A 115,343-nucleotide genomic window follows, 5' to 3' on the forward strand; every position below is an offset into this window, starting at 1 on the left:
ACCACTACGCCCAGTGGGAGCAGCAGGCCGCCGACCTCGTCGCCCAGCACTGGAACAACTGACCAGATCAACTGAACGAACACGCTGGCCGGCACCCCCACACGGGGTGCCGGCCAGCGGCGTCTCCCCGGCTTTCGGCCGGACCGCGGGCCCGCAGCGTCCGGGAGCGCCGGGCGACCAGCGTGGCGGGGGCCGGATGTCAACATGGGTTGACAGGGTCGCGCTGTCAACGTAGGTTGACGTCATGAGTCAGGCAACGGAGCTCGCCGCGGCGGCCGGCAGCACCGACCCACGGGTCGGGCTGCGAGCCGTCCGTGCGCTGCGCCGGCTGCTCGAACGGCTCGAGGTGGTCCAGGTGGACAACGCCCGTCGACAGGGCTGGTCCTGGCAGGAGATCGCCGACGAGCTCGAGGTCAGTCGGCAGGCGGTCCACAAGAAGCACGCCGGGCGTCCGGCGGTCGGATCCTCCTGGGAGGCGTGATGTTCGAACGGTTCACCGACCGGGCCCGCACGGTGGTGCGCGTGGCCCGGGACGAAGCCCGGGCCGAGGGGCAGCGGCCGGTCGGCACCGAGCACCTGCTGCTCGCGCTGCTCGCCGACGGCGACAGCCTGGCCGCCCGGGTGCTCACCGAGGCGGGCGTCCGCGCCGACGACCTGCGGGCCCGCGTCCGGCGGCACACCGCGCGGGGCGGCACCGGCCTCGCCGACGCCGACGCCGCCGCGCTGCGGGAGATCGGCATCGACCTGGCCGCCATCGTGGCGCGGATCGAGGAGTCGTTCGGCCCGGACGCGTTGCGCGAGGCGGCGCCGCCGCCGCGCCGCCGCTGGGGCCTGCGCCGGCACGTGGGCGGCCCCTTCTCCCCGCGTGCCAAGAAGGTGCTGGAGCTGTCGCTGCGGGAGGCGCTGCGGCTGCGCCACCGCCACATCGGCACCGAGCACATCCTGCTCGGCGTGCTCCGCGAGGGGCACGGGCTGGGCGCGCTGGTGCTCACCGAGGCGGGCGCCGACCTGGACGACCTGCGCCAGCGGGTGGAGACCGCCCTGCGGGCGGCGGCCTGACCCCGGTACCGGCCGGGCGTACCCCGGCCCGGGCGGCGGTCCCGGGCCGGGTCCGCCGATCCGGTTGCCCGCGTCGGCAAACCCGTTCCGGCTGCGCCCAACGTCACCGCGCCGCCGGGTCGCTGCCGGGCCGGATCTGCTGCACACTGGCGCCGTGGACCCTCTAGAGGACAAGCGACGCGTGGCGCACGACGGGGACGGCCTGCGCTCCGCCGTCGTGGTCAACCCGACGAAGGTGGCCGACCTCGACGAGCTGCGTCAGACGGTCCAGGACGCCCTCGCCGCCGCCGGCTGGCCCGAGCCGCTGTGGTTCGAGACGACGGTCGAGGACCCGGGCCGCGGTCAGACGGAGAAGGCGATCGAGGCCGGCGTGGAGGTCGTCTTCGCCTGCGGCGGCGACGGCACCGTGATGTCCTGCGTCAGCGCCCTGGTCGGCACCGACGTGGCGCTCGCCGTGCTGCCCCAGGGCACCGGCAACCTGCTCGCGGCGAACCTGGGGCTCTCCGGGGAGCTGGCCGCCGGGCTGGAGATCGCCGTCGAGCGCGGCCGCCGCCTGCTCGACGTCGGCGCGGTCGAGGACCACTACTTCACCGTGATGGCCGGCATGGGCTTCGACGCCCAGATGCTCGCCGACACCTCGGAGACCACCAAGAAGCGGTTCGGCTGGCCGGCGTACGTCGTGGGGGCCGTCCGGCACCTGCGCGACCGGCCGATGAAGGTCTCCATCCGCGTCGACGACCAGCAGCCGATCCGCCGCCGGGCCCGCTCGGTCCTCGTCGCCAACGTCGGTCGCCTCCAGGGCGGGTTGCGTCTGCTCACCGACGCCGAGCCGGACGACGGCTACCTCGACGTCGCGGTGCTCACCCCGCGTACGCTGCGGCACTGGCTCGCGCTCGGCTGGGCGGTCGCGCTCCGGCAGGACCGGGTGCCCCGGATGGAGGTCTTCCGGGCCCGGCGGGTCGAGATCACCAGCAACCGGGTCCAGCCCCGGGAGCTCGACGGCGACCTCATCGAGCCGGGCACGACCCTCCGGGCCGAGATCCGCCGGCGGGCGCTGTGGCTCTGCGTGCCGCAGCCGGAACAGGACCCGGACCTGGCCGAGGACGCCCAGGCGGCGGCCGAGCGTGGTGAGCGGCTGATCGAGGAAGCCCGCCGTGAGTAGCACCCGCATCGTGCCGGAGACCCGGCTCATGTCGGACGAGGAACTCAGCGCGGACGACGCCTGGCACACCCTGCGCCGGCAGGGCGGCTGGCACCTGCTGCGGGACGCGTTCATCCGGTTCCGCTACGGCGACGGGTTCAGCCACTCCCGGGCGTTCGCGCTGCAACTCTGCCTCGCCGTGGTCCCGTTCCTGATAGCGCTGACGGGCCTGATCAGCGAACTCGGCGTGGAGGAGGGCGGTGAGGTCGTCGCCGACACGGTGCTGGCGCTCACCCCCGGGGCGAGTGAGCCGATGGTGGCCGAACTGCTGGGCGAGGGTGAGCGCACCGAGCGCGCCGGGGAGCTGGCGCTCGGTCTGGGCCTGCTCACCGGCCTGGTCGCGTTGACCACCACGATGGCCCAGATCGAGCGCGGCGCGAACCGGATCTACGGCGTCGAGCGGGACCGGCCGGCGCTGTGGAAGTACGTGCGCGCCGCCGTCCTGGCCTTCGTCGCCGGCGTGCCGGCGCTGACCGGGTTCCTGATCCTCGTCGGCGGCGGCCCGATGGGCGACTCCGTGGAGCGGCACTACGCCTGGGGCGAGTTCGCCAACGGCGCCTGGGACGCGGTGCGCTGGCCGCTCAGCCTGGGCCTGACCGTCCTCGCCGTGGCCGTGATCTTCCGGCACGCCCCGCGCCGCAAGCAGCCCGGCCTCTCCTGGCTCTTCATCGGTGCCGGCATCGCCACCGCGCTGTGGTGGCTGGCCAGCCTGCTGCTCGCCGCCTACGTGCGGTTCAGCGACGGGTTCGGGCAGACGTACGGGGCCCTGACCGGGATGATGGCGCTGCTGCTCTGGGCCAACCTGACCGGGATGGCGCTCTTCGGCGGGCTCTCCTTCGCCGCCCAGCTCGAGGCGCTGCGGATCGGGGCGCGGGAACCCGCCCAGCCCGACCTCTGGGAGCCCGAGGCCGAGCGCGAGGAACTCCACGACACCGGCGAGATGACCTCCCTGTAGGTCCGCATCGGACACCCCTCGGTGTACGCGGGGCGCCGATCGGGTATTGCGGCACGCCAGAAGCGAGAGGGAGGCTGCCGTGGGCGCGGTCAAAGAGGCGTTACGACGACCCTTGGGTCACTTCACCGAGCGGACCCTCGCCGGCCTGGCGATCGTTCTCGGCGCCGGGGTCGGCTTCGGGGTGCTCCTCGTCCTGGTCCGGACCCGGTGGTCCCCGCTCTACGACGTCGACCACGGAGTGGCCGCCTGGCTCAACGACCTGATCGCCCCGCACGGGCCGCTGGTGACGGTGCTCAACGCGCTCACCGACCTCGGCGGGCGGGCGGTCATCATCTGGCTGGTGTCGGTCGCCGTGCTCGGGCTGCTGATCCGCAAGCAGGGCCGGCTCGCGGTGTTCCTGATCGTCACCGGCGTCGGCGCGTTGGTGCTCGACCCGGCGCTCAAGACGCTGGTCGACCGGTTGCGCCCCAAGGTGGAGGTGCCCATCGGCACGTACGCCGGGGACAGCTTCCCCAGCGGGCACGCGCTCGGCTCGATGGTCGCGTACGGGGCGCTGCTGCTGGTCTTCCTGCCGGCCATGTCGCGCCGCTGGCGCAAGCCCGCGATCGCCCTGGTCGCCGTCGTCGTGTTCCTCATCGGCCTGACCCGGATCGCGCTGGGCGTGCACTTCCTCTCGGACGTGCTCGGGGCCTGGCTGCTCGGCGCGGCCTGGCTCGGCGTCACCGCGTACGCTTTCCGGCTCTGGCGGTTGGAGCGCGGGCGCCCGGCCCCGGCGCTGACCGACGGCCTGGAGCCGGAGGCCGCGCACGACGTGGCGCCCGCCCCCGACGAGGAGCACCTGCTGCCGCACCCCCGGGCCGCCGCGTTCGAGCTGGTGGTCGGCTGGGTGCTGGTCCTCGGCGCGCTCTACGGCTTCGGCATGTTCGTCAGCTACCACGCCGGCGGGACCTTCTTCGCGACCCTGGACACCGACGTGCCGAGGTGGTTCGCCGAGCACCGCACCTCCGGCCGGGACGACTTCAGCTACTGGTGGAGCAAGGCCGGCGACACCCACGCCATCCTGCTCATCTCGCTGGTCTTCTGCCCGCTCGTGCTCGCCGTGTGGCGGCGCTGGCGGCCGGTGCTGTTCGTGGCGCTGACCATGTTCGGCGAGCTGAGCCTCTTCCTCGCCTCGGCCGCCGCCGTCGACCGGCCGCGACCGCCGGTGGGCAACCTCGACGGGCCGATGCCGACCTCCTCCTTCCCGTCCGGGCACATCGCCGCCACGCTCTGCGTCTGGGTGGCGATCGCGGTCGTGGTCTTCCCGCGTACCGACCGCTGGTGGCGGTGGCTCTTCGTGGCGCTCGCGGTGGTGATGCCGACCGGCGTGGCGATCTCCCGGATGTACCGGGGGATGCACCACCCCACCGACTTCATGGGCGCGATCATCCTCACCGCCCTCTGGGTCGGGCTGCTCTACTGGGTGGTCCGCCCCAACGAGGACGTGCGCGAGGGCAACCGGCCGAGCATCGAGTCCGAGGACGTGCACACCCTCGACGACGAGCTGGCCAAGGCCGGCCGGGCGGACTGACGCGGCCGATGCTGCGGGCGATGACCTGGAACGTGCGGACCGGCGGGCGGGACTCCGGCGGCGCCGACCGCCGGGGCCTGCTGGCCCGGGTCGTCGCCGCCGAGCGACCGGACGTGCTGGCGTTGCAGGAGCTACGGGACTTCGATTCCGGCGACGTGCTCGCCGACTTCGCGGGCCGGGTGGGGATGCGTCCCCACCTGGCCCGGTCCTGTCTCGGGCAGCCGGTGGCGGTGCTGCTCCGACCGCCGCTGCGCGCGCTCGCCGCGACCCGGGTGCGCCGGCCGTTCCACCACGCCGCGCAGCGGGTCACCGTGGCGACCACCGCCGGACCGCTGACGGTGCTGAGCGTCCACCTGGACCCGTACCTGGGGCTGCGGCGGCGCGTCGAGGCGGGCTGGGCCGCCGCGGCGCTGCGCCGCTGCCCGGGGGAGTGGGGGCTGCTGGCCGGCGACCTCAACACCCTCGACCCGATCGCCGAGCACGCCGAGCGCGTCGCCCGGCTGCCGGTTGCGTACCGCCGCCGCCACCTGCGCCGGGACGGACGGACGGTGGAGACGCGGGCGGTGGCCCGGCTGCTCGCCGCCGGTCTGGTCGACCTGTACGCGGCGGCCGGGCCGCCCGACGGCGGGCTGACCGCCCCCACCCGGCACGGCGGGGCGGAGTTTTCCGGGATGCGCCTGGACTACCTGTTCGGCACGCCGGCCCTCGCCGACCGGGTGCGGGACTGCCGGGTGCTGCGGGGCGGCGACGCCGAGTACGCCTCCGACCACTACCCGGTCGTGGCGGATCTGGACCTCGACCCCGCCTGACCGCCTGCCGGCCCGTCGTGGACCCGGTCCGTCAGGGGACCCGCGAGGTGCTGACCGCCCTCGGCCGCGCCCCTGACCGCCCGGTCCTCGGCTCGACCGGCCGCGACGTCCCCGCGCAGCGGCGCCCGGGCGAGACCCTGGAGCGACAGAGCCGGCGGCCCGGGGCTCCCTCGCGCCGGGATCAGCCGGAGCCGCCGGGGGCCCTGGCGGTCTTCACAGGAGCAGGTTGAGCACGACGGTCAGGACGACCGAGGCGACGATCGAGAAGAGGATCATCAGCAGGCAGCCCAGCCCGCCGCCGGCCGGCCGGATCTCCGTGTTACCGATACGCATGTGATCACCTGTTCGTCAGCGACGGGGCGAGGAGGGCGCGGATCGCGTCGGCGACCTGCGCCGGAGCGGTGGTGGCGACGTTGTGCGCCGCACCCGGCACCGCGACCGTGCGGGCGTGCGGCACGAGCTGACCCAGCTGCGAGCGCCAGGACGGCGGCACGACGGGGTCCCGGGAACCGGTGACGACCAGGGTCGGCGCGGCGATGCGGACCAGGTCCGCCTCGATCGCGTTGTGCACCGAGTGGGACAGGGTCGCGTAGACCCGCCAGGGCCGGGCGTCGAAGACGTCGCGGAGCAGGATCGGCGCCTGCAACGGTGCCTCCCGCAGGGTGTCCACCAGCCATCGTCCGAACTGCGCCCGCCGGGAGCGGGCGGCCGGGTCGCTGGTCGGGCCGGCGAGCACCACGGCCCGGACCGCGTCGGGACGCCGGGCGGCCAGCGCCGCGACGACCTCCGCGCCGAACGAGTGGCCGAGCAGGCAGACGGGCGGCATCCGGTACGCGGCGAGCCAGCCGGCCAGGTGGTCGGCGTGCCGGGAGACGTCGTACGCGCGGCCGGGGCGCTCGGTCAGCCCGAAGCCGGGCAGGTCGGGCACGTAGACCGGATGGGTGCCGGCCAGCGCCAGGGCCAGCGGGGTCAGGTAGCGGTGGGACACCGCCAACCCGTGCACCAGCACGACCGGGGTGGCGGCGCCGCCCGGCTCACCCGCCCGGCGGGTGTGCGTCCGCAGGCCGTCGACCAGCCGCCACTCGCTGGTCAGCCCGGCGGCGGGCCTGGGGGCGGCCAGCGCCAGCCGCAGCTCCGCCGGGCCGAACCGGCCCGGCGCGGTCGCCCGGGGCCACCGGGCCGGCGCGACCCTCACAGCTCGCGCAGCCTGGGCAGGAGCTGCTCGCCCGCCCACTCCAGGAACATCGGCTGCGTCTCACCGCCCACCTGCACGATCGCCACGTGGGTGAAGCCGGCGTCGACGAACTTCTTGAACGCCTCGACGTGGCGGTCCACGTCGGGCCCGCAGGAGACCCCCTCGGCCACGTCCTCCTCGCGGACGAACTGGGTGGCGGCGGCGAACGAGTCCGGCCCGGGCAGGTCCGCGTTGACCTTCCAGCCCATCCCGAACCAGCGGAACTGGTCGTGCACGATCTTGCGGCATTCCGCCTCGTCCGGGCCGTAGCAGATCGCCACCTGCCCGTAGCGGGGCTGGCCGGCGCCGCCGAGTTCGTCGTACATGTCGATGATGTGCGGGTCCGGCTCGGTGGCGACGAGGCCGTTGCCGTACTCGGCGGCGAGGGTGACCGACTGCCGGCCGGAGGCGGCGACGGCGATCGGCACCGGCCGGCCCGGCCGGTCCCAGACGTAGGCGTCGGGCACGTCGTAGTGGTTGCCGGAGAAGGTAAGCGTCTCCCCGTTGAGCAGCGGCCGGATGATCTGGAGCGCCTCCTCGAACATCTCGTGCCGCTGCTGCACGTGCGGCCAGCCGCCGACGACGTGCTCGTTGAGGTTCTCGCCCGCACCCAGGCCCAGGGTGAACCGGCCGTCCGAGAGGACCCCGACCGTGCTGGCCTTCTGCGCCACGACCGCCGGGTGGTAGCGCCGGATCGGGCAGGTGACGAAGGACATCAGCTCCGCGCGGGAGGTGGCGTGCGCGACCGCGCCGAGCACCGACCAGGCGTACGGGGAGTGGCCCTGCGAGTCCAGCCACGGGTAGTAGTGGTCGGACATGACCAGCTGGTCGAAGCCGGCCGCCTCCGCCCGCACCGCATGGTCGACCAACTGCTTGGGGCCGGCCTGCTCGCACATCAGGGTGTAACCGACCTTGACCATGGTGTCTCCCTCCGATCCGGGCGGATCCTCCCCGGATACCCCGACCAGGGCGGGTCAACCCTCGCGTCCGGTCTGCCGGGGGTCCGCTCCTTAACCGGTTCATTGCGCGGTCGCACCGACCGGCCTACGCTGATCCCTGCGCCGCCGGGAGCCGGGCGGCGGCTGTCGGGCTGCAGCCGCCATCCCCTGTGACGTCCCACCCCCACCTGGGCAGCGGGGGTCCTCCCCTTGAGGAAGGCCATGAAGAAACGACTCTCCGCCGCCGGAGCGGCCCTGCTCGCGCTGCTGATCGCCGTGTTGGCGTTCGGCCAGCCGGCGCGGGCCGCCACCGGCTTCTCCGTCGCCGACGGCAAGCTCTACGACGCCAACGGCGCTGAGTTCGTGATGCGCGGCGTGAACCACGCGCACACCTGGTACCAGCAGCAGACCAGCTCCTTCGCCAACATCAAGGCGCTCGGGGCGAACACGGTGCGGGTGGTGCTCGCCAGCGGCCAGCGGTGGGCGAAGAACGACACCGCCGACGTCGCCAACGTCATCTCCCTGTGCAAGGCCAACCGGCTGATCTGCGTGCTGGAGGTGCACGACACCACCGGCTACGGCGAGCAGAGCGGCGCGGCCACCCTGAGTCAGGCGGTCGACTACTGGCTCAGCGTCTCCAGCGCCCTCGCCGGCCAGGAGAAGTACGTCATCGTCAACATCGGCAACGAGCCGTACGGCAACCAGGGCTACGGCACCTGGGCGACCGACACGGCCGACGCGATCAAGCGGCTGCGGGCCGCCGGCCTGACCCACACGATCATGGTCGACGCGCCGAACTGGGGCCAGGACTGGTCCTTCACCATGCGCGACAACGCCGCGTCGGTCTTCGCGGCCGACCCGCAGAAGAACACGGTCTTCTCCATCCACATGTACGGCGTCTTCGACACCGCCGCCGAGATCAGCGACTACCTCGGCCGGTTCCGCGCCGCCAAGCTGCCGATCGTGGTCGGCGAGTTCGGCTTCGACCACTCCGACGGCAACCCCGACGAGGACACCATCCTCTCCTACAGCCAGGCCAACGGGATCGGCTACCTGGGCTGGTCGTGGAGCGGCAACGGCGGGGGCGTCGAGTACCTCGACATGGTCACCAACTTCAACCCCGCCGCGCTGACCACCTGGGGCCAGCGCCTCTTCAACGGCGCGAACGGCATCAAGGCGACCGCGAAGGAGGCGACCGTCTTCGGCGGCACCCCGCCGCCCACGACGCCGCCGCCCACGACGCCGCCGCCCACCACGCCCCCGCCCACCACGCCGCCGCCCACCACGCCGCCTCCGCCGACGACCCCGCCGCCGGGCGGCTGCACCGCGACGTACACGGTGGTCAGCCAGTGGCAGGGCGGCTTCCAGGGTGAGGTGAAGGTGACCGCCGGCTCGGCGGCGATCACCGGCTGGACGACGAGGTGGACGTTCGCGGGTGGCCAGAGCGTCAGCCAGTCCTGGAACGCGGCCCTGAGCAGCAGCGGGTCCACCGTCACCGCCCGCAACACCGACTGGAACGGCCGGCTGGGCGCCGGAGCCAGCACCAGCTTCGGCTTCATCGCCAGCTGGAACGGCACCAACACCCCGCCCGCGGTGACCTGCACCGCGAGCTGACATCCCACGCCCCACCGGTGGCCGGGTCCGCACGGGCCCGGCCACCGGTGGGACGCTGCCGAGCCGCAGTCGAGCCGCCCCGTCCGTGGGCCGTCCGCCCGCGGTTGCCAGCCTCGACCTCGACACCGACCGCTGGCACCGGGCTGGTCCAATGGCACCATGCCGACGTTTCGTGGCCGCCTCGCCGCTGACCGTGTCGAACGGGGTTCCGGTCGTGCGCCCGCCAGGGCTGCTGCGGCCGGGCGGCGGCAGCGGTGGGCCGGCGGGGCGGACGGCCGACCCCACCGGCGATCGGCCTCCCGGGCGGGCACCGCGCGGCAGGACGTCCGGACCCAGCTCCGCGAGGGGGTGCACACGCTGTTCCAGGGTCTGACCGCGCTGGCTGCGGTGGGCGCGTTGGTGTTCACCGGGCAGGCGCTCGACCACACGGCAGAGGCGACCGAGGCCGCTCGGCAGCAGGTGCGGCTGGCCGATCGTGGGCAGGTCACCGACCGGTTCAGCCGGGCCATCGACCAACTGGGCCAGACCGGCGACGACAAGCTGTCGATTCGCCTGGGCGGCATCTACGCCCTGGAACGCCTCATGCGCGACTCGCCGGCAGACGAGCCCACGGTGATCGACGTGCTGTGCGCGTTCGTGCGCACCAGCGTTCCCCGGCCTGACCCGATGCCCCCCACCGTCCCCGGGGCGCCGCCGGACGTTCGCGCGGCCGTCACCGTGCTGGCTCGGCGGCCGGCGCCGGACGACGAGAGGAACAGCCGTCTGGAGCTCGACGGTGCGCTGCTGAAACTGAACGAGGGGGTCTTCCTGCCCGACGCGGACCTGAGCGGCACGAACCTCCACCACGCGGGCCTGCGGTCCGCGGATCTGCGCCGCGCGGACCTGGGTGCGGCATTCCTCGCCGGCGCGGACCTGCGCGGCGCGGATCTGCGCGATGCGGATCTGCGGGGCGCGATCCTGTCCGGCGCGACCCTGGTCGAGGTGGACCTGCGCGGCGCGGACCTGCGGGGGGGCGGACCTCGGGGGTGCGATCCTGGGCCGCGCGGACCTGGACGGTGCGGACCTGTCCGAGGCGAGCCTGCGGTCCGCGGATCTGCGCGGCGCGGATCTCAGCGGTGCTCGCTCTCTGACCCGGCACGCACTGTTCGCCGCGAAGATGGACGACACCACTCTTCTGCCATCGAGCGTGACTCGTCACCCGTTCCCCACGCCGACCCGTTGAGTCGGCTCGCCGGCCCGGGACCGGTCGCTCAGGTCGTGGCGGTGACCTCCAGCAGCAGGGTCTGCTCGGGGTGCAGCGCCGGCATCTGGAGCCCGACCGCCGCCAGCACCGCGCCGCCGAGGGTCACCCCGCCGTCGGCCAGCCAGCCCGGGGCGGCCCGCTGGGCGGTCGCGGGCCCCGGCACGCCCGCGACGGGGCGCACCGCGTAACGCCGGCGGGGGGCGAGGCCGGGGAGGCGGACCGGGCCGGGGGTCTGGGTCACCGAGGTGGCCAGCCGTGCCACGGCGTACACCCCGTGGGAAGCGTCGTGGGCGACCACGCCGTGCGCCCAGACGGCCGGGTCGGGGTGGTCGACCCGGACCACCCGGCCGGCGTGCAGCAGCGGGCGGAGCCGCTTGTGCAGCGCGACCCAGCCCGCCAGCTCGCGGCGCTGCGCCGGGTCGAGCGCGCCGATGTCCCACTCGATGCCGTGGTGGCCGAAGAGCGCGGTCGCCGCCCGGAAGCCGAGGTCGTGCACGCGGTGGGTGGTGTGCGAGCGCTCCGGTCCGATGTGGCTGCCGACCAGCTCGGGCGGGAGCAGCAGCCCCGTCCAGCGCTGGATGGCCAGCCGCTCCAGGGCGTCGTTGCAGTCGCTGGCCCAGACCCGGTCGGTACGCCGCAGGATCTCCAGGTCGACCCGGGCGCCGCCGGACGCGCAGCTCTCGATCTCCACGCCCGGGTGGCGGCGGCGCAGCTCGTCGAGGAGCCGGTACACCGCGAGGGTCTGCCCGTGCACCCCCGGGCGGCCGCGGTGGCCGGCCTCGGTCAGGTCCCGGTTGTGGTCCCACTTGAGGTAGTCGATGCCGGGGTACGCGGTGAGCAGGGCGTCCAGCCGCTCCAGCAGGTACGCGTACGCCGGCGGGTGGGCCAGGTCGAGCACCTGCTGGTGCCGCCACCCGGGTGGCAGCCGGCCCGGCGCCGACAGCACCCACCCGGGGTGGGCCCGGAACAGCTCGGAGTCGGGGTTTACCATCTCCGGTTCCACCCAGAGCCCGAACCGCATCCCGCGCCCGCGCACATGGTCGACGAGCGGGTGCAGGCCGTCGGGCCAGACGGCGTCGTCGACGTACCAGTCGCCGAGCCCGGCGCGGTCGTGGCGGCGTCCCCGGAACCATCCGTCGTCGAGCACGAAGCGTTCCACCCCCACCTCGGCGGCGTGGTCGGCCAGCGCGCGGAGCCGCTCCAGGTCGTGGTCGAAGTAGACGGCCTCCCAGACGTTGAGGGTGACCGGGCGGGACGTGGTGGGGTGCTGCGGTCGGGCGCGCAGGTGGGTGTGCAGGGCGTGACTGAGCCCGTCCAGCCCCGCGTCGGAGAAGACGGCGTACAGCAGTGGGGTGGCGTACTCGGCGCCGGGATCGAGCAGCACCTCGCCGGGGGCGAGCAGCTCGCCGCCGCCGAGGACGGACTCGCCCGTCGGCCGCCGCTCGGCGAAGGTCACGTGGTCGCCGCTCCAGGCGGTGTGCACCGCCCACACCTCGCCGTGGCCGAAGCCGAACCCGGCCGTCCCGGCGACCAGCAGCAGGGTCGCGTCGTGCCCGGTGCGGCCGTGCCGGCCCTCGCGTACCCAGGCGCCCATCGGCCAAAGGTGCCGCTGCGGCGAGCGTTCCCGGCACCACCGGCCGGTCAGGTCCAGCAGCTCGGTGGCGACCGGCGGCACGGGCAGCACGGGGGTCAGCTCCCGCAGCTCGTACGCCGTGGCGCCGTCGTTGCGCAGCCGGTGGCGCAGCAGCACCAGCCCGGTCGGGTCGAGCGTGATCTCGACGGTCAACGAGAGGGCCGCCGCGTCGTCGGCCGCCCGGACACCGACCCGGGCGGGCCCGTCGCCGTCGTCGGCGACGTCGAGGCCGGTCAGCCGGAAGTCGGTGGACCAGGCGGCGCGGTCGCGGTGCCCGGCCAGCGCCGGCCGGCCGCCCCAGCCGGCGCCCGCCTCGGGCAGCAGGGACAGCACCGTCGGCGCGTCGAAGCCGCTGTGCGCGACCGGCGCGACGGTGGCCCGGACCAGGGCGGGCAGCTCCCCGGCCGGCACCGGGCCGAGGTCGGCGCCCCAGTGCGCGACCCGGGGCAGCCCGGGGCCGCGCGCGTCGAGCACCAGGCTGGTACGGGCGCGGCGCAGGTGCAGGACGGTCATCCCTTCGAGGCCCCCAGCGTCAGACCCCGGACGAACTGCCTCTGCAACAGGAAGAAGACCACCAGGGTGGGGATGGCGACCAGCACCGAGCCGGCCGAGACGAGGTTGTTGTCGGTGAAGAACTCGCCGCGCAGGTTGTTCAGGGAGCTGGTGACCGGGAACTTGTCCCCGGTGCGCATGAGCACGGTGGCCCAGAAGAACTCGTTGTAGATCCAGGTCACCTCCAGGGTCGCCAGCGCGGCGAGGGCCGGCCGGCACAGCGGCATGGTGACCTGCCAGTACTGCCGCCAGACGCTCGCCCCGTCGACCATGGCCGCCTCGTAGAGGTCGCGCGGCAGCGCCTTCATGTAGTTGCTGAGCACGAAGACGCAGAAGCCGCACTGGAAGGCGACGTTGACCAGGATCAGCCCCCAGTAGCTGTCGTAGAGCACCTCCGAGTCGCTCATGAACGCCGGCAGCGGCACCTGGGTGAAGAGCCGGAACAGCGGGATGAGCAGGGCCTGCTGGGGCAGCAGGTTCGCCGCGGTGAACAGGCCGAGCAGGACGACGTTGGTCTTCCAGCTGAACCGGGCGATGACGAACGCCACGCACGAGGCGAGGAAGAGCGTCAGCAGCACCGCCGGCACGGTGATGTAGACGGAGTTCAGGAAGTGCTTGCCGAACTCGGCGCTGCGCCAGGCGGTGACGTAGTTGTCCAGCGTCCAGCCGCCCAGCGAGACGTAGCCGTTGGCGGCGGTGTACTCGTAGGAGCGCAGCGAGGTCAGCACGGCCCAGAGGATCGGGAAGAGCCAGCCGATCGCCACCGCCGCGAGGAACGCGTGCAGCACCACCCGGGCCGGGCGCGGCGGCGGGCGGCGGGCGCGGGTGGGGGCGGTCCCCGGTTGCCGGGTCACGGTCGCGGTGCTCATCGGCGTTCCTCCCGCAGCACGGTCGCCAGGTAGACGGCGATGAAGACCAGCGAGACGACCAGCATGAGGGTGGCCAGCGCCGAGCCGAAGCCGATCCGGCTCGCCTCGCCCACCACGTTCTGGGTGACCAGCGCCGAGATCAGCTCCAGGCCGTTGCGGCCCTTGTTGACGACCCAGACCAGGTCGAACGCGCGCAGCGACTCGATCACCGTCACCACCAGCACGATGACGTTGATGGGCCGCAGCACCGGGAAGATCACCTTGAGGAAAGTCCGGCCCTCCGACGCGCCGTCCACGGCGGCGGCCTCCCGCAACGACGGGTCGACGCCCTTGAGCCCGGCCAGGTAGAGCAGCATGATGTAGCCGACGTGCCGCCAGCCGGCGGCCACGAGCACGGCCCAGATGTTGACGTCCGGGTCGCCGTACCAGTCGACGTCGGTGCCGAGGACGGCGTTGACCAGGCCCTGGTCGCGCGAGTAGAGCAGCTGCCAGACGAAGCCGATAAGCGCCAGGGAGAGCACCACCGGCAGGTAGAGCGCGGTCTGGTAGAACCGGCTGCCGCGCAGCTCCTTGTCCAGCAGGACCGCCAGGAACATGCCGAACGGGGTGGCCACCACGAAGAGCGCCGCCAGCCAGAGCAGGTTGTTCTGCACGGCCGGCACGAACGGCGGGTAGTTCCCGACCACGTCGGTGTAGTTGCGGCCGCCGACCCACTCGATGTCGCCGAGCGGGCCGATGCCGTCCCAGTCGGTGCCGGAGAGCAGCACGGTGGCCCCCGCCGGTAGCCAGACGAGGCCGACGACGAGCAGCAGCGGTACGAGCACCATGAGCGCGATGACCACGCGGTCGGTGCGGGACAGCAGCCGTACCCGCCGGCCGCGACCACCCGTGGCGACGGTGGTCGGGGCGGCCGGCGGCGCGGCGCGATCCGCTCGGATCAGGGGCAGGTCGGACACGGTGCCCTCACCTCTCGCCGTCAGTCGGTGAAGATCGACTTTTTCTGGTTCTCGATGCTGGAGGTCAGCCCGCCGATGTCCTTCGGGTCCTTGATGAACTGCTGGAGCGCCGGGATGATCACGGTCGAGGCGAAGTCCGGGCGGGTGTCGCGGTCCAGGAACTGGGCGATCTCGGTGGCCGAGCCGACCAGCTCGGCGGCCTTCCTCTGCAACGCGTTGTAGCCGCTGGTGTCGGCCTCGCCGTTGGCGACCAGGGTGCTCGGGTCGCTCTTGACGGTGATGTCCGCCGCCGCCTTCGAGCCGACGTACTCCAGCAGCTTGCGCGCGTTGGCCTCCTGCTTCGGCTTGCGGGCCATCATGTAGCCGTCGATGGGCGCGTCCAGGGCCTTCGCCCCGATCGCCGGGTCGATCTCGGGGAAGGTGAAGAAGTCGAGGTCGTCCAGCTCGTCGTTGCCGAACTGCTGGCCGAGGAAGAGGCCGAGCAGATACATGCCGCTCTTCTTCTGCTGCAACGACTGGGCGGCCTCCTGCCAGGTCCGCCCGAGGCTGTCCGGCTGGTGCAGGGGCAGCAGCCCGCGCCAGGTGTCGAAGACCTTCCGCACCTTCTCGGAGGTCCAGGACTCCTTGCCGGCCATCAGGTCGATGTGGAACTGGTAGCCGTTGATCCGCAGGTTCAGGATGTCGAAGGTGCCCATCGCCGGCCAGCCGTCCTTGTCGGCGAAGGCGATCGGGGTCAGGCCGTCCTTCTTCATCTCCCCGGCGAGCGCGGTCAGGTCGTCGAGGGTCTTCGGCACCTGGTAGCCGTTCTGCCGCCAGACCGACTTGCGGTAGAAGACGGCCCACGGGTAGTACGACGACGGCACGAAGTACTGCTTGCCGTCGTCGCCGGTCGACGCCTTGCGGAACGCGTCGGACATCCCGGAGAGCTGGCCCCAGACGTCGCTGAGGTCGCTGGCGAGGCCCCGGGCGGCGAAGAACCGCATCCGGTAGCCGGCGAACCACATGAACACGTCGTCCGGCTTGCCCTGGAGATAGTTGTTGATGTTCTCCTGGAAGGTGTTGTGGTCGACCGTGTTGATGGCGACCTGGAGGCCGGACGAGGTCTGGAACCCGTCCATCACCTTCGCGGTCACCTCCTTGGGCTTCGGGTCGGACTGGTTCGAACCCAGCGAGACCGTCTTGGCGTCGGATCCGCCGGAGTCGGCGCCGCAGCCGGTGAGCAGGCCCGTGCCGAGCAGCGCGCCGGTGCCGGCGGCGCCGGCCAGCACCGAGCGGCGCCTCAGCCCGGCGACGGAGGGGGGTACGAGCCGGGCGAGGTATTCGGCTCGGGTGCGGGGACGGGACATGGTGCCTCCTGCGGATGAAGAGGTGCCCGAGGGTCGGCGGTGGCGGTGTCCCGGCAACCGTGAACACACATTCGGATCCATCGCGAATCCACATTGGCGAACACGAATTGCCAGTGGCGCCTCAAGCTACTCGTCCTCCGGGTGGTGTCAAGGGGGTGGCAGATTCCCGGCAACCCGGTCGCGACAAGGCCGTCGATGGGTAAACGTTGTAAAGGTTATCGATGTTGGAAAGTGTTGACTTGGCGGCCTCGGCCGGGCACGCTCTGCACCCATGCGGCAATGGCAGGGCGACGACATCTGGTTCGGTGCCGACTACAACCCCGAGCAGTGGCCCGAGTCCACCTGGGCCGAGGACGTCGAGCTGATGCGCCGGGCCGGGGTCAACCTGGTGTCGGTGGGGATCTTCTCCTGGGCCCTGCTGGAGCCCGCCCCCGGCCGGTTCGAGTTCGGTTGGCTGGACCGGGCGATCGACGTGCTGCACGCCGGCGGGATCTCGGTCGACCTGGCCACCGCCACCGCCAGCCCGCCGCCGTGGCTGGCCCACCGGCACCCGGACACGCTGCCCCGGCGCGCCGACGGGGCGATCCTCTGGCCGGGCGGCCGGCAGGCGTACTGCCCCAGTTCGCCGGTGTTCCGCGAGCGGTCGCTGGCTCTGGTCGAGGCCGTCGCCACCCGGTACGCCGCCCACCCCGCGGTGGTCATGTGGCACGTCTCCAACGAGCTGGGCTGCCACAACGTGCACTGCTACTGCGACGTCAGCGCCGAGGCGTTCCGCCGCTGGCTGCGCGAGCGCTACGGCGACCTGGACGGGCTCAACGACGCCTGGGGCACCGCCTTCTGGAGCCAGCGGTACGGCGACTGGGCCGAGATCAACCCGCCGCGCACCGCGCCGACCTTCGCCAACCCCACCCAGCAGCTGGACTTCCTGCGCTTCTCCTCCGACGAGCAACGCGCCCAGCTGCGCGCCGAGCGCGAGGTGCTCACCCGCCTGGTCCGCCAGCCGGTCACCACGAACTTCATGATCGGCACCGGGATCAAGTACCTCGACTACCACTCCTGGGCGTCCGATGTGGACCTGGTCGCCAACGACCACTACCTCACCGCCGCCGACCCGCGCGCCCACGTCGGCCTCGCCCTCGCCGCCGACCACACCCGGGGCGTCGCCGGCGGCGCGCCGTGGCTGCTGATGGAGCACTCCACCAGCGCCGTGAACTGGCAGCCGCGCAACGTCGCCAAGACCCCCGGGCAGCTGCGCCGCAACAGCCTGGCGCACGTGGCCCGGGGCGCGGACGGGGTGCTCTTCTTCCAGTGGCGGGCCTCCCGCGCCGGGGCGGAGAAGTTCCACTCCGCGCTCCTCCCGCACGCCGGCCCGGAGACGAAGGTGTTCCGCGAGGTGTGCCGGCTCGGCGCCGACCTGCGGGCCCTCGCCGAGGTGCGCGGCAGCCGGGTCGAGGCGGAGGTGGCGATCCTCTTCGACTACGAGGCGTGGTGGGGCGCCGAGCTGGACTCGCACCCCAGCGTCGACGTCACGTACGCCGACCGGCTCGGGGCGCTGCACGACGCGCTGTGGCGGGCCGGCATCACCGCCGACGTCGTACACCCGGGCACCGACCTCGCCCGCTACCGGCTGGTGCTGGTGCCCACCCTCTACCTGGTGCGCGACGCGCACGCCGCCGCGCTGGGCCGCTTCGTCGAGGCGGGCGGCACGGCCCTGGTCACGTACTTCAGCGGCATCGTCGACGAGCACGACCACGTCCGCCTCGGCGGCTACCCGGGGGCGTTCCGCGAGCTGCTGGGCGTACGCGTCGAGGAGTTCTTCCCGCTGCGGGCGGGGGAGCGGGTGAGCCTGGACGACGGCTCGGTCGCCGACGTGTGGACGGAGTGGCTGCATCCGGAGGGCGCGCAGGTGCTCGCCGCGTACGCCGACGGGCCCCTGCCCGGGGTGCCGGCGCTGACCCGGCACCGGACCGGCGCGGGTGCGGCCTGGTACGTCGGCACGCGGCTGGACCCGGCGGCGACCGACCGGCTGGTGGCCCGGCTGGTGGCCGAGTCGGGGGTGCGCCCGCCGGCGGGCGCACCCGCCGGGGTGGAGGCGGTCCGGCGGCGCGACGGCGACCGCAGCTGGCTCTTCATCATCAACCACACCGACGCCGACGCCCGGCTCGACGTCACCGGCGTGGAGCTGCTGACCGGCACGGCGTGCGCCGGTGACCTGGTCGTGCCGGCCGGCGAGGTGGCGGTGGTCCGCGAGGGCCCGGGCGCCGACGCGGCCCGTTGACGGCCCGAAGGAGGTCATCCGGGTGCTGGCCCGACAGCGGCAGGCCGCGATCCTCGGCCTGATCCGGCAGCACGGCGGCGTGCGGGTCAGTTACCTGGTGAGCCGGTTCGGCGTCTCCGACATGACGATCCGGCGCGACCTGGAGGCGCTGGCCGAGCGGGGGCTGATCGACAGGGTCCACGGTGGCGCGACGCTGGCCGGCCTCGACTCCGCCGAGGAACCCGGTTTCGTCGCCAAGTCCGCCCGGCAACAGGCCGAGAAACGGGCCATCGCCGCGCGGGCCGCCGGGCTGGTCGAGCCCGGCACGGCCGTCGCGCTCTCCGCCGGCACCACCACCGCCGCGCTGGCCACCCTCCTCGTCGACGTACGCGGCCTGACGGTGGTGACCAACTCGATCCCCGTCGCCGACGCCCTGCACCAGAGCCCGCGCGCAGACCGGACGGTCGTGCTGACCGGCGGCATCCGTACCCCGTCGGACGCCCTGACCGGGCCGGTGGCCGAGGCGGCGATCGGCTCCCTCAACGTCGACGTGCTCTTCCTCGGTGTGCACGGGATGAGCCCGCGCACCGGGTTCACGACGCCGAACCTGCTGGAGGCGGGGACGGACCGGTGCCTGATCGACGCGTCCCGGCGGCTGGTGGTGCTGGCCGACCACACCAAGTGGGAGACGGTCGGGATGGCCACCATCGCCCCGCTCTCCGCCGCCGACGTGCTGGTCACCGACGCGGGACTTGCCGCCCAGGCGCGCGGCCAGCTCGCCGAGCAGGTGGGCGAGCTGGTCGTCGTCGAGGCCGGCTGACGGACACGCCGACGGCATCCGGTGCCGACGCAGGGCAGCGCCGCGGCAGGACGGGAGCCGCGCGCTCCCGCCCCGACGGGCCCTCACAGGCACTTCACAGCGCTCGTGGATAGGGTCCGGGGAAGTCAGCGGCCGGCTCCGGGTGGAGCGCGGCGTCATCGTACGGGAGTTCCGATGGTCTTCAAGAAGATGTTGAGCGCGTTCGGCGTGGGCGGGCCGAGCGTCGACACCGTCCTGACCAACCCGAACACCCGACCCGGTCTGACCCTCGAGGGCCGGGTGAACCTGCTCGGCGGCGACGCGCCCGCCAACATCGAGCAGGTCGTCGTCGGCCTCGTCACCCGGGTCGAGATCGAGGGCCACGACACGGAGTACGCCGGCGTCATGGAGTTCCACCGGCTGCCCGTCAGCGGCCCGCTCCAGCTCGCCGCGAAGCAGCAGCTCTCCCTGCCGTTCCAGCTGCCGATGCCGTGGGAGACCCCGATCACCGACGTCTACGGCCAGCGCCTGCGCGGCATGACGATGGGGCTGCGCACCGAGCTGGCCATCGCCCGGGCGGTGGACAAGGGCGACCTCGACCAGGTCAACGTGCACCCGCTGCCGGTGCACGAGCGGATTCTGGAGGCTTTCCAGCGGCTCGGTTTCCGGTTCAAGCACGCCGACCTGGAGCGCGGCCGCATCCGCGGCACGCAGCAGACGCTGCCGTTCTACCAGGAGATCGAGTTCTTCGCCTCGCCCCAGTACGCGGGCACCATCAACGAGGTCGAGCTGACCTTCGTCACCAGCCCGCACGGCGTCGAGGTCATCCTGGAGTGCGACAAGCGTGGCGGGTTCCTCAGCGCCGGGCACGACGCCTTCGGCCACTACCGGGTCGGGCACCCCGACGCCGACCGGACGGACTGGGTCCAGGTCGTCGACGGCTGGCTGCGGGAGACCACCTCCCGCTACGGCAGCCTGCGCGCGCAGGGCTTCGGCGGCCACGGCCACGGCCGGGGGCACGGGGGCCGGGGCGTCGGCATGGGCGGCGTCGTCGCGGGGGCCGCCCTGGGCGTCGCCGGCGGCATGGTCGCCGGCGAGATGATCGAGGACGCGTTCGAGGGCGACTTCGGCGAGGACTTCGGCGGCTTCGAGGAGTAGGACCACGCACGACGGTGGCCTCCGGGACGTCTCGTCCCGGAGGCCACCGTCGCTGTGGCGGGCGGTGCCCGGTCAGTGCCGGGCCTTGCGCTCCTCGCCGCTGCGCCAGTTGCTGCCGGCCTTGGCCAGACCACGGCTACCCAGGTAACCGAGGGTCAGCAGCGTGATCATGAACCAGGCGTTGTCGGCCCGGAAGATGTCCACTCCGGTCGTGTTCCGCCCCACCAGCTGCGAGGCGGCCAGCACGCCGATCACGGCCGCGATGTAGACCCAGAACTCGGTCGTCCGCAGCGCCGGCTTGGTCTCCGTGCCGGGTGCCTGCACGGCCTCCCGGTGCCCGTCCTGCATCATCGGCATCGGGCGGGTGGGCGTCTCCTGGATGGCCCGGTCCTGCATCGCGCGGTTGGGCGCGTCGTTCGTCGGCCGGTTCATCGGCCTGGTGGAAGCAGCCTGCGTGCTCATCTTGTCCTCCTCAGGATGCGATGAGGCGTACCTGCGTTCCCTCGCCCCGCTACCGCGTTTCGGCCACGGCACGGTTCGCCTTCATGGCGGGGGCACCCCACGTCTACCCGAGCCGGTGGGGGCAGTAACGCCCGCCGCCGGCGGAAAAACCCGCAGCCGGCGGCGCCGGGGCGCGGCCGTGCCCCGGGCGTGGTGCGCCCGGGCGCCGGTACGACCCCCGACCGACCCCCTGGGCGGGTTTGTCGGCCCGGCCGCCGGGCACGCAACCGCACCGACACTTCTGCGAGGTGATGGACGTGCGCGAGGACGACATGCGACAGGACGCCGCCCGGCGGGCCGAGGACCGGATCGCCGGCGGCGTGTACGGCGAGGGCGCCCTGGACGAGGTGACCGTGCCCGCCACCGATGTGCAGCGGGTCATCCAGGACGAGGACCCGGACGACCCGGCCCACGCGCCGGTCGACCCGGCCGTGCTGCGTGACGGGGGCCCCACCCGTGGGCAGGGCGCGGTCACCACGACCGGCGGCACCGCCGGCCCGGCCAGCGTGCGCCGGCTCGCCCGGCAGCCCGAGCGCCACCGCGGCAAGGTCGCCCCGACCACCACGGGCGACGCCACCACCGGCGGCCTTAGCACTCCCGCCGCCGGCTCCACCAGCGACCAGTCCGGCCCGGCCAGCCAGGTGGGCGACTTCACCGACGAATGACCCGCCGGGCGGGACGGGGTCGGATGGCCCCGTCCCGCCCGGAGTCCCGATCCGGCGGGACCGGTGGGCGGGGCGAGGAGCCGCTCAGGCGGGGCGCAGGACGCCGAGGCGCTGGGTGGCGCGGGTCAGGGCGACGTAGAGGTCGCTGCGCCCCCGCGGCGACTCGGCCACGATGCGGTCGGGGTCGACCAGGAGGACGGAGTCGAACTCGAGCCCCTTGGCCTGGCCGACGGTGAGCACCACCACCCGGCTCTCCAGCTCGGGATCCTCGCCGACGGCCGCCTCGGGCAGCGCGGCGGTGAGCGCGGCACCCAGCTCGTCGACGAGGCCGCCCGGCACGATCACCCCGAGCCGGCCGTCGGCCAGATCGGCCGCCTCCCGGGTCGCGGCGGCCACCAGCTCCACCGCCAGCCGCTCCGGCGCCACCGCACGGTCCCACGGCGGCACCCCGCTGTCGCGTACGGAGCGAGGCGGGCGCAACGCCGGGTCGATCTCGGCGAGCACCTCGGCGGCGACGGCCATGATCTCGGCGGGGGTGCGGTAGCTGACGGTCAGCTCCTCCAACCGCCACCGCTGCGCCACGTACGGCTCCAGCGCCTCGGCCCAGGACGGGGTGCCGGTCAGCGCCCCGGTCTGCGCCACGTCGCCGACGATCGTCATCGAGCGGCTCGGGCAGCGGCGCATCAGCAGCCGCCAGGCCATCGGCGACAGCTCCTGCGCCTCGTCGACGATGACGTGGCCGAACGCCCAGCTCCGGTCGGCCGCGGCCCGCTGGGCGGTGGTCAGCCGGTCCGCCTCCTCCTGCCGCTCCAGCAGCCGGTCGGCGTCGATCAGATCGGTGACGCCCAGGATCTCGCCGCCGTCGGCCTCGTCCTCCACGTCGATCGAGCGGGAGCCGCGGGCGATCTCCAGCACGCCCTCGGCGTACTCCCGTTGCAGGGCCCGGATCCGCTCCCGGCGGGCGGCGGCGGCCCGCTCGTCCTCGCCGAGCAGTTCGGCCGCCTCGTCCAGCAGCGGCACGTCGGCCGGCGTCCAGCCGCCGGGGTCGCGGCGCAGCAGGGCCCGCTCGGCGTCGGCGAGCATCGGCGCGGCGGCGGCGATCCGGTCGGCGCAGGCGTACAGGTCGGCGAGCAGGCGCTGCGGGGTGAGCACCGGCCAGAGCCGGTCCAGCACGGCCCGCACCTCGGGCTCGTCGCGCAGCTCGCGGCGGATCTCCGCCACGTCGGCCTCGTCGAGCAGGTTCTCCCCGCCCAGCGGGTCGGCGCCGATCCGCTCGGCGACCTGGGCCGCGAGGGCGTGCACGATCTCGATGTCGAAGAGCGCCCGGGCCAGGTTGTGCGGCCGCTCGGAGCGGCGGGCCCGGTCCCGGGCGACGCGCACGGTCTCCGGGTCGAGTCGCAGCACCTCCTGCTGCGGCAGCTCGATCTCCAGCGGCTCGTCGGGCACCCACTGCCGGTCCCGCACCGCGCCGGCCAGCACCTCGGCCATCACCGCACGCCCCTTCAGCGCGGCGGTCCCGGCGGGCTCGGCCCGGCGCGCGCCGACCCCGGGGAAGAGGTCGGCCTGCGTACGCAGCAGCACGCCCGTCTCGGCCAGCGCCGGGAGCACCTGCGAGATGTAGCGCAGGAAGGTGGCGTTCGGGCCGACCATGAGCACGCCCCGGGTGGAGAGCTGCTCGCGGTGGGTGTAGAGCAGGTACGCCGCGCGGTGCAGCGCGACGGCGGTCTTGCCGGTGCCCGGGCCGCCCTGCACCACCAGCACGCCGGGCAGGTCGGCGCGGATGATGCGGTCCTGCTCGGCCTGGATCGTCTCCACGATGTCGCGCATCCGGCCGGTGCGGCCGGCGTTGAGCGCGGCGAGCAGCGACGCCTCGCCGGTCAGCTCCTCGTGGGCGGTGGGGGAGGCGGTGGCCAGGTCCAGCACCTCGTCGTTGAGTGCGGTCACCTTGCGTTCGCGGGTGCGCAGGTGCCGGCGGCGGCGCACCCCCTGCGGGTTCGCCGCGGTGGCGAGGTAGAAGGCGCGGGCCGCCGGGGCGCGCCAGTCCATCAGCAGCGGGTCGTAGTCGCCGCGGGTGTCGAAGATGCCGATCCGGCCGATGTAGTGGGGGCCGCCCTCTTCGGTGTCGAGCCGGCCGAAGCAGAGGCCGTTCTCCACGGCGGAGAACTGCTCGACCTGGTCGGCGTACATCCGCACCGAACTGTCACGCTGGGAGCGGGCCTGGAGGGTGCCACCGGTCGCCCGCAACTCCTCGGCCAACCGGCGGGACGCCTGCTCACGCAGCTCGTCCAACCGCCGGTAGAGCATCGAGACGTATTCCTGTTCGCGGCCGATCTCGTCATCGGGCCGCAATTCCCCGGAATCGGCGGAGTGCCTTGACAAGCCGTCTCCCAATCGGTTAGTATCCCTCTCAAGAACGGCCTTTGGGAGCCGTTCTTTTTTGTTGCCTGAACTGAGAAAGATACCGCGCCGCGGCCCTCCCGACCAAGCGCGCCGGGCCGCGCCCGGGCGCCCCCGGACAGACCGCGGGGGCCCGCCGCGCGGCGGGCCCCCGGGCTGTCGGGCGTCAGCCCCTGGCCACCTCGTAGAGCCGCTCCGGGGTCACCGCGCCGGCGATCAGCCGGCCGTCGTCGGTGAGCAGCGCGCTGAACAGCTTCCCGGTCAGCAGTCGGCCGCTGCCCCAGTCGCCGCTGACCGCCGGCAGCGCGCCGAGCAGCGCCGCCGGGCCGTCCGTCGACCCGCCCGGGGCCGCCTTGGCCCGGTCGGCGGGCGCACCGGCGCCGTCGAGCCGCGCGACCACCACGGTGCCCCAGCCCTCGCCGACGGTACGCACGTCCGGTCGCTCGCCCGCGGGGCGCTTGTCGGGCGCGTGGGCGGGTCGCTTCCCGGCCGCCTCCTCGGTCACCTTCACCCCGGGCGGCGGGTTGAAGGCGAACTGGTCGGCGTCCGGCCGGGCGTACGACACCTGGGTGAAGGCCATCTCGAACGCCGGCTGGTCGCTGCCGTCGGCGAAGACCTCGAAGCGCAGCGGCACGTGCTCGCGCGAGTCGATGGCGATGCGCACCTGGTGCACCAGCGAGGCGGCGTCGCGCGGCGTGAGCACCAGCTCGTACGCCGAACGGCCGGCGACCGTGGCGGAGCGGCCGACGCTCACCTCGGTGCTCGGGTCGATCGCCGCCAGGGCCCGGTCGGCCGCGTCCCCGGGGGTGGCCGGCAGCTCGGGGGCCCTGGCCGACCCCGTGGCCTCGGGCAGCGTGCGGTGGGTCGCGGTGTTGGACCGGCTGTTCCAGGTCCACACGTCGCGGCCGTTGCGGATCACGTCGTGCTGGCCGAGCGTGTCCTGCAACGCGATGCGCTGCCGGTCCGGCCCGGAGTGCCAGACCCGCAGCGTGTGCGTGCCGGTGAGCAGGCCGGCCAGGCCGTCGCCGCCGACCAGGTTGGCCAGCGGTGGCAGGCCCAGGTCGGCACGCTGCACGACCGTGCCGGAGAGCCCCTCCAACCGGGACGTCTGCAGGTCGACGAGGAGCTGGGCGGCGGTACGCGGCGGCAGGCTCGGCTCGGCCTGGGCGGCGAACGTGCCGAGCGCGGCGCCCCCGCCGATGACGGTCACGACGGCGGTCACCGGGACCAGCCAGCGCAGGACGGGACGACTCTTCAGGACGGACATGTGACACCTCCTGCCGGTCATCATGCCCGCCCGACGCTGTGAGGGCGCTGAGGAAGGCGGTACGACCCCGGGCACGCGGGTGGCACCCTTGAGCCGTGCGGTTGCTGGTGGTGGAGGACGAGTCGCGGCTGGCGTCGGCCCTGCAACGGGGCCTGCAGGCCGAGGGGTTCGCGGTGGACGTGGCGGCGACCGGCCCGGCGGGGCTCGACGCGGCCCGGCACGGCGGGTACGACGCGATGGTCCTCGACGTGATGCTGCCGGGCCTCTCCGGCTACGAGGTGGTCCGCCGGCTGCGCGCCGAGGAGCACTGGCTCCCGGTGCTCATGCTCTCGGCCAAGGACGGCGAGTACGACCAGGCCGACGGGCTGGACTGCGGGGCCGACGACTACCTGACCAAGCCCTTCTCGTACGTCGTGCTGCTGGCCCGGCTGCGGGCCCTGCTGCGCCGCGGCGCCCCGGAACGCCCGACGGTGCTCGCGGTCGGCGACCTGCGGCTGGACCCGGCCCGGCGCCGGGTGACCCGGGCCGACGCCGAGATCGCGCTGACCAGCCGGGAGTTCGCGCTGCTGGACTACCTGATGCGGCGCCCCGGCGAGGTGGTCTCCAAGACCGAGCTGCTGGACCACGTCTGGGACGCCAGCGTCGAGACGGCGCCCAACGCGGTCGAGGTCTACGTCGGATACCTGCGGCGCAAGATCGGCAGGGAGCGCCTGGAGACGATCCGGGGCGCCGGCTACCGGCTCGCCCGGTGACGGCGGAGAGAGGGCGGGGGCTGCGGGGCCGGTGGCGCCTCGCGCTCGGGCTGCGCGGGCGGCTGATGGCCGTCGGGGTGCTCGGCGTCTCGGGAGGGCTGGCCGTCGGCGTCGCTGTCCTGCTCGGTGTGCTCGGCTGGGCCCTGCAACGCGCCGTGGACACCGAGGCGTTCCGGACCGCCGACGCGGTCGCGCTGCTCGCCGCCGAGGAGGTGCTGCCCGACCCGCTGCCGGTGGCCGGGGGGCAGGTCCGGGTGCAGGTCGTCGACGCCGAGGGGCGGGTGCGGGCCGCCTCGATCGACGCCGACCGGCTCGTGCCGATGGTGGCGCCGGACCGGATCGAGGTCGGCGCCCGGCAGCGGCTGACCGTGCCGGGCGACCGGGCCGGCTTCGCCGGGCCGGTCCGGGTGGTGGCCGTGCCGGCGGGCGACGCCGCCGACCCCCGCACCGTCCTGGTGGCCCGGTCGCTGGCGGACGCGCGGCACAGCGCGCACGTCGTGCGGACCATCCTGCTGGTGAGCCTCCCGCTGCTGGTGGTGGTGCTCGCCGGGGTCGCCTGGCGGGTGGTCGGTGCCACGCTGCGCCCGGTGGAGGCGCTGCGCCGGGGGGCCGAGGAGATCACCGGACGCGACGGGGCCGGGCGGCTGCCCGTACCGGCGTCCCAGGACGAGATCCACTCGCTGGCGGTGACCCTCAACGGGATGCTGGGCCGGCTGGAGTCCGCCCGGCACCGACAACGGGCGTTCGTCGCCGACGCCGCGCACGAGCTGCGCAGTCCGCTGGCGAACATCCGTACCGAGCTGGAGGTGGCCCGGCGGCTCGGCGGGCGTACGGACTGGACCGCCGTGTCGGCGAACCTGCTGGCCGACACCGAGCGGCTCGGCCGGCTCGTCGACGACCTGCTGCTGCTGGCCCGGCTCGACGAGGGCCCGCCGGCCCGGACCACCGGGCCGGTCGAGCTGGGGGCGCTGCTGGCGGCGGTGGCCGCCCGGTACCCGTCGCCCCCGGTCCGGCTCGACGCGCCGGGCCGGCCGCTGTGGACCGAGGGCGATCCCGACGAGCTGCGCCGGATCCTGGCCAACCTCGTCGACAACGCCGTCCGGCACGCCGACCGCGAGGTGGTGCTGGCCGCCCGGCCCCGCGCCGGCCGCCGGGACGGCAACGACGGCGACGCCCGCGGTGCGGCCGACGCTGACGCCGACATGGCCGCCGTCGACGGTGCCGGCGCGGCGGCGTACCACCTGGTGACGGTGACCGACGACGGGCCCGGGGTGCCGGCCGCGGACCGGGAGCGGGTCTTCGGCCGGTTCACCCGGCTCGACGACGCACGGGCCCGGGACGACGGCGGCGCCGGCCTCGGCCTGGCCATCGTGCGCGAGCTGGTGCGCCGGGCCGGTGGCCGGGTCGACCTGACCGACGCCGATCCCGGCCGGCCCGACCGCCCGGGGCTGCGGGTGCGCCTGCGGCTGCCGGCCCTGCCGGACCCGGAGCGCCCCTGACGGGTCGGCGCGGCCCCGCGCCACCCGAGGCCCCGCCCGCCGGCCGCCGCGATCCCGGACCACGCCGCGCGTCGGCGGTCAGCGGCGGCGGGTGCAGACCTCCTTCGCCCGGGCGATCGTGTCGGTCGACCAGGCCACGGCGACCGTGAAGCAGTAGTCGGTGGCGCGGTTCAGGCCGTAGACGACGAAGTCCGTGGTGCCGGCGGGCAGATTGGCGAAGGCGGTCTGCGCCTGACCCGCCCGCCCGCCGGAGATGATCACCGGGCCCTCGCCGCCGGCGGGGTAGCTCCAGCGCAGCGCCACGTTGTCACGGTTGTCCCGCAGGGTCACCGAGCCCGGCGGGGCGCCGGGGGAGGCCGCGGTCGTCGGGTCCGCAGCGGGCGGGGCGACCGTGCCGGCCGGGGAGCCGGCGCCGGCCGGCGCGGAGGCCGGCGCGCCCGAGGGCGCCGGGTCGGGGTCGCCGTCCACGCCCGCCACTCCGGCGATCACCGCCGCCGTGCCGAGCAGCACCACCACGATGCCGCCCACGACGAGGGGCAGCAGGCGGTTGTCGCGCCCGGCGGGTGCGCGGTGTACCGGCACCGGCAGCAGCCGCGAGGGCTCGTAGGGCTCGTCGGCCCCGCCGTGCTGGCGTACCCGGTGCACGCCGTCGGTCTCCCCGCCGCCGCCGGCCAGGGGCACCACCGCCGGCGGCACGGCGCTCTCCACCGGCCCGTCCCCGCTGTCGGCGTCCGGGGGCCACCAGCCGGGCGGCGGGTCCTCCGTCGGCTGCCGGGGCGTCGGCACCGGGTGCGGCGGCCCGGCGTACGGGTCCGGCTCCGCCGGGCGGTAGCCCGGCTGCGAGGGGTGGTACGCCGCCGTCTGCCCGTCGCCCGGGGGAGGGGTGCGCGCGGACGGCACGACTGGGCCGTCGACGGCGACGGGGGAGTTGTCGGCGCAGACGTGGTCGGGGTTGGCCGCCGCCCGGGCCAGCGCCGCGACCTGCGCCGCGAGCGGGTCGCCCGCCGGCAGGTGCTGCCGGCAGAGCTCCCTGGCCAGCGCCAGGTTGTCGTGCGCCTCGGCGAACTGCCCGCAGTCGCGCTGCATCGCCCCGAGCCGGGCCAGCATCTTGATGCCGCTGGGGTGCCCGTCGCCGTAGACCTCGCGGTGCAGCTCCCAGGCGTCCTGCAACCGGTCGCGGGCCACCTGGCACTGGCCGCGCGCGTACTCCACGGTGGCCAGGTCGGCGTGGGCGGCGAGCACCCGCAGCGACTCCGGACCGTCCAGCGCGGTCAGCTCGATGATCACTTCCTGGTAGAGCCGGGCCGCGCGCGACCAGCTCCCGACCCGGTGCAGCACGGCCGCGAGGGTGGCCGCGGCGGCCACCGTACGCTGGTCGGACCGGCCGTGCAGCCGGCTCGTCGCCGCGTACGCGAAGGCGGCCCAGCCCCGGGCGGAGTGTGGCTCGCCGAGGGCGACCAGCACGCGGGCCTGGAGGCTGGCGGCCTCGGCCAGCTCGGGTGTGGCGTTGACCGGGCGCGGGTCGGCGTCGGTCAGCGCGTCGGCGAGCAGCCGTTGGGCGCCGACGAGGTCGCCGGCGGACACCAGGTGGTGCGCCTGGTCAGTCAGATCACCGAAGCCGGAAGGCACGCCCCATCGTGCTCATCCGACGACGTTAAGTACAAGACCCGAACCGGGGTGGATTGGTCAAGAACCGGTCAGGTGTGCGGCGAGCGTCTCGCTGATCCGGCGCAACTGGTCGACCTGGGCCGGGCTCAACGCGTCGAACAGGTGCCGGCGTACCCCCGCCACGTGGCCGTGCGCGGCGGCGGCGAGGGTGGCGAATCCCTCGTCGGTGAGGGCCGCGATCTGCCCGCGCCGATCGGTCGGGCACTCCTCGCGGCGCACCCAGCCGGCCGCTTCAAGCCGGGCCACCGCGTGCGAGAGCCGGCTGCGTGAGGAGCCGCTCGCCTCCGCGAGGTCGCTCATGCGCAGCCGCCGGCGCGGGGCCTCGGAGAGCCGGACCAGGATCTCGTAGTAGGCGTGCGGCATCCCCGCGTCGCGTTGCAGCTCCCGGTCGAGCGTCTCCATCAGCGCCCGGGAGGCGGTCAGGTAGGCGCGCCAGGTGCGCTGCTCGTCGGGCTCCAGCCAGCGGGTCATGTGCCCAGCATACGTCAACTAGTTGAAGGTTCAACGAAACCGCGTTAGCGTGGACGGCATGGGAATCCACCGCCTGAACCACGCCGTGCTCTACGTCGGTGACCTCGCCCGCAGCACCGCCTTCTACCGCGACGTGCTGGGCTTCCGGCCGATCCCGATGACCCCGGAGGGCTTCCGGGGTGCCGCCTTCCTCCAGGCGCCCGGCTCCACCAACGACCACGACCTCGGCCTGTTCGAGGTCGGCGCGGGCGCCGGCCGCTCCACCGCCGGCCGCGGCAGCGTCGGGCTCTACCACCTGGCCTGGGAGGTCGACACGCTCGACGAGCTGGAGGCCACCGCGCAGCGGCTCGACGCCGTCGGCGCCCTGGTCGGCGCCTCCGATCACGGCACCACCAAGAGCCTCTACGGGCAGGACCCGGACGGGCTGGAGTTCGAGGTCGTCTGGCTGGTGCCCGCCGACCGCCTCGACGACGCGGCCCTGGCCGCGCGCAAGCGGATCGGCCCGCTCGACCTGGCCGCCGAGCGGCGGCGCTACGGCGGCCAGACCCGTGGTGGGGTGGGCATCTCCGTCCCGGCGTGACCCGGGCCGCGGTGCGCACCGTGGCCCCGGACCGACCCGGCGCCCGGTCGGACCCCTGGCGGGCGGTTCCGCGGGCCGGGGGAGCCGTGCCCGCTCCGGTGCGGGAGTGCGGTAGAACGACAGCATGCCGACCGACACCGTTCTGCGCGAGCTGCTCGTCCGTCACCTGGGGACCTGGCTGCCGGGGGCCCTGGGCCGCGCCCGCCGGGCCACCCTCGCCCTGGCGTACGCGCACGGCGACGACGGCTGCGCCGAGGCCGCGCTGGGGGTGGCCGCCGGGCACGCCGACCGGCTGCGCGGCCGGCAACTGACCGTGCTGGTGCTCGCCGACGGTGGCGGGGAACTGTCGGCCCGGCTCGCCGCCGCGCAGGCGTGGCTGCCGGCGGAGGTGACCGTGCACCTGATGCCCGGCGGGGCGGACCGGCTGCCGGTGGCGGTGAAGGCGGCCGGCGCGGCGGGCGCGCCCCTGCTCTCCGTCGTGGACGACCCCGCCGCCGGCGCGGCGGTGCTTGCCGCCGCGGCGGCGGGCAGGCCGGCGGACGTGCTGCTCGCCACCGCCGCCGGCACCGCCGCCCGCGCCGCCCTGGCCGACGCCGGCTTCCCGCTCACCACCGAGGCGGAGCTGGTGCCCGCCGGCGGTGCGCCCGCGCGGCTGCTCGCGTACGCGACCGGATCCGACAAGAGCCTGGAGTCGTTCAAGGAGTCGCTCTGGGCCGCCGCCGGGGCGGCCGGCGTCCGCTACCGTGACCCCGTCGGGGGGCTGCTCGACGCCGCTCCCGCCCCCGAGGCCGGCCCGCTGGGCCGCGAGCTGCTGGCCGAGCTGACGCGCTCCGGCCCGCGTACGGTCACCGAGCTGCGCCGGCACGCCCTCACCGAGACCGTCTACCGGTCCGCCGACGCCGTACGGGCGCTGACCGGGCTGCTCGACGCGGGGGAGGTGGCCCGCCACCCGCAGGACGGCCGGCTCGGCGGCGACGTGCTCATCTCCGCCCGGGACGCCCCCGCGTAGCGCCCCCGGCCCGAGGGCGCGCCCCGCAGACGCCGAGCGGGGTGCCGGTGGATCACCGGCACCCCGCTCGACCTCGGGACGTCACGCCCGGGACTTGTCCTGCTTCCAGGACAGCGGACCCGGCAGGTCGACCCGGTGCGCCTTGGCCTTCGAGTTCCAGGACCAGCGACCGATCTTGATGCTCCAGGACGAAAAGCCGTTCTCGGTGAAGTTCAGGATGATCGGACCGTACTTCTTGCGCTTGCGGAACATCAGACCCATCGCGAAGCTCCCCTCGATTCGTTCCCTGCCCTGTCTGGACCCGAACATGCCCGCAACGACGAATCGTGAAACCCGCGCCGCTCCCGAGTGGAGCGTGCCGCGGCCGGGCGACTCCCGCCGCACAGGTAGATGATGCGCGTGGGCCGCGCGCCGGCCCGGGCGCGTGCCGGGTCAGGCGGGGGCGCGGTCGACGCGGAGCACGCGGCTGACGGTGCCGTCGTCCTCGGCGATGTCGCGCTCGTGGACGAAACCGAGCTTGCCCAGCAGCGCCAGCGAGGCGTGGTTGGCGTCGGCGACCGTCGCGTAGACCCGGGGCAGGTCCAGGGTGTCGAAGCCGTAGCGCACCAGGGCCCGGGCCAGCTCGGTGCCGAGGCCGACGCCCCAGGCCCGCTCCACCAGCGCGTAGATGATTTCGTGGCCGTCGACCTGGTCCGTCCGCTTGATCTCGGCGTGCCCGACGTAGCGGCCGTCCCGGCGCACCGCCCAGACGTCGAAGAGGTCGTCCGCGTACACCTTCGTGAAGATCCGCCCGAAGAGGGCGCCGGCCTCCTCGGCGGTCAGCGGGCCGTCGCCCATGAACCGCCCCACCTCCGGGTCGGTGAGCAGAGCCAGCGAGTCCTCGGCGTCGCCCGGCCGGTAGGGCTCAAGCAGCAGGCGGTCGGTGCGCAGGGTGGGGGTGGGCATCAGCGCGGCTCCCAGGCGTCGGGTAGAGCCGTCAACCTACGGACATGGGCGGGCAGCCGGCCACTGACTATCTCCGCGAGGCTCACCTCGTCGACCACCCGCCGCACGGCGGCCCGCACCGCGACCCAGAGCCCCGGCAGGTTCTCGGCCGCGCCGTCGTACCGGGTCTCCTCCGGACGCAGCCCGCGAACGCCGGCCAGCGGACCCTCCACCGCGCGCAGCACCGCGCCGACGGTCACCTCGCGCGGCGGCCGGGCCAGCGTGTAGCCGCCCTCCGCGCCGCGCTGCGCCCGCACGATGCCGGCGCGCCGCAGGTCCGCCAGGACGGCCTCCAGGAACTTGCGCGGCATGTCCTGCTCCGTGGCGATGGCCTGGGTGGAGAGCAACCGTGGGTACGCGGTGGCGAGGCTGAGGGCCGCCCGTACCGCGTAGTCGCCGCGCGCGGAGATCTGCACCCCGCCATCATGCCCCGCGTCGGCCGCCACCGGCGTCGGCGGGCGGTCGGGGCCGCACGAGCGCCCCCGGCACCGGCTGCTCCCGGGCCGCCCGGAACGCGCCCGGGCTCACCCCGACCTCGCGGGTGAAGAACCGGCCGAAGTTCGTCGGCTCCGAGAAGCCGAGGCGCCGGCCGATCCGGGCGATCGGCTCGTCGGTGGCGGCCAGCAGCCGGCTCGCCTGGAGGGCCACCCGGTCGTCGACCACCTGCTTGGCGCTTCGCCCGGTGACCGAGAGGCAGGCCCGGGTGAGCGTCCGCACCGAGCAGCCGAGCCGGGTGGCGTAGTCCTCGACCCGGCGGGTGTGCTGGTAGCCGCGTTCGACCTCCCGGCAGAGCCGGTGGAAGGTGGCGGCCTCCGCCGGCGTCGCCGTGTCGGGCCGACCCGGCAGCAGCGACAGCCGCAGCAGCAGCACGGCGAGCTGGTGGCGGAGCAGGCCCCGGGCGGCGGCCACCCCGTGGTGCCGCTGGCAGTCCACCGCCAGCTGGCTGACCTCGTTGATCACCGCGTCCTCGTCCTCGCCCGCGAGCTGGAACCGGGCGGGCACGGCGTCCGGATCGACGTCGAGCCCGGCCAACGCCGCGGCGTCCCAGCGCACCACCGTCGCGTCGAGCTGCGGACCCGAGCAGCGCAGCACCTGGCCGGCGCGTACCCGCAGCAGCGTGCCCGGCCGGGCCGGCAGGGCGCGGAAATCCAGTTCGGCCGTGCCGTGACCGCCCGTAATCAGCACGAGCAGGTCCCGCTCCAGCAGCACCGGACGCCGCCAGCCCGGGTCGGACGCGAGGTCACCGAGGCAGACGGTGTCGATCTCGGCGGGGGCGGCCGGCGGGTTGCCGGGCGGAGCGGGGGAGAGCTGACCGGAAGGGACCATCGCCTGCGACGGTAGCCCGGGGCGGCGGCCGACGCATCCCGGAGACGGCGTCCGCCGCCGTGCCCGCGCGGCGCCGGATTCCCGACCCCGCCGCGCGGCCCCCCGCCCGGCGGGCCGCGCGGGGGTTGTCGAGGTCGTCGGGGGCCGGCTACGTTACCGAGCGGTAGCGCCGTCGGGTCCGGTACGGCCGGAGCCGGCCCGCGCCGGCCGGTCGCCCGCCCCGGCGGCCCCCGCCGACTCGCGATGGGATGGGCATGACGGATCTGTTCTCGGTCGAAGGCAAGAGGGTCCTGGTCACCGGCGGCTCGCGGGGGATCGGCCTGATGATCGCCCAGGGCTTCGTCCGGGCCGGCGCGCACGTGGTCATCTCGTCCCGCAAGGCGGACGTCTGCGAGGCCGTGGCCAAGGAACTCTCCGCCGAGGGGCGCTGCGAGGCCATCCCCGCCGACCTCGGCGACGACGCCGGCGCCGAAGGGCTGGCCGCCGCGATCCGGGAGCGGTTCGACCGGCTCGACGTGCTCGTCAACAACGCGGGCGCGACCTGGGGCGCGCCGCTCGAGGCGTACCCGGAGAGCGCGTTCGACAAGCTCTGGGCGGTGAACGTCAAGGCCGTCTTCCGGCTCACCACCGCGCTGCTGCCCGCGCTGCGCGCGTCGGCCAGCGCAGACGACCCGGCCCGTGTGATCAACATCGGCTCCATCGACGGCATCAGGGTGCCGATGATGGAGGTGTACGCGTACTCGGCCACCAAAGCCGCCGTGCACATGCTGACCCGAGGCCTGGCCCACCAGCTCGCCGGCGAGCAGATCACGGTCAACGCGATCGCGCCGGGGCCGTTCGAGAGCAAGATGATGGCGTTCGCGCTGGACGACCCCGGGTCCCGGGCCGCCATCGAGGGGCAGGTTCCGCTCGGGCGGATCGGCCGGCCGGAGGACATGGCCGGCACCGCGATCTACCTGTCGTCGCGCGCCGGGGCGTACCTCACCGGTGCGGTGATCCCCGTCGACGGCGGCATCACCACCCATGGCTGAGCCCGGCGCGGGACGGGAGGCGGTGCGCGTACCCCCTGGTGAGCCGGGGCCGCGCGGACTCGGCAGATCCGCGCGGCCCCGGGCGGCCGGTGTGGCCGGTGGTTCAGCGGCCGGCGAGCAGCCGGGTCACCGCGGTGTCGACGTCCAGGTGCTCGGCCTCGCGGCCGCGCGGAACGACGACGTAGGTCCGCCGCAGGAAGCGCACCAGGACGCTGCGCGGCACCTCGAACAGGGCGTTGCCGTCGGGCGACGACAGCGCGAGCGCGACGAAGTCCCCGCGCGGCGTGGCCCACGGCCAGACCCGCACGTCACCGATGCCGGCCGGCTCGTCGAGGCCGGTGACCAGCAGTTCCCGGGCGAACGACCAGCTCACCGCCTCGCCGCCGGCGGATTCGGCATGGAACAGGACATGGACCGCATACGGATCAGCAGGGTCGTAACGCAGACTGGCACGCACCGGCAAGGCCGTGGCGTCAGGTGCGACGAGCCTTAGCGACGTCTCGACCTCTACGGTCGTCGGTCGGATGACACTCATGGACGATCTCCCCCCGGCACCGCTGCGGAACGCGCCGTCCCGCTTTTCCCATACTCAGGTGCTACTCCTGGCTACGCTCCGCCATACGCTGACTTCACCCAGTGGTGGGAAGGGGGTCGGAAAGGCCGCGTGAATGTGAGGATTCATGTAGGATTTCCGGTTCTGCCCAGTGCGTGATCCCGCCCGGCATCGGGTGGTTCAGTCGTCGACTTACTCCGGTAACGTCCAGTCGTCCGTTCCAGTGACGGGCGCGAGCCACACTGGGGGAGGAAATGGTCACGAAACGATCCTCAGTGGATCCGATTGCAGTGTCGGGCTCGCCGGAAGTCCCGGCCGGACCGGTCGAAAAGCGGGGGTACGCGGTGCCGATGGAGCAGCACGACCGGCCCGGCCGGCGGGCGACCGGACGGGGCGGCGACGGCGGCGCGGCGCTGGCCGAGCGGCGACGGCCGGCGCGCTGGCGGCAGCGGCTCGGCACCACCCTCGACCTGATCCGGGCCAACCCCACCGGCCGGGTCACCCTGAAGATCTTCATCGCCATCGCCGGCGCCCTCGTCGTCACCGTCGGCATCGCCCTCATCCCCCTGCCCGGGCCGGGCTGGCTGCTGGTGATCGCGGGCCTCGGCGTCTGGGCCGTCGAGTTCCACTGGGCCCGCCGGCTGCTCGGCTTCACCCGCCGACACGTGCAGAACTGGACGCAGTGGGTGAAGGACCGGTCGCTGGCCGTACGCTTCCTGCTCGGCTCCGTCGGCCTGGTCTTCGTCGGCACGGTGGTCTGGCTGTCGCTGAAGTACAGCTTCGGCATCGACGTGGTCGCCGAGGCGCTGCACTACCTGGCGACGCACTGACCCCGGCGGCTGACCGCCCCGGCGGCGCGCGGACCCCGGATTTCCGGTCCGGTCCCTCGATCGGGTAGAGTCATCGGCGCTGAGGGCGATTAGCTCAGCGGGAGAGCGCTTCGTTCACACCGAAGAGGTCACTGGTTCGATCCCAGTATCGCCCACCATGGATATGGCAAGCTCAAGGCCCCTCAATTGAGGGGCCTTGACTCGTATTTGAGGGTCGGTCGTTGCCGGAGGCAGCAAAGGATTTCAGCACCCGGCCGTCGCGCTCGGTCGTCGGGTGCGTGTAGCAGTTCAACGTCGTCGGCGTCTGCTCGTGGCTGGACGATTTTTGCCGAGGCGGGAGCGACGGCAGCTCACTAGTAGGCGTCCGGGTCTGGTCGCGCGCGTCGCCAGGCGTCTTCGAATGCCTCCGGGCTGACCTCCATCGGGGCGTACTGCGGATCGCGCAGGTCGATGGCTGGGTTGAAAGGCCAGTCCTCGGTTCGGAGGGCGTCACCGTCGGGGCGCTGTTCGACCTGGCGGAGGCGGCGGCCGTCTGGTCCCAACTCGGCGAGGTAAGCCGTGCCGTCGTACTCAGCGGAGGCGTCACGGAGGTACACCAGTCCGCGGTTGGCCAGTAGGCCGTAGCCAGGGAGGTCACGATGGGCCGACCGTTGGTCACGAAGGCTGGCCAGTGGACCGTCGGGCAGTGCATCGAGGTGGACCTCGTCAAGATTCCACGAGGTCACCCGCTGCACGGTGGAGTCATCGGTGACGATCTCCACCTCGGCGACGGCGTCGAGGACCTCCTCTGGCGACCGTGCCCACACCCACCACCACAAGCCGCCCATGCCGTAGTCGTGGCAAACCAGGTACCGGTTCTTCGCGTTGCCGCCCTGCTGAAGCACGGCGACAGTATGTCCAGCCCTCCGACGGGGATGGAACGTACGTCCTGATGTAACCGATCAAGCGAAGCCAAGGTGTGACCGTCATCCGGAGGGCGACAGCCTGGCTGCCGGCAAGGTGGTTCAGCAGTACAGCAGCGGCGTCAGCGGCCGCTGACACTCGCAGAAGCTGGACGGGACAGAGACGGCATCACTTACGAGTCTTGCTGGCTGACGGACGCCGCAGGAAACACCCTGGCTGTCGACAGCACCAGGGATGGTGACCCCGCCGGTACGAGGACGGCTGGCGGCAGCGGAGCGCGGGCGGTGACCAGGGTTGACGGACGTGGGGGGACGCAGCCGCGCGAGACACGCAGTGCACACAGACGAGAGGTCGCAAGGCGGCGATGCCACGTCCGGACCTGGCGGCTGGTGAGTGCCAGATCCATGGGACGATCGTGACGTGACCGTCGTGCGGCTGCCCCAGGGTTCATGGTGGGACTGGGAGGTGCTCGGGTGGAACGGTTCGGAACTGCGATTCGCCGCCGGGTACGACCTGACGTACCACCACGGCTTGGAGTTGGTCTTCACCGACGTCCACTACCTCGCCTGTCCGACCCGGTTCTCTGATCCGAAGTTCCGGGAGCCGACCTTCGACGAGTACGAGACCGTGCGTGCGATCGTCGGGGAGATGCCGCCCGTGGTCGTGGCTTTCGACGTCGAAGCCGTGGTGGGTTGGAAGGTCCTCCCCTGTGTCGTCGCGGCAGCCTCCGTCGAGATCGTGCCGGGGATCGTCTACCGCTACTGGCGAAAGGACCTCAAGGAGGGGGAACGGTTGGCCTCCTTCGTGCGGCGGCCCGACGAAGGTCAGTGACCAAGCAGCGCTTGGCGCCGCATGTCGGTCAGGGCATGGACCCGAGCGACCCCGGTCACCGCACGGTGCGGTAGCAGACAGCGATGTCTTCTGGGGGGAGATGCCGGAGCGCCGGGAGGAAGTTGGATCATCCGGGGCAGCGCCGACAACCGACCGGATGCCATAGTGCCGCCATGAAGGCAGACCTGCACAGCTACCTGAAGGCGGCCGTGACGCGCTGCTGTGGAAGCTCGACGGGCTCAGCGAATACGACATTCGGCGTCCGTTGACCCGGACCGGCACCAACCTGCTCGGGCTGGTGAAGCACTCGGCGGCCATGGAGACCCTCTACTTCGGCGTCGTGTTCGGCCGGCCGTTCGAGCAGGAGCTGCCGTACGTCGGCGACGGAGCGGAGACCAACGCCGACATGTGGGCGACCGCGGACGAGACCCGCGAGGAGATCGTCGGACTGTACCGTCGCGCGATCGCCCACGCCGACATGACGATTGAAGCCCTTGCGCTTGATGAGGTCGGCCGCGTGGCGTGGTGGGGCGATGCAGCGGTCACGTTGCACCGCGTCCTGGTCCACGTCATCGCGGAAACACAACGGCACGCCGGCCACGCTGACATCGTGCGCGAACTCATCGACGGCGCGGCCGGGCTGCTGCCCAGGAACGACAACCTGCCGCCCGCCGACGAGTCATGGTGGCTCGACTACCGCCGGCGGGTGGAGCAGGCCGCCCTCGACGCCAGCAGACGCGACAACTAGGCCTGGCCGATCAGGAGAGCCGGATGACGGCGCGATGAGGAGCAGGGAGCGGGGGTGAGCCAGGCGAGGGTTGACCGGCGGGTGCGGCGTCGGCGACGCGGTGCGCGGAGGCCGTGGTGAGCGCGGCCCGGGAGCTGTCGTTCCAGCGTGGGACGTTGTCGATGCCCTGGTGGCGGTACCCGACGGCTTGGACGATGCAGTCAGGTGTGCCGGCGTCATGGCGAGGATGGTTTCGAGGGTTTCGCCGGCCTTATCGACGGCGGCGGACGTCGAGGTCGTCGTGCAGGTGCGCCTCAGCGTCGTGGACGGTGACCAGCCTCGCACCGTGTCCAGCTCCGGGAGAGAGAACGTCAGGACATCCCACGACTCTCGGGATGATCGGTGGTTACCTCCGCCAGACGAAGCCGGCAAGATCAGCCGTCAGACCCGGGCATCGAGACGCGGAGGAATCTCCATGGACCCAGACGACGCTGAGCAGCAGGCAAGGATCAGGTTCCTCCTCGCCGGAACGGGATTCTTCCGCGCCGGGCAGGTGGCCGCGTGGGTGGTGGTGGTCTACGCCCTCGTGGCGGTGCTTCAGCGAGTCAGCGGGTGACGCTCCGGCACCCCGACCAGTCGGGGTGCCGGGAAGGCGGGGCTCGGGGGCCTTGCTCGCCCGGGCGCGCAGCTGAGTGGCGATCGTGCGGACGCTGAAGAGCCGCGGCGCGCCCGGTTGATGATGGCCAATCGCCGTTCACCGGCCCGCACGGTTCTGGGCTCGGCGCCCGACGCCGGGCTAGGCTCTCCCATTGCGATGTGTCAATCTGTACGCCGTCGGGGAGGCCCTGGGCGGAACGGCGCCGGCCACGACAGGCCCGATCCGTCGTTCGAGGCCGCGCCCGAACGAGCGCTGCCGCTCGACCGGTTCCGGTTCGCGTACCGGACGTCGCGCTTCCGGTGCCCCGTGGCGGCGGCGCGGGACGCCGAGCAGGTCGGCGTCCCTTCCGGCTTGAAGGAGCGGGTCGAATGAGTCTTCCGACGTGCCTGGTCGTCTACGACAGGGGATCGGCCAGTGCGGTGGCCGTCCTGTCGGCCGCGCGCGGGGTCTGTGAGGTCGTGTTCCTGCGGCTGAGGCGGGAGGACGCGGCGGCCTCGGAGCTGTGGGGGATCCCGGAGGACGCCCGCGTCGTCGACGCCGTCGGGCTCTCCGAGGACGATGTCTGCGAGCTCGCCGCGACGCTGCGTCCGGACGGGGTTGCGGCGTTCAACGACTACCGGCTGCACCTGGCTGCCCGCATCGCGGAGCGCTGCGGGCTGCCGTTCCACAGCCCGAAGACGGTGCCCGCCCTGACCGACAAGTACCTGCAGCGCACCCTGCTGAACGCGGCGGGGGTGCCGTCGCCTCGGGCGCGGCTGGTGCGCGGCGTCGACGACGCGGTCGCCGCCGTCGCCGACGTCGGACTGCCGGCGGTGCTGAAGCCCCGCAACGGTGCCGGCAGCGTGGACACCGCCCGCGTCGATTCGCTCGGGCAGTGCCGAACCCACATCGCCGAGTTCCGGGCACGTGGCAGCGGCGACCTCGTCCTGGAAGAGCTGTTGACCGGAGATCCGTCGGTGGCCGGAGAGCACTGGGGGGACTTCGTCTCGGTCGAGTCCGTGGTGCGGGGCGAGGACGTCCAGACCGTCTGCGTGACCTCCAAGCTGCCGCTCGCGCCGCCGTTCCGCGAGACAGGGCACGTGCTGCCCTGCACCCTGTCGGAACGCGACCAGGCCGCCGCGGCGGCGGTCGCCGTCGCCGCGCTGCGGGCGCTGGGCGTCCGGCACGGCGTGACGCACACCGAGATCAAGTTGACCCCGACCGGCCCTCGCGTCATCGAGGTGAACGGCCGGCTGGGCGGCTACGTCCCGGTGCTGCTGCGCCGCGCGGCGGGCTTCGACCTCGTACGGACCGTGCTGCGGCTGGCGGTGGACGAACCGGTGACGGTGCCGGCACTGGTGTGGAAGCGGATGGAGTTCGCCTATCTGCCCGCGCCCCCGGTGGCGGCGAGGACCCTGGTGTCCTGGAACGACGTGCGCCCCCGCGACCTCCCCGGCATCCGCAGCATCGAGTTGCGCTCCAGGCCGGGCCGGACGCTGGACTGGCGCGACGGCACCGCCAGCAGCATCGCTCTGGTGCACGGCACGGCGACGACGCACGACGAGATCCTGGCATCCCTGGCCGAGCTGAACGCGCGGTGGAACGTCGTCTACGGCTGAACCTCCGGCGGCTCACCGGCCCCGGTGCGCGCCTGCCGCTTGCGGCGTACCTGCTGCTGCCGCCGCAGGCGGGCGCGCTGCGCCTCGCCGTCCTCCGCGGCCGTGTCGGGCTCGTCGGCGACCGCGCCGGCCAGGTGGGCCGCGAACGTACGTACCGTCGAATAGCGGAACAGGTCGGCGATGCGCGCCCGGGGGGCGGCGTGGGCGCGCACCTCGCTGAGCAGGCGGACCACCAACAGGGAGTTGCCGCCGGAGCGGAAGAAGTCGTCGGTCACCCCGATGCGGTCGTTGCCGAGCACCCGCCGCCAGGCTGCCAGCAGCGCCTCCTCGACGTCGCCCTCCGCCGTGGTCGCCTCGGACGCGGCGGGGCGCGCCTCGATCCTGGGCAGCGCCTTGCGGTCGAGCTTTCCGTTGGGGGAGACCGGCAGCGCGGGCACGGTGGCGACCAGGGCGGGGATCATCTGACGCGGTAGCGTGCGCGCCAACTCGATCCGCAGCCACTCCGCGTCGACCGCCGATCCGTCGACGGTGACGCAGTGGGCGGCGAGGGCGGCCTGTTCGCCGTCGGTCTGCACGACCACGGCACAGTCCCGCAGGCCGGGCAGAGCGGTCACGGCCCGTTCGATCTCCTCCAGCTCGATCCGGTAGCCGTTGAGCTTGACCTGGTTGTCGAGGCGCCCGACGAGCTCGATGGTGCCCTCGGGCGTCATCCGGGCGAGGTCGCCGGTGCGGTAGACCGTGGCCCCGTCGTCGAGGTGCGGCGAGGAGACGAAACGCCGCGCGGTCAGCTCCGGGTCCCCGACATAGCCCTGGCTCACGCCCGCGCCGCCGATGACGAGTTCACCGAACATGCCGACGGGCACCGGGCGCAGGAAGGCGTCGACGACGTGCACGGTGGTGTTGGCGAGCGGCGTGCCGACCAGCGGCCGTGACCCGGAGTCGAGCTGCCAGGCGGTGGACCACACCGTCGTCTCGGTCGGACCGTACATGTTCAGCACCCTGGGTATCCCGAGTTCGCGCAGCGTGGTGGCGAGGGCCGGGTCGAGCGGCTCGCCGCCGACGAGCAGGGTGTGCAGCCGGGCGAGGGCCCGGGGTCCGCCGGGCATCCGCAGCACCGTCCGGACGAACGTCGGTGTCGCCTGAAGCGCGGTGACTCCGGCGGTCTCGATCAGGTCGGGGACCTTGACCGGTTCGGTGTCGGTCTCCGTCAGCTGGTTCAGCGTCTCCATGCTCTCGCCGACGATGACGTGGACCCCGCGGCTGAGCGTCCACAGCAGTTCGAGTACCGCGATGTCGAAGGTGACGTTGGTGACGGCGAGCCACACCGGCCGCGGTGGCAGCGGGACGGTCTCGTCCATCGCCGTGAAGAAGTTGGCCAGGTTGCGGTGCGTGACCTGGACACCCTTCGGCACGCCGGTCGAGCCCGAGGTGAAGATGACGTACGCGGTGTCGGGCGCCGCGACCTCGGGAGGGGCGGTCGACGGCGGGTGGTCGGTGAACTCGGTCAGCGGCAGGATCCGCCCGCCGAACGGTGGCAGCGGCACGGCGGGATGTTCGACGACGAGCGCGGCGCATCCGGCGCCGGCCAGGCTGGCCGCCGACCGCCGCGGCGGTGCGGCGCCGTCGAGGGGGACGTACGCCAGGCCGGCGCTGAGCACGCCGAGCAGGGTCGCGACGAGGTCGGTGGAGCGGGGCAGCAGCACGCCGACGCGGTCGCCGGGGCGTAGCCCCGCCGCGATCAGGCCGGCCGCCACGGCCTCGGCCCGCTCGGCCAGCGCGGCATTGGTCAGGGTCCGGCCCCGGAAGGTCGCCGCGGCGGCGGTCGGGTGGGCGCGCAGCCGGGCCAGGATCCGCGTGTGCACCGCTTCGGCGGGCAGTTCCCGGGCGGTGGCGGCGTTCCACCGGGCCACGTGGGCGAGGTCCTCGGCCCCGGCCAGCGACAGGTCGCCGAGACGGGCGTCCGGGTCGGCCGCCATCAGCCGGACCACGTGGGCGAACCAGTCCACCAGGCGGGACATGTCGGACTCGGTGAACATCTCGCTGTTGTAGACGAGGAAGCCCCTGCCCAGATCGCCCTCCTCGCGCAGCTTGAACATGAGGTCGTACTGCGTCGCGTAGACCGGCGCGACGGCCAGCCCGGTCTCCAGCCCGGTCAGCGAGAGCCCGGTCTCGGGGTAGCTCTGCAGGATGAAGATGGCCTGGAACAGCGGCGAGTGCGAGACGCTGCGGTCCGGTGCGACCGCCTGCACCACCTGGTCGAACGGGAGGTCCTGGTGGGCGAAGGCGTCGAAGACGCTGCGTCGGACGGTGGCGAGGAACTCGCGGACCGTCTGCTCCGGACGGGGGCGCATCCGCACCGTTATCGAGTTGAAGAACAGCCCGAGCGTGTTCTCCAGCACCGGGTAGGGCCGACTGGCCAGCGGGCTCCCGACCGCGAGGTCGTCGACGCGGGCCATCCGTGACAACAACAGGCCGTACGCCGCGACCAGGGCGCCGTAGAGGGTGGTGCCACACTCGGCGCACAGTTCCCGCAGCCGCTTCATCAGGTCGGCGTCGTAGGTGAACACCAGCGCGTCGCCGCGGTAGCTCTGCACGGCGGCGCGCGGCCGGTCGGGCACCAGTTCGAGCACCGGCGGCAGCTGCGCCAGTTCGCCGCGCCAGAACTCGCGCTGCTTCTCGGCCACCTCACCGGTGATCCACTGTCGTTCCCACGCGGCAAAGTCCGCATACTGCACCGGCAGGTCGGGCAGGTCCGGCTCGCGCCCCTCGACGGCGGCGGAGTACAGCTCCGAGATCTCCTTGCGGATCAGGCCCGCCGACCAGCCGTCGGAGATGACGTGGTGCTGGGTGACGACGAAGATCCAGTCCGATGTCCCGGTGCGGATGAGGTCGAAGCGGACGAGCGGCGCACGCGACAGGTCGAAGCGGGTCGCGACGATCTCGTAGAGCAGCCGCCGGACCACCTCGTCGGCCTCTCCCCGCAGGTCGTGCTCGCGGTACGCCGGCCGTCCCCGCGGGTCCGCCACCTGGAGCAGGTCGTCGCCCTCCTCCACGAGCCCGGACCGCAGGATCTCGTGGCGGGTGGTGACGGCCTCGACGGCGGAGCGCAGCGCACCGGTGTCCAGCGGGCCGGTGATCGTGCGCGCCATGTACATGTTGTAGATCGGTACGTCGGTCGCGAGCTGCTCGATCAGCCAGAGGCGCCGCTGCGCGTACGAGGCCGGCAGCGGCCCCGTGCGGTCGACCGGGACGATGCGTACGGCGCGGCGCCGCTCTTCGTGCTCCTGCTCGCGCACGAACTGAAGCACCTCGTCGCGGTGCGCGGCGAGGCGGGCCCGCAGCGACTCGGTGAGTCGCTCGCGCGGGCCGGTGATCCGCAGCTTGTCGCCGTGGGCGGAAAGGCTCATGCCCAGTTCCGCCAGTTCGGCCAAGAGGTCGATCAGTGCCATCGGTCTCGGTCTCCTTCGCCTGTCTCGCGCGCAACAGGAGCGGCCGTGGCAGCGCAGCCGACATCGGTAATGCGCAGCTATTCAATTGGCGCCCAAAAATGCGAAACGGCGACCGTCCGAGGCGGGGCCGCCGCGACATGATGGCACGTGAGCGGCCCGGATTTTCCCGTACCTCGTCATGTTGCTCTGCTGTGGACCGCTTCCGGTCAAGCTATCGCCGGGACCACATGCCGGCAACCCCTGTGAAACAGATCACAGAATATTGAGCGATGCCCTTCAATTGCTAAATAATGCTCGCGGTCGCCGTTCGGCGGGCCACTCACTCCGGTATGGAGGGGCGGTAGGGCCGCACGGTCGGTGACGAGGGGCGCACCCGAGCCCCTCGGACGGGGGGAGCACGTGAAGCCAACGCGGCCGGAACACGACCGCGCGCCGCTCAGCGTCCAACAGCACGCCGTGCATGTCGCACAGCAGTTCGCGGCGGACGGCGGCGCGGGCTACAACGTGGCAGCGGCGTACCGGCTGACGGGGGCCCTGGACGAGGGGCGCCTGGACCGGGCCCTGACGGAGGTGGTCCGACGGCAGCCGCAGCTGCGCGTCCGACTTCAGGACGAGGGTTCCGGCACGTACCAGGTGCTCCAGCCCGCACCCACCGCGCTGCTGCGGACGGCGGACGTGGCCGCGGAGGAGCTCGACGCGCACCTGGCGGCGCTGTGCGAGGTGCCGTTCGCGGCCGAGGACCGGGTGCGGCTGCGGGCCCACCTGCTGCGCCAGGGCGACGGGGTGGCAGTGCTGCTGATCGTCTTCGACCACCTCGCGGTCGACGCGCCGTCGCTGCCGGTGTTCCTGGGTCAGCTGTCGCGTGCGTACGCGGGCGTCGCCGAACCGGAGCCCGACGGCGCGGACTACTTCGCCTACGTGCGCTGGCAGCAGGAGTTCGCCGCCTCCCCGGCCGGCCACGCCGCGCGGCGGTTCTGGCAGGAGACGCTGGACGGGGTGGACCCGGCCCGCGGCATCGCGCCGGGCACCGTCGCGACGACCGCCCCGGCCCGCGTCGCGTCGGTCCCGGTGCGGCTGCCCGTCGACCTGACCGCCCGGGCCGCCCGGCTCGGGGTGACGCCGTTCTCGGCCTGCCTGGCCGCGTACGCGTTGGTGCTGCAACACCTCACCCGCAACGACGACGTGGTGGTGGCCTTTCCCGGCGTCGACTGGCGGCGCTCGCGGTACCCGCAGGTCGTCGGCCTCTTCTCCGACATGCTCAGGCTTCGCGCGCCCGCCCTGGCCACCCCGACGCTCGGTGACTACGCGCACCTGGTGCAGGAGCACGTCATGGACGCCGTACGGCACCAGGGTGTCGCCCCGCACGCGGCGCGGGCGGGCGGACACCTGATCCGGCCGGGTCGTCCCCCGCTGCCGGCGGTGCTCTCCTTCAACGAGGCGTCCTTCCCCCTCCTCACGCTGCCCGGCGTCGACTGCGAGCGGGTCGAGTTCGCCACCCGGGGCGGCAAGGCCGAGCTCTTGCTCTCCGTCAACACGCACGAGGGCGCGCACACCGGGCGGCTCGACCACCGCACCGACCTGTTCCACGCCGCCGAGGCCGACGCGATCGCCCGAGGGTTCGAGACGGTGCTCGCCGAGCTGCTCACCGGCGCCGGCTCCCCGCTCACGGTGGCCCTGGCCGACCCCGGGACCCGGGAACGGATCCGCACCGACTGGGCCGTCGGCCCGCCGGCCCACCGGGGGCCCGGCGTGGTCGAGGCGTTCCGTGCCCACGCCGACGACCGACCCGACGCACTCGCGCTCGTCGCCGACGGCCGCACCGTGAGCTACACCGAGCTGGACCGCTGGTCCGCTCACCTGGCCGCGCAGCTCGGCGCCCTGTCCCTGCCGCCCGGTTCGGTGGTCGCACTGTGCGTTCCGCGCTCGGCCGCGTTCGTCGCGGCCGTGCTGGCGATCCTGCGGTGCGGCCACGCGTTCCTGCCGGTGGACATGGAACAACCGGCCGGCCGGCGGTCCTTCGTGCTGACCGACGCCGGGGCCGCCGCCGCGGTCGTCACGGCGACCGCCGACGCCCCGGCCGGGCTGCCGGTGGTCGTCGCCGGGCGGGTACCGCCACCGGCCGGCCCGGAGGGGCCCGCCCCGAACGTCGCCGTCGATCCCGACGCGCCGGCCTACCTGATCACCACCTCGGGCACCACGGGCCTGCCGAAGACGGCGGTCGTCCCGCACCGCGCCATCCTCAACAACCTGCGGTTCAAGCAGCACGAGTTCGGCCTGGCGCACACCGACCGGTTCTACTTCAAGACCCCGCCGGTCTTCGACGCCTCCATCTGGGAGTACCTGACGCCGCTGGTCGTCGGCGCCGCCGTCGTCGTCGCTCCGCCACCCGCCCACCGTGACCCGGCCCTGATGCACACCGAGCTGCGTACCCACGACGTGAGCGTGGTGCAGTTCGTGCCGACCCTGCTCGGCGCGATGCTCGCCGAACGGGCCGACTGGGACTGTCCGCGCCTGCGCTGGATCTTCTGCGGCGGGGAGCGGCTGACCCATGAGACAGCCGCCGCGGCGGCCGCCGCCACCGGCGCGCGGGTCGTGAACCTCTACGGCCCGAGCGAGACCGCCATCGACGCGACCTTCCACATCCGCGACGACGGGCCGCCGGAGCCCGGCGCCGAGCTGCCCATCGGCCGGCCCCTGGCCGGGGTGCGGACCTACGTTCTCGGGCGGGGAGGACAGCTGCTGCCGCCCGGGTTCCCCGGCGAACTGCACGTCGGGGGCGTCGGGCTGGCGCTGGGCTACGTCAACCGCGACCAGCTGACCGCGAAGGCGTTCGTCCCCGACACCGTCACCGGCCAGGGCGGCGGCCGGCTCTACCGCACCGGCGACCTCGCCCGGTGGCGCGGCGACGGCACCATCGTCTACCTGGGCCGGGAGGACGACCAGGTCAAGCTCCGCGGACTGCGCGTCGAGCTGGAGGGCGTCCGGCGGATCCTGCTGCGGTTCCCCGGTGTCGTCGACGCCCTCGTCACGGTCCACCCCCGACGGCCCGACGCGCTCGTCGCGTACGTGGTCGGCCCCGACGGCCTCGACGCGGCGCGGCTGCGCGAGCACCTGGCCGACGAGTTGCCCGCCGAACTGGTGCCCGGCCACCTGGTGGCGATCGACCGGATCCCGACCGGGGCCACCGGCAAGGCGGACCCCCGTCGCCTGCCGGTGCCGGAGACCGGGCTCGCGGTCGCCGCCGACGCGCGGCCGCGCGGCACGGTGGAGCAGCTGCTCACCGGGCTCTGGGCGCGGGCGCTCGGTGCCGCCCCGGAGCGCCTCCCGCGCGACGTGCCCCTGTTCGCGCTGGGCGCCAGCTCGGTGACGCTCATCCAGGTGCACCGCGAGATCCGGCGGGAGCTCCGGGTCGAGATGCCGGTCACCGACCTGTTCAAGTTCCCGACCATCGCCGCGCTCGCCGCCGCGCTGACGCCGCGCCTCGACGGCGCCCGCCGCGACCGGCCACCAGGATGCGCAGAAACGGAGTGACGATGTCCGATGCCACCCACACTCCGCCGCAGCACCTCGTCGACGAGGTGCGTGCGGTGTGGGAGAAGGTGCTGGGCCACCCCGACTTCGGCGACCAGGACCCCTTCTTCGAGGTCACCGGGGGCAACTCGCTGACCGCCGTGCAGGTGATGGTGGAACTCACCGACCGCGTCGGCAGCCGGCTGCCGATGCGGCTGATCCTGCGCAACCGTACGGTCGTGGCGCTCGCCGCGGCGATCGACGCGGAGGTCGCCCGGTGACGCGCTCCACCGCGGAGGTCGTCGCGGACATCGTCGCCGACGTCCTCGGCATCGAGGAGATCGACCCCGCGGACAGCTTCTACGACCACGACGGCACGTCGTTGCAGGCGCTGCGGATCTGCGCCCGGATCGAGCGCGCGACCGGCGTCGCGCTGACCCCGGTCGACCTGCTGGACAACGACGTGCTGGGCGACTTCGTCGCCCTCGTGTCGGCGAGGTCTGCCGGTGACGGCGGCTGACGGTGCGGGGCCGAGCCTGGTCCACCAGGCGGTCGCCCGGACGGCCGAGCGGTTCCCGCGTGCCACCGCCCTCGTGCACCGTGGGTCGCGGGTCGAGTACGCCGACCTGCACCGGCGCGCGCTCGCCGTGGCCGCGCGCCTCGCCGGGCAGGGGATCGGTGCGGGTGCGGTCGTGCCGCTCTGCGCACCCCGCTGCCCGGAGCTGGTCGTCGCCCAGCTCGGCGTGCTGTGGTGCGGCGCGGCGTACACGATCGTCGACCCACGGTGGCCGGCGGAGCGCCGGCTCGCCATCGGCGACCTCGTCGCGGCGCCCCTGGTGCTCGCCGCGGATCCGGGCCAGGACTGGGGCGGTCGCCCGACGCTGCCACTGACGGCGGCCCGTCCGCCCCGCGCCGGTGCGGCCGGTGCGGCACACCCGTCCGCCGCCGCGCCCGCGACGGAGGTCGACGCCGGGGCGGCGGCGACGGTCGTCTTCACCTCCGGTACCACCGGCCGCCCCAAGGGGGTGGTGCTGCCACACCGCGCGGTGACGCGGATGTTCCGAGGCGCCCCGCCGCCGGGTTTCGGCCCCGGGCACGCGATGCCCCAGGGGGCGCCGCCGTGGTGGGACATGTACAGCTACGAGCTGCTCGGCCAGCTGATGACCGGCGGTACGTCGCTGCTCGTCGACGGCGACTACCTCACCCCCGGCACACTGCGCCGGATGGTCCGCCAGGACGGCGCGACCACGCTGCGTCTGACCACCTCGCTCTTCACGCTCTTCGTCGACGAGGACCTGGAGAGCTTCGCCGGGCTGGGGACGGTGCTGGTGGGCGGGGAACGCCTGCCCGCCCCGCACGCGGCCCGGTTCCTGCGCCGCTACCCGCGGACCGCGCTGCTCAACGCGTACGGCCCGACCGAGAGCTGCATGCACACCACCACCCACCGGGTCCGACCCGAGGACTGCGCCGACGGCGCGGACATCCCCATCGGCTCTCCCGTCCCGGCGACGACCGTACTGGTGCTCGACGGGCAGGGCCGGCTCTGCCCGCCGGGGCAGACCGGCGAGATCTGCGTCGCCGGCGACGGCCTGGCCACCTGCTACCTGGGCGAGCCGGAGCTGACCGCCCGCGCCTTCGCGCCGGTCGAGGTCGGCGGCGCGTCGGTGCGGGCGTACCGCACCGGCGACTACGGCCTCGTCGACCCGGACGGCCTGCTGCGCTTCCGGGGCCGGCGCGACCGGCAGACCAAGATCGCCGGTCATCGGGTCGAACCCGCCGAGGTCGAGGCGGCGGCACGACGCTCGCCCGGCGTGCGCGACTGCGCGGTGACCGTGGTCGACCAGGCCCTGGCGTTGTTCTACGTGCCCGGTGACGGTCCGGGCGGCCCCGCGGCGGTGCGCCACGACCTGCTGAGCCGGCTGCCCCGGCCGCTCGTGCCGACGATCGTGCGGGCGCTGGACCGGCTGCCGCTGACCCCCAACGGCAAGCTCGACCACGACGCGCTGGCGACCGCCGCCCGTACCCCGACGACCCGAACCCGGAGCACGCGTTGACCGCCTACCCCATGACCCACGAGCAGGAGGCGATCTGGCTCAACGACGCCTTCGCGGAGGGCAGGTCCCGCTACACGGTGCTCTGGACGCACCGCATCGACGGCCGGCTCGACCGCGGCGCGCTCGCGCTGGCGATCGACCGCCTGAGCGCCGCGCACCCGGGTCTGCGCACCCGCTTCGGGCTCGAGAAGGGGCAGCCGGCCCAGGTCGTCCGGGAGACGACGGTGGCGCTGGAGAGCGAGGACTGCCCGCCGGAGGGGATCGACGGGCGGCTGCGTGAGCTGGCCGAACTCGAACTGGACCTGGACGAGGGCCCGATGCGCGCCTTCCTGCTCCGGCTCGGGCCCGAGGAACACGTGCTCGCCATCCTCCTGCACCACATCGTCATGGACGGGTGGTCGATGCAGGTCATGGCCGACGACATCGCCCGCTGGTACGCCGACCCGACGGTTCCGGCCGAGCCCGCGCTGACCATGGGTGAGTACGCGCGGCGCCAGCGGGCCCGCGAGGTCGACGCCGCGGCCGTGGCGTACTGGCGTGAGCGGCTGAAGTCGCCGCCACAGTTCACCACCGTCCCGGTGGACCGGCGGCGCCCGGCGGAACTCGGACCGGCCGGTGGCCGCGTCGAGTTCACCCTCGACGCGGGCACCGCGCAGGCCGTACGGGCCGCCGCGCGCGCCGGGCGCACGACCGTGTTCACCGTGCTGACGGCCGCGTACGCCGCTCTGCTGCACCGCCACGGCGGGCAGCAGGACCTCATCGTCGGCACGCCGGTGGCCCGCCGCGGCGCGGCCGAACTGGACCGGGTCGTGGGCTGCCTGGCAGACCTGCTGCCGCTGCGGCTCACGGTGCGGCCGGAGATGTCGTTCGCCGAGTTGGTGGCGGCGGTGAAGCAGGAGAGCCTGGCGGCGCAGCGGCACCGCGACGTGCCGTTCGCGACGATCGTCCGGCAGACCGTCACCGCCGCCGAGCTGGATCGCTTCCCCCTGTTCCAGACCGTCATCGGCATCGACGACGGCGAGTCCACCCGGCTGCGGCTGCCGGGCCTGCGGGTCGAGCCGCTGGAGGTGCACACCGGCACGAGCAAGTTCGACCTGCTGCTGCGGCTGAGCGGATCCGACGGCCCGATCCTGGGCCTGCTCGACTACTCCACCGAGCTCTACCGGCCGGCTACGGCGCGGCGGCTGGTCGAGCGGTTCCGGACGCTGCTGGCGGACGCCCTCGCCCGGCCGAACCGCTCCGTCGGCGACCTCGACCTGCTTGCCCCGGACGAGTTCGACCTCGTCACGCGGGTGTTCGCACAGGCCCCGGCGCCGGCCACGCGGCCCGCGCTGGCGCACGAGGCGTTCGAGGCGCAGCGGCGACGCACCCCCGACGCGATCGCCGCCGTCTGGCGGGACCGGCAGGTCACCTACGCCGAGCTGGGGGAGGCCGCCGACCGGCTGGCCCGGGTGTTGCACCGGCAGCGTGACGGCGGCCCGGTGCGGCCGATCGGCATCCTCCTGGAGCGGTCGATCGACATGGTCGTCGCGGTGCTGGCGGTGCTCAGGTCGGGCGCCGGCTACGTGCCCCTGGACCCGACCTACCCGGGCGAGCGCCTGGCGTACATGCTGGGCGACAGCGACGTGGCGTGCCTGCTCGCCCAGCCGGGGCTGGCCGCCGCGGTGCCGATACCCGACGGCGTCACCGTCCTCGGACCGGACCGGTGGTACGAGCTGCCGGACGCGGCCGGAACCGGGCTGCCCGTGGCGACCGAGGCCGACCTCGCCTACCTGATCTACACCTCCGGCTCCACCGGCCTGCCCAAGGGCGTCGCGATGCCGCACGGCCCACTGGCCGGGCTGGTCGGCTGGCAGTGCGCCGACTCGGCCTGCGGACCGGGCGACCGGACCCTGCAGTACTCGGCGCTCAGCTTCGACGCGTCGTTCCTGGAGATCTTCAGCACCTGGGCGAGCGGTGGCACGCTGGTGCTCGTGGACGCCGAGGTGCGCGCCGACTACGACCTGCTGCTGGCCGAGATCAGGCGGCACACCGTGCGGCGGATGTTCCTGCCCTTCGCGGCGTTGCAGAGCATCGCCCAGTACGTGACCGCACTCGGGCTGGAGCCGCCGCCACTGCGGGAGTTCGTCTGCGCCGGCGAGCAGCTCCACATCACGCCGGCGATCCGGCGTTTCTTCGCCGGGCTCGACGACGCGACGCTGTTCAACCAGTACGGCCCGAGCGAGACCCACAGCGTGACCTCGCTGCGGATCGACGGCGATCCCGCCACCTGGCCGCCGCTGCCGGCGATCGGCCACCCGATCAACAGCGCCCGCGTCACCATCCTCGACGACCGGCTGCGGCCCCAGCCGATCGGTGTCGCCGGCGAGCTGTGCGTCTCCGGGCTGCCGCTGGCCGACGGCTACTGGCGCAAGCCCGAGCTGACCGGGGAGCGCTTCGTCGACAGCCCGCTGCCCGGCTTCGGGCGGCTCTACCGGACCGGCGACCTCGCCCGGTTCCGCCACGACGGGCGGATCGAGTTCCTGGGCCGGCGCGACGGCATGGTGAAGATCCGCGGCTACCGCGTCGAGCTGGGCGAGGTCGAGGCCGCGCTACGCCACGCGCCCGGCATCGTCGCGGCGGCCGTGGTCGCGGAGACCCTCGGGGTCGGCGACACCCGCCTCACCGCCTTCTACCGCACCGCCTCGGGCGAGCAGGTCCACGCCGACACGCTGCGCGGGGCGATCGCGCCCCGGGTGCCCGACTACATGCAGCCGTCGCGCTTCGTCCACCTCGCCGCGGAGTTCCCCCGTACGCCGAGCGGGAAGGTCGACCGGCTGGCGCTCGTGCGTGAACACGGCGCGCGACCGGCCTCCCCACCCCGCCGCTGAGCGTCCCCGGGCCCGTCGCGTCGTTCGCGCGCCCGGTGCGGGGGCGACGCGACGGGCGCGGTCACCGGACCGTCGCCGGCTTCCGCAGGCCGCCGCTGACACGCAGGAACGCGGTGCCCTGGCCGATCCCGACCAGCACGTTGATCACCACGAGCGTGGTCCAGAGCCCGATGATGCCCGTCGCGGAGGCGACCGGCAGGGCGATCGCGGCGAGCACGCCGTAGAGCACGGAGAAGACGACGAAGCTCGGCACGGTGCGCTTGAGGCCGGTGAGGCCGAAGCCGAGGACGGCCTGCAGGCCGTCGCCGAGGATGGCCAGGGCCACGACCGGCATCAGGCCGATCATCACCTCGCGCACGTCGGGGTCCACGGTGAACAGCGGGAGGATGGCGGGGCGCAGGACCACCAGCAGCAAGCAGAGCGTCCCGACCACGGTGGTGGTGACCAGCAGCCCGGCCCGTACGCCGCGGCGCACGCCCGGGATGTCGGCGGTCGCCGCCCGGCTGCTGACGAGCGGGATGCCCGCCTGGCCCACCGCGACGGCGGCGGTGAAGGTCAGGCCGACCAGCGCCGTGGCGATGCTGTGCGCGGCGGCGGCGGTCGTGCTGATCCGGGCGGCGGCGAACGCGAGCACGCCGAGGACGCCGAACTTGACCAGCACGGTGCCGGCCATGGGGATGCCGACCTTCGCCAACTCCAGCACCCGGCCGGGGTGCGGCCTGGACACCGCGAGCCCGGCCAGCGAGGTGCCCAGCTTGGACCGCAGGCCGAGCATGGTCAGCACGCAGGTGGCCAGGCTCGCGACCAGCATGGCCAGGCCCGAGCCCGGCAGCCCGAGCGCCGGCAGCGGCCCGGCCCCGTTGACCAGCAGCAGCGACAGGACGGCGGTGCAGGTGGCCCCGACCAGGCCGGCCCGCATCACGACCTTGCTGTGCCCCAGGCCGACGAGGCTCGAGGAGGCCATCGCGGCGATGGAGCCCAGCAGCACGGCCCCGGCCATCAGCAGCGGGAAGTAGCCCAACTCGGCGATCGTCTCGGCCGGCACGCCGCTGGACCTGGCCAGCAGGCCCGTCCCGGCCACGGCGGCCGCGCCGAGCACGCCGATCGTCAGGGCGAGCCAGGTGCCGTCCCGGACGACCCTGATCACGCCGGCGCGGTCGTCGCCCGCCGCCGACACGAACGGCATGACGCCGCGCACCGCCCCGGTGACGGCGGCGGTCGCCGGGAAGTAGACGGCGCCGGTCAACGCGAACGCCGCGAGGGCGGCCGTGCCGAACCGGCCCAGCGCGGCCGTGTTCACCAGGGCGCTGACCGACGCCGCGATCATCGAGAGATACAGCGGTGCGGCCACCGCGACGATCCTCCTCGCGTCGCCGCGCTGGTCTGCCGATTGCTGCTCGGTCACGAAGCCCTCCGAATTCCGCCCATTGTCGCTGCTCAATTGACTACGTCCGGCCGGCGAACCAAGCTGGAAATATGCTCGCACACCGTTTCGCCGCGCTCTTTCCAGGCCAGGGCTCGCAGATTCCCGCGATGGCCGCCCGGCTCGCCACGGCCGACGCCCGGTTGCCCACGCCGTACCTTGACACGGCCGACGAACTGCTGGGAATGCCACTGAGCCGACTTTGTCTGCGGGGTTCGGCCGAAGAGTTGCGCGACACGGCGGTGGCACAGCCGGCCATCCTGCTGACCAGCCTGATCGCGCTCGAACTGCTGCGCGAGCGCGGCCTGGAACCCGCCGTCGCGGTCGGGCACAGCCTCGGCGAGTTCGCCGCGCTGGTCGCCGCCGGGGTGCTGGAGTGGACCGACGCACTGCGGTTGGTGCACCGCCGCGGGCAGCTGATGGCCGAGGTGGGCCGGGCGGCGCCCGGCGGTATGGCCGCGGTGCTCGGCATCGAGGCCGCCCGCGTCGAGGAGATCTGCGCGCGGGTGGGACGCGACGGCGGTGGCACCGTCGAGGTGGCCAACTACAACGCCGAGCGCCAGACGGTCGTCTCCGGCACCGCGGCCGGGATCGCGGCGGCGAGCGCGGCCGCGCGGGAACTCGGCGCCGACGTCGTCGCGCTCAAGGTCTCGGCGCCGTTCCACTCCAGCCTCATGCGGGACGTCGAGCAGGAGTTCACCTCGGCCCTGGACGAGGTCGCGTTCGGCACCCCACGGATCCCCGTCGTCTCCACGGTCACCGCACGGCCACTGCTGGACGGGCCGGCCGCCGCCGTGGCGCTGCGGCGCCAGCTCTGCGCGCCCGTGCGCTGGCACGAGGTCGTACGCGCGCTGGCCGAGCAGGAGATCGCCGCGTTCGTCGAGGTCGGACCCGGCCGGGTGCTGGCCAACCTCGGCGGCGCGATCGCGCCCGGCGTCCCCGCCCTGCCGGCGGGCACCACCGAGCAGCTCGACGCGGCGGCGGCCCGCCTGCGCGCCCGGCAGTAGCCGACCGGTCACAAGCCGGCGCAGCGGGCCTTGAGCGCGGCCAGCCCGTGCAGGCCGCGCAGCACGTCGTCCGTGCCGACCCCGAAGTCGACCAGGCAGGCGAGCTCGTCCACACCCAGGTCGGCGGCTCGCTCGACCAGCGGCACGCAGCTGTCGACCGAGCCGATCAGGCAGCGCTCGCCGACGAACTGCTGGAAGGAGTGCTCCAGCAGCTCGTCGAGTTCGGCCGGGGACAGCTCGTCGACAGCGGGCGAACCCGGCCGGTTGACCGCGAACAGATCCATCGAGGTACGCATGTACGCCGTCATGGGCGCGCGGGACACGGCGACCGCCTCCTCCACCGACGGCGCCACGAAGGTGTGCACCATGAGCGCCACCCGCTCAGCGCCGGCGTCGTGGCCGTGCCGCTCCATGGCGTCGCCGTACTCGGCGAGGTTGGCCTCCAGCCGGTCGAACGACTGGCCCAGCAGGTGGGTCAGCACGCCGACGCCCAACTCGCCGGCGAGCGAGAAGGTCGACGGCGATCCCGCGGCGGTCATCCACAACGGCGGTGCCGGCTGCACCGGCCTCGGGTAGCTGCGGACCTCGACGACCTGCCCGGCCGGGTCCGTACGCGGGACCGACCCGCCCGCCCATAACCGGGTGAACTCGGCGATCGCGGCGCGCATGTTGCTCCGGCGGTCGGCGAAGCGCTGCGGCGCGAGCACGAAGTCGCGCGGGTTCCAGCCGGACGCGAAGGCGAGCCCGGCCCGGCCCCCCGAGAGCTGGTCCACCATCGACCACTCCTCGGCCACCCGCAGGGGATCGTGCAGCGGCAGGACCACGCTGCCCGCGCGGACCCGCACGGACCGGGTGGCGGCGGCGACCGCGGCGGCCGTGACCGCCGGGTTGGCGAACGGCGCGCCGAACTCGTGGAAGTGCCGCTCCGGCGTCCAGACCGCCTCGAATCCGTGGGCGTCGGCGAAGCGGGCCGCCTCGATCAGCAGACGGTACTGTTCGGCGGCGTCGTCGCCGCTGGCGAAGAAGAAGACGCTGAACTTCATGCGGGGCTCCCTTGCGGCAGGGGGGCGTCGGGGTCGAACACGATCGCGTAGAGCGCCTCGCGGTAGGCGTCGAGCACCGCGGGCCCGCCGGTCCGCCGGGCGACGACCTGGAACGACTCGGTCGAGTCGTACACCGCGAAGTGCAGGCGCAGCTCGGGGTCGAGCGGGTCGGGACCGACCGGAACCAGGGTCGCCGTGCCGAGTCGGGCAGGGCCGCGCCCGGCGCGGGCGTAGTTGAACACCACCGGCGGCCCGAGGTGGCCGCCGGGCGCCGTGGCGCGGGCCGCGTCCGCCAACGGCAGCGTCCGCAGCTCGAACAGCTCGTCGACGAGGATGCGGACGTCGGCCAGCAGCTCGCCCGCGGAGAGCCGCGGCCGCACCGCGATCCGCAACGGGACGACGGTGGCGAAGCCGCCGACGGTGGCGTCGAGTTCGGGCCCGGTCCGGCCGTCCATGGGTACGGCGAGCACGGCCTCCCCGCCACCGCCCAGGCGGGCCTGCGCGGCGGCGAACGCGGCCAGGTGGACGGTGAACGGCGTGACCCGCAGCTCGCCACAGACCCGGCGGATCGCCGACTGGAGCGCCGCGCGGGGCGCCCAGACGCAGCGCGCGACCGGCACCGCCGCGGCTGCCGCTGCCGAGGGAACGTCGTTCGGCGGCGCGTCCCAGCCGCCCCGGGCCAGCACCTCGCGAGCCCGCGCGACCGGCGCGTGCGGCCCGACGCGCCAGCTCAGGTGACGCAGGAAACCGTCGTCCTCGCCGCCGAGCGCCGCCGGGGCGTCGTACGCCGTGACCAGCTCGTCCAGGAGGACGGCCAGACCGCGCCCGTCCAGCACGGCCTTGTGCAGGGTGAGCCCGAGCAGGCTGCGCCCCCGGCCGGCCCGCACCAGCACCAGTCGGACCGGGGGACTGGTGCTCAGGTCCAGCGGCTCGGCCTGGAGCAGGTCGTGGAGTGCGTCGGGGTCGTCGGGGCCGTCCATCCGGCGCAGTTCGGCCGCCTCGGTGGCGAGCACGAGCCGCCGGTCCACCCAGCGCAGCCGCAGCGCCGCCTGCCGCCGCAGCACGGCGTCCAGGGCCCGCCGCAGGCGTACCGGGTCCACCGGGCCGTCGGCCTGGTAGACGAAGGTCTTCTGGTGCGCCGGGTGCGGCGTCGATCCCAGCCACGCCAGCGCGGGCGGGGGCGCCTGCGGCAGCACGGCGGCGGGCAGTTCGACGCCGGTCGACGGGGTCCGCTCGCCACCGCCGCGGGCCTCCACCAGCTCCGCGACGGCGGCAGGGGTGCTGGCGCGGAGGAACTCCGGCACGCTCAGGGCGATGCCGAACTCCGTACGCAGCCGGTGGATCAGCGTGGTCGCCAGCAGGGAATGGCCGCCGGCCTCGAAGAAGTCGTCGTCCCCGCCGAGCCCCGGCCGATCCAGGATCTCCCGGAACAGCGCGAGGACGCGCTGCGGGAAGCCGCTGTCGGCGGGGCTGGTGGGCAGGCCGGCCCGTGCCACCGGTGGGGGCAGCCGGGCGGTGTCGACCTTGCCGTTGGCGTTGACCGGGAGCGCGGGCAGGGGCGTGAACGACGCCGGGACCATGTACGACGGCAGGTCCTCGCGCAGCCGCTCGCGCAGCCGGGCGACGGTCGGCTCGGGCGGCCCGTCGAGGACCAGGTACGCGTGCAGCGTACGGTCGCCCTCGTCGCCGCGCACGACGACCGCGACGTCCGTCACCTCCGGTGAGCGCCGCAGCGCGGTCTCCACCTCGTCCAGCTCCACCCGGAAGCCGCGGATCTTGACCTGCTGGTCGGCCCGGCCCAGGAACAGCAGCTCTCCCGAGGGGAGCAGCCGGGCCCGGTCGCCGCTGCGGTAGCTGCGCGCCCCGCCCGGCCCCTCGCCCCCGAAGCGGCCCGCGGCCGGGCCGGCGTCGCCCAGGTAGCCGGTGGCCACGCACGCGCCGGCGATGACCAGCTCGCCGACGCTGCCGCGGGGCACGTCCACTCCGTCCTCGTCGACGATGCGCAGCGCGACGTTGTCGATCGGGCGGCCGATCGGCGCGTACCGGGGCCAGTCCGCCGGCGCCCCGCCGAACCGGTAGGACGTGACCACGTGGGTCTCGGCCGGACCGTAGTTGTTGATCAACGCGCAGCCGGGCAGCCCCGTGAAGAACGCGACCAGGGACTCGCCGACACGCAACTGCTCACCGGTCGAGGCGATCTCGCCCAGCGATGCCAGCATGGCGCGGTCGGCCGCGGGACGGGCCGCCAGCGCGTGCAGCAGCGACACCGGCAGGATCGCCTTGCCCACCTGGTGTTCGGCGATGAAGCGCAGCAGCAGGTCGTGGTCGTGCTTGACCTCGTCGGTCGCGATGTGCAGGGAGCCCCCGGCGCAGAGGGCGGCGAAGGTCTCGTGGAAGGCCGCGTCGAAACCGAAGGAGGCCAGTTGCAGGAACCGCACGGGTCGGGTCAGGCCCCCGGTCTCCCAGTGGATCAGGTTGGCCAGCGCCGCGTGCGGGAAGCGGATCCCCTTCGGCCGTCCGGTGGTGCCGCTGGTGTAGGTCAGATAGGCCCCGGCGTCGCCGGGGGCGTCGTCCCCGGGCAGGCGTCCGGGCCGGCGCCCGGCCACCGCCGGCTCCGACAGGTCGTACCGGTCCAGGCCCGCGGTGACGTCGAGGGTCTCCGCGGAGTCGACGCACACGACACGCGCCCCGCAGTCCGCCAGAATCGCCGCGGTCCGCCGGGGCGGGTGGTTAAGGTCGACCGGCGCCGGGGTCGCGCCCGCGCGCAGCACGCCGAGCAGGGCGCAGACCGCCGGCAGCTCGCGGCGCATCGCGATCGCGACCACGTCGCCCCGGACGACCCCGCGCCGGTGCAGCTCCTGCGCGATGCCGCCGGAGACCTCGGCCAGGTCGCGATACGTCGACGACCTCACCCCGTCGGTCACCGCCAGCTTGTCGGGGTGTCGCGCCGCGGCGTCGAGGAACCACGCGTGGACGGGCCCCGCCGGCACCGTGGCGCGCGGCCCGGTGAGGGCCGCGGCCGAGCGGGCACGCGCCGACGGCGGCTCGACCGGCAGGTCGCGCAACCGGGCGTCGGGCCTGGCCAGCGCCTCGCGGATGACGGTGCGCAGCATCTGCACCCAGCCGGCGACGGTCTGCTCCGCGAAGACGTCGGCGTGCAGCAGCCGGGCGCCGACGCCGCCGTCGGTCAGCCACCAGTCCAGCTGGAGGTCCATCGGGCTGCCGCCGGTGTCGAACGGCACCGCCTCCACGGTGAGCCCGGCCGGACCGTCGGGCCGCGACGACGCGGTGTCGAGCATGTTGAACAGCACCTGGCACAACGGGGTCTCGGACGTCTGCCGGGCACCCCGCATCGACCTGACCAGCACCTCGAACGGGATGTCCTGGTTGTCCAGACCGTCGCGCTGGGCGCGGGCCGTGCGGCGGACCAACGAGCGGAAGTCGTCGTCCGGCCGCACCCGCAGCCGCAGCGGCAGGGTGTTGACGAAGTTGCCGATGAGGTGCTCGGTCTCCGGTCGGTGCCGGCCGGAGACGGGCACCCCCACCACGACCTCGCGCGCCCCGGCCACCCGGCTGAGGAACAGCCCGAACGCCGCCAGCATGACCGCGAACGGGGTGGCACCCTCCTGCCCGGCGAGGCGGCGCAGTCCGTCGTCGACGCCGGCGAGCCTGAACCCGCGCCGGCCGCCCCGGAACGACGGCGTCGCGCCGCGCGGGCGGTCGGCGGGCAGCTCCAGCGCCTCGGGCGCGCCGCGCAGCTCCCCGGTCCAGTAGGCGAGCTGGCGCGCCGCCTCGGCGGAGTCGAGCCAGCGGTTCTCGGCGCGTACGTGGGCGAGGAACACCCCGTCGATCGGCACCAGGTCGGCCGGCGCGCCACCGGTGCGCTGCTCGTAGTACGCGTACAGGTCGCGCAGGAAGATGCCGGTGGAGCGGGCGTCGGCGAACATGTGGTGCACCGCCACGGCCAGTACGTGCCGCCGGCTGTCCGTGCGCAGGAGCCGGGCGGTCATGGGCGGCCCGTCCAGGGCGATGGGCGCGTCGAGCAGCGCCGTGATCGCGTCCTGCAGTTCCTGCTCGCTGCCGCAGTCGACCACCGGCATCGGCACCGGACCGGCGGGCACCACCTGCTGCACGGGTCCGTCCGAGGTCTCCGTGACGGCCAGGCGCAGGCTCTCGTGTCGGCGGACCACGTCGCCGACGGCGGCACGCAGCGCCTCGACGTCGAGCGGACCGCGCAGGTCGGCCAGGATCGGCACGTGGTAGGCCTCGGCGGCACCGGGCAGCTGGGACAGGAAGTGGAACCGCCGCTGCAACGCGGTCAGCGGCACCGGTCCCCGCACCGGGCCGGTACCAACGTCCGCCTCCGCCGCGACAGGCACGGAGGCGGCGGTCCGGATGAGCGCCGCCAGGGTACGGGGGGTGGGGGCGGCCATGAACGAGCCGAGGCGGACGTCCACGCCCGCGAGCGATCGGGCGCGCGCGACCACCCGCAGCGCGGCCAGCGAGTCACCGCCGACGGCGAACAGGGAATCGTCGGCACTGGTGGCCGCCCGGCCGAGCACGTCCGCGAAGACCGCCAGGGCGGTGTCGAGCGGGTCCGCGGCCACGGTCGCGGGGGCCGTGTCGCCGGCTACGGGCGTCGTTGGCGCGGTCGCCGGTGCGGGGGTCACCTCGTCGCCGCCGGGCGCGGAGAGCCAGTGCCGCTCGCGGCGGAACGGATGTCCGGGCACGGTGACGACCGCGCCGGGCTCGGCCGGTCCCGGTTCGTCGAGGACGCCGGTCACCCAGGCGAGGGCCATGGCGGCCCGCAGGGAGTCGAGGTCCGGCTCGGCCGCGCCCACGGAGACCGCGTACGGGAAGAGCGCCTCCGGCAGCGGGCCGGCGCCGGGGCCGGGCACGAGGTCGACCACCGCGTCCACCCGTGGTGGAAGGGTGCGACGCCCCGGCGCGGGCGGGGCACCGGCCAGCAGGGCGACGAGGTCCGGGGTCTGCCCCGCGGCGTGGAACTGGTTGCCGTCGGCGTCGTAGCAGGCGACGGCGGCGGGACGGACGGTCAGACCCGTCGCGGCGGCGGCGGGGGTGGCCCCACGGGCCAGCCGGCTGACGGCCTCGACGCCGTCCGGGTACGTCAGGACTCCGGCCAGCACCGCCGCGACCGCCGCGGTGTCCCTGTCGGAGACGACGGCGCTGACCGCGAGGTGGTGACGCTGCCAGACGTGTACGAACGCCAACGCGACCGCGGCGGGCGTGCCGAGCGCCACCAGGTCGCGTACCGGTCCCGCCACGGAGAGCCGCTCGATCAGCGCGGCCGAGGTCGTTCCGTCGGTGCGGGCGGAGCGCACCCGCACGGCCGCTCCGCGTCCGTCCGTCGCCGCGCGCAGGGACTCCAGCTCGCCCCCCGGGTGCCGGACGAGCACGCGGCGCAGGCGGTGCCGCAGGTGACCGCGGCGCAGGGTGTGCGCGGTGTCGCGAGCTGCCTCGGCGTCGGCCCCGGCGAGCACGGCCCGCAGCCGCGCCTCGACCGCGTCCAGATCCTCGACCCGGCGCGCGGTGAAGGGGACCACGATCGGCGCGGCGGTGGCCGGCGGCGCCGGGGCCGGGGCCGGGGCCGGTGGTGACTCCACCAGCAGGTGGACGTTGGTGCCACCGACCCCGAACGAGCTCACCGCCGCGATGCGGCGCGCGGCGGGCCACGGGGTGCCGACCGCGCAGACACGGAACGGGCTGCCGGCGAAGTCGATGTGCGGGTTGGTCCGCTCGGCGTACAGCGAGGCCGGGATGAAGCCGTGCCGGACGGCCAGGACCGCCTTCGCCAGACCGGCCGGGCCCGACGCGGAGTCGAGGTGGCCGATGTTCGACTTCACCGAGCCGACCAGGCAGGTTCCGGTGCTGGCGGTGCTGCCCCGGAACGCCTCCGTCAGGCCGGCGATCTCGATCGGGTCACCCAGGGCCGTGCCGGTGCCGTGCGCCTCGACGTAACCGATCTCGCCCGCGTCGATGCCGGCGAGCCGGTGCACCCGGCGGATCAGGGCCGCCTGTCCGGCGGCGCTGGGCGCGGTGTAACCGGTCTTGGCGCCCCCGTCGTTGTTGATCCCACTGCCGCGGATGACGGCCAGCACCCGGTCGCCCTCCGTCAGGGCGTCCTCCAGCCGCCGGAGCACGAACAGCACGACGCCGCTGGCGAAGACGGTCCCGTTCGCGTCGGCCGAGAACGGCCGACACAGCCCGTCGGGCGAGGCGATGCCCCCCTCGACGTACGAGTAGCCGGAATCGGTCGGCTTGATGCTCACCCCGCCCGCTATCGCGGCGTCGGCCTCGTAGTCGACCAGTGCCCGGCACGCCTGGTGGATCGCGGCCAGGCCCGACGAGCAGGCGCAGTCGACCGCGACACTCGGCCCGGTCAGGCCCAGCCGGTAGGACACCTGGGTCGCGGCGAATCCCCGGTCGTTGCCCATCAGAACGCGGTGCCACCCGAGGCGCCGCACGGACGACCCCTCCGGCAGCACGTGGTGCAGCAGGTAGTCGGAGTGGTTCATGCCGACGAAGACGCCGATGTCGCCCCGGACGCGAGCCGGGTCGATCGCGGCGTCCTCGAGGGCGCGTACCGACGTCTCCAGCAGGAGACGCTGCTGCGGGTCGGTGGCCGCGCACTCGGCCGGTGTCAGCCCGAAGTACTCGCCGTCGAACAGCGCCGGGTCGGCGAACCGCTTGCGACGCGCCACGTGGTCGGGACCGGCGCCCGCGGCCTGGTCGGCGGGGACCTCCTCGACCGGGTCGACACCGTCGCACAGCAGGCGCCAGAACTCCTCGACCGAGTCGGCGCCGGGCACCCGACAGGCCATCCCGACCACGGCGACCGCCGACAGGTCCTCGTCGTCGGCGCCGGGGTCAGCCTGGTCGGCGGTCACAGTTCGACCGTCTCGGCGTCGTCCTGCGCGCGGTCGGAGCGCATCCGGCTGTAAAGCGCCGACAGCCGCACCTGGGCGGCGACCCGTTCGGTCATCTCGGCCAGGGTCTCGGACTCCAGCAGGTCGGTGAGGGTGCACCGGACACGGAGCCGGTCCAGGATCCGGGCGAGCATGCGGGCGGCGAGGATCGAGTGGCCGCCGAGATCGAAGAACCGGTCGTCGGGGGAGACCTCGTCGACGCCGAGCAGCTCACACCAGATCTCCGCCATCTCGGCGGCGACGTCCACGTCGGCCGGTTCCGCCCGCGCCGCGTCGATCCTCGCGGCCGTCGGCTCCGCCGCGGGGGCGCCCGCGTCGAGGAGCCAGTGCCGGTGCGGCTCGAACGCGATCGGAAGGCGGGCCCGCGGCCCGTCGGGCAGCGGGCGCAGCGCGGCCCAGTCGACGTCGGCGCCGGCCTCCCAGCAGGAGGCGAGCAGCCGCAGCAGGGACCCCCAGTCGGCGAGCGCGTCGGCCAGCGGCAGCGCGGCCGGATCGTCGGGGCGTTCGAGCAGCCCCATGAAGCCGCAGCGGGACTCCTCGGCCAGGTCGTCGGGCGACGGCGGGGCCCCCGCCATGAGCACGATCCCGCTGTGGCGCAGCACGACGTCACAGCTCAGCGGCGCCGGGTCGGCCACGGTGAGAGCCGCCGCGACGGACTCGGCGATGTCGTCGCAGCGGGTGAGGTCGCCGCCGTCGGCGACCAGGCGCATGCCCTCGACGTGCAGGCGGGCGCACTCCGCCGCCACCGACGGCGACACCGAGCCGGCCGCGGCGAGGGCGAGGAAGGCTCCGACCCCGGCCCCGGTCAGGCTGTCCGCCCGCACGCCGAGGCGGGCCAGCGTCTCGATCAACCGCAGCGGGGCGGGTGCGGCCGACGGGGCGGCCCCGAGGCGACCCAGCACCGCGTCGGCCGGATCGAGCGTGTCGGGCAGGGCGAGCACGATGCTCTTGGGCGGCGTCGGGACGGGCCGGGCCGGGCCGAAGGCGGCCGCGACCTCACCGTTGGTGGCCACCACGGCGGCCTGCCGGAACTGCCGGAACGCCTTGCGGCGGGCGAGGGTGGCCGCCAGCGCGGCAGGGGCCGAGTCGGAGGCGGCGACGGCTGTGCGGAGGGCGGTGAAGGCGGCCTGGGTGTGCGCCGAGACCGGCAGCACCCAGGCGGCGTCCTCGTCGACGGGAGCCCGGTCGCCGGCCTCGGGCGCCTGCTCGATGACGACATGGGCGTTGGTGCCACCGACGCCGAGCGAGGTGACCGCCGCCCGGCGCGGGCCGGGCACCGCGGGCCACGGACGGGCGGAGTCACTGACGTACAGCCCGGTGTCGTCGAGCCGGATGGCGGGGTTGAGGGTGCGGTGGCCGGGAGTCGGCGGGATGACCCCGTCCCGCACCGCGAGGACGGCCCGGATGAGCCCGGCGGCGCCGGCCGCCTCGTCGAGGTGCCCGATGGCCGACTTCACGCCAGCGACGGCGCAGGGACCCGTCGCGCCGAGGCGGGCCCTTGCCTCGACCAGCGCGGCCATCTCGACCGGGTCGCCCAGCGGGGTGCCGGTGCCGTGGGCCTCCACGTAGGAGATCGACCCGGCGTCGACCGCCGCCTCGGCCAGCGCGGCGACGATGACCTCGCGCTGCCCCCGCACGCTGGGCGCGGCGAAGCTGAGCCGGTCGGCGCCGTCGTTGTTGAGCGCCGAGCCCCGGATCACGGCGTGGACCCTGTCGCCGTCGCGTCGGGCGTCGGCGAGGCGTTTGAGCACCACCACGCCGGCCCCGCTGCCGGGCACCGTGCCGTCCGCGGCGGCGTCGAAGGGGCGGCACCGGCCGGAGGAGGACATGACGCCCCCGTCGCGGCGGAGGTAGCCGTGGCTGTCCGGCAAGGCGATGGAGACGGCGCCGGCGAGGGCCAGTTCGCAGTCGCCGGCCGCAAGGGCGCGCCGGGCCACGTGCACCGCGGCCAGCGAGGTCGAGCACATGGAACTGACGTAGACGCTGGGGCCGTGCAGGTCGAGGTGGTAGGAGACGAGCAGGGGCAGCGCGGCGGGCACGTCCCAGGGCAGCCGGGGCTCGCCGGCGTCGGCGGGGCGACGCGCGGCGTAGCGGTTCTCGCCGGCCCCGGCGAAGACACCGACGGACCGCGTGACGGCGCCGCACCAGCCGGCGTCGTCCAGTGCGCGTACCGCCTCCTGGAGGAACACCCGGTGCTGCGGGTCCATCGACGCCGCGTCGGCGGGGGCGATGCCGAAGTACGCGGCGTCGAACCGATCGATCCCGTCCAGCAGGCCCGCCGTCGGCACGTACTCGGGTTGGCTGCGCAGCGAGTCGGCGACGCCGCGCTCGGCCTGGCCCGCGGCGTCGAGGGTGCTGGTCGCGATCTCGTCGGCGAAGGCGATCCGGGCGAACCCCTCGACGTCGTCGGCGGCGGGGAACCGGCAGGCCATGCCGATGATCGCCACGTCGGTTCGGTGCGGGCTCCCGGTTCCAGCCATGTCGGTCGGTACCTCTCCAGGTGGTTCCGCATCGTCCGGCTCAGCCGCCGTCCGCGGATGGGTGGACAGGGTCGGAGGTCGAGTCACTTCGGCGGGCCGGGCGGCAGCCCGCGGTCGCCGGCGCGACGCGGGCGGCCACGGCGCGGGTGCGGGGGTGGGCGCGCCGACGGACCTCCCGCCGGTCGGTCGGCGCCGTCACCGCGCGTTCGCGGCCGCGTGCACCTGATCGATCCCGGCTCCGGACACGGCGCACCCGGCGACACCTCCCCGTGGCGCGTCGACCAGTTCTCACAACGCCGGGCTGCGAATTCCCGGGGGAATCTAGCCGACGAATGTCGGGACGCGGAACGCCATGTGATATTTGACACAGCATATGTGTCAATGTGTATCCGTTTCCCCGACTGTCGGGTGACACCGATTTGCGTCGACGCCGGTCAAAGTAATGTCCTTCATTGCCGGACTGGCCGGCGCGAATTCGAATCCGGGCGGCCGGCCTGCGGCCCGCGGCCCGACGAGGAATCGAACCGGACCGCGATTGGCACCCAGGCGCGCCCGGCAGCCGGCGCGGAGCCGGCCTCGGCGGCGGCGGGTCGGCGCGCCGCGCCCACCGACCCGGCCGGTGCGCCGGCCGACCGGATGGCCGTCATCGATAGGATTCCCCACGGTGCCGTCCATCGGGGGTGAGCATGAGTGACCGGGCCGTCGGCGGCTTCCAGCCCGTGACGCCTCCCGCCGGCCCCGGTCGGCCCGGGCCGACCGCCGCGGGCGGCGTCGACGCCCTCTGGGTCGGCGGGCTCGTGCTGGCGGCCGTGGGTGGTGCGCTCGCGCTGGCCGGTCTCACGCTGCCGTGGGCAGCCGTCACGCCGGCCTCGCGGGGCGGCTCGGGATACGTCACCCAGCTCTCCGACCTCCATCCCTTCGCGGCGCCGATGGCGGCTCTCGTGCTGATCGTCGTCGGAGTCGGCGTCGCGCTCAGTTTCGCGTCGGTCGGCCGGCTGTCGTCGTACCTCTGGTTTCCCTACTCGCTGGTCGCGGCCACCGGGGCGGTGGCCGCTCTCTTCCTGACCGTCCACCTCGTCAAGGGAGCGACCCTGCTGGTGCGGGAGCCGGTCACCCACCTGCCGGAGCGGGTGACCGTGGGCGACGTGCTCCCGTCGACGGGCTGCCTGCTCTACGCCGTGGGCCTGAGCCTGGTGGCGTGCGGGCTGGGCGGTTCCAGCCGGTCGCGGCGGGAACTCGAACTTCTCGACGTCCCGGCCGGCGTCGGCACGCTGCTGCGGAGGGCGCGAGGAATCGCCTTCCCGGCCAGCGTCGTGCTCGCGGTCGTCGGGGCGGTCACCTCCGCGGTGTCGCCCTGGTACCGGTCCGTGCCGGGGCTCGACGGCTCGACCGAGCTCGACCCGCTCGGGCCCGACCGCGGCGACGTCCAGTTGTGGATCACCGCCTACCGCGCCGGCCTGGTCGCCTGCCTGGTGCTCACCGTGCTCGCACTGCTCGCGCCCGGCGCGGCACGATGGCTGCGGCGTACGGGGCAGACCGTGGCGGCCGCCGTCACCGTGGGCCTGATGTTGGGATACCTGCTTCTGTGGCGGCCGCTGCACCTGACGGCCCAGGCCGGGCACGAGTACGGCGTCCTGGCGCCGGGTGTCGGCCACGGGCTCGGCATCCTGACGATGGTCGCCGTGGCGCTCAGCCTCGCCCTGATGCCCACCCACCCGTTCCGGGCCGAGCGGCCGGTCGCGGCTGGTCCGGCGCCCGCCGCGAGCGCGGTGCCCGGAGCCGGCATGCCGAACGACGCCCTCGTGGCCGCCCTGCTGGCGGCGGCCGCGGCCCTCAGCGCCACCGCGGACCCGCCGACGGTGGCCGCGGAGCAGCCCGCCGAACCGGACCTGCCGGCGGCGGAGCCGCCCACCCTCGAACGGGGGCCGCGATGACCAGAACGCGATCCGGTGGCCGTCGCAACCGGCGCCCCGGCCGGCCGGCCCCGCAACCGGCGACGCAGCCGAGCGGCGAGGAGGAGAAGGCGACGGGCTGGGCGCAGCTGTCCCGGGGCACCAAGGCCCTGGCCGCGCTGGTGGCCACGACCGCCATCGCCACCGTCGTCCCCGGTGTGATCCCGTACGTCTCCGATCGCGCGCTGGACGTGTTCGGCGCGCCACTGGTGCACGTCGACACGGAGTTCGGGCCCCCGGAAGGCGCTGTCTACCTGGCTGCGGCCGAGGCGGTCGCCGCGGAGCCCACGGAGCCGCTGCGGGACTCCCGGTTCGTGCCGGCCGGTCACTCCCGGACGAAACTCACCCTGGAGGGCCGGCGCAGCGCCGGCATCGCGCTGCTCGACATGACGGTGGAGGTCGTGGCGCGCGATCCCGTGCGGGCCGGCACCCTGTACGCCATACCTCCACAGGGGGACGCGGAGAACGGCGCGATGGAGCTGAACCTCGACGCGGCGATCCCGGTGACGACCACGGTCGGGAGCGGCACGCCGTACTTCGCGGCCAAGCGCGTCACGCTGGCCCGGGGCGAGGTCTGGGCGGGCACCGTGCTGTCGCGCACCACCCGCTGCGAGTGCGCCTGGCGCCTGCGCCTGAAGCTGCGGTACCGGGGGAACCAGCACGAGATGGTCGTCCCGCCGGTCGACCGCGCGCCGTTCCGGATGACCGGGTTCGCCGGCGAGCTCGGCGACTACGCGGTGCAGTACGTCTGGAACCCTGACGGCATCGCCCGCCTCGACTGTGCCCGCGACCGGAAGGCGTGTGCCGCCACGGACCTTCCCCCCGTCGGGCGGCGGTAGGGCCCTCGGCAGTAACAATCATCGATATTGACGGTCGACGGCGGGCGGGGACAGAATCACGGCACCCACCATGATCCCGCTGGGAGATGCCATGACCCGTCCCCGCCTGCCGTTGCTCCGGGCAGCCAGCCGGCTGGCCGCGTTCGCCGCAGCCACCGCCGGTGTGCTGTTCGCCTTCGCCGTACCGGCCAACGCCGCCGTCCCCACCGGCCGCTACGTGGCGCTGGGCGACTCGTACACCTCCGGCCCGCTGATCCCCACCCAGGTCGACCTGAACTGCCTGCGGTCCAACCGCAACTACCCGTCGCTGATCGCCGCCTCCGTAGGCTCGTCGTCGTTCGCCGACGTGAGCTGCTCCGGCGCCACCACCGACGACATCCTCAACGGCGGCAGCGGCCAGCTGGGCATCTCGCTGCCGCCGCAGCTCAGCGCGGTCAACGCCGGCACCAGCCTGGTCACCGTGCAGATCGGCGGCAACGACATCGGCTTCTCCGGCATCATCACCGACTGCGCGCAGGCGAGCCTGAGCAGTCCGCTCGGCTCGCCCTGCAAGAACCGGTACACCGCCGGAGGCGTCGACCAGCTGCGGGCCAGGATCGCCGCCACCGTACCGAAGGTGACCGCCGTGTTGCAGGCGGTCCGTCGGGCCGCCCCCGACGCCCGGGTCGTGGTGCTCGGCTACCCGGCGATCCTGCCGGACAGCGGTTACGGCTGCTGGCCGGTGGTCCCGATCGCCTACCAGGACGTGCCGTACCTGCGCGGCGTCCAGAAGGCCCTGAACACCATGCTCGCCAACGCCGCGGCCGCGAACAACGCCAGCTACGCCGACGTCTACACCCCGTCGGTCGGCCGCGACACCTGCAAGAGCAGCGGCACCCGGTGGGTCGAAGGGCTGATCCCGCAGAATGCCGCCGCTCCGTTCCACCCCAACGCCAGGGGTGAGCAGGGCATGGCCGACGCGCTGCTGGCCGCGCTGAACAACTGACGGCGGCCCCCGCCGGCGCGGGTCCGGGCGGCACCCCTCGTGGGCCGCCACCCGGGTCCCGCGCCGGATGAGCCCGACGACGAGGAGCGCGGCGGCCGACCGACGTGCGGCCGGGTCGGCCTGAGACAACGGGGTTCGTAGCCGCGTTCTCCGGCTCACCACGCCCGTCCGCCACGGCCATCGCGGCGACCGCGCCCGGGCCCTGCCCGCCCGGACCCGACAGCGGCCGGTCCGGCACCCGTGCGGAGCCCGGCACGCTGCGGCCGGTCGTCGAAGGATCGCCACCCGCGACGGACGACACAAGAAAAGGCAAGGAGATGCACTCCCTGCCACCTCTAACGTATAGCGCACCGGGGGGCTTGCGGCAAGACCCCGTTCCTGCCGCAGAATCGGCGGCCGGACACGGCACCGACGAGGAACGGGGGCCACGACGTGGGTGTGTCGTCGATGCACGGAGGACGCGGAGGCCTGCGACCGCTGACGGGGGCGTGCCCCGCGAGAGGTTCGGCGCCGCTCGCCGCGCCGGTGATCCGATCGGCCGGTGCGGTGCGGGGGAGCACGGCCGCCGCGGAGGTTTCGCGGTGACCGAGCCGTACGTGTTGGATCTTCGAGAGGTCGACGAGACGCAGGTCGCGGTCGTCGGCGGCAAGGCCGCGCACCTGGGCGGGCTGTCGCGGATCGAGGGCATCCGGGTGCCGGCCGGGTTCTGCGTGACGACTGCCGCCTTCCGGCGCGTCATGGCGCAGGCGCCGTCGATCGACGAGCGCCTCGGAGAGCTGTCGCGCCTGAGCCTGGACGACCGGGAGGCGATCCGTACGCTCAGCGCGGAGATCCGCCGGACCGTCGAAGGGATCGCCGTGCCGGGCGACGTGGCGGCGGCGATCACCGGCGCGCTAGCCCGGTTCGGTGAGGGGGGCGCCTACGCCGTGCGCTCCAGCGCGACGGCGGAGGACCTGCCGACGGCCTCCTTCGCGGGCCAGCAGGACACGTACCTGAACGTCGTGGGGCCGGCGGCGATCCTCCGGAACGTCAGCCGGTGCTGGGCGTCGCTCTTCACCGAGCGGGCCGTGACCTACCGCCTGCGCAACGGCATCGGCCACCGTGGGGTCGAGCTGGCCGTGGTCGTGCAGCAGATGGTCCTCCCGGACGCGGCCGGCGTCCTGTTCACCGCCGACCCCGTCACGGGCAACCGGAGGGTCGCCACCGTGGACGCCAGCTTCGGCCTCGGCGAGGCCCTGGTTTCCGGCCTGGTGAACCCGGACGTGTTCAGGGTGCGCGACGGCGAGGTCGTCGCCGAAACGGTCGCCGTCAAGCGGCGTGCCGTTCACGCCCTGCCGACCGGCGGGACGCGGGAGGTGGCGGTCGACCCGCAGCGGCAGGAGCAGCCGGCGCTCACGGCGGCGCAGGCCGTACGGCTGGTGCGGCTCGGCCGGCGGATCGAAGCGCGCTTCGGCCGTCCGCAGGACATCGAATGGTGCCTGGTCGACGACGACTTCCAGATCGTGCAGAGCCGGCCGATCACCACGCTCTTCCCCGTTCCCGCGGCCCCGGACCGGGAGAACCGCGTCTACGTCTCCGTCGGTCACCAGCAGATGATGACCGACGCCATGAAGCCCCTGGGCGTCTCGATGTGGCGGCTGACGGCCATGGTGCCGATGCACGAGGCCGGTGGGAGGCTGTTCGTCGACGTCACCCAGCGCCTGGCCTCGCCCGCGAGCCGCGCCGGCCTCCTGGACGCCATGGGCAGGGGCGATCCGCTGATCAGGGACGCGCTGGAAACGGTCCTCGACCGCGGCGACCTCGTCCCGACGCTCCCGGAGGCCGGCCCCGGCGGGCCGCCGGCCGTCGGCGGATCCGCCCTGATCGAGGCCGATCCGGCCATCGTCACCGAGCTGATCGAGCGCAGCCAGGCGTCCGTCGCCGCCCTGCGGCGCGACATCCGGACGAAGACCGGACCGGCGCTGTTCGACTTCCTGCTGGAGGCCTTCCAGGAGCAGAAGCGGGCCGTCGGTGATCCGGCGAGCATGCAGGTGATCATGGCGGGGATGGAGGCCACCTGGTGGCTCAACGACCAGCTGCGAAAATGGCTGGGCGAGAAGAACGCGGCCGACACGCTCACGCTCTCCGCCCCCGGCAACGTGACGTCGGAGATGGGACTGGCGCTGCTCGACGTCGCGGACGTGATCCGTCCGCACCCGGAGGTGGTGGCGTTCCTGCGGGGCGTCGAGGACGACGGCTTCCTGGCCGAGCTGCCGAAGCTTCCGGGCGGGACCGAGGCGCGCGACGCCATCGAGGCATACCTCGACCGGTACGGCATGCGCTGCGCCGGCGAGATCGACATCACGAGGCCGCGCTGGAGAGAACGTCCCTCCATGCTCGTGCCCCTGATCCTCGACAACGTCAGGCACTTCGCGCCGGGCGCCGCCCGCCGGCGCTTCGAACAGGGGCGACAGCAGGCGCGCAAGAAGAAGGAGGACCTGCTGGAACGCCTGCGGGCCCTGCCGGACGGGGCGCGCAAGGCCGACGAGGCCGAGCGGATGATCGACCGCGTCCGGACCTTCATCGGCTACCGGGAGTACCCGAAGTACGACATCGTCAGCCGCTACCTCGTCTACAAGCAGGCCCTGCTGGAGGAGGCCGAGCGCCTCGTGCGGGCCGGCGTGCTCGCGGAGCGGGAGGACGCCTTCTACCTCACGTTCCAGGAGCTCCACGACGTCGCGCGCGGCAGCCGGTTGGACGACCAGCTCGTCCGGCGGCGCAAGGACGCGTTCCGGTCGTACCGTGCGCTCACGCCGCCCCGGGTGCTGACGTCGGAGGGCGAGGCGATCGCCGGGGCGTACCGACGCGACGACGTGCCGACCGGCGCCCTGATCGGCCTGCCCGTCTCCGCCGGGACCGTCGAGGGGCGCGCCCGCGTCGTCCCGGACATGGCCCAGGCTCGTCTCGAACCGGGTGACATCCTCGTCACGGCCCACACGGACCCGAGCTGGACGCCCCTCTTCGTCGCCGTCACCGGCCTGGTGACGGAGGTCGGAGGGCTGATGACACACGGCGCGGTCATCGCGCGGGAGTACGGCCTGCCGGCCGTCGTCGGCGTGGCGGATGCCACCCGGCTGATTCCCGACGGGCGGCGGATCCGCGTGCACGGTAGCGACGGGTACGTCGAGATCCTGCCCTGACCACCACCCACGTCGGCACCTGGAACCGCCCGCGCGGTGGCGGACGCCGACCCCGCGGACGCCGACCCGACGGGACGGACCCGCCTGGCGCGAAGCGGCTTCAGCCGTCGCGGCCGGCACCTCGACCGGGTGCGCTCATGTCCCCCGTCCCGGGCGTGCCGTCGGCGAGCCCGTAGCGCAGGTACACCGTGCCACGCGGGCTGGCCACCGGCGGTTCGAGGAGCCTGACGTTCATGGGCACCGCGCCGCCCTCGAACACCTTCTTCCCTACGCCGAGCACGATCGGGTACACCCAGAGGTCGAGACGGTCGAAGAGCTTCTCGCGCAGGAGGGTCTGCACCAGGTGCAGGCTCCCGACGACCTTCACGTGCTCGTGCCGGTCACGGATCTCGCGCACCGCGCCGGCCAGGTCCGGGCCGAGCTGCGTGGACCCGGCCCACGAGAGGTCGGGCCGGCCGCGGGAGGCCACGTACTTCGGGACGCTGTTGAAGAGCGCGGCGATCTCCCTGTCCTCGCCGTCCTCCTGGTGCGGCCAGTGGGCGGCGAAGATCTCGTACGTCCGCCGGCCGAGCAGGAGGGCGTCCGTGCCCTCGTACGCGGCACCGACCTGCGCCCCGGTCACCTCGTCCAGCATGGGTGCCTGCCAGCCGCCGAACGGGAACCCGACCGGGTCCTCATCGGGGCCGCCGGGCGCCTGCCCGACGAGGTCGAGGGTGGTGAACAGCTCGATGTGGATGAGGCCCATGCCCTGCTCCCGATGAGTTGGTTTGTCCCGGCCCGGGCGGACCGGTGGACCCACCGCCGCGACGGCGCCGGGCTTGGTGCCTGTCCCACAACCGTGCCGATCACTCGACCGGCACGTGGCGACCGGTCCCGCGGCGCGCGGCCTGGCGCACCGCTCACGCCACCGGGCCGGGGCGGCACACCACCACCCACCATAGATCACGGATCCGTCCAAAGTGGGTAGCTGCGCCGCGTCCGGAGGCACCGGCGTGAGCCACGGCTGTGGTCGTCCGACACCGGTGTCCACGACGGGGGGGGACGGCCAGGGCGGGGCGGGCCCGTGCGGGAGCGGTAGCTCCCCTATGGTGGACCGATGGCGTCGGTCAAGCAGGTTCAGATCACCTTCGACTGCGAGGAACCCGAGCGCGTCGCTCGCTTCTGGTGCGAGGTGCTGGGGTACGTCGTACCGCCGCCACCGCCGGGGTTCGCCAGCTGGGGCGACTTCGATCGCGCCCTGCCGCTCGAGCGGCAGGGGTCGGCGTTCGCATGCGTCGACCCCTCGGGTGCGGGCCCGCGACTGTTCTTCCAGCGGGTTCCCGAAGGCAAGGTGGTCAAGAACCGGCTGCACCTCGACGTGCGGGTCGGCACCGGCCTCGTGGGTGCGGAGCGCCTGGCCGCACTCGAGGCCGAGTGCGCCCGACTGGTCGCGCTCGGCGCGGTACGCGTGCGGCTGCTCGCCGCCGACGGCGTGAACGAGTCGTGCCTCGTGATGCAGGACGTCGAGGGCAACGAGTTCTGTCTCGACTGAGTAACCGCGAACCACCTCGGCCGGGCCCGACCGGGACCCGGTGCGGGCTGCCGGGGCGGCGACTGTCCAGAGCACGCGGCGTGCCGCCCCGGTACCCGTTGTGCTGCCCGCTCCGGGGGCCGTCAGTGGCGTCGACGCTCCGCCGGGCCGCCGGGAACTCGGCAGGGAGCGCACATCATCGCGCCGGGACGTCCCTGACGAACACGATCCCGTCGCAGCTGGCCAGGTGGGCCGGGTCCAACGGGGCGTAGCCGAACCAGGGCGACACCCGGCGCGCGGGCGGCGCGTCGCCGAGGACGGCGGCCAGCCGGCGGGCGTCGACGACGTAGCGCTCCTCCGGCAGCGCATACAGCAGCCCCTCGACGGTGTCCGGAGGCGGGGCGCCCACCCCCTGGTGGCGGATCGTGCCGAGGGCGGTGGCCAGGAAGGCGTACCCGTCGCCCAGGTGGGCGCCGACGATCGCGCCGGCGCTCCACCACTCCAGCGGCAGGTCGCCCATCCGCATCCCGCTCTTGTCCCGCTGGAGGTGGCCGTTGTGGGCGTGCACCAGTGCCGGGCCCCGCTCGGCGAGGGCGAGCAGGTTGGCGGCCATCATCGAGTCCCGCACGGCGAGCAGGCGCGCCAGGCGGCTCGGTGACGTGTCGGCCATCCAGAAGTGATAGCGCAGGAGGCCGGTGGCGGTGCGCCCGTACAGGCGTGCCCGGTGCCAGTCCTCCCGGGAGGACGCCGCGACCAGCTGGGGTGTCTGCGCGTCGAGCAGCGCCACCAGGTCGTCGGCGAGCAGCCGCAGCTGCCTGGCCCCGGGGGTCTGCCCCACGGACCGGGACGGGTCCGTCATCGCGGCGGGGTTCGTCCAGCGCTCGTCGGCGCCGAGCAGCCGGTCGAGCGTGTCGGCGGCACAGGGGAGCAGGTCGGCGTCGGCCCAGGCGGTGAGGTAGGCGTGCAGGGCGGTGAGGGCCCGCCGAGGGCTCGCGGCGTGGGTGATCTCCAGCGGGCCGTCGAAACCGGCGAACCGCAGCCGCTCCGACGACGGCCGGCCGTCGTTGTACGCGCGCATCCAGCGCACCAGCTCGCGGTTTCCGGGCAGGGCGCCCCACCCGTGGCTGAAGCCGCGTTCCATGACCTCGTCGAGGGAGCCCGCGCCGGACGTGACGTGGTCGTCCACGGCCAGGCCGGCCAGGCAGTCGCTCTCGATGGCGATCGTCCGGTAGCCCTCCTGGTCGACGAGCTGCCGGAAGAGTTCGTTGCGCACGTCGAGCAGCGGGTCCTCGCCGTGGGTGGGCTCGCCCAGGGCGAGCAGCCGCGGTCGGGTCGGGAGCAGCCGCATGACGGTCGCGGCCTCGACGGGGTGGGCGGTGTCCTTGGTACCAGCAGTCATTCCCTCAACGGTATCGTTGAACTCTCGGTTGAGACTTTCCGCGCGACGGTGGCAGGGCAGTGGGGCGAAACCTTCAAGACGGTGGGCGGCTCAGGCCGGTCGACCTGGCGCGCGGGCACGGCCTGTCCACCCAGGCGGTCAGGAACTACGAGGCGGCCGGCATCCTGCCGGTCGCCGAACGCACCCGGCACGGATATCGCACCTACACGCCGCTGCACGCGCTGGCCCTGCGCGCGTTTCTCGCGCTCGTGCCAGGACACGGCCACGCAACGGCCACCTCGATCATGCAGGCCGTCAATCGGGGCACGCCGGAGGACGCGCTCCGGCTCGTCGACGAGAGTCACGCCCGACTGCTCGACGACCGCCGTACCCTCCAGGCCGTCGAAGCCGCGCTTCGCGACCTCGATCCGGTACGGCGGCAGCGCGGCGACACGTTCGTCGGCCCGCTGTCGCGGCGGCTCGGCATCCGCCCGGCGACGCTACGCAAATGGGAACGCGCCAGCCTGGTCCAGCCGCGCCGCGACCCGCGGACGGGCTACCGGCTCTACAGCGAGGCGGACGTCCGCGACGCCCTGCTGGCCCACCAGCTCAGGCGGGGTGGCTACCTGCTGGAGCAGATCGCCCCGCTGATCGCCCAGGTCCGCGCCGCCGGCGGCGTCGCACCGCTGGAGTCGATGCTGCGCGACTGGCGCGCCCGCCTCTCGGCCAGGGGCCGCGCCATGCTGGCCGGCGCCGCCGCGTTGGACGCCTACCTCGACCGCCGCCCTGATCCGTCCGGATGACGAACGGGCCCGCTGGCCGCGACGATCCCGGGGTGCCGTCAGGCGGGTGGCGGAGCGACCAGACTCTTTGCCATGACGTGCTCCCGCCGTACGCCGTCGGGCATGAGGTCACCGCGCTCGCCCGTGTCGTGGAAGCCGTGGCGCCGGTAGAGCGCCCAGGCGTTCTCGTTGCCCTCCGCCACGGCCAACCGCAGCGTCTGCGAGCCCGACTGTCGAGCCCACTGCTCGATCGCCCGTACGAGGTGGTCGCCCACGCCCCGGCCGCGTCCCACCGGCGCCACGTACATCGAGATCAGCTCGACGACGCCGTCCTGTGCGGTCGGCACCCCGCTGGCCATCCCGACCGGCTGCCCGTCGAGCACGGCCAGGACGTTGTAGGAGCCGGGAAGGGCCAGTCGGCCGCGCCAGCGTTCCTCGCGGTCGCCGTCGCCCTGCCAGTCCGCCAGTCGGGAACCGAACGCGTACGCCGACTCCGTCAGTGCGGCGAGCCGCAGCTCTCGCCACGTCCGCCAGTCGTCCCCGCTGAGCACCCGCGTCTCGATCATGCGATGAAGGCTGCCGCAGGCCAAGGGGAGCAGGCAACCCGGTATCCGGTGCGCCGCGACGCAGGCACGCACGACCCGCCGCGTGGCCCGACCCTCGCCCGGCGGGTCAGCCGAACCGTCACGGCCGTCGCGGGCCGGCCCGCTCGCTGACGGACCGGTCGGTCACCCACCAAGGCCCTCAGCGGTTGCGGGCGCGCTCTTCGGCCAGCTGGTGCGGCACCCGGGCCAGGCGGAGGAAGGCGACCAGGCCGACCCCGCCGACGACGTTGCCCAGCACCGACCAGCCGAGGGCGCCGAGCCAGTCCAGGTAGCCGAACGGGGCCCGGCCGGCGGTGAGCGCGGCGAACATCAGGATCGAGTCGAGCACGCTGTGGAAGAGTTCCCCGCCGGCGAGCAGCGCGCCGAAGAGCAGCGCCGGCACCAGCCGTACGCCGAGGCTCTCGGTGGAGTGCTGCATCCGGGTCATCAGGGTGATCACCATGCCGGCGAGCACGGCCAGGGTGAACGAGCGCAGGTTCACGCCCAGGGTGGCGAAGTGGGTGCCGGAGGAGGTGGCGACCTCCCGCAGCTGGGGCAGCGCGCGGGTGATCAGCCAGGCCACGAGCCACCCGCCCAGCAGGTTGCCGGCCAGCGTGACGGTCCAGAGCCGACCCAGGGCGGAGAGCGAGTTCCGGCGGGCGGCGACCGCGGTCACCGGCACCAGGAAGTTCTCGGTGAACAGCTCGCTGCGGGCCAGCAGCAGGGCCACGAACCCGATGCCGAAGGCGAGCCCGGCGAGCAGCTTCTGCCCGGTGGCCGCCAGGACCAGCAGGTAGGCCAGGACCCCGGTGCCCACGTCGATCCCGCCGAGCAGGCCGGTGACGATCAGCGCCGGCCAGGGTCGGGCGAGTCGGACGTCGCCCTCCTCGACCAGCCGGTCGAACGCCTGCGCCACCTCCGGTTCCGCGGTACGCGGCGGGCCGGCCCGGTGGCCGGGGGCGTCGCGGTGCTGGCTCATCCTGCCTTCTGCCCGCTCAGGCGGCGGGTACTCCTGCCTCCGGTCGGCGGCTGCGGCCCACCGTGCCGGGACGCGACCGCCCGCCGGGAAGGCGCGGGTCGACCGGCTCGGTGACCTCGGTCCGGTGGGTCACGACGGCGGGGGTGTCGAGCCGCGGGCCGCTCGGTGCGGGGCGGTCTTCCAGTAGCCGCCGAAGTAGACGCGCTCCTTGGCGACGCCGCGTTCGACGCAGAGGTGGCGGCGCACGGTCGTGACCATGGCGGACTCGCCGATGACGAAGGCGTACGGCGTGCCGGCCGGAAACGCCAGCTCGCGCAGCGCCCGGATCACCACGTCGCCGCGGCCCGCCGGGGTGCCGCCCCGGTGCAGCCAGGTCAGCGTGACACCGGCCGGGGCGCGTACGTCGATCTCGTGCTCCGCGGAGTCCACCTCGATCAGCGCGATCGCCCGCGCGTCCGGCGCCATGGCCTCGACGGCCGCGGTGATCGCCGGGATGGCGGTCTCGTCGCCGACCAGCAACTGCCACTCGGTGTCGGCGGGCGGGGCGTACCAGGCGCGGTCGCTGAACACGCCGATCCGGTCGCCGGGCGCGGCCCGCAGCGCCCAGGCGGAGGCCGGCCCGCAGTCGCCGTGGAGCACGAAGTCGATGTCCAGCTCACGCCGCTCGACGTCCAGGCGCCGGACGGTGTAGTTGCGGACCACCGGCCGCTTCTCCGCCGGCATGGCCTGCACGGCGGGCCACCACTGCGCCGAGTCCGGCAGGTGCAGCTCGGCGTCCGGTGCCGGGGCGAGGAAGATCCGCACCAGGTGGTCCGGCCCGTCGTAGCCGAAGTGGTCGATCTCCGCCGCGGTGAGGGTGATCCGCCGCAGGTGCGGCGAGAGGTGGCGGGTGGCGACGACCTCGGCGAGCATCGGGCGTCGGATGGCCGGGGCCTCGACGAGAGTGGTGCCGATGGTCATGGCGTCGCTCCTTACGGCTCGGTGAGCCAACCTCCGGCTCCGACTTAGGGTAGCCAAACCTGAGTCGTTTCGAGGACGCGCCCCACGGGATCGAAGGCTGGTGATGCCGCAGGTGGCGGGCCCGTCGAGCGTCCGGCGGGCCGCCGGTGATCTTTCCTTCTCGGCGAGGGGTGGGGCGGGGCGACCCGGCCGGGCGGCGGCGATCATGGTCGACTTATGGTGTGTTAGCTTAGCCTCCCCTTACTAGGCAACGGAGTTCAGTTCCATGCGCTCAAACCGCTTTCTGACCGGTGTCGTCGCCGTGGCCGCGACGTTGGCGCTCGCCGCCTGCGGTGGCTCGACCGAGGCCGAGACCGAGGACGCCGCCGGCGGCGGCTCGGCGGCGTTCCCGGTCACGATCACGCACGCGCTCGGTACGACGACGATCAAGGAGAAGCCGAAGCGGGTCGCGACCGTGGCCTGGGCGAACCACGAGGTTCCGCTGGCCCTCGGGGTCGTGCCCGTGGGTATGGCGAAGGCCAACTTCGGCGACGACGACAACGACGGCGTCCTGCCGTGGGTCGCCGAGAAGCTCAGGTCGCTCGGCGGGACGACACCCGTGCTGTTCGACGAGAACGACGGCATCAACTTCGAGGCGGTCGCGGACACCAAGCCCGACGTCATCCTCGCCGCGTACTCGGGCCTGACCCAGCAGGACTACGACACCCTCAGCAAGATCGCCCCGGTCGTCGCCTATCCGAAGGCGCCCTGGGCGACGGCGTGGCGCGAGACCATCAAGCTGGAGAGCCAGGCCCTCGGCCTGGCCAAGGAGGGCGACGCGCTGGTCGCCGACATCGAGAAGCGGATGACCGCCGCCGCCGCCAAGCACCCGCAGCTGGCGGGCAAGTCGGCGATGTTCATGACGCACGTCGACCCGACCGACCTCAGCAAGATCGGCTTCTACACCACGCACGACACCCGGGCCCAGTTCTTCGAGGACCTCGGGATGAAGGCGCCGGGCAGCATCGCCAAGCTCTCCGCCGGCACGGACAAGTTCACGCTGAACCAGAGCGCCGAGCAGATCCAGGTCTTCGACGACGTCGACGTCATCGTCGCGTACGGCGACGAGAAGCTGCTCGCCGCCGCGCAGGCCGACCCGCTGCTGTCCAAGATCCCTGCGATCAAGCGCGGGTCGGTGGTCATGCTCTCCGGCGCCACGCCGCTGGGCACCGCGGCCAACCCGACGCCGCTGGCCATCTCGTTCGTGCTGGACGACTACGCCGCGATGCTCGCCAAGGCCGCCGACAAGGCGTCATGACCCAGCTCGCCCCGCGTACCGTGCCGGACGTCGCCGTGGTGCGGCGTCCGGCACGCGTACGCCTGCTGTGGTTCCTCGTCGCGGCCGTGGTGCTGCTGGCGCTGACGGTGGCGTCGGTCGCGCTGGGCTCCCGCGACGTCGGCTGGTCGGACGTCGTCGCCGCGTTCCGGGGCGCGGACGCGACCATGGAACAGGCCGCCGTCACCAAGCGGATCCCGCGCACCCTGCTCGCCGTGATCGTCGGCGCGGCGCTCGCCCTGGCCGGGGCGGTCATGCAGGGCGTGACCCGCAACCCGCTCGGCGACCCCGGCATCCTCGGCGTGAACATGGGCGCGTCGCTCGCCGTGGTCGTCGGAATGGTCGCCTTCGGCCTCTCCTCGCCGACCAGCTACCTCTCATCGGCGATCCTCGGCGCCGCCCTCGCGGCCGTCTTCGTGTACGCCGTCGGCTCCCTCGGCCGCGGCGGCCCGACGCCCCTGAAGCTCGCGCTGGCCGGCGCCGCCACGTCCGCCGCGCTCGCGTCGCTGGTCCGGGCCTTCGTGCTGCCGCGCAACGACGTGGCCAGCGGCTTCCAGTCGTGGCAGATCGGCGGGGTCGGCGGCGCGACCTACGACAGCACGCGCCAGGCGCTGCCCTTCCTCGTCGTGGGCTTCCTGATCTGCCTCCTGTCGGCGCGGGCCCTGAACTCGCTGGCGCTCGGCGACGAACTCGCGGCGGGGCTCGGCGAGCGGGTCGCGCTGGTGCGCGGCGTCGCGGCGTTCGGCGCGGTGCTGCTCTGCGGCGCCTCGACGGCGGTCGCCGGGCCGATCATGTTCGTGGGCCTGGTCGTCCCGCACGCGTGCCGCCTGCTGGTCGGGCCCGACCACCGGTGGCTGCTGCCGTTCTCCGCGCTCCTCGGCGCGTCGTTGCTGACCGCCGCGGACATCGTCGGCCGGGTGGTGGCCCGCCCGACGGAGATCGACGTGGGCATCGTGACGGCGCTGATCGGCGCCCCGTTCTTCATCTACATCGTCCGCCGGCAGAAGGTACGCGAGCTGTGAGCACCACGACTCTCGAGGCCGTCACCCGCGGCCGGGTCCGTCGCGCGCTCCGGCGCCGCGCCGTGTTGACCCTGCTCGGCGTGCTCGTCGTCGCCGGGTTCGCCGTCTCGTTGATGGTGGGGCGCACCTTCCACCCGCCGGCGGACGTCCTGGCGGTGATCGCCGGCGAGGACGTCCCCGGGGCGTCCTTCACGGTGGGCACGCTCCGCCTGCCCCGGGCGGTGCTCGCGGTCCTGGCCGGGGCCTGCTTCGGGCTCGGCGGCGTCACCTTCCAGACGATGCTGCGCAACCCGCTCGCCAGCCCCGATATCATCGGCATCAGCTCCGGCGCGGGCGCCGCGGCCGCCTTCGCGATCGTGGCGCTGCACCTCGGCGAGGCGGGGGTGTCGGCCTTCGCGATCGTCGTCGGGCTCGCCGTGGCCATGATCGTGTACACGCTGTCGTTCAAGGACGGTGTCGTCGGAACCCGGCTCGTCCTGATCGGCATCGGCACCGCCGCGATGCTCGACAGCATCACCGCGTACGTCCTCACCCAGGCCGCCGAGTGGGACCTCCAGCTGGCGTTGCGCTGGCTGACCGGCAGCCTCAACGGCGCCACCTGGGCCGAGACCGTCCCGGTGGCCCTCGCCGTGGCCGTCCTGGCCCCGGCGCTGCTGAGCCAGTCCCGCAACCTCGCCATGATGCAGCTCGGCGACGACACGGCGGCGGCACTCGGGGTCCGCATCGAGCGCACCCGGATCCTGGTGATCATCGCGGCCGTCGGCCTCATCGCCTTCGCCACCGCGGCGACCGGGCCGATCGCCTTCGTCGCGTTCCTCTCCGGGCCGATCGCCGCCCGGCTCATCGGCCCGGCCGGCTCGCTGCTGCTGCCCTCCGCCCTGGTCGGCGCCCTCCTGGTGCTCGTCGCGGACTTCGTCGGCCAGTTCGCCTTCGACACGCGCTACCCCGTGGGCGTGGTCACCGGCGTGCTCGGCGCCCCGTACCTCATCTACCTGCTCATCCGTACGAACCGCGCGGGAGGCTCGTTGTGACCACCACCCACTCGCTCGCGGTCGAGAGCCTCAGGCTCGGCTACCGCGACCGCGTCGTCATCGAGTCGCTCGACCTCGTCGTGCCGCCCGGGAGGATCACGGCGATCGTCGGCGCCAACGCCTGCGGCAAGTCGACCCTGCTGCGTTCGATGTCGCGCCTGCTCCCGCCCCGCGCCGGCCACGTCCTGCTCGACGGCAAGCAGGTGCACCGGCTGCCGGCCAAGCAGCTGGCCCGCACCCTCGGCCTGCTGCCGCAGTCGCCCACGGCGCCGGAGGGGATCACCGTGGCCGACCTCGTCGGCCGGGGCCGCAACCCGCACCAGCGGATGCTCTCCCGGTGGAGCCGGGAGGACGACGCCGCCGTGGCGGCGGCCCTGGACGCCACGCAGACGGCGGACCTCGCCGACCGCGCGGTCGACGAGCTCTCCGGCGGCCAGCGGCAACGGGTCTGGATCGCGATGGCCCTGGCCCAGCAGACGGACCTGCTGCTGCTCGACGAACCGACGACGTTCCTCGACGTCAGCCACCAGGTCGAGGTCCTGGACCTGCTCACCGACCTCAACCTGCGACGCGGCACGACGATCGTCATGGTGCTGCACGACCTCAACCTCGCCGCCCGGTACGCGGACCATCTCATCGCGCTGGCGGCCGGGCGGCTGCACGCCGCGGGCGAGCCGGCGCGGGTCCTGACGCGGGAGTGCGTACGCGCTGTGTTCGGCCTCGACAGCCAGGTCATCGTGGACCCGACCTCGGGAAAGCCGCTGATGCTGCCGATCGGCCGCCACCACGTCACGGCCCAGCGGACCCCCGGTCCCGGCGACTGACTCGTCGCCGGGCCGGTCGGGGCGGCGGTCCCCGGCCCAGGTAGAGCCCCCGACGCCGCCGGTATTAGGTCGGGCTAACCTGGCCCCTTGATCGCTGGGAGGACGCATCTCATGCACACGTCTTCGTTCGTACGGCTCGACGGTCCGCGACCCGCCGGCGTCGTGCCCGCCCGGTCCGGCGCCCCCGCGGGCTCCTGACGCTCATGGCAGGCGACGACATCGACGGTGGGGGAGTGCTGCGGCGCGCCCTGCGCCGGCAGCGCGCCCGCGTGGCGGCGGGCATCGTGCTGCTCTGCACCCACCAGGCCGCCGAGGCCCTCGTGCCGGTCGCGATCGGTCTGATCATCGATCGCGCCGTCGCCACCGGGGACGTGGGGGCGCTGCTGCTCTCCCTCGTCGGTCTCGCCGCCCTCTTCACGGTCCTCGCCTTCGCCTACCGCTCCGGTGCCCGGCTGACGTACGCCGCGGTGGAACAGGAGGCGCACGACCTGCGCGTCGAGATCGCCGGCAGCGCCCTCGACCCCCGCGGACGCCGCTCCGGCATGCGCGACGGCGAGCTGCTGGCCGTCACCGCCTCCGACGCCGAGCTGTCCGCGCTGGTCGTGCGGGTCGCCGGGCTCTCCGCCGCCGCGCTCACCGCCCTCGTGGTCGCGGCCGTCGCGCTGCTGGTCGTCGACGTTCCGCTCGGGGTCGGGGTGCTCGTCGGCGTGCCCCTGCTGGTCCTCGCCCTGCAACGGATGGCTCCACTGCTCACCCGGCGCAGCGCGTCCCAGCAGGAGGCGCTCGCCGCCACGACCGCGCTCGCCGTGGACCTCGTCACGGGCCTGCGCGTGCTGCGCGGCATCGGCGCGCAGGACCACGCCGCGCGCCGGTACGCCGACGCCAGCCGCCACGCCCTCGACGTCACCCTGCGCGCCGCGAACACCAAGGGCCTGCACCTCGGGCTCACCACCGCCGCGAACGGCCTCTTCCTCGCGGCGGTCGCCGGCGTCGCCGGCTGGCTCGCGCTGCGGGGCCGGCTCACGATCGGCGAACTCGTCGCCGTCGTGGGGCTGGCCCAGTTCATCGCCGAGCCGGTGCAGACGCTCGGGTACGCCGTGCAGCTCCTCGCCACGGCCCGCGCCTCGGCGGGGCGGGTGGCCCGGGTGCTCGGCGCCGCGCCGCTCGTCCGGCCGGGTGCCGCCGGGCCGCCCGCCCCGGCCCCGACCAGGCTCACCCTCGACGAGGTCGGGTACGCCGCACTCGACGCGGTGTGCCTGCGGGTCGACGCCGGCGAGGTCCTGGGCGTGCTCGCCTACGACCCGAGCGAGGCCGAGGCGCTGGTCGCGCTGCTCTCCGGCCGGGTCCCCCGAGAGGAGTACCGGGGCACGCTGTACGTCGACGGCGTGCCCGCCGAGGAACTGCACATCGACGCCGTGCGCGGCACCGTCCTGGTCGAGCAGCACGACGTGGCGCTGTTCGAGGGGACGCTGCGCGCCAACCTCGCCGCCGGCGCCGGTGCCGACGAGCCGGCCCTGCGCGCCGCGGTACGGGCCGCGGCGGCCGAGGACGTGCTCGCCGCGCACCCGGACGGGCTCGACCGCGTGCTCACCGAGCGGGGGGCGAACCTCTCCGGCGGGCAGCGCCAGCGCATCGGACTGGCCCGGGCGCTCGTCGCCGACCCGCCGGTGCTGGTGCTGCACAACCCGACCACGGCGGTCGACGCGGTGACCGAGGCGCAACTCGCCGAGGGGCTGGCCTCGGCCCGCGCGGCGGCGGCCCGCGGCACGGTGCTGATCACCAACAGCCCGGCCCTGCTGCGCGTCACGCACCGGGTGGCCGTGCTCGACCGGGGGCGGGTCGTCGCCGAGGGCCCCCACGAGCAGCTGCTCGCCAGCGACGCCCGCTACCGGGAGGAGGTCCTGCGATGACCGAGGAGTCGACCACGGCCGGCGCGGGGTCCAGGCGGTTGCTGCCCACGGCCACCGCCCGGCAGACCTGGGCCGCCCTCGGGGCCGAGTTCGCCCGGCTGCCCCGGCTCAGTGCGGCCGCCGGCACGCTGCTGGTCGCCGCCGCCGCGACCGGGCTCGTCGCCCCGTGGGTGCTGGGTCGCCTCGTCGACGACGTCATCGCCGGTGCCGACACCCCTCGGGTCGTGGCCTGGGCGGGCGCGATCGCGGGCGCCGCGGTGCTCGCCGGCCTCCTCACCGCGGTCGGTGCCGCCGTCGCCGCGCGACTCGGCGAGACCGTGCTGGCGCGGCTGCGCGAGCGGGTCCTCGACCGCGCCCTGCACCTCCCGTCGGCCACGCTGGAACGGGCCGGAACCGGGGACCTGGTGGCCCGCGCCGGCGACGACGTGGCCGTGGTGACGAACGTGATCACCAGCAGCGGTCCCGCGTTCCTCGGCGCGCTGCTCTCCATCGTGCTGACCGCCGCGGGGCTCTTCGCCCTGGACTGGCGGCTCGGCCTCGCCGGGCTCGCCGCGGCCCCCGCGTACGGGTGGGCGCTGTACTGGTACCTGAAGCGGTCGGTGCCGTACTACGCGCGCGAGCGGGTGGCGACCGGCGAGCGGGCGCAGGCCATGGCCGGGGCGCTCCGCGGCTCCGCGACCGTGCGCGCCTACCGGCTGGAGGACGCCCACGTCGCCCGGATCGCCGACCGCTCCGCCGCGGTCCGCGACCTGTCGTTGGAGATCTTCGCCCTGCACACGCGGTTCGGGCTGCGGATCAACCGCTCGGAGTTCGTGGGGCTGGCCGCCGTGCTGCTCGCCGGTTTCCTGCTGGTGCGCGACGGCCTGTCGACGGTGGGGGCGGCGACCACCGCCGCGCTCTACTTCCACCGGCTCTTCAACCCGATCGGCCTGCTGCTGCTCCAGTCGGACTCCGTGCTGCAGGCCGGGGCGAGCCTCGCCCGGCTCGTCGGCGTCGCCGCGCTGCCCGGCGCCGTCATGCCCGGCGGCTCCGCGACCGCTCCCGCGCCACGCTCCGGGCCGGGCGGGACCGGGCCGGGGCCCGCTCCCGCGGCAGGCTCCGAGGTGCCGGCGGAAGGTCGCGGGCCCGCGACGCTGGAGGTGGCGATCGACCGGCACCGCTACGACGACGGGCCCGTCGTGCTGCGGGACGTCGCCCTCCGGCTCGCGCCGGGGGAACGCGTCGCGCTCGTCGGCGCCAGCGGGGCGGGCAAGAGCACGCTCGCCGGCATCGCCGCCGGGATCATCGCGCCCACCAGCGGCTCCGTGCGCCTGCGCGGCGTGCCGCTGGCGCAACTCGGCGAGCACCGCCTGCGCCGCGAGATCGCCCTGATCAGCCAGGAGGTGCACGTCTTCGCCGGGACGCTCGGCGACGACCTGCGCCTCGCCGCCCCGGACGCCACCGACGCCCGGATCGCCGCCGCCCTCGACCTCGTCGGCGTCACCGACTGGCTGCGTACCCTGCCCGACGGCCTCGCCACCCGCGTCGGGGAGGGCGGGCGGCACCTCACCGCCGCCCAGGCCCAGCAGCTCGCCCTGGCCCGCCTCGTGCTCGCCGATCCCGCCGTCGCGGTCCTCGACGAGGCCACCGCGGAGGCCGGCAGCGCGGGCGCGCGCGACCTCGACCGCGCCGCCGTGGCGGCCACCGAGGGCCGTACCACGCTGATCGTCGCCCACCGCCTCAGCCAGGCGGCCACCGCGGACCGCGTCGTGCTGCTGGAGCACGGGCGCGTCGTCGAGCACGGCACGCACGAGCAGTTGCTGGCGGCCGGGGGCGGGTACAGCCGGCTCTGGCGCTCCTGGAGCACGCCCGACCCCGGGCTCCCGAGGCGACGCGGCAGCGAGGAGTTCGTCTCCTGAAGGCCGGACCCGGCACCCGCCGGGCGGGCCGTTCGACACCCGGTATCCCGAACGAGGAGTGGTTCGTGCGCAAGCTCGTGTACTACGTCGCCGTCACGCTGGACGGCTTCATAGCCGGTCCCGACGGCGCGGATCCCAGCGGCCCGAACGGGTTCTGGCCGATCCCGGACGACTACCTGCGCCACCTGGTCGCCGAGTATCCCGAGACGCTGCCCGGCCCGGCGCGGCAGGCGTTCGGCATCACCGGCGAGGGCAGCCGGTTCGACACCGTCCTGGAGGGGCGCCACTCCTACGAGATCGGCCTGGCGGCCGGCGTCACGGACGCCTATCCCCACCTGCGTCACCTGGTCTTCTCGCGCACGCTGGCCGAGAGCCCGGACCCGGCCGTCGAGGTCGTCTCCGACGACCCGGTCGCCACGGTGCGCGAGCTCAAGCGGCACGACGGCAGGGACATCTGGGTGGTCGGCGGCGGCGCCCTCGCCGGCGCCCTCTACCCGGAGATCGACCAGCTGATCGTCAAGCTCGCGCCGACGACCATCGGCGCCGGTATCCCGCTCTTCGGCCGGGGCGCCGCCTTCGAGCCGCGGGTCTGGCGCCTGACCGGGCACACCGTCCTGGGCAGCGGCGCGATCTTCCTCACCTACGACCGCGCGCCGGCGGAGGCGGGGCCGGCGTAACGCGCGCAGGAGCGGTCGCGGCGGGCGCGGAGCCGCCGGTCGGGCCGCGTGCTCCGCCGCCGGGACCGGCGGCGGGGCATCCGGTCGCCGCCCCCGTCAGGACCACGGCACCTGCGGGGACGGTGGAAGTCGACGCCCCGCGGGCGCCAGCGCGGGGCCTGCTTCCCCAGCCGGTTGCGGAACGACTCCCAGTCGTGGCTGGCCGCCGCCGACCAGCCGAGCTCGGCGATCGCGCAGGCGCGGGAAGGCAATCCAGCCGTACGCGTCGCTCACCTCGATGTGGCCGGCGCAGCTCAGGCCCAGCCGGGTGTTCACGTCGTACCTCATGTCCAGGCAGGACCTGTTGGCCGGTGACATGCTCACCTTGTTGCCGCGCGCGACGGCCTCGGCCAGGTCGGTGTCGGTCGTGCCCGTGCCCCAGAAAGGGCCACCACGTCGGCCGGCGGATCGACCTCGGTGATCTCGTTCCAGCCGGAGACGCGTTTTCCGTACCTGCCGACGAGCGTGAGCACCCGCCGCATGAAGGTCCGGTAGTCCTCGTCGGAGGTGGCGTGCGCCTCGTCGCCGCCGATGTGCAGGAACGGTCCGGGTGTGATCTCGGCGATCTCGCGGATGACGTCCTCGACGAAGCAATCCCTCCTTGTCGTTCCGCCTCGGGGCTCGCGCGCCAGGCCGGCGGCTGCGGTCCCGCGCCTTGCCGTTACGGAGTCGTTACCTTCAGCAGCGACCCGAGCGAATATGTTCTCTCCAACAACAATCGAAGGCGGGCGATGACCCGCGCCGCGTGTCGAGGCGCCGTCGCCGCCGCCGCGACGGCGGGCGACCGGACGTCCGCGCGGCACCGCGCGCCGCGGGCGGGTCGTACCCGCCCGTGGCCCCGTCACCCCCAGCACAGGAGGCACCCGTGCTCTTCCCATCCCACCGCCGCGGGCCGGCCGGCCCGCGGCGGGGCGGCGGCCGCACCCGCTGGGCCGCCCTCCTCGCGGTGGCCCTGCCCGCGTCGCTGCTCGTCACCGCCGGCGGCGCGCGGGCCGGGTCGGACGCCGCGGCGCCCGGCGCCGAACCGCCGCTCAGCGGCGCCCGCACGACCGTCGAGGACTACCAGGACGGGGTGCCGCCCGAGGTGGCGCTCTTCGCCTCCAGCGAGGAGGAGAAGCCCCGGGTGGCGACCGTGCCGGCCGGCGACCGGCCGGGCGCGGCCGCCGGCGAGCAGGCGTTCCAGGTCCGCTACGACTTCGACGGGTACGGCGGGTTCACGCACAACTTCGCCGCCCCGGACGGCCACCAGGACTGGCGCGGCCACGACGGCTTCTCCTTCTGGGTCAAGGGCAGCGGCAGCGGCGACCGGGTCCAGTTCGAGATCAAGGACGGCGGCGCGCACGGCGAGGCCTCCGAACTCTGGGAATCCTTCTTCGTGGACGACTCCGCGGGCTGGAAGCAGGTCCGTACGACGTTTCCCGAGTTCGTCTGGCGCACCGGCTGGCAGCCGGCCGACGGCCCGAAGGACAAGGTGCTCCAGCGCGAGCGGATGTGGGGCTTCGCGGTCAACCTGCCGCAGGGCACCGGCGAGTTCCGCTTCGATCAGGTGGAACTCTTCACCCAGGTGGCCACCGTCGCCGACTTCGAGGCGCCCCGCCCGCCGCTGAATCCGCCCGCCGGTCAGCCGGGCATCTCCACCTTCGCCGGTGACTCCTCCCGCACCCCGGAGCTGAGCTACGTCGCGGCGCCCCGGGAGGGGGCGCCCGAGGGAAACCAGGCGCTCGCCGCGCGGGTGGACACCACCACGAGCTGGGCCGGCTTCTCCCACCACCTCAGCCACGACAGCGAGCCGCAGGACTGGAGCTCCTTCGGCGGCTTCCGGTTCTGGTACTTCAGCCCGCTGACCGTCCCTCCGGCCGCGCCGGGGGCCGGCCGCCGGATCGACCTGGAGATCAAGGACGGCGGGGCCGACGCCGACCACAGCGAGCTCTGGACCACCAGCTTCACCGAGGACTGGGTCGGCTGGCGGCAGGTGGAGATCCCCTTCTCGCGGTTCGCCTACCGCACCGACCACCAGCCGGTCGGCGGCATCAACCGGGAGCTCGACCTGGACCGGATGTGGGGCTACGCCATGCAGCCCCGCTCCGGCTACGCCGACACCTTCCGCATCGACGACGTCCAGGTGTACGGGCTGCCCGAGGTCGAGCCCTCGGTGAAGGTGGACGCCACCCCGGCGGTCAGCCTGCTCGACGAGGGGGAGTCGGCCACGGTCACCGTCCGGCTCACCACCACCGACGGCGCCCCGCTCGACAGGGACGTCACCCTGCGGTACGCCGCCGGCGGCGGCTCGGCCACCGCCGGCGCCGACTTCCCACCCGTCGAGGGGGAGTGGAGCCTCCCCGCCGGCACCCCGTCCGGGACCACCCGGCAGGTCACCGTGCGCACGCTCGCCGACGACGCGGCGGAGACCGCGGAGAACATCCCGCTGAGCGTCTCGGGCGACGGGCTCGCGGTCACCGCCGACCTGCCGGAGATCGTGCTCAACGCGCACGGCCTGCCCTACCTCGACCCCGCCCGGCCGGTCCGTGAGCGCGTCGCCGACCTGCTCGGCCGGATGAGCGTCGAGGAGAAGGTCGGGCAGATGACCCAGGCCGAACGCAACGCCCTGGACGCCCCGGACGACCCGGCCACCTGGCGGCTCGGCTCGCTGCTCTCCGGCGGCGGTTCGGTGCCCGAGCCGAACACGCCGGCCGCCTGGGCGGACATGGTCGACGGCTACCAGACCCGCGCCCTGCAGACCCGGTTGCAGATCCCGCTGCTGTACGGCGTCGACTCCGTGCACGGCCACGGCAACCTCCGGGGCGCCACGATCTTCCCGCACAACATCGGCCTGGGCGCGGCGCGCGACCCGGTCCTGGTCGAGCGGGCCGGCCATCTCACCGCCAAGGAGACCCGGGCGACGGGCCCGCAGTGGGCCTTCGCGCCCTGCGTCTGCGTCGCCCGCGACGACCGCTGGGGCCGCACCTACGAGGCGTACGGTGAGGATCCCGCGCTGGTCGAGGCGAACGAGACCGTGATCGACGGCCTCCAGGGGCGCCGGCTCACGGACCGCGCCAGGGCCGACCGGGTGCTCGCCTCCACCAAGCACTTCGCCGGCGACGGGGGCACCAGCTACCAGCCGGGCACCGGCGGGTACCGGATCGACCAGGGCGTGACCCGGATGACCCGGGCCGAATTCGACCGGATCCACCTGGCCCCGTACGTCCCGGCGGTACGCCGGCACCACACCGGCACGATCATGCCGTCCTACTCCAGCGTCGACTTCACCGACGACGCGGTGACCGAGCCGGTGAAGATGCACGCCCACAAGGAGCTGCTCACCGACGTACTCAAGGGGGAACTGGGCTTCGACGGCTTCCTGATCAGTGACTACGCGGCGATCGACCAGATCCCCGGCGACTACGCCAGCGACGTGCGCACGTCGGTCAACGCCGGCCTGGACATGATCATGGTGCCGAACGAGTACCAGCTCTTCGTGCGCACCCTGCTCGCCGAGATCGAGGCCGGGCGGGTGCCGATGTCCCGGGTGGACGACGCCGTCGCCCGCATCCTCACCCAGAAGTTGCACGTCGGGGTCTTCGAGCGGCCGTTCACCGACCGCACCCACCTGGCCGAGGTCGGCTCGCCGGCGCACCGGGCGGTGGCCCGCGAGGCCGCGGCCAAGTCGCAGGTGCTGCTCCGCAACACCGGCAGGGTGCTCCCGCTGCCCCGCACGGGCCGGGTGTACGTGGCCGGCGGCAACGCCGACGACGTCGGCGCGCAGGCCGGCGGCTGGACCATCACCTGGCAGGGCGGCACCGGGGACACCACCCCGGGGACCAGCATCCTCGACGGCATCCGGCAGGTCGCCCCGGACGTCGACGTGACGTACAGCGCCGACGCGTCCGCGCCGCTGACCGGTTACGACCGGGCGGTCGTGGTGGTCGGCGAGCGGCCGTACGCCGAGGGCCAGGGCGACGTCGGCAACAACGGCTTCACCATGACCCTCGACGCGGCCGACCGCGACGCCGTGCGGCGGGTCTGCGCGGCCGTGGCCGACTGCGTGATGTTGGTCGTCTCCGGGCGCCCGCTGATCCTCGACGACGCGGTCGCCGGTGCGGACGCGGTGGTCGCGTCCTGGCTGCCCGGCACCGAGGGCGCCGGCGTGGCGGACGTGCTCTTCGGGGCGCGCCCGTTCACCGGTCGGCTGCCGGTCTCCTGGCCGCGCACCCTGGCCCAGGAGCCGATCAACGTCGGCGACGCCGGCTACGACCCCCTGTACGCGTACGGCTGGGGGTTGCGTACCGACTCCAGCCGCGAGCGGCTGCGGACCCTGCGCGACGGGCTGGCCCAGATCCGGGGCGACGTCGCGGCCCGGGTCGCGGTGGCCCACCTGGACCGTTCGCTGCGGCACGACCCGTGGTGGCGGGCCGACGGGTCCGTCGCCGACGAGCGGCAGGTGGTGACGGACCTGGCGGCGGTCGCCGCGGCGCTGGCCCTCACCGGCCGGGACACCGCCGCGCAGGGCGACCTGCTGGCGTCGGTGACCCGGGACGTCGCGCAGGCGGCGGTCGTCCGGGCGGGCCCGGCGGCGGCCTCGGCCGGGCGCACCTCCACGCTCACCGCCGACGCCGAGCACGCGCTGCTCACCGGGCGACCGACCACGGCGGTGCTGAAGCTCGCGGCTGCCTGGCGGATCGCGGCGGGCTGACCCCCGACGGCGGCGCCCCGCTCCGTGTGAGCGGGACGCCGCCGCCGGGCCGTCGGAGCGCGACCGGCCCGTCGGACGGCGCGGAGGGGCCGACCCCACCGGCGGCGGTTCAGCCGGCGGGACGCTCCGGCGTCGTGGCGCGGGCGGGGTCGCTGAAGGTGCCGACGCCGGGTACCAGCAGGGTGAGGGCGCTGGCCGCGGCGGTCAGCGCGGCCGCCGCGAGCAGGGTGGGCCGAACCCCGAACGCCGCGACGGCGGGCCCGGTCAGGGCGTAGCCGACCGGCAGCAGGGCGAAGGCGCTGAGCTGGTCCAGGGCGAGGGTCTTGCCGAGCATCTCGGCGGGGATCTCGCGTTGCAGGGCGGAGAGCCAGTAGATGAAGTAGATCTCCACGACGAACCCGCCGACGGCGAAGCAGAGCGCCGTGACGGGCAACGGCAGGGCGAAGGCGAGGCTGGCGGGCAGGGCGGCGTAGCTGGTCAGGGCGAGCATGCTGACCGTGCCGGGGCGTCGGGGCCGCCACCGGCCCGCCAGGGCGATGGCCGGCAGGGCTCCGGCCGCCGCGGCGGCGAGGACGAGCCCGTACGCGAGTTCGCCGCCGAGTCGTTCCGCGGCGACCAGCGGCAGCAGCGTCAGGCTCGGGGCGGTGCCGGCGAAGAGTTGGACCGCCACGGCGGCCATCACGGCGACGACCCACGGGCGGTGCCGGACGGTGGCGATGCCGGCCGCGGCGTCGGCCAGGACGCTGCTCCGGGCCCGGGTGCCGGCGGCGACGTCGCGCACGCCCAGCACCGCGAGGGCGCCGGTGGCGAAGAGCAGGGCGGCCAGGCCCAGCGCGGCGTGGATACCGATGGCCGTGACGATCGCGGCGCCGGCGAGCGCCCCGAGCAGGGTCGCGGAGCGCTGCACCGCGGCCACCAGGGCGTTGCCGCGTTCGAGCAGGGCGACCGGGAGCAGCGCCGGGATCAGGGACCGCATGGCCGGCCGGGACAGGGCCTCGGCCACGCCGGAGAGCGCGGTGACGACGCCGAGCGCGACCAGGGGCAGGTTGTCGAGGGCGAGCAGCGTGCCGAGGACGACGGCGGTGCGCATCAGGTCGGCGGTGAACAGGATCCGGGGCCGCGAGACCCGGTCGGCGAGGATGCCGCCGGCGAGCAGGCAGACCACCAGGGCGATCGCCCGGCCGGCGAGGATGACGGCGATGGTGCCGGCGCCGGCGCCGCGTTGCACGGCGTAGAGGGCGAACGCGACCGGCAGGACCTGGTCGGCGACCGCACCGGCGGACTGGCTCGCCCACACCCGCAGGAACCGTGGATGCCCGCTCAGCTTCTCCACGGTCCTGGTGGCGGGGGTGGTGGGCGCGCTCATCGCGCGGCGCCCGCCCGGTGCCGGCCGGCCGGGCTCATCCGACCCCCTCCGGGCCGGCCGGCAGGTCGGCGGGGGAACGGTGCGCGCTGACGGGGAGCCGGGCCGGCGGCGGATGCCGCAGCCCGCCGGGGAAGGCGTCGTCGGCGGGAGCGGGGTTGCCGGCGGCGAGCAGGTACGTGGCGAACTCGTGGTCGGCGTCCACGCCGAGCAGCGCCTCCACGCCGCTGTCGTGGAACGCCACGGTCTGGAACGGCGCCAGGCCGAGCGCGGTGCAGGTCAGCGCAAAGGTCTGCCCGTAGTGGCCGGCGTCGTACATCCACAGCCGGTAGGCCCGCGGATGCCGGTACTTCCAGGACAGCCGGGCGGCGACGGTGGTGGTGAGGCAGGTGAAGGCCCCCTCGTAGGAGGGCGCCTGCTCGTAGGCCAGGGCGGCGACGCGCTGCCGGTCCACGCCGGCGTCGAGCAGTTCGAGGCGGTGCACCTCGGGAGCGTAGTGGTAGAGGCCGGGCGGCACGCCGGTGACGTCGAAGACGGCGACGTAGCACTCGACCTCGTGCCGGCCGCCGGCGGAGGCGCTGATCCGGCCCTGCTGCGGGCCGAACACGCCGCCGTCGAGGAATCGCTGCGGCGCGAACGTGCAGGCCAGAACGGTGGCGAGGGCGTCGACGCCGACCGGGGTGCCGGCGAACTCCCGGTGGGTACGGCGGGCGGCGAACACGTCCTCGACGGGCGTACGCAGCGGCAGGGTGCGCCGGGGAAGGTGAACGGCCGGCGCGTCCGGGTAGCGCTTGAACGGTGCCGGGGGTTCGCCGTCGGAGGCGATCCGCGTGGCGGTGGCGTCGCGTCGCGGCGAGTCCACGAGGTAGTTGGCGTCGCGGGCCTCGGTGTGCATGCGCGACGCGATGGGTCCCCAGTGCCGCCAGACGGGGGGAGGGTCGGCGTCGTCGGTCTCGGCGACGAGGATGCCGGCGTCGCGCAGCGCGTGGACCGCCTTGGTGGCAGCCGCGGCGGCGTCGCCGCCGAACTGGGCGGCGAGCTCGTCGACGTGGGTGAAGTCGTCGAGGCGCTGCAGGAGGTTCATCAGGTCGGGGGTGACGCGCAGCCATCGGCGTTGACCGGGCAGGGCGATCATCAGTCCGCCGCTGTCCCAGCGGCAGACGAGCTGGTCGCGGCGGCGTACCCGCATTTCGATGTGCCTTTCGACGGTAGTCGTAAATGAACGGGATGGTGCCGGACCCGCGTACGGGTCCGGCACCGGGCACGTCAGACGGCCCCGTGGTTCAGCACTTCCTCGTTCGTCTCGACGATCACGATGTCAAACGCCATGGCGCTTACCTCCTCTCCGAAACGGCGGGCTCGGTGCCTCCCGGGACGCGACCGGATCTGTGCAGACCGGAGCGGGTGTCCAGGGGGACAGTGGGGGCCGCGGAGCAGGGACGCGTAATGCGGTCGGCCGACCGGTCCGCGAAGTGGGAAAGCCGCTTCCGGCGCGCTTCCGGAGCCTCCACGGAAATGGTGGAGAAGCGTCCGAGAAATCGTGCCGTCACAACCGCTCCCGTCGTCCGCGCTCACGTGGCGTACAGAGAAGTTAACGAATGCGTGAACCGCTGCCAAGGGGCGGCGGGAAGCCGTCCGTCGGCCGAGAGTGAGATTCGAGCGGGATGCGAGGCGGCCGCGAGGGCGGCGGCCGGGGCGTGCCGTCGAGGCGTCGGCCGTCGCCGCCCCGGTCCGCCGACGCGAGGGAGAAAACCTTCAGTAGCTGGGTCATCCGGCGTAGGCATCTTTCAGATCGCATCGAAGGTCCGCTATATTGCGGGCGTTGTCGATCTCTCCGGCTCTGGATGGCGAGGTACTCATGCGCGATCACCCGACGCTTCGGCGGCGCACCCTGTTGGCGGCCCTCGCCGGGGCCGCGGCCGTGCCCGTCGTCGCCGGCCCCGCCCGGGCCGCGTTGCCCAAGGTCTACCTCGACCCGGGACACGGCGGCACCGACCCCGGGGCGGTCGGCAACGGGCTGCAGGAGAAGGCCCTGACACTGGACATCGCCCTGCAACTGCGCAGCATCCTGCTGGCCAGCTGGAACGTCGACATCCGGATGTCGCGTACGACCGACATCACCCGCAGCCTCGCCTACCGCACCGACGACGCCAACGCGTGGGGCGCCGACGTCTTCGTCAGCGTGCACATCAACTCCGGCGGCGGCACCGGCTTCGAGAGCTACCGGTACCCGACGGCCGACGCCGCCACCGTCAACCTGCACAACGCGGTGCACCCGCGGGTGGTCGCCGGCATGCGATCGGTCGGCTCGATCACCGACCGGGGCCTGAAGACGGCGAACTTCCACGTGCTGCGCGAGACGAACATGCCCGCGATCCTCACCGAGAACCTCTTCATCGACACCCTCGCCGACGCGAACCTGCTCAAGCGGGCCGACCTCATCACCGCCACCGCCCGGGGCCACGCCCAGGGCATCGCCGCCTATCTCGGTCTGGGCGGCACCAATCCGCCCGCCTTCAGCACCACCGTGGACAACGCCACCGCCGGCCGCTTCACGGCGAGCACCAACTGGGGCACCTCCACGTACTCGGCCCAGCGCTACGGGGCCGACTACCGGTTCGCCAACCCGACGCCCGTCAGCGACGCCGCCTGGTTCAAGGTCGACATCCCGGCCGCCGGCAACTACCAGATCGAGGTACGGCATCCGGCCGACCCCGGTTACAGCAGCTCCGCCCCGCACGTCGTCGTCACCGCCTCGGGCAACCAGACGGTCAACGTGGACCAGCGCTCCGGCGGCGGCGTCTGGCGCTCACTCGGCACCTTCCCCCTGGCCGCGGGCGACCGCAACCTGGTGGCGGTGAGCCGGTGGACCAACGCCACGGGCTACGTCGTGGCCGACGCCGTCCGGGTCACCCGGAGGTAGCGGTCGGTCGGCGCCCGGACGTGGGAGAGGGCCGCGATGCCGGCTCGCGGACCGGCTACTGCGTGCACGTCGGCCGGTCCCGCAGCGCGGCCCTCGGAAGGAGGCCGTGCCGGCGGGCCTATCCGCCGATCGGTGGCTGACCTGGCCACCCGGACGTCCGCGCCGACCGCGTCAGCGCGGGGGAGCCCCCGACCGGCGGTGGCCGGGGGCCTCGGCGGCGGTCAGCGCGGCTTCTCGGCGAGGTTCCGGATGCCGTGCAACGTGGCGGTCATGCCCTCGCGCAGGGCCGCCGTCCGGCGTTCGATGATCTCCTCCTCCTGCTCGGGGGCCTGGTCGATGATCAGGCTGAGCCCGGTGCGGCCGGGACCGATCCGCACGGAGTGGGACAGCCGGCAGCCGCCGTCCTCGGCAGTGAGCCGGAACTGCCAGGAGGCGCCCGGGTGCTCCGGGTCGGCGGTGCCGCCGCCGAACCGGTTGTCGGGGTCGAGCACCACCCAACCGATGAGGCGCGGTTCGTCCAACTGCACGATGTGCGAGATGGTGCGCCACTCGCCCAGCGCGGGGTGGTGGTTGTAACCCTCGAACCGGGCGCCGAGCGTCGGCCCCTGCCTGTCGTCCAGCCACCGCACCCGTTGCAGTTCCGGGCTGAACCGTGCGGGTAGCTCGATGTCCGTGACCAGCTCCCACACCGTGGCGGGGTCGGCCGCCAGGTGGAGTTCACACTCGACCGTCGGGCCGTCGACGTAGCGCACGGCACCCTCCTTCGCGTCCTCGGGCCTCAGATCCTCCCACTGAACCCGCCGCCGTAGGGGGCGGCGAGGCTCGCCGATGGCGCCCGCGGCGGCCCGGGCCGGGGCGGGTCCACACCCGCCCGTCGCCGGGTGGCGCCCGGCGGGGTCGACTGTGGACGCCAAGCCGCCGCACGGTGCGTGGGACGGTCGACCGGGGCGGGCGCGTCGGGCCGCCGGGCATCGCGTCGAGGATCGCCAGCCGGGTGCCGTGCGGCGGGGCCCGGCCGGTCACGCGTCCCGGGCGCCGGGTGCCGGCACGCCGCCGCGGTGGCGCTGGGTCAGCACGACGCAGGCGAGCACCAGCAGCGCCGCGCCGACCGGGGCCCCGCCGACGGCCTCGCCGACCAGCAGCGCCGACCAGGCCAGGGTGAGGACGGGCTGGGTGAGCTGCACCTGCCCGATCCGGGCGACGCCCCCGCGAGCGAGGCCCGCGTACCAGGCGAAGAAGCCCAGGAGCATGGAGACGGCGGTGAGGTAGCCGAAGGCCGTCCAGGCGCCCGCGCCGGCGTGCGGCGGGCGGAGCGTGGCGGCCACGACGGTGACGGGCAAGGTGACGGGCAGCGAGAGCAGCAGCGCCCAGCAGATCGTCCTGGCGCCGCCCAGCTCGCGGGCGAGCGCGCCGCCCTCGGCGTATCCCAGGCCGCAGAGCGCGACCGCCGCCAGCAGGTAGAGGTCGGAGTGGGACAGGGCGCCGCCCACCGTGCCGCTGACCACCAGGAAGGCGAGCACCGCCAGCAGCCCGCCGGCGCTGGCGATCCAGAACGGCGGCGGCGGGCGCTCGCCGGCGCGCAGCACCGCGAACACCGCGGTCATCGCGGGCAGCACGGCGATGACGACCGCGCCGTGCGCGGAGGTCTGCGTCGTCAGCGCCAGCGAGGTGAAGAGGGGGAAACCGACGACGACGCCGAGCGCGACCACCGACAGGCGACGCCACTGCGCGGGGCTCGGCCGGGGCGCGCCGGTGCGGCCCAGGTACCCCCATGCCAGCAGCGCCGCGCCGACGGCACGGCCGAAGGCCACGAACCAGGGGTCGAGTTCCTGCACGGCGACGCGGGTCATGGGCAGCGACATGCTGAAGGCCAGTACGCCCACCGCGCCCAGCGCGAGCCCGACGCCGTGGTCCGCTGTTACCGGCCTCCGGGCCGTAACGCTACTCTGGTCTCTCATGGAGAACGGTAACGCGGCCGAGCGCGTCATTCAAGATCTGCGCGGCCTCGTGGCCGGCGCGGCACCGGGGGAGCGGCTGCCCTCCGTGCGGGAGTTGACCGCGAGGCACCGCGCCTCCCCGGTGACCGTCACCGACGCGATCCGCCGACTGGCGGCGGAGGGACTGATCGAGGCGCGGGCCGGCCGGGGCACGTTCGTGGCCGCCGCGCCCGGCCCGCGGCGGACGCCGGACCTGTCCTGGCAGACCGTGGCGCTCGGCCCTCGACCGCCCGGCGAGGAGGACATGCAGGCGTTACTGGCGTTACCGCCCACGGGCGCGATCCCGCTCTCCGGCGGCTACCTCGACCCGGACCTGCAACCGGCCGCCGCGCTGGGCGCCGCGCTCGCCCGCGCCGCCCGGCAGCCCGCGTCGTGGCAACGCGGCCCGACGGAGGGACGCGAGGACCTGCGGGCCTGGTTCGCCCGCGAGTCCGGCGGCGGGCTGAACGCCGGCGACATGGTGATCTGCCCGGGCGGGCAGGCCGCGCTCTCCTCCGCGCTGCGCGCCCTCGCCGTCGCCGGTGACACCCTGCTCGTCGAGTCGCCGACCTATCTCGGCGCGCTGGCCGCGGCCCGCGCGGCGGGGCTGCGGGTCGTCCCCGTCCCCGCCGACGCCGACGGGGTGCGACCCGACCAGCTGGCCGCCGCGTTCGCCCGTACCGGCGCCCGGTTGTTCTACTGCCAGCCGCTGTACGCCAACCCCAGCGGCGCCACCCTGTCGCCGGACCGCCGGGCCGAGGTCCGCGCCGCCGTGCGCGCCGCCGGGGCGTTCCTGATCGAGGACGACTACGCCCGGGACCTCGCGCTCGACGGCGAGGCCCCGCCCCCGCTGGCCGCCGACGACCCGGACGGACACGTCGTCCACCTGCGCTCCCTGACCAAGTCGGCCGCGCCGGGGCTCCGCGTAGCCGCGATCGGCGCCCGCGGCCCGGCCGGCGCCCGGCTGCGGGCGGCCCGCCTGCTCGACGACTTCTTCGTGGCCGGCCCCCTCCAGCAGGCCACGCTGGAGTTCGTCACCTCGCCGGCCTGGGCGCGTCACCGCCGCGCCGTGCGTACGGCGCTGCGGGCACGGCGCGCGGCGCTGCTGGCCGCCCTGCGGCGGCACCTGCCCCCGCTCGTCCCGCAGGCGGTGCCGCGTGGCGGCCTGCACCTGTGGGCCCGCCTGCCGGACGGCACCGACGAGGTGGCGCTGGCCGCCGCCGCGGCCAACGAGGGCGTCGTGGTCTTTCCCGGGCGGCCGTGGTATCCCGCCGAACCCCCGGCGGCGCACCTGCGCCTCACCTACGCGGCCGCGCCGCCGGAGCTCATGGACGAGGCGGTGCGCAGGCTGGCCCGGGCCCTGGGCGGCCGAACGGCGTCCTCCTGACCGGTCAGACGTCGTCCACGCCCACCGTCACGCGGTGGGCGCTGGACCTCCAGTTGGGCAGGGTGAGCACGTCGTACCCGCCGCCGCGCTGGCGCACCACGACGGACACGACGCCGGGGCGTGCCGGCGCGGCCGGGATGAAGACGTCCATGCCCGTCATGAAGGTCTGGCCGAAGAACTCCGGCAGCGGGGCGGTCAGGTCGGTGACGCCGTCACTGCCGTCGTCGAAGGCGAAGATGGCGATCACCCTCTTCGCGCGGGGCGTGTTCGCCGCGTTCAGGACGTCCCGCCCGTTGATCCACAGGTGGTCGCCGGCGTGGCCCTGGTCGCCCCACCACTCCTTCTGGCGCTGGATCGTCAGCGCCGTGTGCCGGTCGCTGGTGTCGACCAGCTCGCCGAGGCCCTCACCCGGCCGGCTGGTCAGCAGGCGCACGAACGCGTCGGACCGCACGAACGGCTGGAAGTAGAAGTGGTGCGTCGCGGCGCCGGCCCGGACGACCGCGAACTCGTAGCGGGCCGAGGCGAGCACCGGCAACGGCCCGAACGAGCCGTCGCCACCCAGCGACACCCGGTACGCGGGCCGGTCCGAGAGCCGGGCGCCGGTCAGGGTGCCGACCGGGTAGACCTCGAGCGTCGCGCCGGTGACGCCGACGTTGCTCGGGAAGAAGACCGCGCGCCCGGAGACCCGGGCGGTTCCGAGGGGCTGCGGCACGATCCGCGTCGTACGCGGCGCGTGGCCCCGGAGGAACCGGAAGATCTCGCCGAACGACTCCCGCGACGAGACCGTCTGGGTGTGGGACTGCTCCGGCAGGTGGACGTTGGTCGCGCCCACGATTGCCCGCGCCGGGTCGCCCTCGCCCCAGATGGCGAGCGTGGGCACGCCCCCCGGCGGTGCCGCGGCGGGTCGCCCGTCGAGGTTGACGTAGTGCGCGACGCGGGCGGCCCGCGCCGGGGAACTGGCGAGGTAGCCCTGCGTGACGAAGGTGCCGAGCGAGTGTGCCAGCAGGTCCACCCGGTCCGCGCCGGTCGCCGCCAGCAGCCGGGAGATCCGCGCGTCCAGCCCCGCGTGGATCTGGGGCAGGGTCGAGGCGACGTTGGGCGAGTCGTACTCGTGCGCCTCGATGGCCTCGATCGGATAGCCGTTGCTGGCCAGGCGCTTGGCCTGGGTCTGGAACTGCGCCGCCGAGCCGGCGCTGCCGTGTATGAAGATCACCGGGCGGTGGCCGGGCGCGGGGGTGGCGGCCCGGGCGGAAGACGGATCGGCGGCGGCGACGGGCCCGGCGACGACGGAGCCGGCGGCGAGCGCGGCCAGGGCCAGCAGGGCGAGCAGTCTCCGGCGAGGAGTGGGCATCGATCCTCCAGGGGCGGTGGGCGGAGTTTTTGCACTCCCGACGCAAATATCCTCCCAGGGTCCCCGGCCGGCGGTCCACACCCCGCCGCGACGGTCGGGCGGGGCCACCCCGAAGCCCTTCCCTACGGGGTTTCGACAGTTGTGCGAAGATTGTCGAGTGTCGTGCCGTGCGGCCCGATCACCGGCTCGCGGCGGGCGGGCGCCACCTCGTACCCCTTGGAGAAACACGATGTCCTTCTCCCCGGCCCGGGTCTTCGCGGCGCTGAACGCGGTACGGCCCCCGGGCGAGGCGTCCCCGATCATGGCCCGTGCCGTCGTGCTCGGCGGCAGCGTCGCCGGGATGCTGGCCGCCCGGGTGCTCTCCGAACACGCGGAGAGCGTCCTCGTCGTCGACCGGGACGACCTGCAGGCGCCCGGCGGGCGGCCGGGCGTGCCACAGGGGACGCAGCTGCACGCGCTGCTGCCCGGCGGCCTCCGCCAGCTCGAGCACCTGTTCCCCGGCTTCCGCGCGGAGGCGTTGGCGCACGGGGCGGTCGAGGCTCCGCCCGCGGCCCGGCGCAGCTACCTGGACCGCCGGCTGAAGGTCGTCGTACCCGACGAGGCCGACAGCCTGGCGGGCAGCCGGCCCCTGCTGGAGGGGCTGATCCGCCGGCAGGTGCTGCGCCTGCCCAACGTCAAGACGCTCACCGCCCGGGCCACGGGTCTCGTGTTCGACGGTGCCGTGACCGTCGGGGTGCGCTGCGACGTCGGCGGCGCCTCCGGCGTCGAGCCCGCTGATCTGGTGGTGGACGCCATGGGGCGTTCGAGCAGGTTGTCCGACTGGTTGGCGCAGGCCGGCTGGGACCGGCCGGTCACCCGCCGGATGACCGTCGACCTCAACTACGCCACGGCCCTGTTCCGGCGCGACGAGGCTCGCCCGGATCCCGCGGTCGTGATGGCCCTGCACAGTCCCGGGACCTCGTCGGACGTGGCCGGGGCCGCGTTCTTCGCCGTCGAGGACGGCCGCTGGATGGCCATGATGGCCGGCTACGGGGAGAGCCGTCCGGGGCGCACCGCGGCGGACTTCGTACGCCGGCTGCGCGAGGACTTCCCGCCGGAGTTCGCCGAGGTCGCCGGGAAGGAGCTGCTCGGCGACGTCCGGACCTACCGGCACGCCGACAGCCGACGCCGGGACTTCCACGGGCTGCGGCGGTTTCCGGCGGGGCTCGTCGGCGTCGGCGACGCGGTCGCCTCGTTCAATCCCGTGTACGGGCAGGGGATGACGGCGGCGGCCCTGCACGCGGCCTGCCTGTCGACGTACCTGCGCTCCGAGCCGGATCTCGGCAGGCCCGCGCGTCGGTTCTTCGCCGCGCAGAAGGTCGTGGTCGACGCCGCCTGGTCGACGTCGACCTCCGCCGACCTGGCGCTGCCCCACGTCACCGGGCCCTACCCGCGCGGCTACCGGCTCTCCAGCTGGCTCGGCCGGCAGATCCTCACGGCGACGGTCACGGACGTGCCGACCGCACGCCGGTTCAACGACGTCGTCTCCATGCGCGAACACCCGAGTTCGCTGGCCAGGCCCGGCGTGATCCTGGGCGCCCTGCGCGCCAACCGCCGGGCCCGCTGAGAGGCGGCCGGCGGATCGGTCCGAGAGCGGCCGGCCGCCGACGCGGCCGCGCTCGTCGGCGGCCCGCCCCGGGCGGCGTGGTCCGGCGCTCGGAGGCGGCCCGCGCCGCCCCGGCGGACCGCCCCTTCGCCTCGTAGCGCCGGCCCTTGGCCTCCCCTCGACCGTTCGCACAGCCTTCCCGGCCGTTCGCCCCGCCCCGTCGACCGTCCGTCTCGTCGGCCCGCCGTTCGCCTCGCTCCGCCGGCCCGTTCGCCTCGCTCCGCCGGCCGATGGTCGGCGTCCGCCGGGCTGGTCCGGTGGCCGGAGCCGGCCCGGCCCGGGGCCGTGGCGGGCGCCACATCCGGCCGGTCGGAAACGGTACGCCGATCGTCGGTGCCGGTCGTTAGTCTGCCTGCGGACTGCTCGTACGTGACAGCTCACAGACGACCGGTCGACGCAGGGCCACCGGCCGGCGCCAACGGTCTACGGCCACCGGTCACCGGCAGCGCCACCGTCACCGGTGCGCGCCGCCGCCCGTCCACGGCCACAACGGGGATTCAGGAGACTTCGTGACACAGCAATCCATCGCGACCTCGGACAAGCTCGACGCCTCGGTGCTCAAGGTGGCGGGAGTCGTCGTCCTGGGCGCGATCATGTCGATCCTCGACGTGACGGTCGTCAGCGTCGCGCTGCCGACCTTCCAGCGCGAGTTCGACGCGACCTACGCCGAGGTCGCCTGGACGATGACCGCCTACACGCTGGCGTTGGCCACGGTCATCCCGCTCAGCGGCTGGGCCGCCGACCGGTTCGGCACCAAGCGGCTCTACATGATCGCGCTGGCCCTGTTCACGATCGGGTCCGGGCTGTGCGCCAACGCGGACACGATCGGGCAGCTGATCGGCTACCGCGTGCTCCAGGGCCTCGGCGGCGGCATGCTCATGCCGCTGGGCATGACGATCATGACCCGGGCGGCCGGGCCGCACCGGATCGGCCGGTTGATGGCCGTCCTCGGCATCCCGATGCTGCTCGGGCCCATCGGGGGCCCGATCCTCGGCGGCTGGTTGATCGACACGGCGAGCTGGCACTGGATCTTCCTGATCAACCTGCCGATCGGCGCGGCGGGTCTCGTCTACGCCGCGCTGGCGCTGCCGAAGGACGCCCCGGAGCCGTCCGAGTCGTTCGACTTCCTCGGCATGCTGATGCTCTCGCCGGGCCTCGCCCTCTTCCTCTACGGCGTCTCCACGCTGCCCGAGACGGGCACCTTCGCCGACACCGAGGTGTGGGCGCCGATGCTGGTCGGCGGGCTGCTCGTCGTCGCCTTCGTCGTCTACTCCTTCCGGCCCCGGCACCCGCTGCTGGACCTGCGGCTCTTCACCAACCGCAACCTCACCCTCGCGTCCCTGACCCTGTTCGTGTTCGTCATCGCGTTCATGGGCGCGGGCCTGCTCTTCCCGAGCTACTTCCTGCAGGTGCGCGGGGAGACGACGCTGACCGCCGGCCTGCTGATGGCCCCCCAGGGCCTCGGCGCGATGGTGACCATGCCGGTGGCCGGGATGCTGGCCGACCGGATGCCCGTCGGGCGTACCGTGCCCTTCGCGCTGGGCCTCATCGCCCTCGGGTTCTTCGCCTTCACCCAGGTCGACACGGAGACGTCGTACGTGCTGCTCTGCGGGTCGCTCTTCGTGATGGGCCTGGGCATGGGCGGCACCATGATGCCGATCATGACCTCCGCGCTGAAGACCCTCAGCGCCCACGAGGTGGCCCGCGGCTCCACCCTGGTCAACATCCTCCAGCAGATCGCGGGCTCCGTCGGCGCCGCGACGATGTCGGTGATCCTCACCAACGAGCTGAACGGCTCCCGGCCGCTGCCCGGGGTGACCGACCCGAACGGCGAGCCGGTGACCGAGGCCGGCCTCGCCACCACCCTCCAGATGCAGCCGGAACTGGCGCAGCAGTTCCCGGTCGAACCGTCGATCCTCGAACGCGGCCTCGACTTCGCCGCCAACTCGTTCGCCAACACGTTCTGGGTCGCGTTCGCGCTGGTGCTGCTCACGTTCGTCCCGGTGGCGTTCCTGCCCCGCCGGCGCGAGCCGTCGCACCTGCTCGACGACGGGCAGGGCGGCCCGGCGAGGACCCCCGTCGCCATCCACTGACACACCGGCCGGGGCACCTCCGGCGGCGCACGCGAGCGGCGGGGCAGCGCCCCGCCGCTCGCGCGTACCCGTCCGGGGCGGCTACGCCGCCGGGGTCGGCTCCGGCGTGCGGTCGGCCGTGGTCCTGTCGCGGCGGGCCGCGACGAGGCCGAAGAGCGCGGCGGTGAAGAACATCAGGGTGCCGTAGATGGCCGACGGCATCGCGATGTCACTGTTGTTCAGCAGGGCCGGGCTGAGCCCGATCGTGATGGCCAGCGTGGCGTTGTGCAGACCGATCTCGAACGACGACGCGACGGACTCCCGGTGCCCGACGCGCAACAGGCGCGGCGCCGCGTACCCGATGGCCAGGCTGATCAGGTTGAACAGCAGGGCGATGAGGCCGACGGCGCCGAGGGTCTCGGCGAACTCCTCCCTGACGCCGAGCACCGCGCCGACGATCACCACGGCCAGGACCACGACGGAGAGGATGCGCACCGGTCGCTGCATGCGCGCGGCGAACGCCGGACGGCGCCGACGGACGATCATCCCGATGGCGATCGGGATGAGCACCAGCGCGAACACCTGGAGCACCTTGCCGAACTGGAGGCCGATCGAGCCGTCCGAGCCCATGAACTCCGCGAGGGAGAGGTTGACGATCAGGGGCAGGGTGAACAGGGCGAGCACCGAGTTGATGGCGGTCAGGGTGACGTTGAGCGCGACGTTTCCCTTGAACAGGTGGCTGTAGAGGCTCGCGGTGCTACCGCCGGGGGAGGCGGCGAGCAACATCATCCCCACGGCCAGTTCCGGGCGCAGGTCGGCGGCGAGCACCAGGCCCAGGCAGATGGCCGGCAGGATGAGCATCTGGCAGACCAGGGAGACGAACACGGCCCGGGGGTAGGCGACGACCCGGCGGAAGTCGTCCACGGTCAGGGTGAGCCCGAGCCCGAGCATGACGATGCCCAGCGCGACGGGGAAGAGCACGATCGACAAACCGGAACTCACGGCGGTGGGCCTCCTGATCGTGGTGCCAAAATTTCACCGGATCCTGACACCACGACCGGGTCCCCGGCATCTCGTCACGTGCGCAATTCCCATGTCAGTCTGGGGTTGACCGGCCGAGGGTCAGGGCCTGTCGCCTCGGTCAGACACATCGAGCCGCGTGCCGGTCGCTGGTAGGGTGCCGCTACGTCGATCCGCAGCCCCGCCCGCGTCGTACGGCCCGATCGGGCCGTGTCGTCGCCCCGGGCCGGGTGCAAGATCTCCACCGAGTCGCCGGAGGGTCTTGCCATGCGTGGATCACCACGGGCCGAGAGGACGACGCCGGGGCGGGGCGGGTGCCTGCTGACCGTCGTCGAGCCCAGCAAGCGGGAAGGCGGCAGCCCGACCGGGGTCGTCGGGCGGTGCCTGGCCCGGCAGCTGCTCGCCGCGGGCCGGCCCGTACGCGTGCTCGCCGAGCCGGGCCAGCGCGGCGGCTGGCCGGACGGGACCGCGCTGGTCGAGGGCTCCATCACCCGGCCCGGGGAGTGCGCCGACGCGTTCGTCGGGGTCGACGCGGTCTTCCTCGCCGGCGCGCACCCGTCGACCGCCGCGCAGGCGTTGTCGCTGATGCGGGACGCCGGCGTCCGCAAGGTCGTCCTGCTCTCCTCGCACGGACCGGAGTACGAGCAGGCCAATCCGCCGGAGACCTGGTTCTGGCTGGCGGTGGAGAAGGCGGTCGAGGGCTCCGGCCTGGCCTGGACCCACGTCCGGCCGTCGGCGGTGATGGGCGCCGTCGTCGAGGGGACCTACCCGGCGACCGGGTCGGACTGGCCGGAGACCGTCCGGGCCGAGGGCGTGGTCCGCGAGGCGTTCCTGCGCGAGGGGCACTACCCGTTCATCCACGAGGAGGACCTGGCCGCCGTCGCGGCCGCCGCCCTGGTCGGCGACGCCTACACCGGCACGGTCCTGGAGGCCGTGGGGTTGCCGTTGAGCACCCGGTCGCGGGTGCGGAGCATCGCCGCCGCCACCGGTCGCGACGTGCGGACGGTCGAGCTGACGCCCGCCGAGAGCGCGGCGGTCTGGCGCGGTCGCGGCTGGCCGGACGGCGCCATCGAGGTGACGCTCTACGCCCTGGCCGAGTACGGCAGGCGGCACGCCGAACTCGTGCGGTGGACGCTGGACCAGCGGCTGTCGGTACGCGACATCATCGGCCGCCCGTTACGCGGCTTCGACGAGTGGGCGGCCCGGCACGTCGCCCTCTTCGCCGACCCGGATCCACCTCGCTGAGCCGGGCGCGCGGCTGCGGCTCTTCGCCGGCGGCCGCCCCGAGCAGCTCACGGGTGTGCCGCCGGCACCGCCCGCGGCACGGTGGCGCGGGTGGCCGGGCCGCCGACGGTCAGGCCCAGCCACGCGGCGAGGTCCCGGAGTTCGTCGCGCACCGCCTCGGTCATCGCGCCGGTGAAGGGTACGTCCCGGTGGATCGCGTCCACACGCAGGACGCCCGCCCCGCGGTCGGCTGCGGCGTCCACCTTCCCGACGAGGCGGTCGTGGTGCAGGATCGGCAGGGCGAAGTAGCCCCAGCGGCGCTTCGCCCTCGGCTTGTACATCTCCAGCAGGTACTCGAAGCCGAACAGCTCCGCGATCCGGGGCCGGTCGTGCACCAGGCGGTCGAACGGGGAGAGCAGGGCGGTGCGTCCGCGGAAGGGCTGCCCTAGCGCGGCCGGGTCCACCCGCCACGTCCCGGGGAGGCCCTCGACGACCGCCCGCTCGCCGGGCAGCCCGGGGGAGTCCGGCACGCCGGGCGGAGCCTTCGCGGCCTCCCGCACGATGCCCAGCGAGCGCAGCCGCCGTTCGTCGCGGATCCGGCGGGCCTCGTCCAGCGGTACGACGGCGGTGCCGGCCGGGTAGACCCGTTCCGCCACGTCCCAGAGGCGCTGCCGGCCACGCCGCCCCGCGACCGCGACCTCGCCGCGCATCGTCAGGAACTCCAGCAGCTGAGTGACGTTGCGGTTGTTGGTCCAGCCCGTCGACGGCCACGGCACCTGGCTGGTGTCCGGGATGTCGCGCGACGGCAGCGGGCCGGCGGAGTCGAGCCGCGCCAGGACGTCGCGGCGGAACCGGTCGTTGGCCCGCAGCCACTCCCGCTGCCTCTCGTTCTCGGGCCAGACCGCCATGGCGGCGAGGAAGAGGGGCAGGTCGCTCATCGGGCGCACCATCGCGCCGTACTCGAACAGCGTCCGGTCCCGCTCCAGCGCCTCCTGGGTGTCCGCCGGCCGGTACGCGGAGCCGAGCCGGCTCCAGGCGACCAGGTCCACGTTGGGCGCCACGGCGGCCGTCGGGTCGATCTGCAACAGGGTGAGCCGCCGCACGACCGCCAGCAGGTCGGTGGGTCGCGGCGCGGTCAGCAGCTGTGCCCGTACGGCGATCCGCCGCGCCTCGTCGCGATCGAGCGTGAGCAACCCCATCGACCGAGCCTAGCGGCCCGCGCGGTCATCCCGACGGGCCGCACGGCGGCCGTGCCGGTGTCCGGCGGCGCGGCGCGCACCCGGGCGGGCGTCGCGCCGAGCCGTCGCGGGCGCCGGCAGGGCCGGTCGGGGATGGCTGCCCCCGACCGGCCCTGCCGTCGAGCGGGGCGACGGCATGCCGCCGCCCACGTGGGGTTCCGTCAGGCGCGCGACCACTTCTGGTTGGCGTCGCCGGTGCAGTCCCACAGCTGGAGCTTGCCCCCGTTGCCGGTGTTGCGGTCCCGCACGTCGACGCAGCGGTTCGCGCTGAGGTTGACCAGGTCACCGGCGGCGTTGAGGGTGAAGCGTTGCGCCGGGTTGCCGTTACAGGTGACGAGGTTGACCTCGGTGCCGTTCGCCGTGCCGGCCCAGGCCGGGTCCATGCACTTGCCCATCGCCCGGACGGTGCCGTCGGAGGCGAACGTCCAGGCCTGCGCGGCGGTGGTGTTGCAGTCCCAGATCTGCAGCCTGGCCCCGTCGACCGGGTTGGCGCTGGGGACGTCGACGCAGCGCCCGCTGAGCGCGCCCCGGATCCGGGTGGTGCCCGGCGGCGGGTTGCCGCCCGAGGTGTAGCCCGAGACGCGCACGTAGTCCACGAGCATCTGCTGCGGGAACTGGGTGGAGGCGTCCGGGTAGCCCGGCCAGTTCCCGCCTACCGCCACGTTGAGGATCATGAAGAAGGGGTGGTCGAACACCCAGCGGTTGCCGCCCAGCCGGCTCGGGTCCACCCGGTGGAACTCGACGCCGTCCAGGTACCAGATGATGGAGTTGGGTTCCCAGTCCACCCGGTAGGTGTGGAAGGCGTCGGCGAGCGGCTGGCCGATGGTGCGGCTGCCGGTGATGCCGCCGCCACCCGAGTAGCCCGGGCCGTGGATGGTGCCGTAGACGGTGTTCGGCTCCCTGCCGATGTTCTCCATGATGTCGATCTCGCCCGCGTTCGGCCAGCCCACGCTGCCCATGTCGTTGCCGAGCATCCAGAACGCCGGCCAGATGCCCTGACCCCGGGGGATCTTGATGCGGGCCTCGAAGCGGCCGTACGCCTGGGTGAAGGTCGCCGCCGTGAGCAGCCGGGCCGAGGTGTACTCGCACCGGCCGTAGTGGCACTGGTAGTTGGCCGGGTTCTCCCGGCGGGCGGTGATCACCAGGTTGCCCTGGCCGTCGTGCACGGCGTTGCTCGTACTGTTGGTGTAGTACTGCCGCTCGTTGTTGCCCCAGCCGCCGCCGCCGATGTCGAAGCGCCACTTGCTCTGGTCGACGGGGGTGCCGGCGGTCGCGTTGAACTCGTCCTGCCAGGTGATCCCCCCGATGGCGGCCTGCGCCGGTTCGGGGTGGACCGGCACGGCGAGGGCCGTGGTGGCGCCGATGATCGCGGTCGCGGCGAGGGCGAGCGCCCACGGCCGGCGGCGGGTACGGACTCTGAACATGTAGGGCCTCCTTCGACTTCGCCGGCGCGACGTCTCTCGCGGCGGACGATCGGCCGGTCGGTGCGGGCGCGACGGTGGACGGGTGCCGGTCAGCCGCGACGCCACTTCTGGTTGGCTCCGCCGACGCAGTCCCACAGGTGCAGGCGGGCGCCGTCCGAGTCGTTCCACTCCTTGATGTCGACGCACTTGTTCGCCTGCGGGTTGACCAGGTCGCCGGCCGCCGAGAGGACGAACTGCTGGGCCGCGTTGCCGCTGCAGTTGGCGATCTGGATGGCCGCGCCGTTGGCGGTGGATCCCCAGGCCACGTCCATGCACTTGTTGTTCTGGGTACGCAGCGTGCCGCCGGTGAAGGTCCACGACTGCGCGGCGGTGCCGTTGCAGGTCCAGGTCTGCAGGGGTACGCCGTCCGAGAAGTTGGAGTTCGGCACGTCGATGCAGCGGTTGTTCCAGTTGCTGATCAGCCGGCTTCCGTCGCCGCCGCCCGTGGTCACCAGGGACAGCCCGTAGACGCCGAGGATCTCGTTGACCGGCTGGAACCAGGTGGTGCCGCCCGTGGAGCAGTTGCCGGAGCCGCCGGACGTCACGCCCTGGGCCTGGTTGCCGGAGACCCAGGCCCCGCCGGAGTCGCCGCCCTCGGCGCAGGCGTTGCTGCGGGTAAGGCCCGACACCGCGCCCTGCGGGTAGTTGACGGTCTCGTTGCGGCCCAGGATGGTGCCGCAGCGCCAGCCGGTCGTACGCCCGGAGCGGCAGACCGAGCTGCCGATCGCCGCGTCCTGCGAGCCGGCGACCGTCACGTTGCCCCCGGAGTAGTTGTTCACCCAGGGCTGCGGCGTCCAGGAGCCGTTGGTGCGCACCCATCCGTAGTCGTTGCCGGGGAACGACGACCCCGCGAAAGTGCCCTGGGAGACGTTGTTGAAGCCGAGGGTCGGGCTGCCGACGCCCCCGCAGTGGCCCGCGGTGACGAAGCCGCCGACGACCGCGAAGCCGACCGAGCAGAGGGTGTTGCCGTTGATCACGTACTGGTCGCCGCCGCGGATGTCGTAGAGCGGCCGGGGCGCGTCGCCGGCTGTGACCACCCGGATCGCGTCCGCGGGGACGCCGCTGGCCCTGGCGTACGCGAGCGCCTCGTCCGTGGCGCCCGGCCGGGCCGTCACGACCACGCTGTTGCGGGCGACGTCGACGTGCCAGCCGTGGACGTCACGGGGGTCGGCGGCGGCGGTGCGCCGGTCGAGGGCGCGCTTGACCGCGTCGAGGGCGCGTTCGCTGCGGGCGACGACCGTGACGTCGGCGCCCTCGGCGCGCACGGTCGTGGCGAGCGCCGCGTCCGTGACGGCGACGGTGAGGCGCTGCCCGCCGGCCGGGATCCACGCGCCGGCGAACGCCGTGCCGAGCTTCGTCCGCAGGCGCCGCTCGACCACCGGCGCCGCCGCCTCGGTGCGCAGGCGTTCGTCGACCTGGGCGGGGGTGAGGCCGAGGTCGCGGCGCATCGCCTCGACCAGGGCGGGGCTGAGGTCGGCAGCGGCGGCGCGGGCCGGGGCAGCGGGGGGAGTGTCGCTCGCGTGGCCCGCCGCCGGGGCGAGGCCGACGAGCAGGAGGGCGGTGGCGACGGGGGTGAGCACGCGCAGTCTTCGAGACAAGAGGGTCCTCCCGGGTGCGGCGAGGTGGCAGACGGAGTCAGAGAGCGCTCTCTTCAAAGAAGTCTGTCGATATACCGACACATCTGTCAAGAAGGTTGCCAGTTGTTACGGGAAGGTCGCCGCGGGCCAGGTCGGGTGGGGCCGGTCGGCCGGGCCGCGTCGGATCAGGCGGGGGAGAGCAGGCCGCGCGCCGCCTCGACCTGGTCGACCGCCCGGCGCAGGGCGGCGACGATCCGGTCCTCGCCCGCGGCGCCGAGCCGGGCCACCGGCACCGACAGGCTGATCGCGTCGGTCGCCGGCGTCGCCAGGGGCACGGCGGTGGCGAAGCAGACGATCCCCTCGGTGTTCTCCTGGCGGTCGACCGCGTACCCGCGCTGCCGGACGGCGGCGAGTTCGGCGCGCAGCGCGTCCGGCTCGGTGATGGTGTGCGCGGTGAGGGCCGGCAGCGGCCGGGCCAGCAGCCGGTCGAGCGCCTCGTCCGGCTGCCCGGCGAGCAGCGCCTTGCCCAGGGCGGTGGCGTGGGCCGGGAGTTGCCGGCCGATCGCGCTGTAGAGCCGTAGCGGGTGCACCGACTCGCGCTTGGCGAGGTAGACGATGTGCGTGCCGTCCAGCCGTCCGAGGTGGACGGTCTCGCCGAACTGCCGTGCCAGGTCGTCGAGCACCCCGCCGAGCAGGCCCACGGTGTCGTCGCTGGTGAGGTATGCGGCGCCGACCTGGAGGGCGCGTACGCCGAGCCCGAAGCGGGTGCCGGTCGGGTCGCTCTCCACCCAGCCGCGCTGGGCCATGGTGCGCAGGATGCCGTGCAGGCTGCTCTTCGGGATGTCCAGCGCCCGGGCCAGGTCGACCAGGGACCGCCGCTGCGGCGAGTCGGCCAGCGCCTCCAGCACCTCCAGCGTCCGGGTGGAGGACTTCACCGGTTGGAACCCGCCGGGCAGCGTCATGACCGCCACTGTAGCGGGGTTGACAGCCGGGCCGACGCGGCTAGGGTCGCATATGTGACTGGCGTACAGAGTGATGAACAAAGGCGGGCGGTCGCGTCGGCCGTCGGCGCGGCCCGGATCCTGCCGGTGGTGGTGCTCGACGACGCCCGCGACGCCGCCCCGCTCGCCGAGGCGCTGGCGCGGGGCGGGCTGGGCTGCGCCGAGGTGACCTTCCGCACCGACGCCGCCGCCGACGCGATCCGCGTGATGGCCGAGCGGCCCGACCTGCTCGTCGGCGCCGGCACCGTGCTGACCCCGGCCCAGGTCGACCGGGCCGTCGAGGCCGGCGCCCGGTTCGTCGTCACCCCCGGGTTCTCCCCGGCGGTCGTGCGGCGCTGCCAGGAGCTGGGCCTGCCCGTCTTCCCCGGCGTCGCCACCGGCACCGAGATCCAGATGGCCCTCGACGCCGGGCTCGACACCGTCAAGTTCTTCCCCGCCGAGCAGCTCGGCGGCGTGCCGATGATCAAGGCTCTGGCCGCGCCGTTCCGCTCGGTCCGGTTCATCCCCACCGGCGGGGTCAACACCGGCAACCTCGGCGACTACCTCGCGGTGCCCGCGGTGCTCGCGGTCGGTGGCACCTGGATGGTCGCCCCGGACCTGATCGCCGCCGGGCGCTGGGACGAGGTCGCCGCCCGCACCGCCGCGGCCGTCGAGGCCGCCCGACCCGCCCCGGAGGCCTGACCGTGCTCCCGATCCGTCCGGCCGGCGAGTGCCGGTACGACCTGGTCTCCCTCGGCGAGATCATGCTCCGGCTCGACCCGGGCGAGGGCCGGGTGCGCACGGCCCGCACCTTCCGGGCCTACGAGGGGGGCGGCGAGTACAACGTGGCACGCGGCCTGCGCCGCTGTTTCGGCCTGCGCACCGCCGTGGTCACCGCGTTCGCCGACAACGAGGTGGGCCGGCTGCTGGAGGACCTCGTGCTGCAGGGCGGGGTGGACACGTCGCTGGTGACCTGGCTGCCCTACGACGGGATCGGGCGCACCGTCCGCAACGGCCTGAACTTCACCGAGCGCGGCTTCGGCGTCCGGGGCGCCGTCGGCACCTCCGACCGTGGCCACAGCGCCGCCAGCCAGCTCCGGCCCGACCAGGTGGACTGGGACCACCTGTTCGGCACGCTGGGCGTGCGGTGGCTGCACACCGGCGGCATCTACGCCGCCCTCTCCGAGACCACCCCGGAGACGATGGAGGCCGCCATGGCCGCCGCCGCCCGGCACGGCACCGTCGTCTCCTACGACCTGAACTACCGGCCCAGCCTCTGGAAGGCGGCGGGCGGGCAGGCCCGCGCGCGGGAGGTCAACCGCCGGCTGGCCCGCTACGTCGACGTGATGATCGGCAACGAGGAGGACTTCACCGCCTCGCTGGGCTTCGAGGTGCCGGGCACCGACGCCTCCCTGTCCCACCTGGAGGTGACCAACTTCCAGCGGATGATCGAGGCGGCCACCAGGGAGTACGACAACTTCAAGGTCGTCGCCACCACCCTGCGTGCGGTCCGCACCGCCACCGTCAACGACTGGGGCGCGATCGCCTGGGCCGACGGGCGGTTCGTCGAGGCGACGCACCGGCCCGGTCTGGAGATCATGGACCGGGTCGGCGGGGGCGACAGCTTCGCCTCCGGCCTGATCTACGGGCTGCTGGAGAAGGGCGACCTGGCCACGGCCGTCGAGTACGGCGCGGCGCACGGCGCGCTCGCGATGACCACGCCGGGCGACACGTCGATGGCCAGCCTGCGCGAGGTGGAGGCGCTCGTCCGGGGTGCCGGAGCGCGCGTGCAGCGCTGAGCGCACCCGGGACCGCCGGGCGGGCGGGGTCGGGTCGGTGTGGCAGGTAGGTGGGCCCGCCGGCCCGGTGCGGCCGTGCGGCGCCGCCGCCCGGGCGGCGGCGGCCCGCGGGCTCGGCCCGGGCGCGTCAGGCCGGGGGCGTCCCCGGGCCGTCCTGGCTGATCAGCGCCCAGACCCCGTCGGTGCCGTCGGCGTCGAGGGCGGCCCGGGTCAGCAGTTCGTCCCAGTGCTGCACGGAGCCGAACTCGGAGCGCCAGGCGAGCACCGGCCGGGTCAGCCCGTGCAGCTCGTGTTCGTGGGTGGTGCCGACGGCGCCGTGCACCTGGTGGGCGTTGCGGACCACCACCGTCGCGGCGTGCCCGACGCAGGACCGGGCCACGGCGACCGCGAAGGGCAGGCCGTCGTCGTCGCCGTGCGCCGCGCGGAGCACCGCGGCGTCCGTGGCGACGCGCGCCAGCGACGTCTCGGCGGCTATGTCCGCCACCAGGGCCTGCACGGCCTGGAAGGCGGCCAACGGCCGCCCGAACTGCGTCCGGGCGGTGGTGTGCGCGACGCAGAGCTCCAGGATCCGCTCCATCGCGGCGCACGTCTGCACCGCCCGGGCGAGCGCCCCCCGCAGCAGCAGCCGGTCGGCGACGTCCGCGTCGACCGGAACCCCGTCGAGCGCGTCGAGGTCGACCGCGACCGCGTCGCGGGGTTCGCCCGCCACGCTCTCGGTCTCGGTGACCGCGACCGCGGCGGCCGGCACGTCGGCCACCCGCCAGCCGCCCGGGCCCGGAAAGAGCGCGACGACGCGCGCGGCGGCGCGCGCCCACGGCACCGCCCTGGCCCGCCCGCGCGGGTCCAGCACGCAGGCGGTACGCAGGGCGGCGTCCGCCGGCAGCCCCGCCCGCTCCAGCAGCCAGCCGGCCAGCAGGTCGTGCTCGGCCAGCGGCAGCGGCACCGCGTGCCGGGCCGCCGCGGCCAGCAACGCCGCCGCCTCCGGCCAGCCGGCGCCCGCGCCGTGCGGCTCGGCCCCGGTGAGCCGGGTCAGCCCCAGCGACTCCAGCAGGCCCCACAGCTCGACGTCGAGCGTCGCGACGAGCCCGGTCCGCGTCGGCCGGTGCGGCGCGAACACCGATTCCAACAGGTCGACCAGGACGGGGTCGACCCGCTCCGGCCCGGTCATCGCCGCATCCCCAGCCCCCGCGCGATGACGCCGCGCAGGATCTCGTTGGTGCCACCGCGCAGCGTGAACCCGGGCCGCTGGAGCAGGCCGGCGGCGAGCAGGTCGGTGAACCGTCCCGGCAGGTCCGCCCGGTCGCCGGAGAGCAGGTCGGCGTGCTCGACGACGTCGCCCTCGGTCGCCGTGCCCAGCAGCTTGACCAGCGCGGCGGCGGTGTCCGCCGGCTCGCCGCGTTCCAGGGCGCCGGAGACCGCCAGCGACATCTGGTGCAGGCCGGCGAGCCGGGCCACGTACCGCCCGGTGTCGGTGTGCCGGGGCAGGAGGCCCGCCCGCACCCCCGCCGCCGTCTCGGCGAGCAGCGGCAACGTGGAGAGGAACCG

Annotated in this window: 88 protein-coding genes, 1 tRNA gene and 2 pseudogenes (1 of these 91 running past the window's edge); 50 read left to right on the top strand and 41 right to left on the bottom strand. The window is 74.2% G+C overall.

Going from position 1 to position 115,343, the window contains the following annotated elements; genetic code table 11:
- Nucleotides 1-244 precede the first annotated feature (244 nt).
- The 6 genes from V6V16_RS06660 to V6V16_RS06685 all read left to right on the top strand — a co-directional run bounded on the left by V6V16_RS06660 (nucleotide 245) and on the right by V6V16_RS06685 (nucleotide 5,594).
- A complete protein-coding gene (locus V6V16_RS06660) occupies nucleotides 245-481 on the top strand; it encodes an HTH domain-containing protein (RefSeq protein WP_089001290.1) in 237 nt (78 codons plus the stop codon).
- Entirely contained in the window at nucleotides 481-1,059 is a 579-nt protein-coding gene (locus V6V16_RS06665; protein WP_334560529.1) for a Clp protease N-terminal domain-containing protein, read from the top strand. Before V6V16_RS06660 ends, V6V16_RS06665 begins: the two co-directional genes overlap by 1 nt.
- A 154-nt stretch (nucleotides 1,060-1,213) precedes the next feature.
- On the top strand, nucleotides 1,214-2,221 hold the full coding sequence (locus tag V6V16_RS06670; protein ID WP_334560531.1) for a diacylglycerol/lipid kinase family protein: 1,008 nt from the start codon (nucleotides 1,214-1,216) through the stop codon (nucleotides 2,219-2,221).
- Nucleotides 2,214-3,215 carry a YihY/virulence factor BrkB family protein gene (locus V6V16_RS06675; RefSeq protein WP_334560534.1) on the top strand — a complete coding sequence of 334 codons (1,002 nt, stop codon included), beginning with the start codon at nucleotides 2,214-2,216 and terminating at the stop codon, nucleotides 3,213-3,215. Before V6V16_RS06670 ends, V6V16_RS06675 begins: the two co-directional genes overlap by 8 nt.
- A 79-nt stretch (nucleotides 3,216-3,294) precedes the next feature.
- On the top strand, nucleotides 3,295-4,785 hold the full coding sequence (locus V6V16_RS06680) for a phosphatase PAP2 family protein (RefSeq protein ID WP_334560536.1): 1,491 nt from the start codon (nucleotides 3,295-3,297) through the stop codon (nucleotides 4,783-4,785).
- Between the two features lie 8 nt (nucleotides 4,786-4,793).
- Nucleotides 4,794-5,594: an endonuclease/exonuclease/phosphatase family protein gene (locus V6V16_RS06685; protein WP_334560538.1), complete on the top strand. Its 801-nt coding sequence runs from the start codon at nucleotides 4,794-4,796 to the stop codon at nucleotides 5,592-5,594.
- A gap of 337 nt (nucleotides 5,595-5,931) precedes the next feature.
- Here the strand turns inward: V6V16_RS06685 and V6V16_RS06690 are convergent, their stop codons facing one another.
- On the bottom strand, nucleotides 5,932-6,789 hold the full coding sequence (locus V6V16_RS06690) for an alpha/beta fold hydrolase (protein WP_334560540.1): 858 nt from the start codon (nucleotides 6,787-6,789) through the stop codon (nucleotides 5,932-5,934).
- Nucleotides 6,786-7,748 carry a TIGR03557 family F420-dependent LLM class oxidoreductase gene (locus V6V16_RS06695; RefSeq protein ID WP_334560542.1) on the bottom strand — a complete coding sequence of 321 codons (963 nt, stop codon included), beginning with the start codon at nucleotides 7,746-7,748 and terminating at the stop codon, nucleotides 6,786-6,788. The genes V6V16_RS06690 and V6V16_RS06695 overlap by 4 nt, the downstream gene beginning before the upstream one ends.
- 240 nt (nucleotides 7,749-7,988) lie before the next feature.
- Here V6V16_RS06695 and V6V16_RS06700 point away from each other — a divergent pair, with 240 nt between their 5' ends.
- Nucleotides 7,989-9,380, top strand: coding sequence for a cellulase family glycosylhydrolase (locus V6V16_RS06700; protein ID WP_334560544.1), 1,392 nt, complete (start codon nucleotides 7,989-7,991; stop codon nucleotides 9,378-9,380).
- A 666-nt stretch (nucleotides 9,381-10,046) separates the two neighbouring features.
- Nucleotides 10,047-10,337 (top strand): annotated as a pseudogene (locus V6V16_RS06705) (pentapeptide repeat-containing protein); the annotation flags it as partial.
- Between the two features lie 293 nt (nucleotides 10,338-10,630).
- Here V6V16_RS06705 and V6V16_RS06715 read toward each other — a convergent pair.
- The 4 genes from V6V16_RS06715 to V6V16_RS06730 are packed head-to-tail and all read right to left on the bottom strand — an operon-like array spanning nucleotide 10,631 to nucleotide 15,979.
- On the bottom strand, nucleotides 10,631-12,769 hold the full coding sequence (locus V6V16_RS06715) for an alpha-galactosidase (protein ID WP_334560545.1): 2,139 nt from the start codon (nucleotides 12,767-12,769) through the stop codon (nucleotides 10,631-10,633).
- Complete coding sequence (locus V6V16_RS06720) at nucleotides 12,766-13,677, bottom strand: carbohydrate ABC transporter permease (RefSeq protein ID WP_334560546.1); 912 nt, start codon at nucleotides 13,675-13,677, stop codon at nucleotides 12,766-12,768. The genes V6V16_RS06715 and V6V16_RS06720 overlap by 4 nt, the downstream gene beginning before the upstream one ends.
- Nucleotides 13,674-14,633, bottom strand: coding sequence for a carbohydrate ABC transporter permease (locus V6V16_RS06725; RefSeq protein ID WP_334560548.1), 960 nt, complete (start codon nucleotides 14,631-14,633; stop codon nucleotides 13,674-13,676). The genes V6V16_RS06720 and V6V16_RS06725 overlap by 4 nt, the downstream gene beginning before the upstream one ends.
- 20 nt (nucleotides 14,634-14,653) lie before the next feature.
- Nucleotides 14,654-15,979 carry an ABC transporter substrate-binding protein gene (locus V6V16_RS06730; protein ID WP_334560549.1) on the bottom strand — a complete coding sequence of 442 codons (1,326 nt, stop codon included), beginning with the start codon at nucleotides 15,977-15,979 and terminating at the stop codon, nucleotides 14,654-14,656.
- A gap of 271 nt (nucleotides 15,980-16,250) precedes the next feature.
- On the opposite strand from V6V16_RS06730, the gene V6V16_RS06735 reads away from it, so the two are divergent.
- From V6V16_RS06735 to V6V16_RS06745, 3 genes are all read left to right on the top strand, one after another.
- Nucleotides 16,251-18,257, top strand: a complete 2,007-nt coding sequence (locus tag V6V16_RS06735) for a beta-galactosidase (RefSeq protein WP_334560550.1) — start codon at nucleotides 16,251-16,253, stop codon at nucleotides 18,255-18,257.
- A 22-nt stretch (nucleotides 18,258-18,279) separates the two neighbouring features.
- Nucleotides 18,280-19,056 carry a DeoR/GlpR family DNA-binding transcription regulator gene (locus tag V6V16_RS06740; RefSeq protein ID WP_334560551.1) on the top strand — a complete coding sequence of 259 codons (777 nt, stop codon included), beginning with the start codon at nucleotides 18,280-18,282 and terminating at the stop codon, nucleotides 19,054-19,056.
- 174 nt (nucleotides 19,057-19,230) lie between these two features.
- Entirely contained in the window at nucleotides 19,231-20,193 is a 963-nt protein-coding gene (locus V6V16_RS06745) for a sporulation protein (RefSeq protein WP_334560552.1), read from the top strand.
- A gap of 72 nt (nucleotides 20,194-20,265) precedes the next feature.
- Here V6V16_RS06745 and V6V16_RS06750 read toward each other — a convergent pair whose 3' ends face one another.
- Entirely contained in the window at nucleotides 20,266-20,655 is a 390-nt protein-coding gene (locus V6V16_RS06750; RefSeq protein ID WP_334560554.1) for a hypothetical protein, read from the bottom strand.
- A 296-nt stretch (nucleotides 20,656-20,951) separates the two neighbouring features.
- On the opposite strand from V6V16_RS06750, the gene V6V16_RS06755 reads away from it, so the two are divergent.
- Complete coding sequence (locus tag V6V16_RS06755) at nucleotides 20,952-21,359, top strand: hypothetical protein (RefSeq protein ID WP_334560555.1); 408 nt, start codon at nucleotides 20,952-20,954, stop codon at nucleotides 21,357-21,359.
- A gap of 84 nt (nucleotides 21,360-21,443) precedes the next feature.
- Here the strand turns inward: V6V16_RS06755 and V6V16_RS06760 are convergent, their stop codons facing one another.
- Both V6V16_RS06760 and V6V16_RS06765 read right to left on the bottom strand, forming a co-directional pair.
- Nucleotides 21,444-23,663, bottom strand: coding sequence for a HelD family protein (locus tag V6V16_RS06760; protein ID WP_334560705.1), 2,220 nt, complete (start codon nucleotides 23,661-23,663; stop codon nucleotides 21,444-21,446).
- Between the two features lie 259 nt (nucleotides 23,664-23,922).
- Nucleotides 23,923-25,023 carry a LolA family protein gene (locus tag V6V16_RS06765; RefSeq protein ID WP_334560557.1) on the bottom strand — a complete coding sequence of 367 codons (1,101 nt, stop codon included), beginning with the start codon at nucleotides 25,021-25,023 and terminating at the stop codon, nucleotides 23,923-23,925.
- A 95-nt stretch (nucleotides 25,024-25,118) separates the two neighbouring features.
- On the opposite strand from V6V16_RS06765, the gene V6V16_RS06770 reads away from it, so the two are divergent.
- Both V6V16_RS06770 and V6V16_RS06775 read left to right on the top strand, forming a co-directional pair.
- The gene (locus V6V16_RS06770) at nucleotides 25,119-25,775 is read left to right on the top strand and encodes a response regulator transcription factor (RefSeq protein WP_334560559.1); all 657 of its coding nucleotides are present in this window, start codon (nucleotides 25,119-25,121) and stop codon (nucleotides 25,773-25,775) included.
- Between the two features lie 65 nt (nucleotides 25,776-25,840).
- Nucleotides 25,841-27,274: an ATP-binding protein gene (locus V6V16_RS06775; protein ID WP_334560707.1), complete on the top strand. Its 1,434-nt coding sequence runs from the start codon at nucleotides 25,841-25,843 to the stop codon at nucleotides 27,272-27,274.
- A gap of 78 nt (nucleotides 27,275-27,352) precedes the next feature.
- On the opposite strand, the gene V6V16_RS06780 is transcribed toward V6V16_RS06775, so the two are convergent.
- Together V6V16_RS06780 and V6V16_RS06785 are read right to left on the bottom strand one after the other, a co-directional pair.
- Entirely contained in the window at nucleotides 27,353-28,903 is a 1,551-nt protein-coding gene (locus V6V16_RS06780) for a fibronectin type III domain-containing protein (RefSeq protein WP_334560561.1), read from the bottom strand.
- A 57-nt stretch (nucleotides 28,904-28,960) separates the two neighbouring features.
- On the bottom strand, nucleotides 28,961-29,413 hold the full coding sequence (locus V6V16_RS06785; RefSeq protein WP_334560564.1) for a MarR family winged helix-turn-helix transcriptional regulator: 453 nt from the start codon (nucleotides 29,411-29,413) through the stop codon (nucleotides 28,961-28,963).
- A gap of 58 nt (nucleotides 29,414-29,471) precedes the next feature.
- On the opposite strand from V6V16_RS06785, the gene V6V16_RS06790 reads away from it, so the two are divergent.
- Nucleotides 29,472-29,993 (top strand): VOC family protein, encoded by a 522-nt coding sequence (locus V6V16_RS06790; RefSeq protein WP_334560566.1) that lies wholly within the window; start codon nucleotides 29,472-29,474, stop codon nucleotides 29,991-29,993.
- Nucleotides 29,994-30,117: 124 nt separating this feature from the next.
- On the top strand, nucleotides 30,118-31,002 hold the full coding sequence (locus tag V6V16_RS06795) for a hypothetical protein (protein ID WP_334560568.1): 885 nt from the start codon (nucleotides 30,118-30,120) through the stop codon (nucleotides 31,000-31,002).
- Between the two features lie 81 nt (nucleotides 31,003-31,083).
- Here the strand turns inward: V6V16_RS06795 and V6V16_RS06800 are convergent, their stop codons facing one another.
- The 4 genes from V6V16_RS06800 to V6V16_RS06815 all read right to left on the bottom strand — a co-directional run bounded on the left by V6V16_RS06800 (nucleotide 31,084) and on the right by V6V16_RS06815 (nucleotide 33,312).
- Nucleotides 31,084-31,263, bottom strand: coding sequence for a DUF4236 domain-containing protein (locus V6V16_RS06800; protein ID WP_208569874.1), 180 nt, complete (start codon nucleotides 31,261-31,263; stop codon nucleotides 31,084-31,086).
- Nucleotides 31,264-31,434: 171 nt separating this feature from the next.
- Nucleotides 31,435-31,947 carry a GNAT family N-acetyltransferase gene (locus tag V6V16_RS06805; RefSeq protein WP_334560570.1) on the bottom strand — a complete coding sequence of 171 codons (513 nt, stop codon included), beginning with the start codon at nucleotides 31,945-31,947 and terminating at the stop codon, nucleotides 31,435-31,437.
- Nucleotides 31,947-32,402, bottom strand: coding sequence for an RrF2 family transcriptional regulator (locus V6V16_RS06810; RefSeq protein ID WP_334560572.1), 456 nt, complete (start codon nucleotides 32,400-32,402; stop codon nucleotides 31,947-31,949). The genes V6V16_RS06805 and V6V16_RS06810 overlap by 1 nt, the downstream gene beginning before the upstream one ends.
- A gap of 7 nt (nucleotides 32,403-32,409) precedes the next feature.
- Entirely contained in the window at nucleotides 32,410-33,312 is a 903-nt protein-coding gene (locus V6V16_RS06815; protein WP_334560575.1) for a helix-turn-helix transcriptional regulator, read from the bottom strand.
- A gap of 254 nt (nucleotides 33,313-33,566) precedes the next feature.
- On the opposite strand from V6V16_RS06815, the gene V6V16_RS06820 reads away from it, so the two are divergent.
- Complete coding sequence (locus tag V6V16_RS06820) at nucleotides 33,567-34,343, top strand: SDR family oxidoreductase (RefSeq protein ID WP_334560577.1); 777 nt, start codon at nucleotides 33,567-33,569, stop codon at nucleotides 34,341-34,343.
- A gap of 103 nt (nucleotides 34,344-34,446) precedes the next feature.
- Here the strand turns inward: V6V16_RS06820 and V6V16_RS06825 are convergent, their stop codons facing one another.
- Entirely contained in the window at nucleotides 34,447-34,878 is a 432-nt protein-coding gene (locus V6V16_RS06825) for an SsgA family sporulation/cell division regulator (protein ID WP_053653619.1), read from the bottom strand.
- 272 nt (nucleotides 34,879-35,150) lie between these two features.
- Here V6V16_RS06825 and V6V16_RS06830 point away from each other — a divergent pair, with 272 nt between their 5' ends.
- Together V6V16_RS06830 and V6V16_RS06835 are read left to right on the top strand one after the other, a co-directional pair.
- Nucleotides 35,151-35,726, top strand: coding sequence for a TIGR02611 family protein (locus V6V16_RS06830; protein WP_442934043.1), 576 nt, complete (start codon nucleotides 35,151-35,153; stop codon nucleotides 35,724-35,726).
- Between the two features lie 83 nt (nucleotides 35,727-35,809).
- A tRNA-Val gene (locus V6V16_RS06835) sits at nucleotides 35,810-35,884 on the top strand.
- Between the two features lie 195 nt (nucleotides 35,885-36,079).
- Here V6V16_RS06835 and V6V16_RS06840 read toward each other — a convergent pair.
- Nucleotides 36,080-36,610, bottom strand: a complete 531-nt coding sequence (locus tag V6V16_RS06840; RefSeq protein WP_334560582.1) for a hypothetical protein — start codon at nucleotides 36,608-36,610, stop codon at nucleotides 36,080-36,082.
- Nucleotides 36,611-37,049: 439 nt separating this feature from the next.
- On the opposite strand from V6V16_RS06840, the gene V6V16_RS06845 reads away from it, so the two are divergent.
- A complete protein-coding gene (locus V6V16_RS06845; RefSeq protein ID WP_334560584.1) occupies nucleotides 37,050-37,460 on the top strand; it encodes a hypothetical protein in 411 nt (136 codons plus the stop codon).
- A 265-nt stretch (nucleotides 37,461-37,725) separates the two neighbouring features.
- Nucleotides 37,726-38,208 carry a DinB family protein gene (locus tag V6V16_RS06850; protein ID WP_334560585.1) on the top strand — a complete coding sequence of 161 codons (483 nt, stop codon included), beginning with the start codon at nucleotides 37,726-37,728 and terminating at the stop codon, nucleotides 38,206-38,208.
- On the opposite strand, the pseudogene V6V16_RS06855 reads toward V6V16_RS06850, so the two are convergent.
- Nucleotides 38,205-38,460, bottom strand: a pseudogene (locus V6V16_RS06855) (hypothetical protein); the annotation flags it as partial. The gene V6V16_RS06850 and the pseudogene V6V16_RS06855 sit on opposite strands and share 4 nt — an antisense overlap.
- Before the next feature lie 202 nt (nucleotides 38,461-38,662).
- Here V6V16_RS06855 and V6V16_RS06860 point away from each other — a divergent pair.
- Together V6V16_RS06860 and V6V16_RS06865 are read left to right on the top strand one after the other, a co-directional pair.
- Nucleotides 38,663-38,803 (top strand): hypothetical protein, encoded by a 141-nt coding sequence (locus V6V16_RS06860; protein ID WP_334560587.1) that lies wholly within the window; start codon nucleotides 38,663-38,665, stop codon nucleotides 38,801-38,803.
- Between the two features lie 410 nt (nucleotides 38,804-39,213).
- Nucleotides 39,214-40,443, top strand: a complete 1,230-nt coding sequence (locus V6V16_RS06865; RefSeq protein ID WP_334560589.1) for an ATP-grasp domain-containing protein — start codon at nucleotides 39,214-39,216, stop codon at nucleotides 40,441-40,443.
- On the opposite strand, the gene V6V16_RS06870 is transcribed toward V6V16_RS06865, so the two are convergent.
- Nucleotides 40,434-43,892, bottom strand: a complete 3,459-nt coding sequence (locus tag V6V16_RS06870) for a non-ribosomal peptide synthetase (RefSeq protein ID WP_334560591.1) — start codon at nucleotides 43,890-43,892, stop codon at nucleotides 40,434-40,436. The two genes, V6V16_RS06865 and V6V16_RS06870, sit on opposite strands and share 10 nt — an antisense overlap.
- A 399-nt stretch (nucleotides 43,893-44,291) precedes the next feature.
- Between V6V16_RS06870 and V6V16_RS06875 the strand changes: the two genes are divergently transcribed.
- The 5 genes from V6V16_RS06875 to V6V16_RS06895 are packed head-to-tail and all read left to right on the top strand — an operon-like array spanning nucleotide 44,292 to nucleotide 52,326.
- Nucleotides 44,292-47,423 carry a non-ribosomal peptide synthetase gene (locus V6V16_RS06875; RefSeq protein WP_334560593.1) on the top strand — a complete coding sequence of 1,044 codons (3,132 nt, stop codon included), beginning with the start codon at nucleotides 44,292-44,294 and terminating at the stop codon, nucleotides 47,421-47,423.
- A 2-nt stretch (nucleotides 47,424-47,425) separates the two neighbouring features.
- A complete protein-coding gene (locus V6V16_RS06880; RefSeq protein ID WP_334560594.1) occupies nucleotides 47,426-47,683 on the top strand; it encodes an acyl carrier protein in 258 nt (85 codons plus the stop codon).
- Nucleotides 47,680-47,922, top strand: coding sequence for an acyl carrier protein (locus V6V16_RS06885; protein ID WP_334560596.1), 243 nt, complete (start codon nucleotides 47,680-47,682; stop codon nucleotides 47,920-47,922). Before V6V16_RS06880 ends, V6V16_RS06885 begins: the two co-directional genes overlap by 4 nt.
- The gene (locus tag V6V16_RS06890) at nucleotides 47,909-49,456 is read left to right on the top strand and encodes an amino acid adenylation domain-containing protein (protein WP_334560598.1); all 1,548 of its coding nucleotides are present in this window, start codon (nucleotides 47,909-47,911) and stop codon (nucleotides 49,454-49,456) included. Before V6V16_RS06885 ends, V6V16_RS06890 begins: the two co-directional genes overlap by 14 nt.
- Nucleotides 49,453-52,326 (top strand): non-ribosomal peptide synthetase, encoded by a 2,874-nt coding sequence (locus V6V16_RS06895; RefSeq protein WP_334560600.1) that lies wholly within the window; start codon nucleotides 49,453-49,455, stop codon nucleotides 52,324-52,326. The genes V6V16_RS06890 and V6V16_RS06895 overlap by 4 nt, the downstream gene beginning before the upstream one ends.
- Nucleotides 52,327-52,387: 61 nt before the next feature.
- On the opposite strand, the gene V6V16_RS06900 is transcribed toward V6V16_RS06895, so the two are convergent.
- Nucleotides 52,388-53,731, bottom strand: coding sequence for an MATE family efflux transporter (locus V6V16_RS06900; protein WP_334560602.1), 1,344 nt, complete (start codon nucleotides 53,729-53,731; stop codon nucleotides 52,388-52,390).
- A gap of 71 nt (nucleotides 53,732-53,802) precedes the next feature.
- Here V6V16_RS06900 and fabD point away from each other — a divergent pair, with 71 nt between their 5' ends.
- Nucleotides 53,803-54,756, top strand: coding sequence for an ACP S-malonyltransferase (gene fabD, locus V6V16_RS06905; RefSeq protein WP_334560603.1), 954 nt, complete (start codon nucleotides 53,803-53,805; stop codon nucleotides 54,754-54,756).
- Between the two features lie 8 nt (nucleotides 54,757-54,764).
- Here the strand turns inward: fabD and V6V16_RS06910 are convergent, their stop codons facing one another.
- The 3 genes from V6V16_RS06910 to V6V16_RS06920 are packed head-to-tail and all read right to left on the bottom strand — an operon-like array spanning nucleotide 54,765 to nucleotide 65,226.
- On the bottom strand, nucleotides 54,765-55,799 hold the full coding sequence (locus tag V6V16_RS06910) for a MupA/Atu3671 family FMN-dependent luciferase-like monooxygenase (protein WP_334560604.1): 1,035 nt from the start codon (nucleotides 55,797-55,799) through the stop codon (nucleotides 54,765-54,767).
- Nucleotides 55,796-62,707 (bottom strand): amino acid adenylation domain-containing protein, encoded by a 6,912-nt coding sequence (locus V6V16_RS06915; protein WP_334560605.1) that lies wholly within the window; start codon nucleotides 62,705-62,707, stop codon nucleotides 55,796-55,798. Before V6V16_RS06915 ends, V6V16_RS06910 begins: the two co-directional genes overlap by 4 nt.
- The gene (locus tag V6V16_RS06920; protein WP_334560606.1) at nucleotides 62,704-65,226 is read right to left on the bottom strand and encodes a beta-ketoacyl synthase N-terminal-like domain-containing protein; all 2,523 of its coding nucleotides are present in this window, start codon (nucleotides 65,224-65,226) and stop codon (nucleotides 62,704-62,706) included. Before V6V16_RS06920 ends, V6V16_RS06915 begins: the two co-directional genes overlap by 4 nt.
- A gap of 686 nt (nucleotides 65,227-65,912) precedes the next feature.
- Between V6V16_RS06920 and V6V16_RS06925 the strand changes: the two genes are divergently transcribed.
- The 4 genes from V6V16_RS06925 to rph all read left to right on the top strand — a co-directional run bounded on the left by V6V16_RS06925 (nucleotide 65,913) and on the right by rph (nucleotide 72,181).
- Complete coding sequence (locus V6V16_RS06925) at nucleotides 65,913-67,160, top strand: hypothetical protein (RefSeq protein WP_334560607.1); 1,248 nt, start codon at nucleotides 65,913-65,915, stop codon at nucleotides 67,158-67,160.
- Nucleotides 67,157-68,017: a hypothetical protein gene (locus V6V16_RS06930; protein WP_334560609.1), complete on the top strand. Its 861-nt coding sequence runs from the start codon at nucleotides 67,157-67,159 to the stop codon at nucleotides 68,015-68,017. The genes V6V16_RS06925 and V6V16_RS06930 overlap by 4 nt, the downstream gene beginning before the upstream one ends.
- 91 nt (nucleotides 68,018-68,108) lie before the next feature.
- A complete protein-coding gene (locus V6V16_RS06935; protein WP_334560611.1) occupies nucleotides 68,109-69,002 on the top strand; it encodes an SGNH/GDSL hydrolase family protein in 894 nt (297 codons plus the stop codon).
- A gap of 581 nt (nucleotides 69,003-69,583) precedes the next feature.
- Nucleotides 69,584-72,181 (top strand): rifamycin-inactivating phosphotransferase, encoded by a 2,598-nt coding sequence (rph, locus tag V6V16_RS06940; protein WP_334560613.1) that lies wholly within the window; start codon nucleotides 69,584-69,586, stop codon nucleotides 72,179-72,181.
- 100 nt (nucleotides 72,182-72,281) lie between these two features.
- Here the strand turns inward: rph and V6V16_RS06945 are convergent, their stop codons facing one another.
- The gene (locus tag V6V16_RS06945) at nucleotides 72,282-72,926 is read right to left on the bottom strand and encodes a dihydrofolate reductase family protein (protein ID WP_334560614.1); all 645 of its coding nucleotides are present in this window, start codon (nucleotides 72,924-72,926) and stop codon (nucleotides 72,282-72,284) included.
- Nucleotides 72,927-73,277: 351 nt separating this feature from the next.
- Here V6V16_RS06945 and V6V16_RS06950 point away from each other — a divergent pair, with 351 nt between their 5' ends.
- A complete protein-coding gene (locus V6V16_RS06950; RefSeq protein ID WP_334560616.1) occupies nucleotides 73,278-73,712 on the top strand; it encodes a VOC family protein in 435 nt (144 codons plus the stop codon).
- Between the two features lie 175 nt (nucleotides 73,713-73,887).
- Here V6V16_RS06950 and V6V16_RS06955 read toward each other — a convergent pair whose 3' ends face one another.
- Complete coding sequence (locus V6V16_RS06955) at nucleotides 73,888-75,090, bottom strand: erythromycin esterase family protein (RefSeq protein ID WP_334560617.1); 1,203 nt, start codon at nucleotides 75,088-75,090, stop codon at nucleotides 73,888-73,890.
- A 59-nt stretch (nucleotides 75,091-75,149) separates the two neighbouring features.
- On the opposite strand from V6V16_RS06955, the gene V6V16_RS06960 reads away from it, so the two are divergent.
- The gene (locus V6V16_RS06960; protein WP_334560619.1) at nucleotides 75,150-75,872 is read left to right on the top strand and encodes a TioE family transcriptional regulator; all 723 of its coding nucleotides are present in this window, start codon (nucleotides 75,150-75,152) and stop codon (nucleotides 75,870-75,872) included.
- Between the two features lie 38 nt (nucleotides 75,873-75,910).
- Here V6V16_RS06960 and V6V16_RS06965 read toward each other — a convergent pair whose 3' ends face one another.
- From V6V16_RS06965 to V6V16_RS06975, 3 genes are all read right to left on the bottom strand, one after another.
- Complete coding sequence (locus V6V16_RS06965) at nucleotides 75,911-76,417, bottom strand: GNAT family N-acetyltransferase (protein WP_334560621.1); 507 nt, start codon at nucleotides 76,415-76,417, stop codon at nucleotides 75,911-75,913.
- 178 nt (nucleotides 76,418-76,595) lie between these two features.
- Nucleotides 76,596-77,414, bottom strand: coding sequence for a formate/nitrite transporter family protein (locus V6V16_RS06970; protein ID WP_334560623.1), 819 nt, complete (start codon nucleotides 77,412-77,414; stop codon nucleotides 76,596-76,598).
- A gap of 129 nt (nucleotides 77,415-77,543) precedes the next feature.
- Nucleotides 77,544-78,374: a siderophore-interacting protein gene (locus V6V16_RS06975; protein ID WP_334560624.1), complete on the bottom strand. Its 831-nt coding sequence runs from the start codon at nucleotides 78,372-78,374 to the stop codon at nucleotides 77,544-77,546.
- Between the two features lie 265 nt (nucleotides 78,375-78,639).
- On the opposite strand from V6V16_RS06975, the gene V6V16_RS06980 reads away from it, so the two are divergent.
- The 7 genes from V6V16_RS06980 to V6V16_RS07010 all read left to right on the top strand — a co-directional run bounded on the left by V6V16_RS06980 (nucleotide 78,640) and on the right by V6V16_RS07010 (nucleotide 87,051).
- Nucleotides 78,640-79,671 carry an iron-siderophore ABC transporter substrate-binding protein gene (locus V6V16_RS06980; RefSeq protein ID WP_334560625.1) on the top strand — a complete coding sequence of 344 codons (1,032 nt, stop codon included), beginning with the start codon at nucleotides 78,640-78,642 and terminating at the stop codon, nucleotides 79,669-79,671.
- On the top strand, nucleotides 79,668-80,711 hold the full coding sequence (locus tag V6V16_RS06985; protein WP_334560627.1) for a FecCD family ABC transporter permease: 1,044 nt from the start codon (nucleotides 79,668-79,670) through the stop codon (nucleotides 80,709-80,711). Before V6V16_RS06980 ends, V6V16_RS06985 begins: the two co-directional genes overlap by 4 nt.
- Nucleotides 80,708-81,742 carry a FecCD family ABC transporter permease gene (locus tag V6V16_RS06990; RefSeq protein WP_334560629.1) on the top strand — a complete coding sequence of 345 codons (1,035 nt, stop codon included), beginning with the start codon at nucleotides 80,708-80,710 and terminating at the stop codon, nucleotides 81,740-81,742. Before V6V16_RS06985 ends, V6V16_RS06990 begins: the two co-directional genes overlap by 4 nt.
- Nucleotides 81,739-82,566: an ABC transporter ATP-binding protein gene (locus V6V16_RS06995; RefSeq protein WP_334560631.1), complete on the top strand. Its 828-nt coding sequence runs from the start codon at nucleotides 81,739-81,741 to the stop codon at nucleotides 82,564-82,566. The genes V6V16_RS06990 and V6V16_RS06995 overlap by 4 nt, the downstream gene beginning before the upstream one ends.
- A 203-nt stretch (nucleotides 82,567-82,769) precedes the next feature.
- Nucleotides 82,770-84,476: an ABC transporter ATP-binding protein gene (locus V6V16_RS07000; protein WP_334560633.1), complete on the top strand. Its 1,707-nt coding sequence runs from the start codon at nucleotides 82,770-82,772 to the stop codon at nucleotides 84,474-84,476.
- Nucleotides 84,473-86,374, top strand: coding sequence for an ABC transporter ATP-binding protein (locus V6V16_RS07005; protein WP_334560635.1), 1,902 nt, complete (start codon nucleotides 84,473-84,475; stop codon nucleotides 86,372-86,374). The genes V6V16_RS07000 and V6V16_RS07005 overlap by 4 nt, the downstream gene beginning before the upstream one ends.
- Before the next feature lie 65 nt (nucleotides 86,375-86,439).
- Nucleotides 86,440-87,051: a dihydrofolate reductase family protein gene (locus V6V16_RS07010; protein WP_334560636.1), complete on the top strand. Its 612-nt coding sequence runs from the start codon at nucleotides 86,440-86,442 to the stop codon at nucleotides 87,049-87,051.
- Nucleotides 87,052-87,410: 359 nt separating this feature from the next.
- Here V6V16_RS07010 and V6V16_RS07015 read toward each other — a convergent pair whose 3' ends face one another.
- Complete coding sequence (locus V6V16_RS07015) at nucleotides 87,411-87,944, bottom strand: hypothetical protein (protein ID WP_334560638.1); 534 nt, start codon at nucleotides 87,942-87,944, stop codon at nucleotides 87,411-87,413.
- Between the two features lie 11 nt (nucleotides 87,945-87,955).
- Between V6V16_RS07015 and V6V16_RS07020 the strand changes: the two genes are divergently transcribed.
- Nucleotides 87,956-91,780 carry a carbohydrate binding domain-containing protein gene (locus tag V6V16_RS07020; protein WP_334560640.1) on the top strand — a complete coding sequence of 1,275 codons (3,825 nt, stop codon included), beginning with the start codon at nucleotides 87,956-87,958 and terminating at the stop codon, nucleotides 91,778-91,780.
- 109 nt (nucleotides 91,781-91,889) lie between these two features.
- Here V6V16_RS07020 and V6V16_RS07025 read toward each other — a convergent pair whose 3' ends face one another.
- Together V6V16_RS07025 and V6V16_RS07030 are read right to left on the bottom strand one after the other, a co-directional pair.
- Nucleotides 91,890-93,146 carry an MFS transporter gene (locus V6V16_RS07025; RefSeq protein ID WP_334560641.1) on the bottom strand — a complete coding sequence of 419 codons (1,257 nt, stop codon included), beginning with the start codon at nucleotides 93,144-93,146 and terminating at the stop codon, nucleotides 91,890-91,892.
- A gap of 34 nt (nucleotides 93,147-93,180) precedes the next feature.
- Nucleotides 93,181-94,332 (bottom strand): SagB/ThcOx family dehydrogenase, encoded by a 1,152-nt coding sequence (locus tag V6V16_RS07030; protein WP_334560642.1) that lies wholly within the window; start codon nucleotides 94,330-94,332, stop codon nucleotides 93,181-93,183.
- A gap of 669 nt (nucleotides 94,333-95,001) precedes the next feature.
- On the opposite strand from V6V16_RS07030, the gene V6V16_RS07035 reads away from it, so the two are divergent.
- The gene (locus tag V6V16_RS07035; protein ID WP_334560644.1) at nucleotides 95,002-96,066 is read left to right on the top strand and encodes a golvesin C-terminal-like domain-containing protein; all 1,065 of its coding nucleotides are present in this window, start codon (nucleotides 95,002-95,004) and stop codon (nucleotides 96,064-96,066) included.
- 221 nt (nucleotides 96,067-96,287) lie between these two features.
- Here the strand turns inward: V6V16_RS07035 and V6V16_RS07040 are convergent, their stop codons facing one another.
- Nucleotides 96,288-96,818 carry an SRPBCC family protein gene (locus V6V16_RS07040; protein WP_334560646.1) on the bottom strand — a complete coding sequence of 177 codons (531 nt, stop codon included), beginning with the start codon at nucleotides 96,816-96,818 and terminating at the stop codon, nucleotides 96,288-96,290.
- Nucleotides 96,819-97,085: 267 nt separating this feature from the next.
- On the bottom strand, nucleotides 97,086-98,024 hold the full coding sequence (locus V6V16_RS07045) for a DMT family transporter (RefSeq protein ID WP_334560648.1): 939 nt from the start codon (nucleotides 98,022-98,024) through the stop codon (nucleotides 97,086-97,088).
- On the opposite strand from V6V16_RS07045, the gene V6V16_RS07050 reads away from it, so the two are divergent.
- The gene (locus V6V16_RS07050) at nucleotides 98,023-99,429 is read left to right on the top strand and encodes an aminotransferase-like domain-containing protein (RefSeq protein WP_334560649.1); all 1,407 of its coding nucleotides are present in this window, start codon (nucleotides 98,023-98,025) and stop codon (nucleotides 99,427-99,429) included. The genes V6V16_RS07045 and V6V16_RS07050 overlap by 2 nt on opposite strands.
- 4 nt (nucleotides 99,430-99,433) lie before the next feature.
- Here V6V16_RS07050 and V6V16_RS07055 read toward each other — a convergent pair whose 3' ends face one another.
- Nucleotides 99,434-100,780, bottom strand: coding sequence for an alpha/beta fold hydrolase (locus V6V16_RS07055; protein ID WP_334560650.1), 1,347 nt, complete (start codon nucleotides 100,778-100,780; stop codon nucleotides 99,434-99,436).
- A gap of 229 nt (nucleotides 100,781-101,009) precedes the next feature.
- Here V6V16_RS07055 and V6V16_RS07060 point away from each other — a divergent pair, with 229 nt between their 5' ends.
- Together V6V16_RS07060 and V6V16_RS07065 are read left to right on the top strand one after the other, a co-directional pair.
- Nucleotides 101,010-102,386: an FAD-dependent oxidoreductase gene (locus tag V6V16_RS07060; protein ID WP_334560651.1), complete on the top strand. Its 1,377-nt coding sequence runs from the start codon at nucleotides 101,010-101,012 to the stop codon at nucleotides 102,384-102,386.
- A gap of 548 nt (nucleotides 102,387-102,934) precedes the next feature.
- Nucleotides 102,935-104,518, top strand: coding sequence for a DHA2 family efflux MFS transporter permease subunit (locus V6V16_RS07065; protein ID WP_334560652.1), 1,584 nt, complete (start codon nucleotides 102,935-102,937; stop codon nucleotides 104,516-104,518).
- A gap of 81 nt (nucleotides 104,519-104,599) precedes the next feature.
- Here the strand turns inward: V6V16_RS07065 and V6V16_RS07070 are convergent, their stop codons facing one another.
- The gene (locus V6V16_RS07070; protein ID WP_334560654.1) at nucleotides 104,600-105,499 is read right to left on the bottom strand and encodes a bile acid:sodium symporter family protein; all 900 of its coding nucleotides are present in this window, start codon (nucleotides 105,497-105,499) and stop codon (nucleotides 104,600-104,602) included.
- A 285-nt stretch (nucleotides 105,500-105,784) separates the two neighbouring features.
- Here V6V16_RS07070 and V6V16_RS07075 point away from each other — a divergent pair, with 285 nt between their 5' ends.
- A complete protein-coding gene (locus V6V16_RS07075) occupies nucleotides 105,785-106,762 on the top strand; it encodes an NAD(P)H-binding protein (protein WP_334560657.1) in 978 nt (325 codons plus the stop codon).
- Between the two features lie 47 nt (nucleotides 106,763-106,809).
- On the opposite strand, the gene V6V16_RS07080 is transcribed toward V6V16_RS07075, so the two are convergent.
- The 4 genes from V6V16_RS07080 to V6V16_RS07095 all read right to left on the bottom strand — a co-directional run bounded on the left by V6V16_RS07080 (nucleotide 106,810) and on the right by V6V16_RS07095 (nucleotide 111,981).
- Nucleotides 106,810-107,940: a DNA glycosylase AlkZ-like family protein gene (locus V6V16_RS07080; RefSeq protein WP_334560660.1), complete on the bottom strand. Its 1,131-nt coding sequence runs from the start codon at nucleotides 107,938-107,940 to the stop codon at nucleotides 106,810-106,812.
- Between the two features lie 200 nt (nucleotides 107,941-108,140).
- On the bottom strand, nucleotides 108,141-109,403 hold the full coding sequence (locus tag V6V16_RS07085) for a family 16 glycosylhydrolase (RefSeq protein ID WP_334560662.1): 1,263 nt from the start codon (nucleotides 109,401-109,403) through the stop codon (nucleotides 108,141-108,143).
- An 89-nt stretch (nucleotides 109,404-109,492) separates the two neighbouring features.
- A complete protein-coding gene (locus V6V16_RS07090; protein WP_442934044.1) occupies nucleotides 109,493-111,040 on the bottom strand; it encodes a ricin-type beta-trefoil lectin domain protein in 1,548 nt (515 codons plus the stop codon).
- Between the two features lie 164 nt (nucleotides 111,041-111,204).
- Nucleotides 111,205-111,981 (bottom strand): IclR family transcriptional regulator, encoded by a 777-nt coding sequence (locus tag V6V16_RS07095; protein WP_334560664.1) that lies wholly within the window; start codon nucleotides 111,979-111,981, stop codon nucleotides 111,205-111,207.
- 54 nt (nucleotides 111,982-112,035) lie between these two features.
- Between V6V16_RS07095 and eda the strand changes: the two genes are divergently transcribed.
- Together eda and V6V16_RS07105 are read left to right on the top strand one after the other, a co-directional pair.
- Complete coding sequence (gene eda / locus V6V16_RS07100; RefSeq protein ID WP_334560666.1) at nucleotides 112,036-112,701, top strand: bifunctional 4-hydroxy-2-oxoglutarate aldolase/2-dehydro-3-deoxy-phosphogluconate aldolase; 666 nt, start codon at nucleotides 112,036-112,038, stop codon at nucleotides 112,699-112,701.
- Nucleotides 112,702-112,703: 2 nt separating this feature from the next.
- Nucleotides 112,704-113,798 carry a sugar kinase gene (locus V6V16_RS07105; RefSeq protein WP_334560667.1) on the top strand — a complete coding sequence of 365 codons (1,095 nt, stop codon included), beginning with the start codon at nucleotides 112,704-112,706 and terminating at the stop codon, nucleotides 113,796-113,798.
- 127 nt (nucleotides 113,799-113,925) lie between these two features.
- Here V6V16_RS07105 and V6V16_RS07110 read toward each other — a convergent pair whose 3' ends face one another.
- A complete protein-coding gene (locus V6V16_RS07110; RefSeq protein WP_334560669.1) occupies nucleotides 113,926-114,966 on the bottom strand; it encodes an acyl-CoA dehydrogenase family protein in 1,041 nt (346 codons plus the stop codon).
- Nucleotides 114,963-115,343 carry the 3' portion of an acyl-CoA dehydrogenase family protein gene (locus tag V6V16_RS07115; RefSeq protein ID WP_334560671.1) on the bottom strand. 747 nt of this gene lie beyond the right edge of the window, so the window shows 381 of its 1,128 coding nt (coding positions 748-1,128); its start codon lies beyond the right edge, outside the window; the stop codon is at nucleotides 114,963-114,965. The genes V6V16_RS07110 and V6V16_RS07115 overlap by 4 nt, the downstream gene beginning before the upstream one ends.

The sequence above is a fragment of the Micromonospora sp. CPCC 205561 genome, assembly GCF_036906775.1.
Lineage (GTDB): Bacteria > Actinomycetota > Actinomycetes > Mycobacteriales > Micromonosporaceae > Micromonospora.

Bases quoted from the DNA above. Each gene is read 5' to 3' on its own strand.
- V6V16_RS06830 (WP_442934043.1), top strand. From the start codon at position 35,151: ATGGTCACGAAACGATCCTCAGTGGATCCGATTGCAGTGTCGGGCTCG.
- V6V16_RS06930 (WP_334560609.1), top strand. From the start codon at position 67,157: ATGACCAGAACGCGATCCGGTGGCCGTCGCAACCGGCGCCCCGGCCGG.
- V6V16_RS06695 (WP_334560542.1), bottom strand. From the start codon at position 7,748: ATGGTCAAGGTCGGTTACACCCTGATGTGCGAGCAGGCCGGCCCCAAG.
- V6V16_RS06935 (WP_334560611.1), top strand. From the start codon at position 68,109: ATGACCCGTCCCCGCCTGCCGTTGCTCCGGGCAGCCAGCCGGCTGGCC.
- fabD (WP_334560603.1), top strand. From the start codon at position 53,803: ATGCTCGCACACCGTTTCGCCGCGCTCTTTCCAGGCCAGGGCTCGCAG.
- V6V16_RS07005 (WP_334560635.1), top strand. From the start codon at position 84,473: ATGACCGAGGAGTCGACCACGGCCGGCGCGGGGTCCAGGCGGTTGCTG.
- V6V16_RS06750 (WP_334560554.1), bottom strand. From the start codon at position 20,655: ATGAGCACGCAGGCTGCTTCCACCAGGCCGATGAACCGGCCGACGAAC.
- V6V16_RS06660 (WP_089001290.1), top strand. From the start codon at position 245: ATGAGTCAGGCAACGGAGCTCGCCGCGGCGGCCGGCAGCACCGACCCA.
- V6V16_RS07035 (WP_334560644.1), top strand. From the start codon at position 95,002: ATGCGCGATCACCCGACGCTTCGGCGGCGCACCCTGTTGGCGGCCCTC.
- V6V16_RS06735 (WP_334560550.1), top strand. From the start codon at position 16,251: ATGCGGCAATGGCAGGGCGACGACATCTGGTTCGGTGCCGACTACAAC.
- V6V16_RS06685 (WP_334560538.1), top strand. From the start codon at position 4,794: ATGCTGCGGGCGATGACCTGGAACGTGCGGACCGGCGGGCGGGACTCC.
- V6V16_RS06860 (WP_334560587.1), top strand. From the start codon at position 38,663: ATGGACCCAGACGACGCTGAGCAGCAGGCAAGGATCAGGTTCCTCCTC.
- V6V16_RS06805 (WP_334560570.1), bottom strand. From the start codon at position 31,947: ATGCCCACCCCCACCCTGCGCACCGACCGCCTGCTGCTTGAGCCCTAC.
- V6V16_RS06910 (WP_334560604.1), bottom strand. From the start codon at position 55,799: ATGAAGTTCAGCGTCTTCTTCTTCGCCAGCGGCGACGACGCCGCCGAA.
- V6V16_RS07000 (WP_334560633.1), top strand. From the start codon at position 82,770: ATGGCAGGCGACGACATCGACGGTGGGGGAGTGCTGCGGCGCGCCCTG.
- V6V16_RS06795 (WP_334560568.1), top strand. From the start codon at position 30,118: ATGCCGACCGACACCGTTCTGCGCGAGCTGCTCGTCCGTCACCTGGGG.
- V6V16_RS07025 (WP_334560641.1), bottom strand. From the start codon at position 93,146: ATGAGCGCGCCCACCACCCCCGCCACCAGGACCGTGGAGAAGCTGAGC.
- V6V16_RS06920 (WP_334560606.1), bottom strand. From the start codon at position 65,226: ATGGCTGGAACCGGGAGCCCGCACCGAACCGACGTGGCGATCATCGGC.
- V6V16_RS06985 (WP_334560627.1), top strand. From the start codon at position 79,668: ATGACCCAGCTCGCCCCGCGTACCGTGCCGGACGTCGCCGTGGTGCGG.
- V6V16_RS06825 (WP_053653619.1), bottom strand. From the start codon at position 34,878: ATGAGTGTCATCCGACCGACGACCGTAGAGGTCGAGACGTCGCTAAGG.
- V6V16_RS06955 (WP_334560617.1), bottom strand. From the start codon at position 75,090: ATGACTGCTGGTACCAAGGACACCGCCCACCCCGTCGAGGCCGCGACC.
- V6V16_RS06865 (WP_334560589.1), top strand. From the start codon at position 39,214: ATGAGTCTTCCGACGTGCCTGGTCGTCTACGACAGGGGATCGGCCAGT.
- V6V16_RS06815 (WP_334560575.1), bottom strand. From the start codon at position 33,312: ATGGTCCCTTCCGGTCAGCTCTCCCCCGCTCCGCCCGGCAACCCGCCG.
- V6V16_RS06715 (WP_334560545.1), bottom strand. From the start codon at position 12,769: ATGACCGTCCTGCACCTGCGCCGCGCCCGTACCAGCCTGGTGCTCGAC.
- V6V16_RS06765 (WP_334560557.1), bottom strand. From the start codon at position 25,023: ATGTCCGTCCTGAAGAGTCGTCCCGTCCTGCGCTGGCTGGTCCCGGTG.
- V6V16_RS07085 (WP_334560662.1), bottom strand. From the start codon at position 109,403: ATGTTCAGAGTCCGTACCCGCCGCCGGCCGTGGGCGCTCGCCCTCGCC.
- V6V16_RS06760 (WP_334560705.1), bottom strand. From the start codon at position 23,663: ATGCTCTACCGGCGGTTGGACGAGCTGCGTGAGCAGGCGTCCCGCCGG.
- V6V16_RS07045 (WP_334560648.1), bottom strand. From the start codon at position 98,024: ATGAGAGACCAGAGTAGCGTTACGGCCCGGAGGCCGGTAACAGCGGAC.
- V6V16_RS07075 (WP_334560657.1), top strand. From the start codon at position 105,785: ATGCGTGGATCACCACGGGCCGAGAGGACGACGCCGGGGCGGGGCGGG.
- V6V16_RS06820 (WP_334560577.1), top strand. From the start codon at position 33,567: ATGACGGATCTGTTCTCGGTCGAAGGCAAGAGGGTCCTGGTCACCGGC.
- V6V16_RS06925 (WP_334560607.1), top strand. From the start codon at position 65,913: ATGAGTGACCGGGCCGTCGGCGGCTTCCAGCCCGTGACGCCTCCCGCC.
- V6V16_RS07095 (WP_334560664.1), bottom strand. From the start codon at position 111,981: ATGACGCTGCCCGGCGGGTTCCAACCGGTGAAGTCCTCCACCCGGACG.
- V6V16_RS06775 (WP_334560707.1), top strand. From the start codon at position 25,841: ATGGCCGTCGGGGTGCTCGGCGTCTCGGGAGGGCTGGCCGTCGGCGTC.
- V6V16_RS07110 (WP_334560669.1), bottom strand. From the start codon at position 114,966: ATGACCGGGCCGGAGCGGGTCGACCCCGTCCTGGTCGACCTGTTGGAA.
- V6V16_RS07030 (WP_334560642.1), bottom strand. From the start codon at position 94,332: ATGCGGGTACGCCGCCGCGACCAGCTCGTCTGCCGCTGGGACAGCGGC.
- V6V16_RS06945 (WP_334560614.1), bottom strand. From the start codon at position 72,926: ATGGGCCTCATCCACATCGAGCTGTTCACCACCCTCGACCTCGTCGGG.
- V6V16_RS06700 (WP_334560544.1), top strand. From the start codon at position 7,989: ATGAAGAAACGACTCTCCGCCGCCGGAGCGGCCCTGCTCGCGCTGCTG.
- V6V16_RS06665 (WP_334560529.1), top strand. From the start codon at position 481: ATGTTCGAACGGTTCACCGACCGGGCCCGCACGGTGGTGCGCGTGGCC.
- V6V16_RS06980 (WP_334560625.1), top strand. From the start codon at position 78,640: ATGCGCTCAAACCGCTTTCTGACCGGTGTCGTCGCCGTGGCCGCGACG.
- V6V16_RS06965 (WP_334560621.1), bottom strand. From the start codon at position 76,417: ATGATCGAGACGCGGGTGCTCAGCGGGGACGACTGGCGGACGTGGCGA.
- V6V16_RS06745 (WP_334560552.1), top strand. From the start codon at position 19,231: ATGGTCTTCAAGAAGATGTTGAGCGCGTTCGGCGTGGGCGGGCCGAGC.
- V6V16_RS06800 (WP_208569874.1), bottom strand. From the start codon at position 31,263: ATGGGTCTGATGTTCCGCAAGCGCAAGAAGTACGGTCCGATCATCCTG.
- V6V16_RS06785 (WP_334560564.1), bottom strand. From the start codon at position 29,413: ATGACCCGCTGGCTGGAGCCCGACGAGCAGCGCACCTGGCGCGCCTAC.
- V6V16_RS06880 (WP_334560594.1), top strand. From the start codon at position 47,426: ATGTCCGATGCCACCCACACTCCGCCGCAGCACCTCGTCGACGAGGTG.
- V6V16_RS06970 (WP_334560623.1), bottom strand. From the start codon at position 77,414: ATGAGCCAGCACCGCGACGCCCCCGGCCACCGGGCCGGCCCGCCGCGT.
- V6V16_RS06870 (WP_334560591.1), bottom strand. From the start codon at position 43,892: ATGGCACTGATCGACCTCTTGGCCGAACTGGCGGAACTGGGCATGAGC.
- V6V16_RS07060 (WP_334560651.1), top strand. From the start codon at position 101,010: ATGTCCTTCTCCCCGGCCCGGGTCTTCGCGGCGCTGAACGCGGTACGG.
- V6V16_RS07050 (WP_334560649.1), top strand. From the start codon at position 98,023: ATGGAGAACGGTAACGCGGCCGAGCGCGTCATTCAAGATCTGCGCGGC.
- V6V16_RS06975 (WP_334560624.1), bottom strand. From the start codon at position 78,374: ATGACCATCGGCACCACTCTCGTCGAGGCCCCGGCCATCCGACGCCCG.
- V6V16_RS07080 (WP_334560660.1), bottom strand. From the start codon at position 107,940: ATGGGGTTGCTCACGCTCGATCGCGACGAGGCGCGGCGGATCGCCGTA.
- V6V16_RS06730 (WP_334560549.1), bottom strand. From the start codon at position 15,979: ATGTCCCGTCCCCGCACCCGAGCCGAATACCTCGCCCGGCTCGTACCC.
- V6V16_RS06950 (WP_334560616.1), top strand. From the start codon at position 73,278: ATGGCGTCGGTCAAGCAGGTTCAGATCACCTTCGACTGCGAGGAACCC.
- V6V16_RS06790 (WP_334560566.1), top strand. From the start codon at position 29,472: ATGGGAATCCACCGCCTGAACCACGCCGTGCTCTACGTCGGTGACCTC.
- V6V16_RS07055 (WP_334560650.1), bottom strand. From the start codon at position 100,780: ATGCCCACTCCTCGCCGGAGACTGCTCGCCCTGCTGGCCCTGGCCGCG.
- V6V16_RS06720 (WP_334560546.1), bottom strand. From the start codon at position 13,677: ATGAGCACCGCGACCGTGACCCGGCAACCGGGGACCGCCCCCACCCGC.